Raw genomic sequence first — 114,147 nt, forward strand, 5'->3', positions numbered from 1 at the left:
GTGTGGAAAGTGCCTGTCCAGTCGGCCACCGTCACCCGGCGCAGGTCACGCGCGGCGGCGAACTCTGCGATCGAGGCAAGATTGGTCGAGATGTACCGCATCGATGCCTGGGAGGCGGTAAGCAGCTTCTGGCGCAGCTCGGGCACGATCTCGACGCCTGGGGCGTAGACCTTCACCAGGTGGCCCACGTCATCCAACGTGGCGTCCTCGGCCTCGACCCAGGCCAACATGCGGCCGTGGACCCGTTCCCATGCTTGCAGGCGCTGCGGCAGAAGCTCCTCTCCCATCAAGATCACTGGAGCGCCGGACTTGTCATGCAGATGCCGGACCGCCTCAATGGTCTTGGTCGACAGGATGTGGTCCGCCTCGTCGATGATCAGCGGCCGACCGGTGACAGCCAACTCCTGCGCGGCCTGATCGAACAGATCCGGTATCAGCCGCTTGGGCCGCAGTCCCAGTTCTGTCACGATCATCTCGAGAAGCTTCTTCAGCCCACCGAAGGGCAGCGCCTCGACGTGGCAGGCGTTCATCGTGTTGGTGCAGTAGATCCCGGCGGTCGTCTTCCCGCGACCCGCCTTTCCGTAAAAGCAGCCCAGGCCGGGGAGACCCGGACCCCGGTTCTGCGCACGGTCCACCAGCGCCACCAGACGCGTGACGTTCGCCAAAGGCGCGACCGTGTTGTAAAGTTCCCCTTTGTCTGTCATTTTTTCCCTCTGCTCACTATCGCCGTCGGGGGTCTTGACCGCCCCCGGCGGCATCCCTCATCCGAAAATCGCGTCCCCGAAGTCGTCCCAGATCAGGCGCTCTGACCGGTATTCCGAGGTGTTCTGGAAGACCGAGAGCCAGCGCTCCTGGTCCCGCGTGACGGGTTCCCCCGACTCCAGTTTCCGTTCGATGTCCAAGGCCCGCTTAAAGCGGTCCCGTGCTGTCTCCTCGGCGGCGGGGGCAGGTTTGCCCGCTCGCGCGGCGTCAAGATTGGCGACCACGCCCGCCTGAATGCGCTCGAATGTGCCTTGGTCGATGGGCGGTGACCCGCTGGGCCGAGCAGGGGTCTCCGGTAACGGCTTGCCGAACTGGGCACGGACAACCTTGGCCTCGGGCTTTGGCGCGGGCGCGGTCGACATGGCGTCGATGGTCATCCCCAGCTGCATGGCGCTCAGGGTGCGATGTGCCTCGACTTCGGCCTTCTGCGCCTTTAGCCAGGCTCCGCGGGCACGGGCATGGATGCGCGCTTCGTCCATATCGAAGAAGCCGACCTTCAAGCGGCAGTCAGCATGACCGAGATAGGCCCCGTCCTGGGCGTAGATGTGGACACCGGACCAAAGGTCAGCCGGGTCGAAGCGGATCACCACGCGGTGCCCGGCAAACTCGGTCAGCCACGGCTCCCAGAACTCGTTGCCCTGGAACCGGACCATGCCGCTCTTGGCATCGGCCCGCAGACCCTCGGCCCCGAGAAGCCACAGACGGCGCTGCGCTTCGGTGGCCTTGCGGATCGGCGCAGTGGCGTAGCTTTCGTCGAAGACTGCATTGAAGGACCGCCCGAAGGCCACTTCCGACCGGCGGTTCTCGCGGGCGTTGTGCTCTTCGATTCCCTCGGACACCACCTTCAGGAACTCTTCCAGATCGACCGCGCGCGACCCGTAATTCTCCGGCTTCGCCATGACAGTGTTGCCGGTGTAAGCGCCAGCCAGGCGCGGGTCCTTGGCGATCGACTGGCACATGTCGCGGAAGGCTCGTTCGATGGGCTTGGACTGGCCGCTATAGGGCGTGGCCCAGTGGATCGTGCAGCCAAGGGCCGTGAAGAGGCCCGGAATGTCGTCCTCCTTGACCTTGAAGCGGAACCGGGTCGCGGCACCGCCTGTGATGGCCTTGGCCGCGAACTCGCGCCCGTTGTCCAGCAGCACATGCTCAGGGATGCCCCAGGCCTCGATCATGTCGCCCGCGCAAAGCATGACGGCGGTCGAGTTCGGCGTCTGGTCGATGCGCCACGCAAGGATGCGGCCGGAATAGATGTCCTGGAAGGCTACCATCTGCGGGCGGGTCACCAGCCCCGGCTCTCCGCCGACCGAGGGCCAGCGGATGAAGACGTCGAACTTGTGGAAGTCGGCGTTCACCGCCTGCAGCGCATGAAGGCAGGTCTTGTCGCGCACTTGGCTCGGGAACAGACGCTTGACCGCATCGACACCCTGACGCGCGAGGACCTGAGTGACCCGGCTCACCTGTGCGTCCAGGTGCCGCCGCATCGTCCGCTCGGGCAGGATGTCGAGGCCCTTCTCCTTGGCCAGCCGCGTGGCGCGGCGGTAGCAGTCGGTGAAGGGTGGCGCTTCCAGCCGCAGATAGTCGGACTTCAGGACCTCGAAGAACTCCGGGCTGCATTCCTTGGCCCGCGGGCGCTTTTCGGCGGCTCGGTTGCGCGGTGCCAGATAGGCCAGCCGGTCGTGGGCGGAGATGCCCTCGATCATCTGGAACCAGGACCAGATGGTCCGGGCCCCGTGGCCGTCCATTTGCGCGATCTGGGCAACGGCCAGGAAGCGTCCGATGGCAGGCTCCAGCGCCTCGACCTTCTGGATCACCAGAAGGCGCGCCTTGGCCTTCACCTTGACGGACTGCGGCAGGGCCTCGTACCAGGACCAGACCTCGTCTCGGGCCTTCGCTACGGCGACCTTGGGCGCAACAGCCTGCTTGATCAGCGCCTGCTGGGCCCGGTTCGGGAACAGCTTCCAACTGTATTCCCAGCCACCGCCCTTGCCGGACCGGCGGCGGGCAAACTTGGGCGCTCCGCGCCAGTTCAGGCGGTCGGCAAGGGCATCGACGCCCTGCCGGGTCTTGGGCAGATCGGGCAGACCACTGTCCGCAATCTGCGCAGGCGTCCACCATTCCTGGGAAGGGGTGAGGGTCACTTCCCGTCCCCTTCTTTATCGAGATACTTGATCAAGGAATCGCCCTTGTTCTCGGCCTCCCAGATTTCGTGCCTGTGGTTGATCAGGAACCGCTTCTTCGCTGCCACTGGCGCGCGAGCCCAGGCCTTTGAGAGCGCGACGTATGCCTCTTCAACGGGGTCTTTAACGGGGGGCGTTCCGTCCATCTCCAGCCGGTGCGAACGCCAGGCATCGGCGGCTGACTTCGCGCCGTTCGACATACGAATGCAGACCTGCGACCGCTCACGCCCATCCCCAATCTTTGCCAGCGCCTGAAGGTCGGTCAGCCGGATCGGTGCCTTCGAGGCGCGAAGCCAGCGCAGTTCGTCCCGCGACAGTGCCGTGCCGATCTCGATCATCCGACGTACATGGCGGTCTGACAGTCCGAACTTTTCGGCAGTTGTGGCAGCGAAGGATCGAACGGACATTATGTCCGTTTGATTTTGGAACTCGACGCTCTTCCTGTCGCCGCCATGCTTGGCTTCCGGGTGCAGCCGCTCGTAGACGGCTTTTCGCTCGGCCAGGAAAACGGCGGTGTCCAGCGGGCCCATTTCGGCCCCGGCCAGGTTGTCGTCGATCTCCATCAGACGCGACCAGTCGTCGGTCACGTCGGCCCAGACCTTCGCCTCGATCTCGGTCCAGCCCAGCCGGCGCGCGGCTTCCAGGCGGTGCGCGCCTGCGATCAGGACCAGGATCCCCCCCTTCTTGCGGCGGACGTGGATAGCGTCCTTCATCACACCGGTCTCGGCGATCGATGCCTTTAGTGCCTCGACACCGGCTTCGCTCACCGGGCGCAAGCGATTGCGGTCTTCGATCTCTGCAACCGGCACAAGGCCGGTCATCTGCAATGTCGGGGACTTCATGTCAGGTCAGGTGCCTTCGTCATGGTGTAGTAGAAGCGCCAGCCCTCGCCGTTCGGGGCTGCGCGCCGCTCGCAGGTGATCTCGGCGCCGTGGGTCCGCAGTTCGGCCACGCAGGCGTTGACTGCCATCACCCGGGCCTTCCGCACGATGTCGCGCGTGGTTCTGGGCCTTCCGTCCTCCAGCAGCTGCAGCACTCTACGAAGCCGAGGGCTGGTCAGTGGCGCCGCATGAATGCTGCCGGTGGCGCGGCTCATCTCGGCCGTCCATTCCGCGGGGCAACCGCATGAGGATTGTATTCTCCGCCGCCCCTGCGGCAGGTGTCGCAAAGACGGTTGTGGATGCCCTCGCTCTGGAACTGACGCTGACAGCAAAGGCAGGAACGAACCGTCTTGCGAGCGCGCTCGTCGTCTTCCTTCTGGCGCCGGCCCACGGTCGATGCGGCCTCGCAAAGCGTGGTGTACTGGCCGTAGATCGAACCGTCCGGGCGCAGGACAAGAAAGCAGTCTTCACTCCGCCGGTAGTGCCTCCACTTGGCCAGACCGGGCTTCGAGAACTTGATGTTGTCGATGCCCATCACTTCCGCTCCCGCTTCGACAGCAGCAGCGTGATCCGGCCCAGCTCCTGGCTTTCGCGCAGGCGAGACAGGCAGGCGAAGATGGCGTCGACCGACCGGGAGTAGCGGACGGTGGCGTCGTCCCGGTTTGCTTGTCCGGCAAAGGGGCTCTTCATGGCTGCCTCGGCAACCTGGGCCTCGTTCAGATGACCGATCATCTCGGTCCAGTCCTGGGGAACAGGGCTGCTCATGCCGCGCCCTCCACGAACCCGGCAAGGCACTTCTGCAGCTCGCGCTGGTACCGGGCAAACCCTGGGTCGAGGATCAGCCCCAGAAGCTTCTCTTCCGCTTCAGTCAGCCGCTTCACTGCGAGGTATTCTCCGGCCTCGGACAGGGTCTCGTCCTGGACGGCGATGCCCGCCTCATGGCGCTCGTCGATGGCAGCAAGCATCGCGATGATCCGGTCGCGCTCGACCGCGGCCTGCTTCTTGATGGCTGCGCTCAAATCGAAGGTCACAAGATCGCCCGGCATCAGCGCCCCCCACCGAAGAAGGTGCCAAGGAAGAAGACGAGCGGGATCAGGCTGAAGAGGAAGACGACGCCAATGACGTCGCCCGCCCAATGGTCGTCCAGCCGCCGACAGGCGGTCAGTAGCTTGCGCATGGGGGTGCTCCAGGTTGGGGGACGGGTAGGAGATGGGCCAGCCATCAAGCGGCCCTCTTGGACTTGGCTGGACGCGAGATGTCCTTCGGCCAGGCAAGGTCGTCGGGCCAGTTGTCTGCGAACCACTGCATCGCTCTATCGGCAGTGCTCGTCCGGCAATCCGCGCCATTCAGGAGCCTTCTGAAAAAGTCGCCCTTTCCGAAGATGCGAACCGAGATCGCCCAATGGCTGCGCCCGATGTGCTCGCAGAGCTGGCTTTGCAAAGTGAGAATTTTGACGCGCTGATCCATACGCGCGATTTAGCCACTACAGGCCATACCTGTCAAGCCACTACTGGCCATACTTTTAACTTTAGCCATTACAGGCTAGATTCCCGCGATGGACGCGATTCTGGACGTCATAGATGCGGCTCTGAAGCGGAAGGGCCTGACCGACGCGGCAGCTTCAAAGCTGGCTGTCGGACACCCTTCACTGCTGAAGAACCTACGTATGCCGCGCGAGGGCGAGAAGCGGTACAACCTGCCGTCCCTGATGCGACTGGCTGAGGTACTTGATCTCGAGTTCTACTTTGGCCCCAAGAGGCCCACCGAGGTTACACCGGGAATAGTGACCAACCACGGGCCCGATGATGACGCCCCTTCAGGCTTTCTCACGATCCCTTGGGCGGAAATCAGGCCTGGCAGCGCCCCTGTGGCCTTCGCTAGAGCTTGGCTTGACAGTCACGACCTTGTTCCTGACCACCTCCTCGCTGCACTGCCCGATGTCGTTGAACTGGAGGGCCCGACGGTCCAGGACACGCTCGCGCTACTGGATACCAGGCACGCGCTCCGGAAGGGCCACGGGATCTGGTGTCTTCGGTCAAGCGGCAAGATCAAGGTCGCAAATGTCACCTTTGCCGGCAGCGTCACCGTGGTGCACACAGCACATTCCGGCGACGAGCCGCAGGTGATCGACGGGCCACCCGGCGGCTCCCTGAGCATCCTCGGCAAGGTCGTCTGGCTCGGTCAAAGCATTCCATTCAAAGGTAATGTTCGGTGAGGGATTGATGGCTGTTTGCAATGTCTGCGGCTCGACGGTGCCGTTTTACAACGTGGTGGGTGGTGTCTGTTCAGATTGCGTGCACAAGCGCGAGCGCGCCACAGCCGAAGCTGTCCGCGAAACGGAAATCAGCGAGGACGATCTCGGTCAGATCCTACTCTCGACCGAGGCGTCGCCAGACCTCCAGGTAGCTGAGCGCATCGACATCATCAGCGCTGAGTTCGCAGTGGGCATGGGCCTGCTGACCGATATCTTTAATGCTTGGCGCGATGTCTTCGGTGGCCGTTCCAAGTCTTACCAGAACGCCCTGAAGGACGCCCGAAGGGCCGTTTTGCGCGAGCTGCGCCGCGAGGCTTATGCCGTCGGAGCCAACGCCGTTCTAGGCGTCAGCCTCGACTACAGCGAGATCTCTGGCGGCGGGAAGTCGATGCTGTTCCTGGTCGCCACAGGCACTGCCGTTCGACTGGCCCCCGGCCGTTAGGTGCGCTTCGCGGCGAGCTTTCTTTCCAGTGCTTTAAGGTCGGCACCGGTCGGCTCCTGCAGCTGAGGAACCACTGCTTCCAACACTGGAGCAGTCGAAACGTCCGCCTGTCCAGCGTGCGATGGAGACGGTCCGAGCTTCTCACCGATCTCCGCAAGGCTCCAGAACAGCGCTGCCACGAAGAGGCATGGCACTGCTGAAGACGCGAGGATAAAGTCGCCATTTCCCATTCCAACCAGTGCGCCCAGGACTGCAAGACCCACTGCCGCCGTAGCCGCCAGCTTCGCTACCTTCATTCTAACCTCCCAAAAACCAGTTGCATGTTCGCTGCCGTCACAAGAGCAGCCATTATTCCGCGTTTCGCCCATTTATCAGTATGTTACCTGCAACATGCAACTAGCATCGGTAACTCGCACTTCGATTTGCATGTTCCGACCGCCTCGGTCTCGGGCTTCTGGCCTGCAATCGGCACAGCAATTGCACTCCAACCCTTGTTTTACAGTGGTTTAAACAACTGCCTTGGGCACTCCGCTTACTAGCGGTAGACAGCGCAAAGAGGGCGTCCCGAAGCCCATAACGGCAATTTGTGCTGACAATGGCATCGCCACCCGGCATCGCCGTCACTACGCGTTAACGCCCTGTTCTTCCGGCGCTTTCTCGGCTGTTCCCACTTGTTACCACCTCCTCCCGCTTCTTGCAGGATCAAGTGTCAACGCTCATTCGGTTTGGCGACCGCGCTTATGCCGGGTGGTCGGGCGGTGGCGGCAAGGCCTGGGCGAAGGCGCGGATCTCTTGCAGAACATGATCCGGACTGTGGCGCGTGAACGTCTTGAAGATCGTTTCGACCTTTATCCCCGGCAGCTCGATCTTGCGCAGAAAGCCATCCGGACGCTGGATTGCCCAGGATTGCAGGCCCCGGCCATGCAGCCAGCGCGCGTATCGCACATCAACGAACTTCTGACTGCCCGCCATGAAATCGGACGGGGCCACATTCCGGCCGAGCGCGAGGACGGTTCCGGTCCCCAGCTGATGCACCCGCGTCGAGGTGGCAAGCGGCTCATCGCATTGATAGGTGGTCCTGCCGCGGATCAGCGGGCCCTGGTCGGGGTGGTAGATCGTGCCGTGCAGGCCGACCACCACCCGGTCCAGGTCCAAACCGTCGCCGATGTGTCTAAGCGTGGTCACATGCATCGGGTGGTACAGCAGGTCGTCATCCGCCATGACAACCAGATCGTCCGAAGCAACCTTTAAGGCAAACTTGCCCACATCCTTCAGGTCCTCTGACGGAATCCACGGGGTGACGTTCCGGAAGGCCGTCAGGAAAGCAGGAACTTCGGTGAATTCGTTGAGGCAAAGGAATACCTGATCGACCTGCGGTGCGATGGTCGCAAGGGCTTGCTCCAGCATCTGCAGCCGGGGCGGATAGGTGGCGATATGAGCGCGGATCATGGAGCGTTGGAAAGCATGACGGGCACAAGCCAAAGCCCCCGCGCGTCGCGGTCGGAGGCGTGGATCGGGAAAGACCTTTGCCCGGTGCGCTATAGATCTGCTCTGGTCAACAGGAAACCCCTTCTTTGCCACCAGATGGTCGGTGCATAGCCGGGCATTCGTCAAGCTACGCGACATCGAAGGCAAAAAAGCCCCTGTGCGGGGGGCACAGGGGCATGTCGGGAACGGTCCTGACCCTCAGGGGACAGCTGGCCGGACCGGGCGATGGGGACAGATCGCATCTCCGAACACCCTCACCCTAGGCAACCGATGAATCCGCAATGTGACAGGCACTGTCAGAGACTGCGGAAACCTGTGGATCATTTCCGCCGCGAACGGATCATGCCGGTGATGTCGTAGACCTGCTCCAGGATCGGCCTTGCAAGGGCGTCGGCGCGGTCAGCCCCGTCGGCCAGGATGCGGTCGATCTCGGCCGGGTCAGCCATCAGGCGGTTCATCTCGGCGGTGATGGGCGAAAGCTTGGCCACCGCAAGATCGGCCAGCGCGGGCTTGAAGATGCCGAACTGGGCGCCCGCGAAATCCTGGACGACCTGGTCGACGGAATGGCCGGACAGGGCGGCGTAGATGTTGACCAGGTTCCGCGCCTCCGGTCGGTCCTTCAGGCCCTCGACGCTGTCCGGCAGTGGTTCGGGGTCGGTCTTGGCCTTGCGGATCTTGGCGGCGATGGCGTCGGCGTCGTCCGTGAGGTTGATGCGCGACTGATCGGACGGATCGGACTTCGACATCTTCTTGGTACCGTCGCGCAGCGACATGACGCGGGTGGCCGCACCTTCGATCAGCGGATCGACCACCGGGAAGAAGTCCACCCCGTAGTCGTTGTTGAACTTGATCGCGATGTCGCGGGTCAGCTCCAGGTGCTGCTTCTGGTCTTCGCCCACCGGGACCATCGTGGCGTGGTACGCAAGGATGTCGGCGGCCATCAGCGCAGGGTAGGCATATAGCCCCAGCGAGACGTTCTCGGAGTTCTTGCCCGCCTTGTCCTTGAACTGGGTCATGCGGCTCATCCAGCCCATGCGCGCGACGCAGTTGAAGATCCAGCCCAGTTCCGCATGGGCGCTGACCTGGGACTGGTTGAACAGGATGGACCGCTGCGGGTCGATGCCCGCCGCGATGAAGGCGGCTGCCCCCTCGCGCGTGGCGTGGCGCAGCTTGGCGGGGTCCTGCCACGTGGTGATCGCATGCATGTCGACCAGGCAGTAGATCGTCTCGATCCCCTCGTCCTGCTTTTCGACGAAGCGTTTCAGCGCGCCAAGGTAGTTGCCCAGCGTGATCCCGCCCGAGGGCTGGATGCCCGAAAAGATGCGGGGTTTGAAGGATGTCGGCGTTTGGACCGCCGAAGCCGGGGAGGACATGGTTTGGCTCCGTCTGGATTAAGCTTGCGAACCCGCGTAATCCAAGGGGCAACAGGCGTCAATCAGGGCGCGTTGCAGGATACAGGCAGGACAGGCATGGATCAGGACCCGAACGCACCCCCCTTGAACCCGCTGCCGCCGGTCGTCTGGATCCTGGCCCTGCCCTTGATCGCGATGGAGCTGGTGCTGACCCTGGCCGAACGCGGTCTGGTCGGTGGCGCGCAAGGAATCAGCTGGCGGCTGCAGGCGGTTGAACGCTTTGGGCTGTTTCCCGAGCTTCTCAAGTATCAAGCGGCGAACGGCGGCCAGCCGCTGGACGAACTGCATCGGCTGGTCAGCTACGTTCTGGTGCACGGCAGCTTCACCCATGCGCTGTTTGCCGTGGTGATGTTGCTGGCGCTTGGCAAGATGGTCGCCGAGGTCTTCCGCTGGTGGGGCGTCGTGGTGGTGTTCCTTGGATCGGCGGCAGTGGCGGCCGCGGCCTATGGGTTGCTGGTCCCCGACCGGGTGCAGCTGATCGGCAGCTTTCCGGCAGTCTACGGGCTGATCGGGGCGTTCACCTTCTTGATCTGGACCAATCTTGCCCGCGTCGGTGCGAACAAGTTCCGTGCTTTCAGCCTGATCGGGGCGCTGCTGTTTGTGCAGCTGGTGTTCGGGCTCTTGTTCGGGGCCGGCTGGGACTGGGTCGCCGACATCGCGGGCTTTGCGGCCGGGTTCCTGCTGTCCTTCGTCGTCGCACCCGGCGGGTTCCGGCGGGTGCTGGACCAGATGCGTCAGCGCTGACGGCGAAGCGCCTTCAGATCGGAGAGGCGTACCGCCTTCAATCCGAAGGCGGCGATGGCGTAAGTCACCATGCCAAGCGCGATCAGCAGGACCAGGGCCAGCACGCGGTAGGCCCGCGCCTCCAGCATCGGTTGCAGCAGGCTCCAACCGCCCCAAAGTGCCGCTCCCATCAGGGCAGAGGCCAGGGCGATCCGCCAGAAGCGCGACAGGAACCGGGCGTCGAAGCGGGTTTCCTCACCCAGCCGCCGCGCGCCCCACCAGAGTTGTGCGACCATGACCCAGGCGGACAGCGTGGTGGCCCAGGCGGCGGCAGAGAAGCCGATCCAGGGCATCAGGCCGAAGGCGAGGGCCGCGTTCAGAACCATCGATGCGACGGCATACTGGAACGGCCGTTTCGTATCCTCGCGGGCATAGAACAGGGGTTGCAGGGCCTTCTGCAGGACAAAGGCCGGCAGGCCGAGGCCATAGATCGCCAGCGCAAGCGCTGTGGCGGCGGTGTCTTCCGGTCCGAAGGCGCCGCGCTGGTACAGGACCTCGGTGATCGGCAGCGCGATGACTACCAGCGCTACGGCGGCGGGGAGGGTCAGGAGCAGCGCGAATTCGGTGCCACGGTTGAACGCCTCACGCCCGCCCGCGCTGTCACCGGCCTGCAGGCGGCGGGAAAGCTCGGGGAGAAGGACGGTGCCGACGGCGATGGCGACGACCCCAAGGGGCAGCTGGTACAGGCGGTCGGCATAGACGAGCCACGAGATGGCACCCTCGGTCCCTGACGCGACCTGCCGCGAGACGAGAAGGTTGATCTGCACGACCCCGCCGACCAGCAGCGCGGGACCCATCGTGACCATCAGGCGACGGAAGTCCGGCGTCAGGCGCGGCAGTCGCAGGCGGGGGATGAACCCGATCCGGCGGGCGGCGTAAAGCGTCCAGCCCAGTTGCGCGATGCCGGTGATGGGCGTCGTCCAAGCCAGCGTTTTCCCCATGTCCCAGCCGTAATAGTGGGCCAGCATCATCGCGACGATGAAGACCACGTTCATCAGGACCGGGACGGCCCCGGCCTCGGCAAAGTGGCCGTGGGCGTTCAGGATGCCGGAGAGAAGCGCAAAGAGCGAGATGAAGCCGATGTAGACAAAGGTGATCCGGCCGAAATCGACGGCCATGTCGAAGCGTCCGTCCCCGACGAAGCCCGAAGCCATCGCCCAGACGAGAAGCGGCATGGCAAGCGTGCCAAGCAGCGTGAAGATCAGCAGGAACGCAGTCAGCCCGGAGAAGGCGTTCTGCGCGAAGTCCTCGGCATCTTCTCCGGCTTCCAGTTTCTTGGAATAGAGCGGCACGAAGGCCTGGTTGAACGCGCCTTCTGCAAAGAAGCGGCGAAACATGTTGGGCAGCGAAAAGGCCACGTTGAAGGCGTCCGCCACCGGCCCCGCGCCCAGGTAGGCGGCCATCATCAACTCGCGCACCAGACCCGCGCCGCGCGACACGAGTGTCCAGCCGCCCAGCGTCACGATGTTGCGGATCATGCCGCGAGAGCTCATGCGATGGCCCTTTCGGCCCCTTCGACGATGGCTTGGCGCAGCTTCTTCTCCAGTGCTTCCTGGCGGTGCTTCTGGTGCAGCTTCAGGCCGAACATGTCCTTGACGTAGAAGGTGTCGACCACCTGCGCGCCATAGGTCGCGATCACGGCGCTGGCGATGTAGATGTTGTTCGTGGCCAGCGTGCGGGTGAGGTCATAAAGCAAGCCGGGCCGGTCGCGCGTGTCCACCTCGATGATGGTGTAGATGTCCGACCCTTCGTTGTCGAACATGATGTGGGTCGGGAAGCGGAACTCACGTTCACGCTTCTTGATCTTGTCGCGGTCCTTCAGCGCCTCGCGGGCAAGGACCTCGCCCTTCAGGGTCTTGTCGATCATCCCCCGCAGGCGCGGCAGGCGCGAAACTTCGTAAGGGTGGCCCTCGATGTCCTGGACCCAGAAGACGGCGGTCGCGTAGCCGTCCTTCGAGGTATAGGTCCGCGCGTCCACGACGTTCGCGCCGACCAGTGCCAGGGCCCCCGCAAGACGGCTGAAGATGCCGGGGTGGTCGGCCAGGGCAAAGCAGGCGCGGGTCGCGTCGCGGTCGGGATCGGGGTGCAGGTCGATGCGGATTTCGTCATCGCCAAGGCCTTGGAGAAGCCGGGCAAAGACCTCGTGGGTGTCGGTGGACAGGCCTTGCCAGTAGGGCGCGTAGTGGCGCGTCGTCTCATGCTCCAGCGCGGCGGCGTCCCAGCCGGACAGGCGCTCGCGCAGGGCAAGCGTGGCGTCGGCCTGCCGGTTCTCGCGGTTCAGGGTTTCAAGCCCGCCTTCCAGTGCGTCGGCGGTCTGCTTGTAAAGCTGCCGCAGCAGCATGGCCTTCCAGTTGTTCCAGGTGCCCGGCCCCACGCCGCGGATGTCGCAGACGGTCAGCACGGTCAGCAGGTCAAGCCGCTTGCGGGTGCGGACCGCCTTGGCAAAGTCGCGTACCGTCCTGGGGTCGCCGATGTCGCGCTTCTGCGCCATGTCGGACATCAGAAGGTGATAGCGCACCAGCCATTCGACCGTCTCGCATTCCTCGGCATCCAGACCCAGCCGCGGGGCCACCCGGCGGGATATCTGTGCGCCGAGGATGGAGTGATCCTCGGGCCTACCTTTGCCGATGTCATGCAGAAGCAGCGCCACGTACAGCACCCGCCGGTTCACGCCATCCTTCAGGATCGAGGAAGACAAAGGCAAATCCTCGACCAGTTCGCCGCGTTCGATCTGGGCCAGGCAACTGATGGTCTGGATGATGTGCTCGTCGACCGTGTAGTGGTGGTAGACGTTGAACTGCATCATCGCGACGATGGCTTCAAATTCGGGAATGAAGGCCGACAGCACGCCCAGCTCGTTCATCCGGCGGAGCGAACGTTCGGGGTTTCCGTGCTTCAGCAGCAGGTCCAGGAAGATGCGCTGCGCCTCGGGGTCCTCGCGCATTTCGTCGTCGATGAGGTCGAGGTTCGAGGTCACGATCCGCATGACGTTGGGGTGCAGCAGATATTTGGTCCGCAGGCCTTCCTCGAAAACGCGAAGGAGGTTCAGCTTGTCCGCCAGAAACGCCTTCGGATCGACGACATCGATGCGCCCCTGCACCAGCTTGTAACCGGCCTTCACCCGCTTGGTCAGCTTGAAGATGCCGAACAGGCTGGCTTCCCGCTTGGCGTGGCGGGCTTCCAGCTCGGTCAGGAAGATGCGGGTAAGTTCGCCGACGCGGGTGGCAAGGCGGAAGTAGTCCTGCATGAAATGCTCGACCGCGCGCCGTCCCGCCGTGTCGCGGTACCCCATCCGGGCGGCGACCTCGACCTGCTGGTCGAAGGTCAGCGTGTCCGTCGGTCTGCCGGTGATGTAATGGAGGTGACAGCGCACGGCCCAGAGAAAATCCTCGGCGCGGGCGAAACTGTCGAATTCCTCGCGCGACAGGAGGCCCGCCCCGACCAGCCCCTCGGCAGACGGCACGCGGTGCAGATACTTGCCGATCCAGTACAGCGTCTGCAGATCGCGCAGCCCGCCTTTCCCCTCTTTGACGTTCGGTTCCAGCACGTAGCGCTGGCCACCCTGGCGCTTGTGGCGTTCCGCCCGCTCGGCCAGTTTCGCCTCGATGAATTCCGGGCCGGAGTTCCGGAAGAGTTCGCCCCAGAGCCGGGCCTCGAGCTCTTCGGCCAGCGGGCGGTGGCCGCAGATGAACCGGTGCTCCAGAAGGGCGGTGCGGATGGTGATGTCGTCACGTCCAAGCCGCAGGCAGTCCTTCACTGTCCGACTGGAATGGCCGACCTTCAGCTTCAGGTCCCACAGCATGTAAAGCATCGTCTCGATGACGCTTTCAGCCCAGGGCGTGATCTTCCAGGGCGTCAGGAACAGAAGGTCGACGTCGGACTGCGGAGCCATCTCGGCGCGCCCGTATCCGCCGACGCCAAGGACGGCAATGCGCTCGGATTCGGTCGGGTTGGCCAGTGGGTGAAGCCGCATTGCCGCGGCCAGAGTGACCTGCACCAGGACATCGGTCAGTGCCGCCTGGGCATAGATCAGCGCCCTGGCCTCGCCCGGAGCGGCGCGGAAGGCGGCCTCGAACTTGGCCGCAGCCTCCGCTTTTGCAGCCTGCAAATGGCCGACCACCACGGCGCGCGCCGATTTGTGATCGGCGGCCCCCCTCAAGGCGTTCAGCACCAAGGCGGTCAGCCGGTCGACATCCGGCACAGGATAAGAGGTCCCGACCGCCAGCGGCGCAACCGGGACCTCGGTAGCAGTGTCCACGATCCTCAGAACCCGGCGCCGCCGAAGCTGCGCGGCGCAGCATCGATCACCACGACCTGGTTCGTGCGGATCGTCGCAACGGCGAGACCGCGCTCGTTCGTGCCGTTTGGCAGCAGGCGGAAGATGCCGGAGACACCGGCAAAGCCCGCCGACTGGGTCAGGTCGCCCTTCGCCAGCGGGGCCCCATCCTTGGCCCGGCCCGCCAAGGCGCCGATGGCCGCGATCCCGTCATAGGCCAGGGCCGCCACCGGAACCGGCTGGCTGCCATAGGCACCCTCGTAGCGCGAGCGGAACTGGGCGCTCAGGCCGGGGTCCGGCATGGCGAACCAGCCGCCCTGCACGCCCGGCAGCGAGAGTGTGGCCGGCGGAATATCCCAGCGGGTCAGCCCGATGAACTGCGTGGAGTTCTTGTCGATTCCGTTGTCGACCAGAAGCTGGCTCAGCAGCGGCAGCGCCCCCGCGGTATCCGCCGTCAGGAACAGCGCAGTCGCGCCCGAAGATTTCGCGGTGCCCACGATCCCCGTCGCAGCCTGGACTATGCCGTTCTGCGAGAACTCGTACGAAGTGACCCCGACGACCGAGCCGCCGGCTGCCGATACGCCACGTTCGATCGCGGCCTTGCCCACCTCGCCCGCGACGTTGCGGTCATGCACGATCAGCACCTTGGACTTTCCGTTCTGCACGGCATAACGGGCCAGTCGGCGCGCCGTGTTGTCGAAGGTCTGGCCCAGGACGAAGACGTTGCCGCCCGCAATGGCCGCGTTGTTCGAGAAGGCCAGCACGCTCACACCGGAATTCGCCACGGCAACACCCGCCGCGTTCGCCTCTTCCGAATAGAACGGCCCCAGGATCACCTGTGCACCTTCATCCACCGCCTGCCTGGCCAGCGCCGAGGCCTGCGCCGGGCTGCCGCCGGTCTTGTAGACGCGCAGGTCGATGTTCACGCCCGACAGGTCCGCCATCGCCAGCCGCGCGGCGTTTTCCAGGTTCTGGCCGAAGAGCTCGTCCTGCGACTGGCCCGAGCCCGAGGGGACCAGAAGCGCGACCTGCACCGAACCGCCCCTGGACGCTGGTGTCGTGGCGGGACCGGAAGCCACGCAGCCCGAAAGGACCACGGCACCCAGCACAAACAGCATGTGAGCCAGCGACTTGCGGGCCCGGCGAATTACGGACAACATGGTGTTTCCTCACTGTTGCAGCGCGCTGCGTTTGCCGGTCAGGCTAATGGGTTCGATTAGGGAAGTAAACTTGTGAGGCAAGGCTCGGACCCGGCTGAAAGCCCGCATAAACCCGCCCTGCGCGCCATTCCGCCGGGGCTGCACCTGATCTCTACGCCCATCGGCGCGGCGCGCGACATCACGCTTCGGGCGCTGGATGTGCTGGCCGGAGCGGATGTGCTGGTGGCCGAGGACACGCGGACCCTGCGGCACCTGATGGAGATCCACGGCGTTCCGCTGGGGACCCGCCAGGTCATCGCCTACCACGACCATTCGGGCGAAGGGCAGTTGCAGCGGCTGCTGGGCCTCATGGCCGAGGGCAAGAGCCTGGCTTATGCGTCCGAAGCGGGAACTCCGCTCATCTCGGACCCCGGTTTCGAGCTGGTGCGGGCGGTTGCCGCGGCGGGCCTCCCGATGAGCGCGGCGCCGGGGCCCTGTGCGGCGATCTGCGCGCTGACGCTGTCGGGACTGCCTTCGGACCGTTTCTTCTTTGCCGGCTTCCCGCCCTCGGCGCAGGGTGCCCGGCGCACATTCCTGGCGGATCTGGCGGCGGTGCAGGCCACGCTGATCCTGTATGAAAGCCCCAAACGTCTGGCAGCCCTCCTGTCGGAGATGGTGACCGTGCTTGGGCCGGCCCGTCAGGTCGTGGTGTGCCGCGAGCTGACCAAGCGCTTCGAAGAAGTGCTGCGTGGCGGTGCGGCCGACCTGGCGGAACAGGTTGCCCAGCGCGATATCAAGGGCGAAATCGTGGTGCTGGTCGACCGCGCCCCGCCCTCCGAGGTGACCGAGGAAAGCATCGCCGAAGCCTTGGACCAGGCCTTGAAGACGATGTCCGTTAAGGATGCGGCAACTTTTGTGTCGCAAACTCTGGGTGTGCCGCGCAAGATCGCCTACAAGATCGCCCTCGACCGCCAAGGATAGCCCATGCCCTTCGACGTCGCTTCACCGGCACGGCAGTCCCGCCAGACGCGGGGGCTGACGAACTACCTTGCCGGCCACGCGGCCGAGGCATCGGTCGCGCGCCACTACGAAGACCGGGGGATCCCGATCTGCGACCGGAACTGGCGCGGGATCACCGGCGAGATCGACCTGATCGGTCGGGATGGTGACGTGGTCGTCTTCATCGAGGTCAAGCAAAGCCGGACCCATGACCTGGCCGCCTCGCATATCTCCGACGCTCAGATCCGGCGCATCTTTGCCACCGTGGACGAATTCGTCGCCCATGAACCCAAGGGTCTCCTGACCGACGTGCGCGTCGACCTGGCGCTGGTCGACGGCATGGGTCGCATCGAAGTTGTCGAAAACGCCTTCGCGGGTTGAATTGCATCTTCCGGCAGCTTCGGCCATCACTTCCCTGAATGATGGAGTGAGCCATGCCGCTGAAGGTAGCCCTGCAGATGGACCCGATCGGGTCGGTCAACATCAACGCGGATTCGACCTTCCGCATCGCGCTTGAGGCGCAGGCGCGGGGGCATCACCTTTTCTTTTATACGCCGGACCGGCTGGCCTTCGTCGAAGGTCGCGTCATGGCCCGTGGCTGGCCGATCGAAGTCCGGCGGGAAGTCGGGAACCATGTGACCTATGGCGAGGAGACCGAAGTCGATCTGGGCAGCTATGACGTGGTCTGGCTACGCCAGGACCCGCCCTTCGACATGGGCTACATCACCACGACGCATTTGCTGGAGATGATCCACCCCAAGACATTGGTGGTGAACGACCCGTTCTGGGTCCGCAACAGCCCTGAAAAGCTGCTTGTCCTGCGCTTCCCCAGCCTGACGCCCCCCACCGCCGTCGCCCGCGACTTGGCCACCATCCGCGCCTTCAAGGCGCGGCACGGCGACATCATCCTCAAGCCGCTTTACGGCAACGGTGGCGCCGGGGTCTTCCGGCTGGACCCCAACGACCGGAACCTGTCGTCCCTGCACGAGCTTTTCATGGGCATCAACCGCGAACCTCTGATCGTGCAGAAGTTCCTGCCCGCCGTTGCCCAGGGCGACAAGCGGGTGATCCTTGTGGACGGCGAGCCAGTGGGCGCGATCAACCGCGTTCCCCAGGCTGGGGAAACGCGTTCGAACATGCATGTCGGCGGTCGCCCCGAAAAGATTGGCCTGACCGAGCGTGACTTGGAAATCTGCCGGACCATCGGCCCCGTTCTGCGCGAGAAAGGCCAGGTCTTCGTCGGGATCGACGTCATCGGCGACTGGCTGACCGAGATCAACGTCACCTCGCCCACCGGTCTGCAGGAACTCGAGCGGTTCGACGGCACCAATGCCGCCGCCCGGATCTGGGAAGTGATCGAGGCGAAGCGGGCCTAAGCCAGCCCGCTGCCGGGATAGGCGCGCACCACGTCCCACACGAGCGCCTTCATCCAGTCAGCCTGTTCGGCCGTCGGCCATCCCGGTGCGCCCCGCAGGTTCGGGATGTCCCGTGGGTCGCGTCCGTAGATCACCGCGTAATGCGCCAGCGAGATCAGGTAGGCACCCTTGGCGTTCACATGGATGTCGTCCTCGAAGAGATCCTGCATGTTCGTCAGGCCCGGTGCAGTCCCTGCCGCGATGGCATCCCAGACCGCGGCCATGATCAACGGTCCCGGTATCATTCGCATCGCCGGGCTGCCGGCGGGCCGATTGGTGTTTACATGGTCCGCGATGATCTGCCAGGCAGACATCTCGACATCCAGCCGCTCCCGGAACGGGATCATCTGGTCTTCGGATGTGTCCCATTTGGAGGGCTTCCCGCTGTCCAGGCCGATCCAGCTGGCATAAAGGATCATCTCGGCACCCTTGCCGCCACGGCCGTTCTTCAAGGCGTGCTCGTACCAGGTGAGACAGATCTTGTCAGAGCCGTGCCACTGAAGCGTGGCCCGCACTGCGACGCGTTCGGTGAGGACCAGAACGTCGTACTTAGCGATATCACGTCGGGCATCGACGGGCTCGATCGGGTCCGTCTCCCAGCGCATCTCGGCCGGGCTGCCGGGAATGGTGGACTTGTCGATCAGCATTCCCCGCGTCTCCGAGCCTCCCGCAGCTTTCACCAGCGCCTCCAGCGGGGCCGGAATCGCATCCGTCAGGCTATGACCGGACATCACGATCTTCAGGTTGAACGGGCGCTGAACCGGTTCGGCCATGAGGGGAACTGCGGCAAGGACAGGAAGGGCGGCCAGTCCCGCAAGAACAGAGCGGCGGCTTGGGGAATGCGACATGCAAATGACCTTTCACTTTATCGGGCTGAGATTACACATCGCAGATGGGTGTGACCAGTCGCCGCTGCAAGCCGGGGGAACGGGCGATTTTGCGGCGGCCCGGTTTTGCATGACCACGCTGGGCGCGAAATATCTGACAACGATTGCAAGGGCTTGTCCGCGGGCATTTACGGCCCGTTAGGCATCCTTGGTCAGCACTTCCCGCACCGTCGCCGGATCGTGGCGCAGCTTTCGCAGCAGGATCAAGCCGAAAAGGAAGTTCGGCAGCACGACAAGGATCGGCACCAGATAGGCCGAAAGCGGCAGGGGTCCCTCGGGAAGAGGGTTCCCTGCGGTCTCATAGACCACCAGGAGGATGCCAAAGTTCCAGACCATGTGATAGACGACCGCCGTCCAGATCGACCCTGTCCGCAGCATGAGAGCGATCAGCAGGAACCCGGTCATTGTCGCGGCCACCGCCTGCGCCGCCGCGATGCGGAGATCGCCCAGCGCGAAGGCGTTCAGCACGTGGATCGACCCGAACAGCACCGAGGTCAACGCCACCGCAGGCCAGATGCGGAGCCTGGATTGCAGGGCCTGAAACAGGACACCGCGGAACATCCACTCTTCCGAAAGGGCGACCAGCGCCGTGTTCACCGCCAGAAACAGCATCACCCGCGGGGGTGGCAGTCCGATGGCCAGCGCGATGGCATAGAAGGGCACCAGCGTGAGGATCGGAAACCAGACCAGCTTTGCCATTGCCCAGCCGTCCGGGGGACCGAAGCCCAGCCCGCGAAAACCGAAGGCTCGGGTGGCAAACGCCAGGACCGAGAGCCCCGCGAGAACGTTCCAGGCCGGGTTCGAACCCAGAAAGCCTACAAGTTCGACGATGGAGCCGGATCCGTCCTGCCGCAAAAGAGCCCCCACCAGGCTTGTCGCGACAAGCCAGGCCAAAAGCGTGAAAAGTGCGCGGAACAAGTGGTTCGGGGTCTTTGGCATCGCGGTCCTGTGCAGTCGGGCGGAATTCGCCCTTTGCAGACGCTTCGGAGCGTGAAGCGTTCCATTATCGCGGGCCTGTGCTGCAGGACTAAGCGCCTGACCGTCTTCCGACAAGGGTACAACATCCCAAGGTAAAGCTGCCCCCACGGCAGTCAGGCCGCAAATAGGACTATTGGCCTGTATCCCCGGCCGGGCCCGCAAGATAGAGTTGCAGGGAACCTGGCACCCGAAGGCGGTCAAGATGACGATGGTTCCCACAGGCGAGGCCCGGCCGATGCATTCGGCGCTGATCGTCGACGACCATCCCTTGTTCTGCGATGCCCTGTCGATGACGCTGAAATCCGTCGCCGGGATCGAAGAGATCGAGACGGCCGATCGGCTGGAGACGGCGATCCATCGCATCGACCTGACCCCTGCGCCGGATGCCATCGTGCTGGACCTGAACCTGCCGGACGTGAACGGGATCGACGGGCTGATCCGGTTGCGGCAGGCGGCGGCGGGCGTGCCGGTGCTGGTGGTGTCATCCCTTGCCGACAACCGGGTGATCGGGGCTTGTCTGGCGGCCGGCGCGGCTGGCTTCGTGCCGAAGCATTCCCGGCGCGAGGTGTTTCGCGCGGCCTTCGACGCGCTGCGCGAGGGGCGGCGGTTCCTGCCCGAAGGCTACGAGCCGGTCCCGGAGGGGAAATCGAAGGCCACGGCGAAGGAAGAGGTCATCGGGCGGCTCGCGCTGCTGACCCGGCAGCAGGCGAAGATCCTGCAACTGATCTGCGAGGGGCTTTTGAACAAGCAGATCGCCTATGAGCTGTCCATCGCCGAGACGACCGTGAAAGCTCATGTCACCGCGATCATGCGCAAGCTGGGGGTGCAAAGCCGGACGCAGGCGGTGCTGATCGCGCGGGAGACGAACTTCTCCAGCCTCATGCCCGAGGATGGATGAGATGAGGACGGCGGGGGCCTTGCCCCGGTCAGGCGGCGCGCCGTAGCATCGGCCCTTGGAGGGGAGAAGCCGGATGTCTGCGCCCTTGGCCCTTGCTGCTGCGGTGATGCCGCGCGCCCATGTCGGTGCGCGCGACCCTGACGCCTTGGCGCAGTTGGCGCGGGGCTTGGGACCGGGGCCGTTCGCGGCGGTCATCCTGTTCGTCTCGCCCGAGGCAGACCGCGCCATGGTGGCAAGCGGGCTGGAGACGGCTTTTCCCGGCGTCACGGTGATCGGCTGCACCACGGCTGGGGAAATCTCGCCCGAGGGCTATGCGGAAGGCGAGATCGTCGCCGTGGCCTTGCCCGCAGCGGTCTTTGCGGTGGAATGCCTGGGGATCGACCTTGCCGCGCTGGACGGGCAGGAGCTGATCGGACGCCTGATCCGGGCGCGGGCGGGGCTGGCGCGCAAGCATGGCGGGTGGGAGGACGAGTTCGCCTTCCTGATGGTCGACGGCATGTCGATCCGCGAGGACGAACTGACTGCAGCCTTGGGTCCCGGGTTGGGCCCGGTCCCGCTCTTCGGGGGGTCGGCGGGGGACGGAACCCGGTTCGGCGCGACCTTCGTGTTGCAGGATGGGCTTTTCCGGGAGGGGTGGGCGGTCCTGATGATGGTCAGGACGGCCTGCAAGGTGCGCGTGTTCAGCCTGAACCACCTGACCCCCACCAATCGCCGGATGGTCGTCACCGGGGCAGACCCCGCGCGGCGCGTGGTCCACCAGATCAACGCGGAACCGGCGGCGCAGGAATATGCGCGACTGCTGGGCAAGGACCCGGGGCAGCTGACGACCTTCACCTTTGCAGCCCACCCCGTGGTCGTGCGGATCGGTGGCAGTCACCATGTCCGCGCGATCCAGCGAATGGCGCCCAATGGGGACCTCGTGTTCTTTTCCGCCATCGACGAGGGGCTGGTGCTGACCCTGGCCGAGCCCTTGGACATGGCCGCGCATCTGGACGAGGCTCTGCGCGGGTTGTCGGACGGGGTGCGGCCAGCGATCCTGGCCTGCGACTGCATCCTGCGACGGATCGCGGCAGAGGAGAACCAGCGGTTTGGCGCGGTTTCCGCCTTGCTGAAGGCGCATGGGGTGGTGGGGTTTTCCACCTATGGCGAGCAGCTCAATTCCATGCACGTGAACCAGACGATGACCGGGGTGGCGATCTATCCGCCGAAGGTCGGTTCATGATCGAAACCCTGATCAACCCGGCTGACAGCGCCGAACGGCGGGCCGAGAAGCTGCTGACCATCGCCGAGGCGCTGATGCGGCGGGTGGAGCAGGCGACCGACGACAGTGGCGCGGCCTATGCCCAGTTCCAGCGGGCGGCGCTGCTGGAGGACCAGGTGCGCGAGCGGACGCAGGACCTGGGCCGGGCGCTGGACCTTCTGAACGACTCCAATGCGCGGCTGGCCGAGGCGACGCGAGAGGCCGAGACGGCGCGGCAGAACCTGTCCAACGCGATCGAGACGGTGCAGGAGGGGTTCGCGCTGTTCGACCGCGAGGACCGGCTGGTCATGTGCAACAGCCGCTTTGCGATGCACATGCCGGATGTGCACGCCGAGTTGCAGCCGGGGCTGGGGTTCGCGGGTTATGTGGCGATGGTCAGCCGGTCTCCGTTTCTGGCGCTGGAGGGGGAAAGCCCGAACGGTTGGGCGGAAGCGCGGATGCGGCGGCACAAGGACCGGCATGTCATCTTCAACGTGCGGCTGGGCGGTGACCACTGGGTGCAGGTCAGCGAACACCGGACGGCCGACGGGGGCACGGTGATCCTGCAGACCGATGTGACGGACATCATTCTGGCGGAACGGCACGAGCGCGGGAAGCTTCTGGACGACCAGGCCCGGGTGATCCGCGCCACGCTGGACCACATCAACCAGGGTGTCGGCATCTTCGACGCCGAGGCGCGGCTGGTGGGGTGGAATGGGCGGCTGGGATCGCTCCTGTCGCTGCCGATGGGGCGGCTGCGGATCGGTGCCTCGTTCGAAGCGGTGTTCGGGCGGCTGCCGGTACAGTTCGAGGGGATGACTCCGGGCGCGCTTATGGCGTGGGTGGCTGGGGCGGCGCGGGCCCCGCTGGAGTTCGCGGTCAGGCGGGGGGAGGAGCTGATCCTGGACGTCTTTGCCCAAGGGATGCCGGACGGTGGGTTCGTCCTCAGCTTCACCGATGTCACGGCGGAACGGGCGGCGCTGGTGGCGCTGAGCCGGGCGAACGAGACGCTGGAAGCCCGCGTGATGGAGCGGACGCTGGAGCTGGAGGATGCGCTGGCCCATGCCGAACGCGCGAATGCCAGCCGGTCCCGGTTCGTTGCAGCGGCTTCGCACGATCTGTTGCAGCCGCTGTCGGCGGCGAAGCTGTTCATCAGCTCGATTGCCGGCGAGGGGCTGGACCGGGGGGCGCAGGTTGCGCTTGAGAAGGCGCAGAACGCGCTGATGTCGGTCGAGGGGCTGCTGGACGCTTTGCTGGACATCTCGAAGCTGGAATCGGGGAAGGCGGCGGTCAGCGTGGGGGCGGTAAGCCTGGACCGGCTCTTGCGCACGATGGCCGAGGAATTCGCACCGATGGCGGCGGCGAAGGGCCTGCGGCTGACCGTGGTGCCTTGCAGCGCCACGGTGGAAAGCGATCCGGCCTATCTGCGGCGCATCCTGCAGAACCTGATCGGCAACGCGATCCGTTACACGACCAGGGGCCGGGTGCTGGTCGGTGTGCGCAGGCGGGGCGGCGTGGTGCGGCTGGAGGTTTGGGACACCGGGCCCGGCATCCCGGAGGACGCGCAGAACGACATCTTCAAGGAGTTCCACCGCCTGAACGCCCGCGCCTCGGCCAGCGAGGGGATGGGGTTGGGCCTCGCCATCGTGGAACGCGCCTGCGCACTTCTGGGCCATCCCTTGGGGCTGAACTCCGAGGTCGGGCGCGGGACCTGCTTCATGGTGCAGGTGCCCTTGTCCGAAGGGCCGGACCTGCCGGTGCAGGTGGAGGTGCCGGAACGGCGGCGGGGGCCGGTGGCGGCGGACAAGATCGCCTTTCTGGTGGAGAACGACGCCGAACTGCGTCGCGCGCTGGGGCTTTTGCTGGAAAAGTGGGGGATGACGGTGCTGGAAGCGGCCTCGGGCGAGGAGGCCGTGGCGCTGATTGAGGAGATCGGAATTCTGCCCGACATCTTCATCGTCGATCACCAGCTGGGCGAAGGCATGACCGGGATCGAGGCTTTGCTTACGCTGCGGGTGGAACATGGGCCGGTGCCGTCCCGCCTTATCACGGCGGATCGCGGGGCCGCTTTGCAGGACCTGGCGGCGAAGGCAGGCATCGAAATCCTGTACAAGCCCATCGACCCCCGGGCGCTGGAAGCGGTGGTCGCCCATCTGTGACCAGCCTACGACTTAGGCAGCATAGCCGGAGGCCCCCTTGCGCCCTAGTCTGCGGCCCAAGAGGGGGAGTTTTCCATGCTGTTGAGTGATACCCGCGAAATCAAGGCCGACGCGAAAACGGTCTGGGATGCCATCCTGAACCCCGAAGTTCTGAAGGAATGCATTCCCGGCTGCCAAAGCCTGACCGGATCGGTGGCCGAGGGCTATGAGGCCGTCGTGAAGCAGAAGGTCGGCCCGGTCAGCGCCACCTTCACCGGGCTGGTGCAGCTGTCGGACATCATCGAGGGCAAGTCCCTGAAGATCAGCGGCGAGGGCAAGGGCGGCGTGGCGGGCTTTGCCAAGGGCGGGGCCAACGTCAGCTTCGAGCCGATCGATGGCGGCACCCGCCTGACCTACGAGGCCGAGGCCAATGTCGGCGGCAAGATCGCCCAGCTGGGCAGCCGGATCATCGACAGCTTCGCCAAGAAGCTGGCCGACGAGTTCTTCACCCGCTTCCAGGCGGCCGTGGAAGAGCCCGAGGAAGAGCCGGAAAATGTGACCGAAGAAGCTGTTGCCGATTCGGGGGAAAAGAAGAAGGGTTGGTTCAAACGCCTGATCGGCTGAACCGACGGCACGCGACCAACAAGACGCGAATACCTAGGACGACCCAGGGAGGAATACGAATGACAAAGGTCTCGATGACCGTGAACGGCAAGGCCGTTTCCGGGGAAGTGGAAGGGCGGACGCTGCTGTCCTCTTTCCTGCGCGAAGGTCTGGGAATGACCGGCACCCATGTCGGCTGCGACACCAGCCAGTGCGGCGCCTGCGTGGTGCACGTGGACGGCAAGCCGGTGAAAAGCTGCACCGTCTTTGCTTCGGACGTGGCCGGGGCGACGGTCAAGACGATCGAAGGCATGGCGAATGCCGACGGCTCGCTCAGCGTATTGCAACAGTCGTTCCAGGATCATCACGGGCTGCAGTGCGGCTTCTGCACGCCGGGCATGGTGATGTCGGCGGCAGCCCTGCTGGCCGAGAACCCCAGGCCCACCGAACATGAGGTGCGTCACTACCTGGAGGGCAACATCTGCCGCTGCACCGGGTACCACAACATCGTCAAATCCGTGATGGCTGCCAGCGGGCAGGACGTCTCGGCTTTGGCAGCGGAATAGGGGGGATCGGATGCCGAAGGATCATGGAATTGGCGCGTCGTCGAAGCGCCGCGAGGATATCCGCTTTCTGACCGGTCGCGGGGTTTATACCGACGACATGGCGTTGCATGCGCAGGCCGCGGCGGTGTTCGTGCGGTCGAACGTGGCGCATGGGCGGATCGGGAAGATCGATACCACCAAGGCGTCGGCGATGCCGGGCGTGCTGGCGATCTTCACCGGAGAGGATTTCAAGGATGTTGGCGGCAACCCGGCGGGCTGGCTGATCAACAGCCGCGATGGCACCCCGATGCGGGAACCCAAGCGCCCGGTGCTGGCCCACGGCAAGGTGCGCCATGTGGGCGACGCCTACGCGGCCGTGATTGCCGAGACTGTCGCGCAGGCAAAGGATGCAGCGGAGCAGCTGGCCGAGGATTCGGTGATCGAGGAGCTGCCTGCCATCGTCGACATGAAGGCGGCGGTGGCCGATGCCTCGAACCGCGTCCATGACGAGATCCCGGACAACGTCTGCTTCGACTGGGGCTGGATCGAAGATAACCGCGCGGCGGTCGATGCGGCGATGAAGGCGGCACCGCATGTCGTGACGCTGAACCTGGTGAACAACCGGCTGATCCCGAATGCGATGGAGCCCAGGGCCTCCATCGGCGAGTACAACCCGGGGACGGGGGACTACAAACTGACGACGACCAGCCAGAACCCGCACCTGACGCGGCTTCTGGTAGCGGCCTTCGTGCTGGGCATTCCGGAGAACAAGCTGACCGTGGTGGCCCCCGACGTGGGCGGCGGCTTCGGCTCGAAGATCTATCACTACGGCGAAGAGGCGCTGGTTCTGGCTGCGGCCAAGAAGCTGGGCCGCCCGGTGCGCTGGACAGCGGAGCGGTCCGAAAGCTTCCTGACCGACGCGCATGGCCGCGACCATGTGACCAAGATCGAGCTTGGCTGCACCAAGGACGGCGAGATCCTGGCGATCCGGACCGAGACGCTGGCGAACGTGGGCGCGTACTTGTCGAACTTCTCGACCGCCACGCCCACCTTCCTGCATGGCACGCTGATGTCGGGGCCCTACAAGGTGCCGCATGTCTATGTGAACGTGAAAACCGTTTTCACCAACACGGCCCCGGTGGATGCCTACCGTGGCGCGGGCCGCCCCGAGGCGACCTATTCGCTGGAACGGGTCATCGACCAGATGTGCCGCGAGCTGGGGCTTGACCCGTTCGAGGTTCGGCGGAAGAACCTGCTGACGCCAGATCAGTTCCCCTATCAGTCGCCCGTGGGGCTGCTCTACGACACCGGCAACTACCAGGCGACACTGGACAAGGCTGTCCAGATGGCCGACGTGGCTGGCTTCGAAAAGCGCGCGGCAGAGTCGAAGGCGCGCGGCAAGCTGCGCGGCATGGGGCTGTCGACCTGGATCGAGGCTTGCGGCATCGCGCCGTCCAATCTTGTGGGCATCCTTGGCTCTCGCGTCGGGCTTTTTGACGCGGCGACGGTGCGGGTGAACGCCACCGGGAATATCTCGGTCATGGTCGGGGCGCACAGCCACGGGCAGGGTCACGAGACGGTCTTTGCGCAGATCGTGGCGGAGAAGCTGGGGATCCCGGAGTCTTCGGTCGACATCGTGCATGGCGACACCTCGAAGATCCCGTTCGGGATGGGGTCCTATGGCTCGCGGTCGCTGGCGGTCTGCGGCACGGCGATGACCAAGGCGGTGGACAAGATCATCGCCAAGGGCAAGAAGATCGCGGCCCACATGCTGGAGGCGGCGGAGGGCGACATCACCTTCGAGGATGGCAAGTTCAGCGTTTCGGGGACCGACAAGGCCAAGACCTTCGGCGAGATCGCGTTCTCTGCTTACGTGCCCCACAACTACCCGCTGGAGACGCTGGAACCGGGGCTGGAGGAGACGGCCTTCTACGACCCGGCCAACTTCACCTACCCCGCCGGCGCCTATATCTGCGAGGTCGAGGTGGACGAGGGGACCGGCAAGGTCGAGGTGGTCGCCTTCCACTGCGCCGACGACTTCGGCAACGTGATGAACCCGATGATCGTCGAGGGTCAGGTGCATGGCGGCGTGGGTCAGGGGATCGGCCAGGCTTTGCTGGAGTTCACCACCTATGACGAAAACGGCCAGCTTCTGACGGGGTCCTACATGGACTACCCGATGCCGCGGGCCGAGGATGTGCCGTTCTACAACGTGGACTACAGCTGCCAGACGCCTTGCACCCACAACCCATTGGGCGTGAAGGGCTGCGGCGAGGCGGGGGCCATCGGCTCACCGCCGGCTGTGGTCAACGCAGTGATCGACGCCTTGCATCGCGGGGGGCACACTCACGTGAAGCACATCGACATGCCAGTCTCGCCGTCGCGGGTCTGGTCGGCGATCAACGGTTAAGGGGGACACCATGCACAACTTCGACTTCGCAAAACCCTCGACCATCGCGGACGCGGCAAATGCTTTGGCCGGTGAGGGGGCGCAGGCCCTGTCGGGCGGGCAGACGCTGATCCCGACGATGAAGCAGCGGCTTGCCGCGCCCGGCGTGCTGGTCAGCCTGACCGGCATTGCCGAGATGCAGGGCGTCTGCACCGGCGACGGTGGGCTGCACATCGGGGCGGCGACGTCTCATGCCGTTGTCGCCAAGGACGCCCATCCGCATTACCGGGCGCTGGCCGAGCTTGCCGGTGGCATCGGCGACCCGGCAGTGCGGTCACGCGGCACGATTGGTGGGTCGATCGCCAACAACGACCCGGCGGCCTGCTATCCCTCTGCCGTGCTGGCTTCCGGCGCGACTGTGGTGACCAACAAGCGCAGGATCGGGTCGGATGACTACTTCCAGGGCCTGTTCACCACGGCGCTGGAGGAGGGGGAGTTCATCACGTCAGTGGTTTTCCCGATTCCGCAGAAGGCGGCCTATGTGAAGTTCAACCAGCCCGCCAGCCGCTTTGCCCTGACCGGGGTCTTCGTCGCGAAGTTCGCGAACGGGGTCCGCGTTGCGGTGACCGGCGCAGGCAACGACGGCGTCTTCCGCTGGAAAGAGGCGGAGGCCGCGCTGTCAGCCAACTTCTCGGCCTCGGCCATTTCCGGGCTGACGGTCGATCCGGCGGGGATGAACACTGACCTCCACGGCTCGGCTGCCTACCGCGCGAACCTGGTCAAGGTCCTGACCGGCCGTGCGGTGACCGCTGCGGGCTGACCCTTCGCCAAGACGCAAAGGCCCGGTGGAGCGATCCGCCGGGCCTTTTGCATTTCTGACTTGAAAGGTCACACCGGGAAGAAACCGCCCCGCGTTGGGTCGTAGCTTTCCAGCCCGCCCTCGCCCGTGTCGGTCCACAGGCCGTGCAGGGTCAGCCGGTCATCCTCGACCGCAGTCTTCACGAAGGGGAAGGTCAGCAGGTTCTCCAGACTGGTCAGCACCGCCTGCTTTTCCAGTGCGGGCAGGATCTGGTCGTCAGGCAGGTTCGACACCTTCTGAAAACCGGGACGCAGGATGTCCATCCAGCGACCGACGAAACTGGTCTTCTCCTCCAGGTGCGGCGCATGGCCCCGGCACATGTCATGGCAGCCCTTCACGCCGCCGCAGTTCGAATGGCCGAGCACGACGATATGCGCGACGCCAAGGCCCGTGACCGCATATTCCACCGCCGCCGAGGTGCCGTGATATTCGCCGTCCGGGTTGTAGGGCGGCACCAGATTGGCGACGTTGCGGTGGATGAAGAACTCGCCCTCGTCCGCACCGAAGATCGAGGTGACATGCACCCGGCTGTCGCAGCAGGAAATCACCATCGCCCGTGGATGCTGGCCGCTTTCTGCAAGCCGGCGATACCAGGCGCGGTTGTCCTGGTAGGTCGTGGCACGCCAGCCGTGAAAGCGCTGGACCAGATAGGTTGGAAGCGGCCGGATATGGGTGGTCATTGTGGGTGAGTCCTTCGTAACCCCCCTTGCCTATGCCGCATTTGCAGAAAATTCGAGGGGCAAATTCCCCGGTGGCTTGGGCTGGGGCAACCAATTGTTCAGCAAGACAGGCCAATCTGCGCCTGGGTGTGAATGAAATTGGGTGTTCGTGATGGGCGAGATAGCCGCTCTCAGGCCACGAGAGGTCGTGCGTCAGGATGTCGAGGCAATCGCGGTGATCTACCGCAATCTGGGGGCGCCGGTGGCCGAGCAGATGGTGACGCGGGCCTTGGGGGAATTGGCGCTGACGATGGCGGGCATTGCGGAAAAGGTCCGTGGTCAGGATCTGAAGGACCTGTCGCGGCAGTTGTCGCGTCTGGGGCGCATGGCGGCGGACCTGGGTTTGCTCAGCCTGGCCACTGTGGCAGGCGACGCGAAGATCTGCCTGGAACGTGCGGACGGAACCGCGTTCTCGGCGGTCTGGGCGCGGCTGATGCGGGTCGCCGAACGTTCGCTGACGACCGAAGTCGGGGTGGCCGACCAGACCTTCTAGGGCGACGCCCGCGCACTTCGCAGTTGCAGGGACGTGGACTGGTGCAATCCCTGCGCTTCATCCTGCCGGCCGGGTGGAAGGGGGAATTTTCGCACAAGCTCGTCAGATCTCTGGAAAGGCTTGATCTTGCGCGGAATACTCCGGCAACTGATGCGACCTTACCCCAGACGTGAACCCCGATGACCAGCACTTTCGCCTTCGCCGACCCCTCAGCCGCCGCAAGGCCGTTCCATGTCCTTCGGCCCGAGGAGGTGGAAGCATATCTGGCGGGCCCCGGCCAGGCCTGGGCGGCCTGGTTGACCGCGACCGGTTTCGAGGCCGGATTGGGTGAGGTGCGGCTCTTGCCGGGACCGGACGGCAGCGTGGCGGGCGCGGTGGCAGGCTATGGCACCGCTCAGGCGCGGCGGCGGTTGCGCTTCGGGCTGGCGAAAGCGATTGCAGGCCTGCCGCAGGGCGACTGGCGGCTGGAGGGACAGCTTGACCCGGCAGAACGGGTCGAGGCCGCGCTGGCCTGGCTTCTGTCTGGCTACCGTTTCGACCGCTACCGTCCGAAGAAGAAGTCCCCCACCCTGCCCCGTCTGGTCTGCCCCGAAGGGCTGGACGCCGCCCGCCTTGTCGCGATGGCTGCGGGTGAGGCGCTGACCCGCGACCTGATCAACACCCCGGCCGAGGATATGGGTCCAGCGGAGCTGGAGGCGGCCTTCCTGGCGCTGGCGGCGGAATTCGGCGCGGAAACTGACGTGATCCGGGGCGAGGAGTTGCTGACGCAGAACTTTCCGATGATCCATGCCGTCGGCCGCGCCAGCCCGCGCGCGCCCCGCCTGCTGGACCTGCGCTGGGGGACCACGGGGCCAAAGCTGACGCTGGTCGGCAAGGGGGTCTGCTTCGACACGGGCGGGCTGAACCTGAAGCCGTCGAACGGCATGAACCTGATGAAGAAGGACATGGGCGGGGCGGCCACGGTGATGGGCCTCGCGCGGATGATCATGGCGCTGGGGCTGCCGGTGCAACTGCGCGTTCTGGTGCCCGCCGTGGAAAACCTGGTTTCGGGCAACGCCCTGAAGCCCAAGGACATCCTGACCAGCCGCAAGGGCCTGACGGTCGAGGTCAACGACACCGATGCCGAAGGGCGGCTGGTCCTGGCCGATGCCCTGGCCTATGCCTGCGAAGGTGCTCCCGATGTGCTGGTCAGCATGGCAACGCTGACCGGCGCGGCGCGGGTGGCGGTGGGGCCGGACCTCGCGCCGTATTACACCGATGACGAGGGGTTGGCGCAGGCGCTGGAGGCGGGCTCGAAGGCCGGGTTCGATCCGGTCTGGCGGCTGCCGCTCCATGACGCCTATGAAAGCGTGATCGAGCCGGGGATCGCGGACCTGGACAACGCTCCGGGTTTCGGCTTTGCGGGGTCGATCACGGCGGCGCTGTTCTTGCGGCGCTTTGTGGAAGGTCCGCGCTATATGCATTTCGACATCTACGGCCACACGCCCAGCGACCAGCCGGCGCGGCCGAAGGGTGGGGCCGGACAGGGCGCGCGGGCCCTGCTGGAGGGGCTGGACGCCATGTTGGCGCGTTAGCAGCGACGGTCGGCGCAGGGAGTGGGTGAACGAGTGGAGGAGCACAGGATGGACAGACGGCTGACCCCCTATTCGGGACGTGTGGCGCATGTCTCCCTGTCGGGAGTCGTGGACGCTCCGCTGACCGAGGGGCTGCAGGCTCAGGTCACTGTGCCGGTGGCCAATCTTCGCGCCACTCCCGGCGGTGCAAGGGATCGCCAGCTGCTTCTGGGCGAGACGGTCACGGTGATCGACCGCGACAAGGGGCATGTGTTCGTGATGTGCACCAAGGACGGCTACTGCGGCTGGATGGCCGAGGGCGATCTTGGCCAGGGTCCCGCCCCGACTCACTGGGTCGCGGCCCCGGGAACGCATCTTTATTCGGAGCCGCAAGTGCAGGCGCCCGAGAAGGCCGCACTGAGCCTCGGCTCGCGTCTGGCGGTGATCGGGTCCTGGGGGGCCTGGGTGAACACGCCGCATGGCTATGTCCCGATGCGCCACCTGCGCGCGCTTGGGGACTGGGCCGATGATCTGGTGGCAGTGGCGGAAAGCCTGATCGGGACACCCTATCTCTGGGGCGGGAATTCGCGGTTCGGGCTGGACTGTTCCGGCCTGGTGCAGCTGTCGCTGCACGCCTGCGGCAAGCCTTGTCCGGGCGACAGCGACATGCAGATGGCGCTTGGCCGCAATCTTGCCGCCAACGAGACGATGAAGCGGGGCGATCTGATCTTCTGGAAAGGCCATGTCGCCCTTGTGGTGGACAAGGACCGGCTGATCCACGCGAACGGACATACGATGTCGGTAGCCTATGAGGGGATCCGGGACAGTGTCGGGCGCATCTCGGCTGGGGGTGGCGGCCTTGTGCTGGCGCGGCAGCGGCTCTGACGCGACGCTAAGATGAGTGTTTGGGCTCAGGGGGTTGGGCCGTAGCGACGAGAAGACGAAGTCGAACGAGGAGTGTTCCGTCAGACCGGGCCGATCAGCCGCTTTTCCAGCACCTTCAGGACCTGGTCCAGATCATGCCCGCGACGCAACACGTGGCCGTCGATGCCGACCACGGCGTAAAGCCCCTGCCGCGCCCGCAGCTTGGGGCGTTTCTCGATCCGGTAAAGCGGCGTCTCGGCGGTGCGGCGGAAGATCGCGAAGACCGCAAGGTCGCGCATCGCGGCAATGGCATAGTCGCGCCATTCCCCGGCGGCGACCATCCGGCCATAAACCCGCAGGATCTGGCCCAGCTCCTTACGGTCAAAACTGACCACGTCCGAGATTGGGCCGGGCTGCGGAAACGGGATCGGCGCTTCAGCGTTCATCGCCAAAGCTTACCTGCTTCGCCTCTCAAATCAACCGGGAAAGCCCGAGGCCAGCCGGTAGAAGCCCGTCTCCAGCCCACGCCAGTTGCGCTGCACGCCGGCCATGCGCTTCACCGCGGCTGGATGCGCCGGATCAAGAACACCGATTTTCGCCAGCAAAGCGGCCACCGCCGCCTCGGACGCGCGATAGCCGCCGTCGAGGACTTTCAGCGCGATGCCAAGGCCCTTTTCCGGCACGATGGCGATATAGACCGCCTCGGCACCGCCCTTGATCGCCACACGGCCGTCCATCGCCCGCATCAGTTCGGTGCAGGCCTGCCCCTCGCCCGAGACCAGGTGCGGATGCGCCGCCATCGCCCGGCTGAGGCGGTACATGGCATCCTCGCGCGCGCCGTGACCTTCCCGAGCGGTCGCGAATTTCGCCATGCCGCGAGCCAGTGCGCCCACCGACATCGCGAAGTTCGGCGCCGAGCAGCCATCGACGCCCCAGCCCGCCGACGTCTCCTCGGTGACCTCTTCGGTTGCGGCGCGGATGGCCTTTTGCAGGGGATGGTCGATCTCGATGTATTCCGGTCCGGCCGTGAGGTGCTGGGTCACGGTCAGAAAGCCCGAATGCTTGCCCGAGCAGTTGTTGTGCAATTGGCAGGGCTTCTCGGCAGCGCGGATCAGCCGGTCACGCTCGGTCAGGTCGCCGGGTTCATGCGCGCCGCAGCGGAGGTCGGATTCGGACAGGCCCAGGTCGGTGATCCAGCGCCCGGCGAGGTCAACGTGGACCTGCGCGCCCCGGTGGCTGGCGCAGGACAGCGCCAGATGCGCCTGGGAAAGGCCGCGCGCGTCGGCCGCGCCGGTTTCGATCAGCGGCAGCGCCTGCAGCATCTTGGCCGAGGAGCGCGGGAAGATCACCGCCTCCGGGTTGCCCCAGGCGGCGACGATACCCTTGGCGTCGCAGATAACTGCGTGGCCAAGATGGGTGCTTTCCAAAAGGCCACCGCGCCAGACTTCCAGCACGGGAACCGCGCCCTCATTCACTTTCACCATTCGCTGGGTCTCCGTCACATGTGCGCGAATTGTCGCCCACGGGGCTTTCGCGGGTAAGGGCTTTTGATTATGGCTGGAATATCGGGTAGAACGGCGCCGCGCCAGCCAAAAGGGTCCAGCCGGACCGGGCGCGTGGCGAGGAACGAAGACAGCTTGGAGGCTGCGTCAGACATGACTTCCCTTTTCGGTCGCACGCTTGCGGTTGCCGCTATCACTTTCGCCGTTGCTGTGGCTCAGGCCCCGGTGATGGCACAGGAATCCACCAATCGCGTCGCCACCATGACGGACTGGAACGTCTTCACCGAGGAAAGCCCCAAGGAATGCTGGGGTGTCTCGAAGCCGAAGGAGACGGTGAACACCCGCGATGGCCAGCCGGTCAGCGTGCGTCGTGGCGACATTCTCTTGTTCGTCACCTTCCGTCCCGGCAAACCCGGCGAGATCAGCTTTACTGGCGGCTACCCCTTCGCGGGCGGCTCGACGGTGGACGTTGTCGTCGATGGCAACACCTATCAGCTGTTCACCGACGGCGAATGGGCCTGGCCAGGCAGCGCCGAGGATGACGCAAAGCTTCTGGCTGCGCTGAAGGCCGGGACGACTGCCACCCTGACTGCACGGTCGGGCAAAGGCACGCAGACGGCGGACACCTTCTCGCTTCGCGGTTTCACCGCCGCGATGGAAGACGCCGGGAAACGCTGCTCGTAATCTTCGGCGACATCACGGTAAGCGCCCCCGTCGCGGGGCGCTTTTCTTTTGGCAGCACCTCGCCTATATCCCGCCCATATCCAGATCGCCTGTGACAAGGCCCCGTGAAAGGATCTGCCACGATGACCGCCCCGATCACTCAGGACGTGATGACCCTGCCGCGCAAGCTGCCGGTGTCGGACAAGACCAATATCGTCGGCCTGACCCGCGCCGCCCTGCGCGACGCGCTGATCGCTGCGGGCACGCCGGAAAAGCAGGCCAAGATGCGCGTGGGCCAGGTCTGGCAGTGGGTCTACCACTGGGGCGTCCGCGATTTCGCGCTGATGACCAACCTTGCCAAGGACTACCGCGCGCTCTTGGCCGACAACTTCACCATCGAGATCCCCGAGGTGGTGACGCGCCAGATCAGCGAAGACGGGACGCGCAAGTACCTGGTCCGCATCGCCGGCGGGCATGAGGTCGAGGTGGTCTACATCCCCGAAACCGACCGGGGCACCCTGTGCATCTCGTCCCAGGTCGGTTGCACGCTGACCTGTTCCTTCTGCCACACCGGCACGCAGAAGCTGGTCCGCAACCTGACCGCGGCCGAGATCGTCGGTCAGGTGATGCTGGCCCGCGACGATCTGGACGAATGGCCCGTCCCCGGCGCGCCGAAGGAAGAAGTGCGGCTTGTCTCGAACATCGTCCTGATGGGCATGGGCGAGCCCCTGTACAACTTCGAGAACGTCCGCGACGCGATGAACATCGTCATGGATGGCGAAGGGATCGCGCTTGGCCGCCGCCGGATCACCCTGTCCACCAGTGGGGTCGTTCCCGAAATCGCCCGCACGGCGACGGAAATCGGCTGCCTCCTGGCCGTCAGCTTCCACGCCACCACGGATGAGGTGCGCGACCAGCTGGTCCCGATCAACAAGCGTTGGAATATCGCCACGCTGCTGGAGGCGCTGAAAGCCTATCCGGGCCTGTCGAACTCCGAACGGATCACGTTCGAGTACGTGATGCTGGAAGGTGTGAACGACACCAAGGAAGACGCCTACCGGCTGGTGAAACTGCTGGAAGGCATCCCGGCCAAGGTCAACCTGATCCCGTTCAACGAATGGCCCGGCGCGCCGTACAAGCGGTCTTCCGGGAACCGGATCCATGCCTTCGCCGATATCATCTACAAGGCCGGCTACGCCTCACCCATTCGCACGCCGCGGGGCGAGGATATCATGGCCGCCTGCGGGCAGTTGAAATCCGCCACCGAACGGGCGCGGAAGTCGAAGGCCCAGATCGAAGCCGAAGCCGGGCTGGCCTGAGCGCCGCACAGAAGGAAGACCGCGATGGCGAAGGCTGCCGAGAAGATTCCTGCCGCAAAGAAGCCTGCGGCCAAGAAGGCCGTCGCGAAAAAGCCCGCCGTCACGCAGCCGAAAAGTGCTGCGGAATGGGCGCATGACCGGCTGGTGATGTATATCCGGAACTTCGAAAGCCAGCTCGACGCCGAACAGGAAATCGCGATGGGCTTTGCCTCGGACGAGACCGGGGTCCTGCGGATCGAGGGGCTGGGGTTCTTCGAACCGGACATCATCACCTTCTACGGCCGCGACGACTTTGGCGGGAAGACCCAACTGATCCAGCATGTCAGCCAGCTTTCCGTGACCCTGCGCGCCGTACCGAAACAGGAGGACGCGGAACCGCCGCGCCGGATCGGCTTTCACCTCACGCCCGGCTGGATCGGTGGCGATTCCGGCGACGGCTCGGCGGGCTGAGCACCGCGACCCCGTGACAGCCCCGGGTGAATCGGCTATGGGCTTTTTCCAAAGATCCAAATTCGGGGAACCAAGATGGCCGACCACAACCAATCCGAGCACGCCCACGGCTCGATGAACATCCGCGCGCAGGAAAAGACTTTCGCGGGCTTCGTCCGGATGACCGTCTGGGCCACCGTGGCCATCATTGCGGTCCTGATCTTCATGGGCCTGGTCAACGCCTGATCCCGGGGTCCGGCGGGATGCGCCTTCTCCTTTGCCTGGTTGCCCTTCTGGGCCTGGTCGCCTGTGGAGCCCAACCGAAATGGGCCCCGCAGGAACAGGTGGAGGCCGTCCGCTTTGTCGAAGGCCCGCCCAACTACATCACGCTTTACACCGTGGTGAACAAGCGCACCGGATCGGGCGCGCATTCGGCGATCCTGGTGAACGGGTCGGAACGGCTGATCTTTGACCCGGCCGGTACCTGGTATCACCCAAGACTGCCGGAGCGGAACGACGTCCATTTCGGCATGAACGACAAGGCGATGGCCTTCTACATCGACTACCACACCCGCATCACCTACGACACGATCGAGCAGAAGATCTATGTCTCGCCCGAGGTGGCCGAACTGGTGCTGGCGCGGGTCAAGGCCTATGGCGCCGTTCCGAAGGCCATGTGCACCCAGGCCACCTCGTCGATCCTGCGCGGCGTGCCGGGGTTTGAAAGCCTGCCGCAGACCTTCTACCCCAAGAAGCTGTCTGCCGCTTTCGGCAAGCTGCCGGGCGTGACAACGCGCGTCATCACCGACAATGACGACGACAACAACCACGGCGTTCTTCTGGTCCAGCACGACGGCACTCCGCTGCCGTGAGCTTGCCTTGAACCGGGCGCGTGATCCGTTAGGCTTGGCCCTGAACGGGAAAGGCATCTGATTTGCGCATCTTCGGGGTGATCCTGGCTGGCGGCGAAGGCCGGCGAATGGGCGCGGACAAGGCCTTTGTCCAGCTGGCCGGTCGCCCGCTGATTGCCCATGTCCTTGACCGGCTGGAGCCGCAGGTGGAATCCGTGCTGATCTCGGCCAATGGGGATGCCTCCCGTTTCGCCGCTTTGGGGTGCCGGGTGGTCGCGGACGCCGCTCGGCAGGGGCCGCTCTCCGGTGTTCTTTCTGCTTTGCAGGCTGCTGCCAGCATGGGCGCGACCCATCTGGTCTCTACCCCCGTGGACACGCCCTTTCTGCCTGGGGATTTGGTGCCGCAGCTTCTGCTCGCTGCCGAAAACTCACCCGAAGGGCTGGCGCTGGCATCTGACGCCACCGGCGACCACCCGGCCACCGCGATCTGGCCCGTGGGGCTGGCCCCTGCCCTCGCGGACTTTCTGGCCGAGGGTCAGGCCAAGGTCACCCGCTTCACCGAAGCCCACCACGCGGCCCGCGCCAACTTCCCCGACGCCCGCGCCTTCCTGAACCTGAACACGCCGGAGGACCTTGCCGCCGCCGAAGCGCTGCTGAAGGGGGCCGCATGAGGGTGTACGGCGTGATCGGCTGGAAGAACTCCGGCAAGACCAGCCTGATGGAGCGGCTGGTGGCCGAGATCACTGGGCGGGGCCTCTCCGTCTCGACCGTCAAGCACGTGCACCACACGGTGGACCTCGACCAGCCGGGCAAGGACACCTTCCGTCACCGTCAGGCGGGGGCGCGTGAGGTCGTGCTGGCCTCGGCCGACCGGCTGGCGATCCTGGTAGAACACCGGGGACCGGAACCCGAACTGCCTGCGGTCCTCGCGCGCATGGCCCCCGTCGACCTGATCCTGGTCGAGGGGTACAAGCGCGACGCCCATCCCAAGGTCGAGGTCTGGCGCGCCGAGACCGGCCATCCCCTGATCCAGCCCGGCGATTCCCTGGTGCGGGCCGTGGCGACCGATGCGGCCCTGACCCTGCCGGTTCCGGTCCTGGACCTGAACGACACGGCGGCGGTCGCCGATTTCATCCTGCGAGAGGTCGGCCTTGTTTGACCGGGTGATCGTGGTCGACTGGTCGGCGGCCAACCTGCCCACCAGCCTGACCAACCGGGCCAATGCCGTCTGGATCGGCTGCCACGATGCCGAGGGCGGGGCCGAGTGGCACCACCGCACCCGTGCCGGGGCCGAAGCCCAGCTGCTGACCCTGATCGACACCTCGCAGTCCGAGGGGCTGCGACTGCTGATCGGCTTCGATTTCGCGATGGGCTACCCGGCGGGTTTTGCCCTGCGCCTGACCGGAGAGGCCCGCGCTCAGGCGGTCTGGAACTGGCTGGCGGGCGCCATCACCGACATCGACAACCGCAACAACCGGTTCGAGGTGGCGACCCGGATCAACGCGCTGTTCCCCGAGGGACCCGGTCCGTTCTGGAGCCACCCTTCCGGACAGACTTGGCCCGGTCTGCCCTTCCGCCGCGCCGGGATCGACTATGAGGCGTTGGGTCTGTCGGAAACCCGCGCCGCCGAGGCCGCCGTCCCGCGTGCGAAAAGCCCCTGGATGCTGTTCAATCCGGGGTCCGTCGGCTCGCAAAGCCTGCTTGGCCTGCCGATGATCCACCGGCTGTCGCAGCGTCCCGGAATTGCCGTCTGGCCATTCGCCGCCCCCGACGCGCCGGTGGTGCTGGCCGAGGTCTACCCCTCGCTTTTGGCCGGGCCGGTCGCGATCCTTGCGAACGGCGAGGGGCTGACCGCCGACCAGGCGCAGGTTCGGCTTCTGTCGCGGGCCTTCTACCGGCTGGCGCGGGCCGACCGGCTGGAACCGCTGTTCGACGCGCCCCCCGAGGCGGCCGAGGAAGGCTGGATCCTGGGCGCCCATCACGCCCCGCTCTTGGCCGAGGCGCTGACATGGGCGTGACCATCTTCCGTGGTCTCCACCCGCAGCTGCGTCCGCAGGCGGCACGGCTCTATTGGGAGGCGTTCGGAGGCAAGCTTGGCCGCGTGCTGGGGCCGGACGACCGGGCCTTGCAGTTCTTCCAGCGGGTGATCCGGGGCGACCTTTGCTTTTCGGCCGTGGGCGACGGCGGGGAGCTGATCGGGCTGGCCGGCTACAAGACCCCGGCGGGCAGCTTTGCGGGCGGGACGTGGGGCGATCTGACCGACGTCTATGGACGGCTCGGCGGACGGTGGCGCGGCGGCATCCTCTGGGCCTTGGGGCACGAGGTCGACAACGACCGTTTCCTGATCGACGGGATCTGCGTCGGGAAGGCGCACCGCGGCAAGGGGATCGGGTCGACGCTGCTGGCGGCCCTGTATCAAGAAGCGGCAGAGCTGGGGTATGGGGCGGTGCGGCTGGATGTGGTCCAGGACAACTGGCGGGCCCGGGCGCTTTACGAGCGGCAGGGGTTCCAGCCGGTCCGGACCGTCGAGCTGGGCGCCCTGAGGTTCCTGTTCGGATTCGCCGCCTCTACCACGATGGTGCGACCGCTCAAGTGATGTTTCCACCGTGGACTGGTGCCGGGCCTCATGCAAGATCAACGCCTTGGCAGCAGACCTCAGGGATTTGGCAAGGTCTGCCACCCGCCCTTGTCGTCCGGTGCGGCACCTGTCAGGATATGATCAAATTTCCTTTCTCGGAGGCCGACCATGATCACCAAGCGTGAATTCTACATCGACGGAAGATGGGTTGCTCCGCTGGAAGCGCGGGACTGCCCGGTCATCGATCCCTCGACGGAGGACGCCTGCGCGGTGATCTCGCTCGGGTCCGAGGCCGACACCGACCGTGCCGTCGCGGCGGCGAAGGCCGCCTTCCCCGCCTGGGCGGCGACGCCTCCGGCCGAACGGCGGCGCCTGGTCGAGGGTATCCTGGAGCAATACACCCTGCGCAAGGAAGAGATGGCCCAAGCCATCAGCAGCGAGATGGGGGCGCCAATCGACATGGCGCGGGATGATCAGGCCGAGTGCTTGCCCTGGCACCTGAAGAACTTCCTGAAGGCCTTCGACCACATGGAGTGGATCAAGCCGCTTGGCGCCCATGCTCCCGGGACGATGATCGCGCTGGAGCCCATCGGCGTTGTCGGCCTGATCACCCCGTGGAACTGGCCGATGAACCAAGTGACGCTGAAGGTGATCCCGGCGCTGCTGGCAGGTTGCACCTGCGTGCTGAAACCGTCCGAGGAATCGCCCCTGTCGTCGATGCTGTTCGCCGAGTTCTGCCATGACGCAGGCATCCCGGCGGGGGTGTTCAACCTGGTGAACGGCGATGGGGCCGGGGTCGGATCGCGACTGTCCAGCCATCCCGATGTCGAGATGATCAGCTTTACCGGCAGCACCCGGGCCGGACGCGCGATCACCCAGGCGGCGGCGGAAACGCTGAAGCGCGTCACGCTGGAACTGGGCGGCAAGGGCGCAAACCTGGTCTTCGCCGATGCCGATGCCCGCGCGGTGGAACGTGGCGTACGGCACATGATGAACAACTCGGGCCAGTCCTGCAACGCACCCAGCCGGATGCTGGTGGAGCGTGGCTTCTACGACCGGGCGGTGGAGATCGCGGCCGAAGTGGCGCACGGCATCAAGGTCGGGCCGGCCAGCGAGCCGGGCAAGCATATCGGGCCGGTGGTGAACAAGCGCCAGTGGGAACAGATCCAGGGCTATATCCAGAAGGGCATCGACGAGGGTGCGCGGCTGGTGGCCGGGGGCTTGGGCCTGCCGGAGGGGATGAACAAGGGCTACTACGTGCGGCCAACCGTGTTCGCGGATGTGAAGCCGGGGATGACCATCGAAAAGGAAGAGATCTTCGGGCCGGTCCTCTGCATGATTCCATTCGACAGCGAAGAGGAGGCGGTGAAGATCGCCAACGACACGCCCTACGGGCTGACCAACTACGTCCAGTCGCAGGACGGCGCCAGGCGGAACCGGCTGGCGCGGCAGTTGCGGGCCGGAATGGTGGAGATGAACGGGAAGTCTCGTGGCGCGGGCGCGCCTTTTGGCGGGGTAAAGGCCTCTGGCCGGGCGCGCGAGGGTGGCGTCTGGGGGATCGAGGAGTTCCTGGAGGTCAAGGCCATCTCGGGCTGGGACGTGGCGGCGGAGTAGGCGATTTCTTCGAAGAAATCGCATCGGAGCCTTTGAAGGCTCCGGTCCGGAGTTTTCGAAAACTCCGGCGCGCGCAAAACTTGACACATGTGTCGAGAATTGTTGACATGCGGGTCTATGGAGGCCCGAATGACCCAGCATCCCCGCCTGATGTCCCCTTTGAAACTGCGCGACCACACCCTGCGCAACCGGATCGTGTTCGGGGCGCACACCGCCAACATGTCGGACCAGGGGATGCCGGGGCCACGCTTCGGGAAGTACCTGCTGGAGCGGGCGCTCGGTGGTGCGGCGATGGTGGTGGCGGAACCCGTGCCGGTGCACCGGACCGGGGTCCTGACCCGGGGCAACTTCCTGCATTCGGATGATCGGGTGATCCCGGCCTTCCGCACCATCACCGACGAGGTGAAGGACGCGGGCGCGGTCATCATCCAGCAGCTGTACCACGTGGGGGCGCATGGCGATTCCGACCTGAGCTTCGCGCCGCATTGGTCGCCCTCGGGTGGACCGTCCTACCACGACTCGGACGGGTCCCACGCCATGACGGGGGCGGAGGTGGAGGAGCTGCTCGAAGCCCATGTCGCGGCGGCAGTTCGGGCCAAGGCGGCAGGGTTCCAGGGGGTGGAGGTCTGGGCGGCCTATCACTCGCTTCTGGACCAGTTCTGGACGCCCTGGTCGAACCAGCGGACGGACCAATGGGGCGGCGCGCTGGAGGGCCGCACGCGGTTCTCGCGCGAGTTGATCGAGCGGGTGCGGCGGGCTTGCGGCGAGGAGTTCATCGTCGGGTTGGCGGTCAGCTATTCCGAGGCCTACGAGGTGACGCTGGGGGCCGAGGCGTTGTGCGAAATCCTGGATCTGCACGACCGGACCGGCCACGTGGATTACGTGACCGTGGGGGCCGGGTCATACCTCGAGTTCGAGTCGATCATCCCGGCCTTCACGCATGGCGAGAAGCTGACGACGCCTTTGACCGCCCAGTTGAAGGGGGCGCTGAGGCATGCCGTGGTGACCTCCGAGGCCGGTGTCAGGACGCCGGAGAATGGCGAGGCGATCATCGCCTCGGGTCTGGCCGATCTTGTATCGATCGTGCGCGGCCAGATCGCCGACCCGCATCTGGCGCGGAAGGTGGCAGAGGGGCGTTCTTCCGACATTCGCGGGTGCATTTCCTGCAACCAGATGTGCTGGGGGCGGCGGTCGCGGGATTACTGGATTTCCTGCCTGATCAATCCTTCCGCAGGGAGGGAGTTCGAGTGGGGTGGGGATCGGTTTTCGCCTGCGGCTGCGCCGAAGGATGTGCTCGTTATCGGTGCTGGGCCTGCAGGCCTGGAGGCGGCACGGGTTGCGGCAGAGCGGGGGCACCGGGTGGAGATCGTCGAGGCCTCGGGCGTCGTCGGCGGGCAGCTCCGGCTGGCGGGGATGCAGCCGCGGCGCGGGCAGATTCTGGAGTTGATGGACTGGTACGAGCGGCAGCTTGACCAGTTGGGGGTGACGCTGCGGCTGAACACGTTCCTGGAGGCGGAGGAGGTAGCGGGGCATCCGGCGGAGGTGGTCTTGGTGGCGACGGGGTCCCTGCCGGACGAGACCGGGTTCCAGCGCTGGGTGCCAGCGGAGGCATCCCTGCCGGGGATCGAGGCGGGGGGCGTCTGGTCGCCCGAAGCTGTGCTGCGCCGCGAGGCTCGGCTGGGCGACGCGGTGGTGGTCTACGACGAGGGCGGCAATTGGCGCGGGGTCGGGACGGCCTGGGCGCTGGCGGAGCAGGGGAAGAAGGTGACCATCGTCACGCCGGAGCCGTTCGTGGGTAAGGAGATCGCGCGGACCTCGGCGGACGGGTCGGTGCGGCGGCGGCTGGGGGCGCTGGGGGTGCGGATGCTGGCGGAGCATCAGTTGGTGAGGTGGCACGGGAACGGGGTGACCGTGCGGTCCTTCCTGACCGGGGAGGAGGAGGTGATCCCGGCGTCGGCCCTGGTGATGGCGACGACGAACCGGGCGTTTGATCCGCTCCCGGAGGTGATCCCGGGGAAGGTGATGCACCGGGTGGGGGACTGCGCGGCCCCCCGGCTGGCAGCCTATGCGTTCCATGAGGGGCGGAAGGTGGCGCTGGGGATCTGAGAGGTGCCCACGCGCGGGCAGGGGGGGGCCGCAAGGAAATCAAGGAGTTGGGTGTGGGCGTTAGGGTTGTGTTAGGGATGGGGGGCGGGGTGTAGGCGGACCTTGCATCTATTCGGTCTCAGTGGTGGTGCGTGAAATTCCGCAGCCTAGGGCAAGTTTCAATCTTTGACTAACGTAGATGCCGCTCCAGTCGATTTCTGCGGATTCAAGTGTTCTTGGCGAGCGATACGCTCACGCACAAACTCCAGCGACGCGGATCAGGACAGATGTCTGGCAGGTTGTAGAGCGCTGCATTCTCGAAAAGCAGGTAGGCAGCTGCGTCGTAGGCGAGAGCCGCGAGTCGTTCAGTATGATGGTAACCAAGGTTGTAGCGAATTTCCTGGGTCGCGATGCTCGCCGCCCAGCGAACCGCACCAGAGGTCGACGTGCGCTTGATTACGCCCTTGAAGATCGAGCTTGTACCCGCCTTGGATCGCCGATTTCGCATCACTGCAGTCCGACCGATGTGGCCCGATATGTTTTCCAGTCTGCAGTCAAATGGCAGTTTATTGGCGAAGGATACCTGCTTCACCTCGTCGAGGGTCATTGTCGGATGCGCGAGAGTGAGCACGAACCTCTGCAGGGAGATTCGTCGTCCTCCAACATCTGCAGCCGCCGCCAAGTAGTTCCCTCGAGAAAGTATCGCATACCATCGATAGCTCTTCACCTGGGTTTCAAAGCGCCTGTCGATGACTGCGTCAAGCCCGCGGCTTGTCGGGATCATGGCGTAGGTATCGGGTTGAAGGGACTCGGCCAACAACGCAATCGAAACGCGCATAAGTTCAACGGGACTTTCCATGGTGCTGCACCTTATGGGCGACTTCTCTTCTTTAACGCAGAGCGTTTAGACTTCACCGCTTTTACGGGTTCGCCTCGATGGTTTCGTTCAACCACGGCACGAACTTCGAGATATTGGTGTAGGCCGAGAAAAGCGCCGTTTCCTCGCAGCCTTGGCCGGAGGTCGCGGACAGTCCCCAGCTGACGATGCCGGCCTGGATGTAGCCGCCGCCGTCGACCGGGACGACCAAGGGGCCGCCGGAATCGCCGTTGCACGAGGTCTTGCCACCCTCGAAGGTGCCGGAGCAGATCATGTTCTCGGACACGGCGTCGGGGGCCTTGGCCATCAGTTGGTCCCAGATGGCGAAGGCGTCTGCGTCGGGGACGCCGAGGGTCTGGACGGCGTAGCCGAAGCCGCCCGCCGCGTCCTCGGCGCGTGCTTCCAGCATGGACTGGTTGCAGAGCGCGCGGTCGAGGACCTGGATCTGGGCCTGGCGCAGTTCGGGCGAAGGTTGCGCGCCTTCCTGCAGGCCCCAGCCGGTGACGATGGTGGTCACCCCCTGCTGGTTGAGGATGTCGCCGTATTCGGCGTCGGGGACCTCCACCGTCTGGTAGGGCACCTGCGGCGCGCGGGAGAGCTTGATGAGGGCGATGTCGAAGTCGAACTCGGTGCCGATGTAGGACGGGTGGCGGAAGACGGCTTCGACCGGGATCAGGTCGCCCGCGCCGGGGCTGAGGGTGTTGGTGCCGACGAGGATCGATACGTCCTGCGGGGCGAGGTCGGCGAAGCTGCCGTCGTCCTGTTCCATGTGAATGCAGTGGGCGGCGGTGAGGACCCAGCGGTCCATCACCATCGAGCCGCCGCAGAACTGGGCGTCGGTGGAGACGGGCGCGCCGCCGATCAGGAGGGCCACCTGCCAGGGCCAGGCGCCGTCGGGGGCCACCTCGCCGCCGATGACTTTCGCCCCGGACTGTTCTGCCGTCTTGCCGCGTTCAGCCTTGGCGCCGGATTTTGCGAAGGCGAAGGGCGAGGCCACCGCCGGGTCGGGGGCGGCGAGTTGCGGGGCCTCGGCCATCAGGGGCGTGGCGAGGAGCGTGGCGATCAGGGCGGGTAGGAGCCGGGGCATTCAGTTCTCCATCGGTGTGGGGGCGGTGTCCCCGGGGGTCAGGCGGATGATCTGGCGCAGCAGTGTCAGCGGCGCGGGTTTCAGGCTGAAGCCGCGGCTTTGCGTGTCGGGGTCGAGGCGCGGTTCCAGCCAGGCGGTCATCGGGTCTGGGGGCGTGGCGCGGGTGGTGTCGGTCGAGGCGAGGCGGGTCAGGTCGACACGGGGCGCGTCGGGGCTGGCGGGGACGGCGAGGGTCCAGATTTCCTCCAGTCCCGCCGTGCTGTCGGGTTCGATCATCAGGCCGATGCGGGTGGAGTCTCCGGGGGCGAGGCGGTTCGACAGGTTCTGCGGCGGGTAGATCGGCTGCACCTGGAAAGCGGCGGTGAAGTAGAGGACCGAGACGTCCTGCGCGGTGCCGGAGGTGTTGATGACGGTCAGCCAGAGCTGGTCGCAGGGGGCGACGCCTTGGGTCGGGTCAAAGGGTTCCGGGTCCGCCGCCTGGCCGCAGGTGCCCGTTGCGGCGCGGCGTTCGGTGGTGACGGTGAGGGGCGCCTTGCCGGTCAGGCTGCGCCCGGTGGCGCCGGCAAGCACCTTGCGGAGGGCGAGGCCGTGGGCGGCCTGGGCGAGGGTGCGGTCCAGCGCCTGCGCCTTGGTCTCACCCGGTTCGGGGCGGATGCGGGGGGTGGAGCCGGGGCCTTGCGGGTCCAGCGTGCCATCCGCATTGGCAAGCGCGACAGTGCCCTCGGTCAGGATCGGGACAAGGTCGGGATTGGCGCCGGGGGGCGGGAGGGCGGCGGTCCAGGCGGTGTAATCCTGCCCGTCGTCGGGTTGGGCGCGGACCGGGGCGGCAAGGGTCAATGGCGCAGGGGGTGGAATGGAGAGAAGCTCGGCCCATAGTGCGGTTGCGGGCGGCGGGGCGGAAAGCACGGCCTCGCGGGCGGAGACCTTGGTGAGGGTAGCGGTGGCGAGGGGAGTGCCGCCGCTGGGGTCGGCGTAAAGCGCCAGTTCGGTGCCTTCGGCGAGACCATCGAGAAGGCCGGCGGCAAGCTTGCCGTTGGCGACGGGGAAACGCTGGGTTGCGCTGCCCTGGCCGAAGACCGGGGCGTCGAGGAGCGGGCCTTCGCCATCGGGCATCTGCCGGGCAGGCCCCTGGGCCATCGCCTCGGTGGTGGCGGTGAGGACCTGCTGCCAGGACGCATCCGGGGCGGTGCGCAGGGTTTGAGCGAGCCGCAGGGTGAACTCGCCGTGCCAGGTGCCATCCGCCATCGGATATTCGAAGGACCGCTGGTCGGACTGCGAGGAGTAGAGGAAGACGAAGTCTCCGCTGAGGGGCGGGGCGGGGGTGCCGGCGACGGGGGTGACGTCGTCGGGGATGCCGAGTTGGGCCTCGTCCAGGACCTTGGCGACCCCCTGCCCGCCCACGGCACGAAAGCCGGTGGCGGAGTGGCAGGCGTCGATCAGGGCGACGACCTTGATGCCCTTCGAGAGGGTGGATTGTGCCCAGGCCTGCAGGTCGTCGTCTACCAGCGCGTTTTCCACCGCGCCGATGCTGCCCTTCCAGCCAGCGGCGTCGGCGGGGAGGAGCAGCTCGTCATAGCCGCCGCCCTCGTCCCCCGAAAGGTCGGGCGCCTGGGCGCCGTGGCCGGAAAAGGTGAAGACGATGGTATCGCCCTTGGTCGAGGCGGCAGTGGCGGCGTCGAGGGCGTGGAGGATCTCGGCGCGGGTGGGTGGACCGGTGGTGGTGCCGGCGGGAAGGCCCGCGGGGTCGGAGGTGAGGACGGTGAGGTGACCCGGGTCCAAGCCGCGGAAGAGGAGCGTTTCGGCCATCAGCCGGGCATCGTTCGCGGGGCCTTTCAGGTCGGCGTCAAGAGTGAGGTAGTCGGAGACTCCGACGATCACCGCCCGGATTTCGGCATGGGTGGGCGGGGCCAGGAGGACCAGGGTCAGGGCAAAGGGGGCAAGCCAGGCGCGCATGATCGGGGCAGGATATCCGTGGCGGGGCGTGGGGCAAGTGGGCCTGGGGGCGTGACGGGATTTGTCATGCGCGGTGGTGCTTTGGGGCCGGACCGGGGCCGATCCGTTGGGGTGCCTGTGCTGCCGGGGCTGGGTGCTCCTTCCCTCACGTCGGGTTGGGACGGGTTTTGTATTGAGCGCTGACGCGCAAGTCTTTGGTCTCGCCGCTTTGCGTGAAGAACGCAAAGCGGCTCGGGTGTGCCTCCGGCGGGGATATTTGGGCAAATGTGAAAGGCGGGCGGAGTCCGCGAAGGGCGTCTGTCGCGTCTGAAGGGACGACGCCGGGTCGCGTCAAGTGAGTTCAGCGGCGTGCCGCGATGCCGATCTGGATGCAGGTGTGGATGTCTCTGCCGGTTAGGAAAGCGCGGGTGGCGGGAATTGTCATCGGGGCAGTCGGTCGGACTCCACATCGCCTCAGGACGGGAGGAGTGGAGGCGCCTGGGACTGGCGTGGGTCTGGAAGGGCCTTGAGTTGATCAGTTCAGCGGCGTCACGCGGCGGCCGCCGGCGGCGATGCCGGTCTGGATGCGGGTGTCGACGTCGTTGCCCGCGAGCGAGGCGAGAAAACCGTTGAACTCGGGCGTCGCGCGGGTGGCTTGGCGGCCGGCTTCGATGACCATGTCGACCTGGTCGGTCGGCAGGTTCAGGCGGGTCGGGACGGCGTCGAGTCGGTCGCGCAGGGCGGTGGGGAGGGAGGCGAAGCTGGCTTCGCCGACGAAAAGCTTGACGTCCTTGCAGTCCCAGCCCTGGATCGTGCCACGCAGTTTTCGGACCTCGGGCAAAGGCAGGGCGCAGCGCCATTCGATCAGCTCGGCTTCCCACAGGCGCAATTCGCCACGCATGGAATCGTAGCCGGAGCGGGAAGCGGCGGACATGGCGGAGGTGGCGATGGACATCGCAAGGTTGACGCCACCCGGTCCGGCGACCTTCTGGGTCCAGTCGTAGTCCTTGTCGACGCCCGCATTGGCGACGAGGAACAGCATCCGCTTCAGCTTGACGGCTTCCTCGGCGGTCAGGGGGGCGTAGGGGACCTGGGCGCGGGCGCGTTCGACCGCCAGACCCGTCGTGCCAAAGTTGTCGGTGATGCCGCCATCGAGGAGTTTTACGAACTTCACCTCGTCCGGGTTGGTGTAGCTTTCCAGCGCCCGGGCATGGGCGCGCATGGCGGCGGTGGCTTCGGGGTTGTAGCGGGCGGCGGTCAGCCAGTCGGGTTCCCGGTAGGTGCATTTGCCCTGATGGGCTTCGAGGACGATGGGCGTGAAGACCAGGGGATAGGCGGCGGAGGCGGCGACGGCTTCGGACAGCTTGACCTTCGAGAGGTCGGAGCAGAGGGCGTCGAATGTCTCCGGGCTGAAGAGGAAGGGCGTGTTGTTCGCCATGTCGGTGGCGTTGATCCAGGTCTTGATCCGGGACCGGCGGAGGTCGGCGAAGGTGGCGCCGTGGAACAGGGTCTCGTCCAGCGTGCGGCCAAAGGTGTCGCGGCCGTTGACGCCCCCGGCGATGCCCTTGGCGATGGTCAGGGGATTCAGGCCCGAGGTGGTCATGTAGGCTTCGGCATTGGTGGTCAGGAACGCGTCACGGAAGCCGGTCATGCCTTGCGGACCGTTGAGGCCAATCTGGGCGGCCATGACGGAGCCACCCGAGACGCCGGAGACGAGGCGGACGTTATCCAGAAGGCCGTGCGGGGTCCCGGTTTCCGCGGCCCGCAGTTCTTGCAGCATCCCGTAGGCGAAAGCCGTGGCACGCATCCCGCCACCCGAGAAGGCGAGGCCGATGTAGAGGTCGTCGGCGGCTGCGCTGTCGGTGAGGGGGGCGTTCTCGCCTTGCAGGGGTTGGTTCTGCGGCGGATTCCACGGAGCGCAGCCGAAGAGGATGAGGAGAGGGAGGAGGGCGCGGCGCATCGAAGCTCCCGGAGGTTCAGTCCGATTGCTGCAGCCTTGGCCAGCGGATTTCAAGCGCGAAACCCTTTTCGCAGGGCGGAACGGTCAGCCTTGCGCCGTGGCGGGCGGCGATGGCGCGGACAAAGGCGAGGCCAAGGCCGTGGCCGGGGGTGGCGCGGTCACGCTCGGCACGGGTGAAGCGGTCGAAGGCCTCGGGCTTCAGGTCATCGGGCAGGCCGGGACCGGTGTCGGCGACGCGCATCAGGATGCGGTCGGTGTCAGGGGAAAGCGTCAGGGTCAGGTGGTCGCCGGGGGAGCAGTACTTGATGGCGTTGTCGAGAAGGTTCGACAGGACCTGCGCGATCAGGTTTCGGTCGCCGAGAATGTGGAGGCCGGGGGTGATGCGGGCTTCGGTCACGAGGCCCTTGTCCTCGGCCAATGCGTCGTAAAGGTCCCACACCTCGGCGGCGGTGGCGGAGAGGTCGACGGGGACAAGGCCGCCGCCGGTGCCTTGATCAGCCTCGGCCCGGCTGATGTCGAGCAGGCTGTCGAACATGCGGATCGCCTGGCGCATCTCGGCCTTGAGGTCGGCGGTGAGGTCGTCCTGGCCTTCTATGCGGGACAGCTTCTGGAGCATCCGGTTGAGCGGGGTGCGCAGCTCGTGGGCGATGGTGTCCGAAAGGCGGTGCGTGGCGCGGTTCAGGTTTTCGATGCGGTCCAGCATCGCGTGGACATGGGTTTCGAGGAGGCCGAACTCGTCGTCGGAGCGGGGGCCGGGGAGGCGGGCATCGAGTTGGCCCTCGGCAACGCGGTCGGCGAGGGTGTTGATGCGGTTGATCCGTTGCATGACGCTGCGGGCGGCGAGCCAGCCGACGAGGCTGCCCGCGAGCAGGAGGGCGCCGAGGAGGGCGAAGATGCCGCGTCTGAGGGCGGAAAGGGTGTCATCGACAGGCTGCAGGCTGCGGGCGACGAGAAGGGGGAAGCCACCCGGAAGCTCGCGCGCGACGGCGAGCCAGCGGGTTCGGTCTTCGGTGAATTCCACTACGCCCTGGCTGGTGAAGGTATCTCCGGCGGGGGCAAGCGGGGCGGGCCAATCCTTGCGGGTTCCGGCGAGGGCTGCGCCGTTGCGGTCCATCAGGAGGAGCATTTCGCCCTCCGTGGCGGCTGTGGCGCGGGTGTCGATGGCCTGGCGCAGCGCGATGATGCGGCGTTGGTCGTAAAGGGCGGCGAGGCCGTTCAGGTCGGCGGTCAGCAAGCTTTGCTGGGCGGCCATCAGGCGGGCTTCGACCAGCCGGTACTGGAGAACCATCGCACCGAGGGAAAGGAGCGTCACGGCCAACGCCATCAGGGCGGCAAGGCGCAGGGTGGCCCTTGCGGCGATTGGTCGGGTTGGCGTCACACCGTGGTTCCGATGGGGGGTGCCGGGACGGGGGCGAAGATGTAGCCCTCGCCTCTTGCGGTCTGGATCGCGGTGGTTCCGGCTTCCTCCAGCTTGCGGCGCAGGCGACCGACGTGGACATCGACGACGTTGGTGCCGGGGTCGAAGTGCAGGTTCCAGACGTTCTCCAGAAGCTGCATCCGGGTGACGACCTGGCCTGCGTTGCGGGCGAAGTAGGTGAGGAGGTCGAATTCCTTGGGGCTGGTCGGGACGTGGTTCCGCTTCACATGGACCGTCCGGGCCTTGAGGCGGATTTCAAGGTCGCCGAAGGCGAGGAGATCGTTGTCCAGGACCTGGATCGTGCCCCGGCGCAGCAGGGCACGGAGGCGGGCGCGAAGCTCTTCGGGCTCGAAGGGTTTGGGGAGGTAGTCGTCGGCGCCCTTTTCCAGCCCTTCGACGCGGTTGGCGGCGCGGCCGAGGGCGGAGAGGATCAGGATCATCGCGGTCGAGCCACCGGCGCGGATGCGGGCCATCGCGTCCACCCCGTCGCCGCCGGGGAGCATGCGGTCAAGGACGATGACCTTGTAGGGCTGGGTGGTGGCGGCCTCGATCCCGCTGGCCAGCGTGTCGCGGTGGTCGGTGGCACAGCCAAGCGCCTCGGCCTCATGCCGGACGGCGGCGGCGGTCTCGGGGTCGTCTTCGATGATCAGGATGCGGTCCATCTGGCGTCCATTCAAAACACGACCACGTCGGGGTCAAGAACATTCGCCCCGCCCACCGGCCGCACGCCTTCGGGGGCGTGCCAGGGGTCAAGGCGGATGTGGCGGGTCTGCCCGCCGGGGGCTTGCAGGAGGAGAAGCGCGGGGGCGGCGAGGATGAAGATGGCCAGGTCCTGCGGGGTGCCGTTGACGGCAAGGATGCGGTCGCCTTTCGCCAGCCCGGCAAGAAGCGCGGGGGAGTTGTCGGTGAGTTTGGTGACGGTGCCTTGCGGGTCCAGCGTTACTCCGAGAGCGGCGAAGGTGTAGGCGGTGACGGTGGCCGGGGCGCGGGCGATGTCGCGGGTGCGGAGCCCGCCGGGAACATCGGCGGTGAGGACGAGGGTGAGGGTTTGCGGCTGCCCGGCGCGGTGGATGGTGAGGTCCGCACGGCCCTTGGCGCTGGCGCGTTCGATGGCGAAGGCGAAGTCTCCGGGCTGGCGGAGGGGATTGCCTGCGGTGGCGGTGATGATGTCGCCGGGTTGCAGGCCTGCGGTTTCGGCAAGGCTGCCGGGGGCGACGGAGTCGATCAGCAGGCCCTGGGCTTTGGCGCCAAGCGTCTCGGCGATCTGGCGGTCGACGGGGCGGACGGTCAGGCCAAGCGTCGGGAAGGGTGGCAAGGTCTCATCGATGAGGCCCTGGACGATGCGCTGCAGCTCGGCGGTGGGGATGGCGTAGGCGATGCCGACGAACATGCGGCTGCCGTCGGCGATCCGGGAGTTCATGCCCAGAAGGCGGCCTTGGGCATCGACCAGCGGGCCGCCGGAGGAGCCGGGGTTCACGGCGGCATCATGTTGCAGCATGAGGATCGGGACGGCGATGTCGGTCTGCCGCGCTAGGGTGGAGATGCGCCCCTCGGTCAGGGTGAACTCCATGCCGAGGGGTGCGCCGAGGGCGAAGACTTCGTCGCCGAGTTCGGGGGCGATGGAGGCGAGTTGGAGGCCTTGGGCGGGGGTCGGCAGCGAGATCACGGCCACATCGCGGATCGGGTCGCGGGCTATGACGAGGGCGGTAAGGTCAAGACCGTGGCGGTCGATCAGTCGGATTTCCTCGGCGGTGCCGACCACGTGGGCGTTGGTGACGGCGACGGTCCCGTCGTGCCAGAGGAAGGCGGAGCCGAGGAACCTGTCTTCCGGATCGGCGGAGCGCACGGTGAAGACCTTGTCCATCGCGGCGTCGAGGGGCGAGGCGCTGGCCGGGCTGACCACCGCGACCAGCGCGAGCACCAGAAGCGCCGCCAATGCCTCGATGAACCTGAGCGGTCTTTGCCGCTTTTCCGACTGTGCCTGCATGGAGAAAACCCTTGTTCTGCCTTGATGCGGTCTTGCTAGCGGGGCGGGCGCTGTGCGGCACGTGACAAAGGCTGTCATCTGGAATTCCTGCATTTACAGGGCCGAAGCGGGGCCGCATGTTCGGTGCAACAAAAGCCCGACGAGTATTCCCATGCGCCATTTCCTTGCCGTCTGCCTGATCGGCCTTGCCCTTCCCGCCTCGGCCCCCGCACTGGCCGATGTGCCGTCACCCGTGAAGGTGGCCGAGCTTTCCGCCCGGCTTTATGCAGCGGGGATGCAGGCGGGCGATCCGCTGCTGGTGCTGGCGGCGGCGAAGCTGCGCAAGGGGCTGGCCCCGGTCGCGGGGGATCGGGAGGCGGTGGGGGGCACAGCCGGTCAGGGGGCCCCGCTGTCGTGGGAGGAGATGCTCGCCTCGGCAGCTGCGCTGGCGGGGGACGATCAGGTGGTGCTGGGGTTGATCGAGGACGCGCGGGTCGAGACGACAAAGGGCGTTGCCGCGGGGCCGGTCTACAACATCGGCAGTCTGGGCAACGGCAAGGGCGACACCTATCCGCCGATCGAGTTCCGGGGTGGGGAATATGCCGAGGTCTATGTTGAGGCGAAGGCGGCCACCAACCTGAACCTCGGCGTCTATGACGACCAAGGGCGGCTGGTCTGTTCGGACACGGACATCAGCCACATCGCCTATTGTGGCTGGACCCCGGCCAACGCGGGGAGTTTCACGCTGAAGGTGGACAACAAGGGCCCGGTGGGGGCCGAGTACGCCTTGATGACAAACTGATGAAAGCTTTTTTCACATCGGCCCTGCTTTTGACCGCCCTTCCCGCCGTGGCGCGCGAGAACTATGCGCTGCTGATCGGCGCCAACCAGTATCCGAACCTGGAGGAGCGGTGGTGGCTGAAGGGCCCGGCCAATGATGTGCAACTGGTGGCGCAGTATCTGACCACCGAGGCCCCGGTCCCCTTTGCATCCGAGAACGTGACGGTGCTGTCGGATGGAGTGGCCGGCTCGACGCCACCGACGCTGGGGGCGATCCGAGGGGCCTTTGCCGACCTGACGGCGGAGGTGCAGCCGGGGGACTTCGTCTACCTGCATTTCTCGGGGCACGGGACGCAGGCACCGGCGCTGGACCCCGCAACGGAACTGGACGGACTGGACGAGTTGTTCCTGCCGGTGGACATCGGGCCGTGGTCGGACCAGGTGGGCGCGGTGGAAAACGCGCTGGTCGACGACGAGATCGGCGCGCTGATCGACGGGCTGCGCGCCAAGGGTGCGAATGTCTGGGCGGTGTTCGACAGCTGCCATTCGGGGACAGCGACCCGGGCCGTGACAAGTGCCGAGGACGATGTCCGGGTTCGGCAACTGCCGCCCGAGGCGCTGGGAATCGATGTGGATGCGGTAGAGGTCAGCCGGTCGGTGGACCCCAGGGCCACCGAGGCCCCGTTCGATGGCGGCGCGGGCGAAGGGTCCTTCGTCGCCTTCTTCGCAGCCCAGACCAACGAGGTGACGCCGGAGAAGAACCTGCCCAGGGGCAAGCCGGGGCGGAAGCCGCAAGGCGTGTTCACCTGGACGCTGATGGAGACGCTGGCAGAGTACCCGAACGCGACGTACGGGCAGTTGGGACAGGAGGTGCTGCGGCGCTATGCGGTGAAGAACCTCGCGAAATCGACACCCCTGTTCGAAGGCGATCTGGATCAGGTGGTCTTTGGTGGCGAGGGCGGTGCGCGGGTGTCGCAGTGGCAGGCCGAGGTGACGGACGCCGGTTTCACGATCCCGGCGGGGACGCTGCACGGACTGTCGGAAGGTGCGGTGCTGGCGGTGATGGGGTCGGCAGCCGCATCGGATGCCGAGGCGCTGGGGTTCGTCGAACTGACGTCGGTGGAGACCTTTTCCTCGACGGCACGGGGGGTCGAGAAGGACGGGAAGGTCCTGCCCGCCGAACTGCCGAAGGGCATCACGCTGCGCAAGCTGGACGCGGCGCTGGACTTCACGCTGACGGTGGCGCTGCCCAGGGCGGGAAGCGGGCCGGCGGATGCCTTGCTGTCGGTTCTGGCAGAGTTGCAGGCGGCGGCGGGCGCCCGGCTAAGCTTCGTCGCGCCGGACAAGGAGGCGGACCTGCGGCTGGCAGTGCTGCCGGACAGTCCGCGACCGGATGCGATCTGGGTGCTGCCCGCGACCGGATTGGCGGAGGACTTGGGGACCACGCCTTCGGTTTCCACGGGCGACAAGGACGGGGCGGACCTGGCGGCGGTGCTGGCCGATACGCTGGTGACGATGGCGCGGGCGCAGAACCTGCTGAAGCTGGCGGGCGCGGTGGGCGCGTCAAACCCGGACGTCGCCGTGGAACTTCTGACCCGCACGCCGGAAGACCGGACGCTTCGCCCCCTGCCCTTCGCCCCGGTACCGACCCTGGTGCCGGAGGACGAGGTGCATGTGCTGGCGAAGAACAACGGCGACGGGCCGGTCGATGTGAACGTGCTTTATATCGGGGCGGACTGGTCGGTCAGCCATTGGTTCTCGGGCCGCTTGCAGCCGGGGGACGAGTTGCGGAAGGGCCTGTTCAAGATCAGTGCCGATGTGCTGGGACACGAGCGGATGCTGGTCGTCGTGACACCCGCCAAGCCGCAAAGCCCGGTCGAGGATCTGAGCTACCTAGCGCAGGACGCGCTGGAGACGACGCGGGCGGTGGGCGGGACGGCTTTCGGTGCGGCACTGGCTGAGGCGGGGTTCGGGCAGACGACGCGGGGAGCGATAGCCCTGACGGATGATTCCGGTGGGGGGGCGGGGGCCGCGATCCTGACGCTGGAGCTGCGGACGGTGGCGGCGGAGTGAGGCTGTCAAGCCGCTGATTTCACGGCATTGCTGCGCAGCATTCCTTGCAGCATTGCCGCGCCTTTCTGCGCAGAAAACGTCAGCGACGGTCAGCGGCCCAAAGCGCGGCGGCTCCGACCAGCGAGACCGCGACCCCCAGCACCGCAACGGTGCCGTAGCCCGCAAAGGTGGTTCCAAGCACAAAGCAGATGGCGGCGATCACATCCCCCGCAAGGCGCTGCACGGCCATGAGCGAGGCCCCTGCCCCGGGACGGTCGGCCAGAAGGTCCTGCAGGTAGGCGATGGGAACGGTCAGGGTCACGGCCCCCCCGATAGCGGCGGGTATGACCAGAAGCCAGACCAGGGGTGAGCCCGCCAGCACTGGCAGCAGGGCGACGTGGATACCGTAAAGCGCCGCCCCGATGAAGATCAGGGGCGTGCGGGGGACCCCACGGGTGAGGTTGGGAAGGAGCAGCATGAACGGCACCTCCAGCCCCGCGACAAGGCCGACGTAAAGCGCCACATCCGCCGTGCCCCGCCCGACGTCTGCGATCATGACCAGCGACACGATTGCCATGTAGACGGTCGAGGCCCCGGTCACCGCACCCAAAGCGACGACGCGGGCGGCGATCGGCAGGCGGCCCATTTCGGCGAGGGCGGCGCGGAAGCTAAGGCCGCTGGGACGGTCGACCCAGAGGGTGCTGCCATCGGCAGGCCAGAGCCGCAGGACGGCGACAAGCATCCCCGCTGCCAGGATGAGTGCGACCGGGAAGATCAGCGTGACCTCGCCTCCGGCTGCGAAGACCAGTGACCAGAGCGGCAGGACGATGACGAAGGGCGCGGCAAACAGCGCGCGGATCACCGCCATGATCCCATCGCGCTGGTCCGGCGGGTAGCGCGTCGCGGCAAGCCGCGCCAGGGCGAAGACCTGGCCGAAGGTGATGCTGCTGATCGGGATCAACAGGGCTGCCGCAAGGGCGAAGATCCAGCGGCCCGGCGTGACCGCCATCAGAAGGGTGCCAAGAACCAGCGACAGCACGGCCATCAGCGTCACCTTCCGGCGGTTCGCGGTCTGGTCGGCGCGGATGCCCCCGATCACCGAGGCCGCGACCGAGACCAGCGAGGACAGCGCAAGGAGGATGGCATACCCTTGGTCACCGAAGCCGAAGGTGTTAACCGCCAGGGTCGAGAAATATGGCCCGAACGAGCAGACGACCGCACCCTGCAGGGCGATGACCAGGCCCGCGGCGCGCAGGGCCGGGTCGGTGAGGCAGAGACGGATGGCGGACATGGCGCATGGCTATCCCTTGGGGCCGGGGGCCGCAAGGTCAGCCTGGGATCACCTTGCCCGGGTTCATGAGGTTCTGCGGGTCCAGCGCCTGTTTGACCGCGCGCATCACGTCCAGCGCCACCGGGTCCTTGCGCCGGGACATCGACGGCAGCTTCGACAGCCCCACGCCATGTTCCGCCGAGAAGCTGCCACCAACGTCGGCGACGACATCCTCGATCGCCTCCAGCACCTTGTCTTTCAGGCCTTTGTCGTCGCGCGTCGGGTAGGCCGTGAAGTGCAGGTTGCCGTCGCCAAGGTGGGCCACGGTGATGGTGCGCGCCCCGGGATCAAGCGCCTCCAGCTGGTCGATGGCCCGCTTCAGGAAGGTCTCGACCTTGTCGAGCGGCAGGCAGACGTCGGTGTCGACCTCGGGGTGAAGCCCGACGCCGATCTCGGCCGCCGCCTCGCGCCGCGCCCACATCGCGCGGCGCTGCTGTTCGCTGCGTGCAAGGATCGCGTCGGTGACAAGGCCCGTGTCCATCATCTCGGCCAGGATGGTTTCCAGGGTGGTGACAAGGGGAATGTCGCCGTTGGCGTCCGGGCTGGCCTCGGTCGGGACGGTCGTGGCGGCCTCGATCAGGATGGTGACGTCCGGGATGTGGTCGAAGGGCAGGCCAAGGTCGGGGCGGGCTTCCTTCAGGCGTTCGGAGTAGGTACGGGGCATGAACTCGAAGGCTTCGACCCGGTTGCCGGTGGCCTCCTGCATGCGGTTGAGGAGCGTCAGCGCATCGGTCAGCGAACGGACGGCGACGGTGGCAGTGGCGTGGGCCTTGGGCGCCGGCACCAGTTTCATCACGGCGGCAGTGATGATGCCCAAGGTGCCCTCGGCACCTATGAAAAGATTTTTCAGGTCGTAGCCAGAGTTGTCCTTGTGAAGCTCGGACATCAGGTTCAGCACCCGCCCATCGGCCAGCACGACCTCCAGCCCCAGGCAAAGCCCGCGGGTCGAGCCATAGCGCAGGACGTTGGACCCGCCCGCGTTGGTGGACAGGACCCCGCCCAGCATGGCGGAGCCACGGGCACCGAACCAGAGCGGGAAGTAAAGTCCATCCTTTTCAGCGGCTTCGTGCAGGCGGCTGAGGATGACGCCGGCCTCGGCGATGACCAGTTTTGCGTCGGGCTTGAGCTGACGGATGCGGCTCATCCGTTCCAGGGTCAGCAGCAGCCCGCCCCGTGTCATGGTGCCCCCGACCAGACCGGTATTGCCCGAGACCGGAACGACGGGCACGCCATGCTGCGCAGCAATTTTGGCGACAGCGGAGACTTCTGCGGTCGAACCGGGCCGTACGACGGCGACTGGCTGGCCTTCATAACGGCCCATCCAGTCGCGCGCATAACGCGTCATGTCCGACCCGGTCAGGACATGCGCGGTGCCGACGACAGCAGCAAGGTCATCGGTCAGCATTTCAGCCCTGCGGGTAGGCGATCACGGACAGGTAGCGGGCGGGCAGTTTGACCAGCGTCTCGGGACCATGCGGGGAGTCGGCGTCAAAGAACAGGCTGTCGCCGGGTTTCAGCGGATAGACCTGGTCTCCGTGGCGGTAGTCGACCTCGCCCTCCAGCATGTAGAGAAGCTCCAGCCCTTCGTGCTGGAAGGCGGGGAAGGTGTCGCTCTCGGTCGTGAGGGTGATGATGTAGGGCTCGACCACCACGCCGGAATTGTTCGATCCGATATGGCCCAGCAGGTTGTACTGATGCCCGGCGCGGGTGCCGCGGCGCTCGATTTCGACGTGCTGGCCCGCCTTCACGTGCTGGGCTTCGCGGCGTTCCTCGTAGCTGCGGAAGAAGGCGGTGACCGGGACAGAGAAGGCGTGGCTCAGGACCTGAAGCGTGGTCAGCGAAGGCGAGGTGTTGCCGTTCTCGATTTTCGACAGCATCCCGATCGACAGGCCGGTGACGTTGGCCAGATCGGCAACGGTCATCCCCTGCTGACGACGAAAGTTCCGCACCTCGCGCCCGATGGCGGCTTCAAGGTTGCGCTCGGTGATTTCGCGCAGGCGGTGCGGATCCTGATCGAAGGCAGGTTTGCCGCGCGGAAGAACAGAATTGGCTGAGCCATCGGACATGCACAACTATCCCGGGGTGAACCACTATCAGTGATTTCACTACCGGGAAACACGCTGTCAGGCAAGCCTGACGCTATAAGGCCGAGTGGGCCGCCGTCTCCAGCGCGTGAAGCAGGCTTTCGGCGCTGGAGCGCGGGCCGTAAAGGCGCGCCTCTTTGGGACCATGTTTGATGAGGTAGACACCAAGGTGTTCCATCATCGTGCGGGTGGCATGGCCGTCCGGGACATGACGGAAATCGACGTTGCAGAGCCGTTCCAGGACCGGAGACAGATCGGGCGCGGCAAGGTCGAAGGCGACCCAGGCGTCGGTCTGTTCGGTGATGCTGGCCGCGTCGCCGAGCGCGGCTTTCAGCATCTCGGCGATCAGTTCGTGCGTGGCGAAGGGCGCCTCGACGAACCACATCTCGGGCGCGGTCCAGAAGGCGCTGTAGGGCGTGCCGCGCTGATGCGTCGCGGGGCCGGGCAGCGGGGTGCCCGCTGCCTGTGCGGCTTGCGCCAGGTCTGCCATCCGGCCCTTGCGGGCGGCGACCGACGCGAGGGCGACGTCGGTGCGTTCGGTAATCGTCAGCGGGCCGTGGGTGACGGTCGTCGGTTCCCGCCGTCCAAGCGCAGTCATTGCCATGAGACTAGCCACGGAGACGCTCTCCTTCCGGGTCGAACATGTGGGGCGAGATGATCTCGACCTCGGTATCCAGGCCCGCGAGCAGGTTCACGATCCGCATCCGCTGGCCGATCTTGGTGTCGCCGGCTTTCAGGTAGCCAAGCGCGATGTCGCAGCCGAGGTGCGGCGAGTAGACCTTGGAGGTCAGCCAGCCGCCATCGTTCGCCGCGACCGCAGCAGCACCCTTTTCCAGGAAGTGGCTGCCCGCGGTGAGTTTGGCCTGCGGGTCGACGGGTTTCACGCCGACAAGGCGGTAGCCGTTTTCGGCGGTCATGCCTTCGCGCTGGCTGAGGACCATGCCGATGGAGTCCTTCTTCTTCGACACCATCTTGCCAAGGCCCATGTTCAGCGCGGTGGACTGGCCGTTGAGTTCACCCCCCGCAACGTGGCCCTTTTCGATCCGCATCACGCCCAGGGCTTCGGTGCCATAGACGATCGGATCGAACTCCGCCCCCTTGGCCAGCATCTCGCGCAGGAGGGCGTCGCCATAGCGGGTGGGGACGGCGATTTCATAGGCGAGTTCGCCGGAGAAGCTGATCCGGAAGAGCCGCGCGCGAAGGCCGCCGACGGTGATGTTGCCCGCGCCCATGTAGGGGAAGGCGGCGTCGCTGATGTCCTGGTCGACGATTTTCGCCAGCAGGTTCCGCGCGTTGGGACCGGCGGCCGAGAACTGCGCCCAGGCTTCGGTGGTGGAGATAAGCTGGACGTCCATATCCGGCCAAAGGACCTGGCGGCAGTATTCGAGGTGCCGGAACACCGTCACGGCGTTGGCCGTGGTGGTGGTCATGACGTACTCGCTGGGACTCATGCGGGCGGTGGTGCCGTCGTCGAAGACGATTCCGTCTTCACGCAGCATCAACCCGTAGCGGCACTTGCCGACGGCCAGGGTGGAGAAGGTGTTGGCGTAGACGCGGTCGAGGAAGGCGCCCGCGTCGGTGCCCTGGATGTCGATTTTGCCGAGGGTTGTCACGTCGCAGATGCCGACGGACTTGCGTGTCGCCAGAACCTCGCGGTCGACGGACTGGCGCCATTCGGTTTCGCCCGCCTTCGGGACCCACTGGGTGCGCAGCCAGTTGCCGACTTCGACAAAGATCGCGCCCTGTTCCTTGGCCCAATGGTGGCTGGGGGTGAGGCGGAAAGGTTTGAATTCGCGGCCACGCGACCGGCCCGCCAGCGTGCCCATCGCAACGGGAGTGTAAGGCGGGCGGTAGATCGTGGTGCCGGTTTCCGGGATCGAACGGCCGGTGAGTTCGGCCATGACAGCAAGGCCGATGACGTTCGAGGTCTTGCCCTGATCGGTCGCCATGCCCAGCGTGGTGTAGCGCTTCAGATGCTCGACGGAGGTGAAGTTCTCCTGCTTGGCGAGCTTGATGTCCTTGACGGTGACGTCGTTCTGCTGGTCGATCCAGGCGCGACCCTTGCCGTGGGCGACATGCCAGAGCGGAGTGATCCGGACCGGCGCATCCTCGGCTTGCGGCAGGTCCGGGCCGTTCGTCAGGTCACAGGCGGCAATCGCGGCGTCCCGGCCGGTCTTGAGGGCGGCGTGGGTGGACATCTGGCCTGCGGCGGCTCCGGCGACCAGAAGGCCGGGCGGGCCGTCCTTGCCGGGAATGAAGGCGGCAATGGCGGGATCGTAGACCGGGCGCGAGCGGTGATGTGAGTGGATGTTCACATTCGGGTTCCAGCCGCCCGACACACCAAGTGCATCGACGGCGAAGGTTTCCGAACGGCCGTTCGCTTGGCGCACGGAAATGGACTTCAGGCCCAGGTTTCCGGCGGTGTCGATCACCTCGGCCCCTTGCAGGTGGCGGATGCCGGGAAGCAGATCGCCCCCCTCGCGGCTGTCGATCACTGCGACGACGTCGACGCCTATGGCCTGCAGATCCAGGGCGGTGCGCAAGCCGTCGTCATTGTTGGTGAAGACCGCGACACGCTCGCCCACCTTGACGCCCCAGCGGTTGGCATAGGCCCGCAGCGCCCCAGCCATCATGATGCCTGGGCGGTCGTTGTTTTCAAAGGCGACGGGTCGTTCGGTGGCGCCTCCTGCCAGGATCGCCTTTCCGCTGTAGATGCGCCAGAGGATCTGCCGGGGCTTGCCATCGGTAGGGGTGGCAAGGTGGTCGGAGACCCGTTCCACCGCACTGTAGATGCCGTGATCGAAGGCGCCGACGACCGTGGTGCGGGTCATCAGGCGGAGGTTGGGCATGGAGGACAATTCGGCGACGACGCCCGCCGCCCAGTCCGCGCCCTGTAGGTCGCCGACCGCATAAGTCTCGGCATTGAGCCGCCCGCCCATGCGAAAATCCTCGTCGGCGAGGATCACCCGCTTGCCCGCCCGACCGGCGGTCAGGGCGGCCATCAGGCCGGTGGGACCGGCCCCGATGACGAGGAGGTCACAGTGCAGGAAGCCTTTGTCGTAGTTGTCGGGGTCCTCTTCGCGCGTGACCGAGCCAAGGCCCGCCGCACGACGGATGATCGGCTCATAAAGCTTTTCCCAGAAGGACTTGGGCCACATGAAGGTCTTGTAGTAGAACCCCGCCGCGAAGAAGGTGGAAAGCTTGTCGTTGATCCCCATCGCGTCGAAACGCAAGGAGGGCCAGCGGTTCTGGCTGTTCGCCGTCAGGCCATCGAACAGCTCGGCCACCGTGGCGCGGGTGTTGGGTTCCTGCCGCCCGCCGCTGCGCAGTTCGACCAGCGCGTTCGGCTCCTCGGACCCGGCAGAGATCGGCCCGCGGGGGCGGTGATACTTGAAGCTGCGGCCCATCAGCTTGACGCCGTTCGCCAGAAGCGCCGAGGCCAGCGTGTCGCCGGGATGGCCCTGGTACGGGATGCCGTCGAAGGTAAAGCGGAGCGTCTTGGTGCGGTCGATCTGGCCGCCGGTGATCCGATTTGATTGGGTCATTTGCTGCGTCCCCGGCTGCGGGCCACATCGCGGGCGAGTTCGACCTTGGTGATCTCGTGCGTCACGGTATTGCGGGTGATCACCAGCCAGGAGCGGTCTCCCTGTTCGTGGTACCACAGCTCCTGGTGCTCACCCGCCGGGTTGGTCCGCTGATAAAGATATTCGTGGAAGACCTCGACCCCAGCGGTCATGCCGTCGGGGCGGTCGATCAGATTGGCATCGCCGAGATAGACGAATTCCTGCGCGTCACGGGGGCCGAGGATCGGATGGTGAATGATCATTCGCGAATTTCCGTCAATGCAGGTTCGGCTGGGCGCCCTGGCCCTTTTCGTCGATCATCAGTCCCTTGTGGAACCGGTCGAAACGGTAGGCCGTGGCGGTCTTATGGGGTTCATCCTTGGCCAAGAGGTGCGCGAAGGCCCAGCCCGAGGCCGGGGTGGCCTTGAAGCCGCCGTAGCACCAGCCGCCGTTGAAATACAGGCCCTCGACATGGGTCTTGTCGATGATGGGCGAGCCGTCCATCGACATGTCCATGATCCCGCCCCAGCTGCGCAGCAGGCGGACACGGCCGATGGCGGGCATCAGCGCCATACCGCCCTCGGCAACGTCCTCGATCACCGGCAGGTTGCCGCGTTGGGCGTAGGAGTTGTAGCCGTCGATGTCGCCGCCGAAGACTAGGCCGCCCTTGTCGGACTGGCTGACGTAGAAGTGGCCAGCGCCGAAGGTCATCACGCCGTCGATCAGGGGTTTCAGGCCCTCGGAGACGAAGGCTTGCAGCACGTGGGATTCAATGGGCAGGCGCATTCCGGCATGGGCCATGACCTTCGAGGACGATCCCGCCACCGCCACGCCGACCTTCTTCGCGCCGATGAAGCCCCGCGTCGTTTCGACCCCCCGGATGCGGCCGTTCTCGATCCGCATGCCGGTGACTTCGCAGTTCTGGATCAGATCGACCCCGCGCCGGTCGGCGCCCCGCGCATAGCCCCAGGCCACCGCGTCATGCCGCACCGTGCCGCCGCGCGGCTGCATCAGGGCGCCCTTGATCGGGAAGCGGGCGTTGTCGAAGTTCAGCCAGGGGTACATCTGGCGGACGTCTTCACGCGACAAAAGCCGCGCATCCGCGCCGTGCATCATCATCGCATTGCCGCGCCGGGTGGCCGCGTCGCGCTGCGCGTCGGTGTGGATCAGGTTGATGATCCCGCGCTGGCTTACCATGGCGTTGTAGTTGAAGTCCTGCTCCAGCCCCTCCCAGAGCTTCAGCGAGAATTCGTAGAACGGTTCGTTTCCGTCCAGAAGGTAGTTCGACCTGATGATCGTGGTGTTGCGGCCCACGTTACCGCCGCCGAGGTAGCCTTTTTCCAGCACCGCGATGCGGGCCTGGCCGAATTCCTTGGCAAGGTAATAGGCCGTGGCAAGCCCGTGGCCGCCACCGCCGATGATGATGTAGTCGTATTCGGCTTGGGGTGTGGGGTCGCGCCAGACGGGTTTCCAGCCTTTATGGCCGGTCAGTGCCTCGGCGATCACGCGAAATCCGGAATAGCGCACGTCGGTTCTCCTGCTTCCCACGGTTCTAGGCCCGTCGGGTCACAGGAAGCCATCGCTTTTCGCCACCTCCACCGCCGTTTTCGCCACGGCGCGTGATCGTGAGGGGTCAGGGGGCGACGGCAGCCTCAACCGCGGCGAAGGGCGACCAGCCGACGGGGATAGCGGAGACTTGCTCCTGCGCCCAAGCAAACAGGACAAGGATCGTGGTGGTGGAGAGAAGCAACTGCATGGCGGACCTCGGGACGGTGTGTTCACGTCCTGTTCTGCCTGATTCTGCCTACCAACCAGTTAACCATGCGCCCGCGTCGGACTTTACAATTTGGTAGGGAATGCCCATCATCCTTCGCATTCGGTAGTGACTATCTTTCAGGGTCCTCACCTTGAAAACGACCCGGCGAAGGTGCAACTCCGCCGGGTCTCCTTCATTTCAGGGTCAGGCCCAGATCAGAAGGCGGATGATGCCGATCAACAGCGTTGCCGCCGCGATCCACACCATCCACTTTCGATAGTGCTATTCCTCCAGTTTCCTCACCTCCGTTCACCGCAAGGGTTTGCGGCGGGACCAGGGGTAAGGCTGGATGGTTAACCAACCTATACCGTGTCGGCTCCTTAAGCGACCAGCGCCTCGGCCTTCTTCAGGTCGACGGAGACCAGCTGCGAAACCCCCTGTTCCTGCATCGTCACGCCGAACAACCGGTCCATCCGGGCCATCGTCACGGCGTGGTGGGTGATGATCAGGAAGCGCGTTTCGGTGCGGCGGGTCATCTCGTCCAGAAGGTCGCAGAAGCGGGTCACGTTGGCGTCGTCCAGGGGCGCGTCGACCTCGTCCAGCACGCAGATGGGGGCGGGGTTGGCCAGGAAGACGCCGAAGATCAGCGCCAGCGCGGTCAGGGTCTGCTCGCCGCCCGACAGAAGACTGAGCGTTGCCAGTTTTTTCCCCGGCGGCTGGCAAAGGATCTCCAGACCGGCTTCCAGTGGATCGTCGGATTCGACCAGCACCAGACGCGCTTCTCCGCCACCGAAAAGGTGGGTGAAGAGGGTCGAGAAGTTCGCATTCACCTGCTCGAAGGCGGTCAGCAGGCGCTCGCGGCCCTCCTTGTTCAGGCCCGCGATCCCGGCGCGGAGCTTCTTGACCGCTTCTTCCAGGTCCGCCTTCTCCCCCGCCAGCGCGTCATATTCCGCCTCGACGGTCTTGGCGTCCTCTTCAGCCCGCAGGTTCACCGCGCCCAAAGCCTCCCGCTGGCGCTTCAGGCGGCCGACGTCCTGGTCCAGCGTCTCGGCATCGGGCATCTTGTCGGGGTCGGTGCGCAGGCTGGCCAGAAGCTCGTCGGGAGTGCGGTCGTCCTCCTCGGCGATGCGTTCCGCGGCCAGGGCGACACCCTCACGCGCGGCATCCAGCCGGGCCTCGGCCCGTGCGCGGGTTTCGCGAGCCTCACCGGCCTGCCGTTCGGCCTCGCGCTCGGCCATCGATGCGTCACGCAGGGCCCCTTCGGCGTCGGCCAGCGCATCGGCGGCCTTGCGGCGGCGGTCCTCGGCATCGGCGATGGCATCGACCAGCTCGTCGCGCTTGGCGGCGATCTCTTCGGGGGCCAGCATCGCTTCGGCCAGTTCCTCTTGGGTTTCGGCACGGCGTTCGGTCAGCTCTTCCGTCCGCTTCGAAGCCGTCTCCAGCCGGTGCTTCCAGCCTGACAGTTCCTTAACCGCTTCCTGCCGCCGCCGGACGCGGGCCTCGCCCTCGCGCCGCACTTCGTCCTGGGACGAACGCCGGGTCATCATGGTGATCCGCGCCGCCTCGACGGTTATCTTCGCAGCCTCGACCGCCCCCCGCGCGGAATCCAGATCGCCAAGCTCGGCCACCGCCGCCTCGGCCTCTTTCAGCCGGGCGCGGGCCCCCATTGCCTCGTCCTCGAACCGGCTGACCGCCAGCCTTGCGGCTTCCAGCTTGCCCCCGGTGATGGAGCGGTCGGCTTCGGCGCGGGCAAGCGCACGGTTCGCTTCGGCCAGCCGCGCATCCGCCGCGCGCCGCGCATCCCGGGCCCGCTGGTCTGCCGTTGCCAGTTCCGCCAGCCGCGCCTGCAGCGCCTCATGCGCCTGACGGGCACCCTCGGCCCGGGCCGCCACGTCCTCCAGGTCCCGCTTCAGCTGCACCAGGCGGTTCAACTGCTGAAGCCGCAACGCCGCCGCAGAGGGGGCGTCCTCGGCCCCCGCGCGGAACCCGTCCCAGCGCCAGAGATCGCCCTCGATACTGACCAGCCGCTGACCGGGCCGCAGGCCGGATTGCAAGGCGAAGCCCTGTTCGCGGGTGACAAACCCGATCTGCGACAAGCGCCGCGCAAGGACTGCCGGAGCGGTCACATGCGCCGCCAAGGGCTTGGCCCCGGCTGGCAAAGGCTGCGTATCGCCATAGGGCGCCAGCACCGCCCAGCCGGACCGGGCCCCGGCATCGACCTCGGGCGCGCGGAGGTCGTCGGCCAGTGCCGCGCCAATTGCCTTCTCGAAGCCGGACTCCACCTCCAGCCGGTCCAGAAGCTGATGCCCGGCCTGCGATTCCCGTTCCACCAGACGCGCCAGGGCGGCCACTTCGGCCCGCAGGGCATTGGCCTCGCCCTCGGCCGAGGACCGCGCCGCCCGTGCCTCGGCCTCGCGGCCCTGCGTTTCGCCCCGCGCAACTTCGGCCGCTTCCAGCGCTGCTTCGGTCGCCTCGCCCTCGGCCAGCGCGGCTTCCTGCGCTTCTTCGGCGGCCTCGAAGGCCTCTCCGGCGGCTTCCAGCGCACCGGCCGCAGAGGCCACGGCCTCGCGCGCCGTGGCGGCCTGATCCTCGGCCCGATCCAGCACCGACCGGGTATCCGCCAGCATCCGCTGCGTCGACTGGTGCCGGGCGGCAAGGCGTGCGGCATCTTCGGTCACTTCGGACAGCGAGGCCTCGCGTTCCGCCAGCACCGCGCCCGCTTCCCGCGCGGCTTCCACCGCCTCGGCCAGCTTTTCCTCGTGCCCGTCGTGGGCGCGGGCCAGCTGCTCGATCTCCCACTCCAGCCGCTCGATCACCTCACCGGCGTCGCGGTTCAGGCCCGCCTCGCGCTCCATGTCGCGGGTCAGCTGGTCGATCCGGCCGCGCAAGGCGTCGATCTGCGCCAGCGCGCGGGCCTCCTGGTCGCCCAGCGCGTCGCGTTGCAGGACAAGACGCTGCAGGATGGCCGCCGCGATGGCCTCCTCCTCGCGCTTCGGCGGCAGCGCGTCCTCGGCAGTCTCGCGCGCCTTTCCGGCCCCGCGGGACGCCGCCTCGGCCTGACTTTGGGCGATCAGACGTTCGCGCAGCGCAGCTTCCGCCTGCGACCGCGCCTCATCCGCCTCGCGCCAGCGCCGCCACAGAAGCATCCCCTCGGACTTCCGCAGTTCCTCGGAAATCTCGCGATACCGCGCCGCCTGCTTGGCTTGCCGGGTCAGGACCGACAACTGCTGCGCCAGGTTCTCCAGCACGTCATCGACGCGCAGAAGGTTCTGCTCTGTGCCGGCCAGCTTCAGTTCCGCCTCATGCCGCCGCGCGTAAAGCCCGCTGATCCCGGCGGCTTCTTCCAGCACCCGGCGGCGGGCCTTGGGCTTGGCGTTGATCAGTTCCGAAATCTGCCCCTGCCGCACCAAAGCCGGGCTGTGCGAGCCGGTGGAGGCGTCGGCGAACAGCATCTGCACGTCGCGGGCGCGGATGTCCTTGGCGTTGCAACGATAGGCCGAGCCCGCGTCCCGGGTGATGCGGCGGACAATCTCGATCTGGTCGGCGTCGTTGAAGCCCGAGGGGGCCAGCCGGTCCTGGTTGTCCATCACCAGCGCGACCTCGGCAAAGTGCCGGGCCCCCCGCGTCGCGGCCCCGTTGAAGATCACGTCCTCCATCCCGCCACCGCGCATCGCGCTGGGACGGTTCTCGCCCATGACCCAGCGCAGGGCTTCCAGAAGGTTGGACTTGCCGCAGCCATTCGGGCCAACCACGCCGGTCAGCCCCTCGTGGATCACCAGATCCGTGGGGTCGACAAAGCTTTTGAAGCCGTTGAGACGCAGTTTGGTCAGGCGCACGGGGACACTTCCGAGTCGGGTGCGGGATGTTCCCGCCGGGACCGGCAGGAGTCAACCCGGACCCCCCGCATATGGGCGGTCCTTGCCCCGTTATCCCCAAGATGTTGCGGTTCCTTCTGTCCCGCGGATGCGCCGTTGGCGGGGCCTCGATGGCCCCGACGACGGCTCCCCCGTTCAGGCAGCGTCCAGCCAGGGTCGCAGCAGCGCCATCGGATGGGCGCGCAGGGTCAGGCGCATGGCAACGTAATCCTCCACCACCGCCTCGCCCGTGGTCATCTCGCGGAAGCGGACGGCGGGTTCAACGATCCCCTCGCCCTCGATGTCGTTGGCAAACAGAGGGAGCGGGGAGTCCTTGGCCAGCGCCGCCGAAGCCCAAAGCGCATCGCGGCGGCCAAGGCCCAGCGCGGCGAAGACATCGGCCTCGGCCAGTCGGCTTAGCGTCGCGGGGCCGACCCCGGCCCGGCGCCAGACATCCTCGACCGTCAGGTAGCCGTTCCCGCGCGCCCCGGTGATCCAGCGGGCCTCCTCCTCGGCGATGCCCTTGATCTGCCGGAAGCCAAGGCGCAGCGCCAGTTCCGGGGCCTTGCCGGCGCGGTTCAGCCATTCCATCCGGTTGTCCCAATGGCTGGACTGGATGCAGGGCGGCAGGACGGTGACGCCATGTTCCCGTGCGTCGCGGACGATCTGGGCCGGGGCGTAGAAGCCCATCGGCTGGGAATTCAGCAGCGCACAGGCAAAGATGCCGGGATGATGCCGCTTGATCCAGGCCGAGGCATAGACCAGCAGCGCAAAGCTGGCGGCGTGGCTTTCGGGGAAGCCGTAGCTGCCGAACCCTTCGATCTGCGCGAAACAGCGCCGGGCAAAGTCCTCGTCATAGCCCTTGGCCAGCATCCCCCCGATGAACCGGTCGCTGAATTCGCTGACGTTGCCATGCTTCTTGAACGTAGCCAAAGACCGCCGCAGCCGGTCCGCCTCGTCGGGGCTGAACCCCGCGCCGACGATGGCGATCTGCATCGCCTGTTCCTGGAACAGGGGCACCCCCAACGTCTTGCCCAGCACCTTTCCCAGCTCGTCCGAGGGGAAGCTGACCTGCTCCTGCCCATTCCGCCGCCGCAGGAACGGGTGCACCATATCCCCTTGGATCGGCCCCGGCCGGATGATCGCCACCTGGATCACCAGGTCATAAAAGCACTTCGGCTTCATCCGCGGCAGAAAGTTCATCTGCGCCCGGCTTTCCACCTGGAACACGCCAAGGCTATCGGCCCGGCAAAGCATCCGGTAGGTCTCGGCATCCTCGGGCGGAAGGGTGGCAAGCGAGAACCGCTGGTGGTGGTGCTTGTCCAGAAGGTCGAAGGCCTTGCGGATGCAGGACAGCATTCCCAGCGCCAGGATATCCACCTTCAGGATCTTCAGCGTGTCGATGTCGTCCTTGTCCCAGGGGATGACCGTCCGGTCCTCCATCGTGGCGTTTTCCACCGGGCACAACTCATCCAGCCGGCCCTCGGTGATGATGAACCCGCCGACGTGCTGCGACAGATGCCGGGGAAAGCCCTGGATCTCGTCGATCAGCTGCATGGTCTGGGTCAGCCGGTGGTCGGTCGGGTCCAGCCCGATCTCCTTCAGCCGCGTCTCGGTCACCGCCCCAGGCCCGCCCCAGCCCCAGATCTGGCTGGACATGGCGGCCAGCGTATCCTCCGACAGGCCCATCGCCCGCCCCACCTCGCGCACCGCGCGCTTGCCGCGATAGTGGATCACCGTGGCGCACAGCCCCGCCCGGTGGCGGCCGTAGCGTTCGTAGATGTGCTGGATCACCTCTTCCCGCCGCTCATGCTCGAAATCGACGTCGATGTCCGGCGGCTCATTCCGCGCTTCCGAAATGAACCGCTCGAACACCATCGTCCCGATTTCCGGCGACACCGAGGTCACGCCCAGCGCGTAGCACACGACCGAATTCGCCGCCGAGCCCCGCCCCTGACACAGGATGCCGCGCTGGCGGGCGAAGGCCACGATGTCGTGGACGGTCAGGAAATAAGGCTCGTACCGCAGCTTGCCGATCAGCGCCAATTCATGCGCCATCTGCGCCCGCGCCCGGTCCGGGGGGCCTTCGGGATAGCGCCACTCCAGCCCCGCCTCGGCCAGCCGCGCCAATCGCTCAGCCGCGGTTTCGCCCCCCGAAACCTCGGACGGATATTCATACTGCAACTCGTCCAGCGAGAACGCCGCCCGCGCCGCCACCTCCCCCGCGCGCAAAACCGCCGCCTCGTGCCCGGCAAACAACCGCAGCATCTCGGCCTCCGACCGCAAGCGCCCCTCGTTGTTCGGCAAGGCCTTGCGGCCCAGCTTGTCCACCGGCACCCCCAGCCGGATCGCCGTCAGCACATCCGCCAACCGCCGCCGCCGCCCGTGGTGCAAGGACGGAAGCGCCGTCGCCACCACCGGCACGCCCAGCGCCCCCGCCGCCTTCGTCAACCGCTGGAACCGTCCCTGATCCTGCCCGTCATAGCGCGGCGCCATCCCCAGGCTCACCTGCCCCGGAAACCGCGCCGCCAGCCGGACGACATGGGCGCGCCAAAGCCGCGCCTCCATCGCCTCGCCCACCGCCGCCAGAGTCAACCGCTGGTCGGGGGGCAGGACCAGAAGCTCCATCCCGTCGCCCCACTCCAGGAGGTCCGCCAGTTCCAGCCGACACTCCCCCTTCACCACCCGCAACCGGCCCCGGCTCAGAAGCCGCGACAGCCGCCCCCACCCGGCCCGGTCGCGCGGGAGACACGTCACCTGGAACCCGTCCTCCAGCACCACCCGCGCCGCCGGGATCAGCCGCACCTTCGGCCCGCCATCCCGCGCCAGTTCCCGCGATTTGGTATGCGCCCGCACGATCCCGGCGACCGAGTTCACATCGGCCACCGCAATCGCCTCCATCCCCATCTCGGCAGCACGCAGGATCATCTCCTCGGGGTGCGAGGCCCCGGTGAGGAAGGTGAAATTCGTCAGGGCAGACAACTCGACGAAGGGCATTGGCGGCGACTCAGGGCATGAACAAAGGCAGAACATACTGCCACGTTCCGCCCGGTCAAACCAGCCGCTTCACCGCTTCGGCCACTTGGGCGGCGATCTCCGGCAAAGCCTCGGGCCGCAGGTCAGGGGCTGCAACTTCGGTCAGCGGCACTGCCATCCGGTCACGGTGCTTGCCGTAACGCGGGTCGTAATGGCGTTCCATCAGCCCGTCGGCCAGGGTGGCAAACTGCCCCGAGGCTGCCAGAGCCAACCACGCGTCGATCACCTCCGCCGGATGCGAGGGGCGCAACAAACCCACCGTTGCCGCCAACCGCCCCGCGTCACAGGTGAGGTCGGCATAGGCCCGCGCCAGATACTCCGCCCGCACCAGACGGGGTGCGGCAATCGCCACGCGCGGGGCGGCGACCATTGCCTTCCAGATTTCCGGAGGCAGGCGGCAGTTGCCGATCTTGGAGCTTTCCGCTTCGACCACCACGGGCCGCGAGGGGTCCAGTCCGGCCAAGGCCAGAGCCAAAGCCCCTTCGAAGGCCTTCTGCGACGGCTGCGGACCGATTGATCCGAACAGCGAACCCCGATGCCGCGCAAGGCCCTCAAGGTCGATCACCTGCAGCCCGAAACCGGGCAGCAGGTTCAGGACGTCGGTCTTGGCCGACCCGGTATTGCCGTCCAGCACCACGACCGGCGCCCTCACGGGAGTGTCATAAACCTCGTGCACCACGAGGCCGCGCCAGGTCTTGTAGCCGCCGACCAAAGTCTCCACCCGCCAGCCGATCTGGCCAAGGATCGTCGCGAACGACCCCGAACGTTGCCCGCCCCGCCAGCAATACACCAGCGGCCGCCAGCCCCCCGGCTTGTCGGCCAAGGGTCCCAGCAGATGAATGGAGGCGTTCTTCGCGACCAGGGCTGCACCGATCTTGCGGGCGGAAAAGGGGGAAACCTGTTTGTAGATCGTGCCGACTTGCGCCCGCTCCTCGTCGTCCAGAACGGGCAGCGACATCGCGCCCGGCAGGTGATCCTCGGCAAATTCGGCCGGTGCGCGCACGTCGATGATGTCATCGAAACCATGCGTCGCCAAATCGGCCAGGGAGGTGAGGGTGATTGCCATCACGGAACTCTTACCGGCCCCGGCGGAAAGGTGCCAGCCCATCCCGATCACGGGAAATCCGGACTACCCACGGACGCGTGAACAGGGCATGATTCGTCCCATGCGTTCCTTGGCCCTTATCCTGTCCATTGCGCTTGCCGCCCCGGCCTTTGCGGGGTCGGAACCTTCGCGCCTGACCGCCGCCGCGCGGGACCAAGTGGGCGTGACCGTGACCTATGACCCGGCCTATGTCGCGCTGGAGTTTCCGGGCGGCGACCTGCCCCGCGACCGGGGCGTTTGCACCGACGTGGTGATCCGCGCCCTGCGGGACGGTTGGGGGGTTGACCTGCAGCTTGCGGTGAACCGGGACATGAAGACGGACTTCGCGGCCTATCCCGCACTCTGGGGCCTGACCCATCCCGACCGCAACATCGACCACCGCCGGGTACCAAACCTGCAAACGCTCTTCGCCCGCATCGGGGCCGAGGTGCCGCTGGAGGAGGGGCCTGCCCCCTACCTGCCCGGCGACATCATCAGCTGGAAACTGCCCGGCAACCTGGACCACATCGGCATCGTCTCGGACCGTCGGACGGATGCGGGCGTGCCGCTGATCCTGCACAACATCGGCGCGGGGGCGAAGGAAGAGGATATCCTCTTCGCCTACCCGATGACCGGCCACTACCGCATCGGCAAGGCCGAGGCTGATCGGCTGAAGGCGCTGCAGTAGGTCGGGCTTCAGACCGACTCTCCCTCATGGCATGAAAAAGGGGGCCACCGGCCCCCAGCACTCGCAACTCCGCCGACCCTTGGGTCAGGCGGGCATCATCACGGTGTCGATCACGTGGATCACCCCGTTCGATGCATCCACGTCAGCCGAGCTGACCTTGGCTGCGCCAACATGTACGGCACCGTCCTTGCCGGTGATGGTGACTTTCTCGCCGCCAAGGGTGGCCACGTCAGCGGTCTTGTCGGTGAAGTCCGCCGCCATGTGCTTGCCCGAGACGACATGCAGTTTCAGGATCGCAACCAGCTTGTCCTTGTTGGCCGGCAGGACAAGGTCCTCGACGGTGCCAGCAGGCAGCTTGGCGAAGGCGTCATTCGACGGGGCGAAGACGGTGAAGGGGCCGGTGCCGCCCAAAGCAGAGGTCAGGTCGGCCGCAGTCAGGGCGGTAACAAGCGTCGAGAAAGCCGGGTTACCGGCAGCCGTTTCAACAATGTTCATGAAAGTCCTTTGTGCGGACGGATAGCCCGCTTCCATACATATGGGGCGGTGCCGACGGATTGACAGGTGCGGGGCGGCCTTATCTGCTGCATCGCAGAAAACGCGGCGCTTTCACGCCCGAACGAAAGCGCGTGCGGGGCCAATTACCGGAAAGATCACGGTTGATAAAGGCCTAACGTCCGCATCCAACCCATTGATTTCAATCGTCGTTCAACTCACGCCACGCGTGGGCACCCCAGTCAGATGCCCGCCTCCAGCCGGCCCACCAGCGCCGCCAGCATCGCCCGGCACCGCTCGACCTGCTCGACCGAGACGAATTCGTCCGGTTTGTGACCCTGGGCCATCGACCCCGGCCCGCAGATCACCGTCGGAATGCCCAGACGGGCATCGAAGAGCCCCCCTTCCGTCCCAAAGGCCACCTTGATCGTCCCATTCGCCCCCGTCAGCCCCTTGACGAACCGCACCACCTCGGCGTCCGCAGGGGTACCGAGGCCGGGATAGTCCCACAGCCTCTCCACCCGGATCGCCGCCTCGGGAAACTCCCCCCGAAACGGCGCGATGATCGCCTCCGCCTCGACCTCCAGCCGCCGGATCAGGCCTGCCACATCCTCGCCCGCCAGTGACCGGATCTCGAAATCCAGGGTGGCATGGTTCGGCACGATGTTGACCTGCACGCCCCCCTGCATCTTTCCCACGTGCAGCGTCGTGTAGGGCACGTCGTAGTCCGCATCCTGCAACCCCGTCGCCGCAACCTCGGCCTGCAATCGCCGCGCCGCCGTCAGGAAATCCCCCGCCAGATGCAGGGCGTTCAGCGCCAGCGGGGCCAGGGCGGAGTGCCCTTCCCGTCCGATGCAGGTTGCCCGCAGCGCCACCTTGCCCTTGTGACCCGTGGCGACCTGCATCCCCGTCGGCTCGCCCACGATGCAGAAGCGGGCCTTCACCGGGGCCTTTTCCAGCATGTCGATCAGCGACCGCACGCCCATGCAGCCGATCTCCTCGTCATAGGACAGCGCCAGGTGCAGCGGCACCTTCAACGGACGGCCTGCCGCCAGCAGCATCGCCTCGATAGCGCAGGCGACGAAGCCCTTCATGTCCGCGGCCCCGCGCCCATAGTAGCGGCCGTCCGCTTCGGTCAGCGCGAAGGGAGGCTTGGTCCAGACCTGCCCCTCGACCGGCACCACGTCGGTATGGCCGGACAGCATGACGCCCCCGCCAGCCTCTGGCCCGGTCGAGGCAAAGAGGTTCGCCTTGCCTCCCGCGGGGTCCGGCACCAGCGTGACGCGCAACCCCGCGCCCTGAAGCAGGCTGCGGACATAGTCCATCAACGCCATGTTGGGCTTGGAGCTGACGGTGTCGAAGGCCAGAAGCCGGTCCAGGATATCGCGCATGGGTCACCTCTCTGGCTTCTGCTAACGCGAAACCGGTGGGGCGGAAAGCTTTCCGGTCTTGTCCCTGGCCCGCAGCTTTGCCAGACTCGCGGTCAATCACAAGAAAGCCCGATGCGCCTCCCCTTCCTTTTCACAGTCATTATCCTTGTCCTCAGCCTCTTCGCGCGGGCTGAGGCCCCGAACCTTGCGCCGGACCCAAAGGGTGTGCCGGGTGCGGCGGCACGGCTGGTCCTGGCCCAGCAGACTTATGAAAGCGCGCTGCGGACCGGCGATCCGGTGGTGCTTATCACTGCCATCCGCCTGGCCCGCGACGTGACCCTGCGCCCGCCGGCAGCCTGGACCCGAACGACGGAAGGTCCGCCCGTCCCGGACCAACCCGACGGGCGATCCGGCGCGCCGAATCCGGCGGGACCGGAGGCCATCGCCATCGCGCAGGGTCTGGCGGGGGACGATCCCGATCTGCAGGACCTGGTCTATGATCTGGACGCCCAGTTGCCGCACGGTCGCCGCGCGACCGCGATCGATGCCGCAGCGACGCTGGACGGCGGGCAGGCCGACGACTGGCGGCTGGTGCTGGCGGGGCAGACGGAAGCCGAACTGGGCCTGATCGGCGACGGTGACAGCGCGCTGAGCCTGACCGTTGCCGATGACAGCGGAAACGTGGTTTGCGCGGTCCCGGCAGGCGTCGCATCGGCATTGTGCCGCTTCACCCCGGCCCGCAACGGCTTTTTCACCGTGAGGGTGAAGAACAGCGGCACCATCCGGAACAGCTATCGGCTGGTCGGGAACTGATGCAGATGACGGAATTTGTCATGGATACCTGCCTTCTCAAGCAGGGGGACGCCTGCCAGTATCTCTGCATTCCGTCCCCTGGCAGGACGGCCAACGTATAAAGGCCGACATGATGCTTAAAGGAATTTCACTTGCCCTTGCCACCACGGCGCTGGTCGCCGTAGCCCTGCCCTCTGTTGCCCAAGACAAGTCCGGCCCCAATGTCGGTGCCGCAGCCGCGGGTGCGACCCCGGGAGGCGCTTCGACGTTGGGGCTGGCACAAGAGCTTTATGCCGTGGGTATGGCCCAGGGCGATGCGGTCACGGTGCTCGCCGCAGCAAAGCTTGCCGCGTCGGTCGAGGTGACGTCGGCCGAGGCGGCAGCATTGGACCCCGTAATCATCGAGGTCGGTCCCGACCAGACCACCTTCGCCAAGCGGAAGGCGGCGCCCGCACCGGTCCCAGCCGCTCCGGCACCGATGATGAACGAAGGCGAACCCCGCCCGGCCGCAAAGGCCACCTTCTTCACCGCCGCGAACGAAGACGAAGGCGCAGCCGACAGTCCGGTGACCGCCGAGGCGATGTTCGCCAGGGCCCGCGAATTGGCGGCCGATGACGAGGCGCTGCTGGGCCTGGTCGACGACGCGCTGGCCGAAGGCTCGCGCGGGCGGATCGGTGGCGCAGTCGAGTGGGTGTCGCGGTTGCCATCGGGCCAGACCGACGTCTGGGAGATCCCCTATTACGGCAACTCCTACGCCGAGATTGCGGTGGTCGGCGACGGGGACGCAAACTTGGATGTGGCCGTGACGGACGAAAACGGCAACGTCATCTGCTACGATGTCAGTTGGTCCGACAAGCTGTACTGCGACTGGACCCCGGCCTGGGACGGCTACTTCTACGTCACCGTGCAGAATCTGGGCGGGTCGCGGAACAGCTACTATCTGCTGACCAACTGACAGCCCGAAAAAGATGGGCCGGAGGCTAAGGCTACCGGCCCCCGAGCATGTGCGTCAGTGTCCTGGAACGAACAGATCCGTCACCGCGAATTGGGTGACGTCGATGAGCCCCTTGTCCGAGATACGCAGTTCGGGGATCACCACCAGCGCCAGCAAGGAATGCTGCATGTAGGCGTTGTTCAAGGTGCAGCCGCAGTCGGCCATCGCGGCGACCAGGGCCTGCGCCTTGTCGGCCACCTCCCGCGCGGGGCGGTCGGACATCAGGCCGGCAATGGGCATCGGGACCAATGCCAGTTCTTCCCCGTCGCGCCAAAGGGTCGCGCCGCCGCCGATCTGTGCCAGACGGTTCGCGGCCAGCGCCATCTGGTCGCGGTCGGTGCCGACGATGATCATGTGGTGGCTGTCATGGGCCACCGTCGAGGCAAGCGCCATCCGCCCCGTGTAGCCGAAGCCCGAGACGAAGGCATTGACCACCTGTCCGGTCGCCTGATGCCGCTCGACCAGGGCGATCTGGGCCACGTCATCCTGCGCTTCGACCCTGCCGCCTGTCACCGCGAGATCGGCGGTCAGGGCGCGGGTCGGGGCCTGGTTCTCGACCACGCCGATCACCCGCGCCGTAACGCGGGCCGCCCCGGACGGAGCCGCAATCGCGAAGTCGTCCGCCGTCTTCGCCCGGCCCAGGCGCACTGTTGCCCGCACCTCCTTTGGCCAGTCGTAGTGCGGACAAGTCGCGGTCAGGCGCCCGCCTTCTGCCACCTGGATGCCGCGCGCAAAGACCGCCTCGATCGGCAGGTCGCGCAGATCCGAGGTCAGGATCACATCCGCGCGGCGCCCGGGGGCGATGGAGCCCAACTCGCGCTCCAGCCCGAAATGGGTGGCGGTGTTGATCGTCGCCATCTGCAGCGCGATCAGCGGATCGCAGCCGCAGGCGATCGCATGGCGGACGGCGCGGTTCATGTGGCCGTCATGCACCAGGGTGCCGGAATGGCAATCATCGGTGCACAGAATGAAGTTGCGCGGATCAAGGCCCTTTTCCGTGATCGCGGTGATCTGGCTTTCGATGTCGTACCAGGCCGAACCCAGCCGCAGCATCGACCGCATCCCCTGCCGGACGCGGTCGATTGCATCGGACTCTCGCGTGCCCTCGTGGTCATCCGACGGACCGCCCGCCACATAGGCATGGAAGGCAATGCCCCGGTCTGGGCTGGCGTAATGGCCGCCGACTGTCTTGCCCGCGCGCATCGTGGCCGCGATTTCCTCCAGCATCTGCTGGCTGCCGTTGATCACGCCGGGGTAGTTCATCATTTCGCCCAGACCGATGATGCCGGGCCAGCGCATCGCCTCGGCCACATCGTCGGGACCGATCTCGTAGCCCGTCGTCTCCAGCCCCGGGGCCGAGGGCGCGCAGGAGGGCATCTGAGTGAAGATGTTGATCGGCTGCAAAAGCGCCTCGTCATGCATCATCCGCACACCGAGGAGACCCAGCACATTCGCGATTTCATGCGGATCATGGAAGATCGTCGTGGTGCCGTGCGGGATCACCGCCGCCGCGAACTCGGCCGGGGTCAGCATGCCGGATTCGATATGCATGTGCCCGTCGCAAAGGCCGGGGATCAGGAACTGACCGGTGGCATCGACGATCCTGGTCCGTGGTCCGATGCAGTGCGACGCATCCGGCCCGACATAGGCGAACCGCCCCTCGGCCACCGCGACCTGCCAGCCGGGCAAGAGTTCGCGGCTTTGGACGTTCACAAGCGTGCCGCCCCGGATGACCAGATCGGCCGCGGCCCGACCGGCTGCGACGGCGACAAGGCGGGCGGCACAATCGGCCCAGGAAAGGATGGGAGCACTGTTCATTGCCGCAGTTGACCCTGCCAATAGGCCGTATTCAAGCAACAACTGTATCCGGGCAGTCTGGTCCGGGAAGTCGGACATGGCGCAAAGCGGCTAGCGGCCGGGAGAATTTTCGCGCGCCAAAGGATCGCGAGACTCAAAGAGCCAAAGCTGGCGCGCAACTGCCCAGTAAGTGAGCGCAAAGCGGTCGACAAACAGCGCGCAATGCGAAATCCCGGCCCAGGGAACACGCAGCAGGTCGGAAAGCACCCGTTAACCCTTTGTTTACCACTTTATGCAGGGTTGCCTGAATTTACCGGCGCGGTATGGTCGTCCGCGGGCTTGGCCTGCAGAAGGCATTCTCGTTCAGGGCGATTGATCAATGGTACAAAGCGGTTCCGAAGGCGACATCCTGCACCCGCTTGAGGTGGCAGAATGGCACCTTTGGGTTCTGCGCATCTCGAAGATCATTGCCCGGGCCTGGACCGACGAAACCTTCAAGCAGGAACTTCTCGCTGATCCCGCGGCCGCATTGCGGGCCGTGGGGCTTGCCGTGCCGACCGGTGCGGAAGTCGTCGTCGAGGAGGGTGGGACAAGCTGGTCGATGAGCGGCTCGTCCTTGACGCGGATGGACCGCCTGACCCTGCCGCTGCCGCCAAAGCCCACGGCCGATGCCTTGCTGACTGCCTGGGCGGCGGGGGAGACCGGCCATCCGCCCATCCTGTCCGATCAGGGCACGGTAGCCTTCTCCGGGCTGCCCGCACATGCGGACGGCGCCGCGCCGTGGCGGGCTGCCGATGGTCGACGCGTCTTCGGAGACGCCGGTCTTCCAGCGGACGCAGCCGCGCGACGGGTCGGGGCCGCGCGTCGCATTGTCGACGACAGCGACTTTTCAAGTGCGGAGTCCGTGGCACGTCGCACGGCCGAAGCGCGGCGGATCATCGATGACGAAGATCCGATGGCCCTGGACGCCGAGGCCCGTCGCACGACCGAAGCGCGCCGGATTGTGGATGAGAACGGCCCGGAAGCCGCTGATGCCGCTGGACGCCGGACGTCCGACGCCCGGCGGGTCGGAGATGACGAGGGTCCGACGGCTGCCGATGCAGCGGGCCGTCGCGTGGCGGGTGGGCGCAGGGCCACCGAAGACGGCGATGGACCACGTCCGCCGAAGCGGCCGGTAAAGCCCGGCCAGAAGCCCGCAAAGCGCAAGAAGTGACGGGCCGACGCGCAGACACCGAATGAGGAACTGAGCGTCTGGCCCCGGACCGTTCGGAACTATGGAGGGTGTTTGACCGTCAAGCCTGACCTGCAATCGCTGAACCGCCACCGTGAGCAGGCCGTTGCACGCCCGCTCTGCCCAGAATTCATTTTGAATCACCATCGGGCGGGGCGGACTGACGGCGTGATTGACGCCTGCGCGATCGACATCGACATTTCCGGCTTTTCGCGTGTGACCGACGCCTTAAGCCTGCGCGGTCCCGAGGGCGCGGAGCTTCTGGCAGATATCATCCGCGCCATATTCGAGCCGCTTACCTCCTGCGTGCATGAATATGGGGGCTTTGTTGCAAGCTATGTGGGCGACGGATTTCTGGCCCTGTTCCCGCAGGGGCCGGGCCTGGATGATGCAGTGCGGCGCGGTCTGGCGGCCGGATGGGAAATGCGCCAGACGATCCGGTCGCGCCACAAGTTCCGCACTCCGTTCGGCACGTTCGACATCAAGGCCCGTATCGGCATCGCAGAGGGGCAGGTGCGCTGGCGCATCTTCGGTGATCCTCGTCGCCGCCGTCACGTCTACTACTTCGACGGGACCCCGATCGTGGAGGTTGCGAAAGTTCGCCAGCTTGCCGGTCTGGGAGATCTGTTTGCGACCCTGAGCGCCGCTGCCAAATTCGCCGACGCCGCCACGACGACGGCCACCGGGGACGCAGCCGCGCGCAACGTCGAGAATGTGGATAACCTGCCGCTTCCCTCGATGCTTGAACCCGCGCGCGTCACGGTCGATCCCCTGGTCCTGGATTTCGTCCCGGAGAGTATCGCCACGGCCAGCGGCACCGGGGAATTCCGCCAGACAACGAACCTGTTTCTGAAACTGGAGTTTCCCCAGCGCGATCTTGACCGGTTCGTCCAGGCGATATTCGAGGCGCAGGACCGTTTCGGTGGCTGCGTGAACGGGCTGACGGACGGCGACAAGGGTTGTACGGCGATGATCTTCTGGGGCGCACCGATTGCCACCGAAGACGACATCGGGCGCGCGCTGGAGTTTTGCAGTCATGTCATGGCCCGGCTCGATCTGACGATCAGCGCCGGATTGACCTGCGGGCTCGCGCATGCGGGCTTTTCGGGATCGACGCGCCAGGCGGTCTATACCTGCTCAAGCCGCCATGTGAACCTTGCGGCCCGGTTCATGTCGGCGGCACGGCCCGGCACGCTTTATCTGGACAAGGCTGCACGCGATCACGCGCTGGAGCGTTTCGAGACTGAGTTCGTAGGCAATCTGGAACTGAAGGGATTTTCCGAGCCCCAGCCGGTCTATGCCCTGGGCAAACGCAAAGACAGCCAGTCCAGGCTTGCCACGTCGGGCGGGATCGTCGAACGCGAGCAGGAGATTTCCGAACTGCTTGGTGCGGTGGATCATGTCTTTCAGACGGGCAGAGCCGGGGCCGCGGCCGTCGTCGGAAGTGCCGGTTCGGGCAAGACCGCAGTGCTGACTGCGCTGGAAGAGCATATCCTTGCGGCGGGGACAAAAGGCCATGCGCCAGCGGCCGAGATCATCCAGTTGACCGCCGAGACAGGTCTGGGACGACCGTTCGGCCCGTTCCGCAAAGTGCTGGAGGATTTGCTGGGCCTGGTTGGCGTAGCGGCAGGCAATGAACGGCGCACCGTGTTCGATGCTGCGTTCGACCGCCTGCAGACAGGCACGGACAGCGCCGTTCTGAAGGAAGAGCTTGGTTTTGTGCGTTCGTTCCTTGCCGCTCTTCTGGATGTGAACCTGGCCGGTTCGACCTTTTCACAGGTCCCGGAACTGCGGACCAGCAACACCGCGCAGGCGATGATCGTGGCGCTGCAGGCCCTTGCAGGTTCGCGGAGGCTGATCGTCATCGCCGACGATCTACATGCGTTCGATGCGGAATCGCGGGAAAGCCTCCATCTGATGACGGATCAGAGCGCAGTGCCGGTCGCGGTGATTGCCAGCAGCAGGCTTGACGACAGCGGCGAAATCCCCGGGCTTCCCTTTGCGCCGGAACGATTGCTGACCCTGGTTTCCCTGCGCGCGCTGGGACCGGATGCCGTTCGCGCGGTTGCGGAAACGGCCCTTGGCGCGCCGGTCTCCACCCGCCTGGTGGATTACCTTTTGGAGAAGACTGCGGGAAACCCGCTTTACCTGGAACAGCTTATACTGACGCTGAACACTTCAGGCGGTTTTGTACGTCTTGGGACAGGTCAGACCGCGCGCGTCGAGCTGGCCCCCGATGCCTCGGCCCATATTCCGCAGGGTCTGAGCGGGGTCCTCGTGGCCCGCATTGACCGCCTGCCGGCGCGGCTGAAGTCGGTCATCCAGGTTGCCGCCGTGCTGGGCTACGAGTTCGAGGTTCCGTTGCTGGCGGCGATGCTCGGCGACGACGGCATGGTGGCGGCCGCGCTTGAGGCCGGTCAGGCCCAGCAGATCTGGGAGGAGCAGTCCCCGGGACGCTTCCGCTTTCGACATGCGATGCTGCGCGATTCCGTCTATGACATGCAGCTTGTCGTCGTGCGGCGAAATCTGCACCGGCAGGCGGCGCAGGCCCTGGAACAGCTGGCGGGCAAGCCCGACCTTTTGCGGCTGGGTGCGCTGGCCTACCACTTCGAGCACGCCGAAATGCCCGAGATGGCGCGGCGCTACCTGCTCATGGCGGGCGACATGGCGCATGACAGCTATGATGTGCCTAACGCAGTGCGCTACTACCGGATGTTGCTGAAATCCGAGATCGAAACGAGCTTGCAGGTCCGCCTGTCCGCACGGCTTGGGGCCTTGCTGGTTCTGACCGGCGACTGGGAAGAGGCGCTTGCGACGCTGGACAGCGGGCTTTCGGCGATCCTCGGTGCCGACGATCCCGCGCAGGAGATCGAGATCCTGATTGCCATGGGCGATGTGCTGCGCCAGTCGGGTGATTTCGCCCGGGCCCGCGAGCGACTGGAACTTGCCCGCGCCATCGCCCGCCGATCAGGCAATGAACTGATGCTGTGCAAGGCGCTTGGCATCCTGGCCGGGACGTACAAGTACAGCGGCGACTATGCCCGCGCGCTGGTGATCTATCAGGAGGCGCTGGTCGTGGCCGAGCGCGAGCAGGAAGACAACATCGTCGGGGTGTCGCTGGCTGGCATCGCCTCGATTCACGGGTTGCTTGGCGCCTACGAGAAGGCCATCGAATACAACAGACGGGCCATCCCCATCCTGGAGCGGATCGGCAACCGGAATGAGCTGGTCTATCCGATCGCAAATCTTGGCATCGACCTCTTCACCATCGGCAAGCACGAAGAGGCGCTGGAGATCTTCGAACGGGCCTTGCTTGAATCCAGCGCAATCGGAGATCGGGCAGGGATCTGGTTCACCTATCATTTCATTGGGCGCCTGCACCATGAAACCGGCGCGTTTCACCGCGCAATTCAGGCTTATGAACGGGCAATGATGGAACGTCGCGCCTTGGGGGGCGACAGCATACCGTTCAACACCCTGCCGCATCTGGCATCGGCGAAAGCGGCATTGGGTCAGGACGCCGCCGCCATTGCCGCACTTTCAGCCCATCTTGATGTGCTCGAAGGAGGCGAACCGGATCACGAGCACGGATTGACCTATCTGGAGGTTGCGGGGCTTCTGGGCCGTCGCAGCAGCCTGTCTGCGGACCTGCAAACCGCGCTTGACGCTCTGGCCGCCCGGGGTTTTGGCGACGACCCGCTGGCATGGCTGCAGGCGGCGGAAAAAAGCGCCCGCACCGGTGAATCAATGGGGATGAACAGCCGCGTCAGAATTCTGGTCGCCTGCGCAGCGCACTGGTTTGCACAAGGCGGGATATCGGCCCAGGTAGTTGGCTGCCTTGCCGCCGCAGAACGTCTTGCGACCGCCTTCGCCATGGCCCGAGAGGCCGGGTTCGTGCGCGACCGCGCCCGGGAAATGGGGATCAGCGCAGAGGCGCTTGGCCGCGCCGAGCCGCTCTATCAGCCCTTTGCGCCCCACGGCGTCAGGCAGGCGGTTTTACAAACACCATAAGCTGCATCGCCAGGGGAATGACGACCTGGTCTTCACCGTGGCTTTCGAAAAGGCGCTGGACTGCGTGCCGCACCTTCTGCCTGCCGACCTCCCGCAACCTGCGCATCAGGTATTCGCCTTCGAGGAACGTGAGGTATTCGCTGACCGACATCCGCATCAAAAGCTCAAAGGACTGGGGCGCGCGATGCGGGATCATGCCGGTCTGCACATGAACCAGATGGGCCAATACGGCGGGGTCCGAGATATCATGATCGCTGGCGAGACCCTTCAGAAGCTGCGGTTGTTCTGCGGCCACGGCTTCCCGCAGGATCTGAATGTAAATCTTGTCGATCGAGCCTTCCTTGGGCGGCCCGTCCACGACAACCGCCATCCGACCGCCGGTCCGCAAGACGCGCCCGACCTCCTTCAGGGTCGCGTCGACCGGAATCATGACCGCAAGTCCCATGTGGTTCAGCACGCAGTCGATGCTGCCGTCCTCCAACGGCAAGTCCTGCGATTGCGCCAGAAACAGCCGCACCGGTGCCGGATTCAGGCGCTGTCTGGTCCTTTCGATCTGCTCGGCAACAAAATCGACGCCAATCAGGTTTTGAGGTGGCAGGCCGCGTTGCAACAGGACCTCGGACAGGCGACCCGAGCCGCAACCCAGATCAAGCACCACCGGCGCCGCCCCGTTCTGCGCCAGCGCTTCCGCCTCGGCTGCCAGCAAGGCATAGCTGCTAGGACCCAGTGTGGTTTCGACGTCCGGGAAAGAGCCGTCGAAGGTTGTGTGAAAGCGCTGCACGAAATCCGCGTCAAACCTGTGGTCTTCTGGCCCGTGCGGATGTTCGGCCATCAGGCGCTCACCTTTACCGGTGAAAACCGGTGCAACCGTTCGAGAAAGCGGTCCGGGTCCGCGAAACCAACGGCTGCGGCCAGTTCCGCCAGTCTGCGCGCAGGGTCCAGTCCTGCCCGCTGACAATAGCGCGTCACGACCGCACTGTCGGGACCTTCGCAGGGGCGCAGGCCGTCGCTTTGGTCGCAGGCAACCGCTTCCTGCAGCACGGTCTCGTAGATCCCTTCGTCCCGCAAGGCCGCGATGACCCGGGGTAACGGAGCGCGGGCGCGGGCACGGGCAAGCGACACCGAGCCCTCGGCCAGACGGTAGCCTTCCAGCAGATAGAAATCGATCAGCGCACCGGTGGTGATCCGACCGTCACCAACTCGGGCAAGGCAGGTGTCGCGGTCGGCAAGGCGTTCGAACTTCGTGGTCCTGTTGAAGCGGAAATCCGGTCGCCCGACGCGCTGCCAGGCATTGCCGGCCAGCAGGTCCAGCATCTCCAAAGCGTCAAGGCGCTTCTGATCGACCCGCTGGGCGACGGACAAAGCGTCGACCTCCGCCCGCGGCAGGCCCAGTCGGGCGGCATCCGCCACCAGACGCTGATGGCTGCGCTGCCAATAGGGCGTGGCGGCGCAGACACTCAGCAGCGCTTGGGCGCTTTCCAGCGACAGGGTTCCCGCCCGCACCGCAAGATCCAGCGTCGCGCGGATATTGACCATCGCCTCGCTCAGGGGACGGTGGCCGATGGCATGCGGGGCGTGGATCACCGCGACTTCATCGTCGGCTTCAAGGAAGCCGCTGCGGTACCACTGGTAAATGCGCCCGACGCCGACCATGCCGAACGCATCCAGTTCCGCCGCCCGCAAGGCGCCCATGCTGGCCGCACCGAAAACGGGGATGCCACAATCCAGCGCGTGCAGGATCTCCTTGTGCCAGACGGCCGGCACAAGCTGGAAATAGCCGTCGATGATCCCGATGGCGTCCGGCTTTTCGGCGACGAGCGACAGGATATCACCCTGGGAAACCGGCGGCAGGTAGCGCGCCGCCAGCCGGTCCTGCGCCTCGGCCCGGTCCAGCGTCGGACCCAGGAAGACGACGACGCCGCTCATGCCACCGCACCTCTGCGCCGGGCACCGACACGGACCGGTGTCGTCCAGCTTGCGAGAAATCCGTCGATCCGAGCACCCGGCGCTGCCTTGTTGTCGATGCCGGGTTCGACGAGGCCGGGCACGACAACCTTCACGACAGGGATGCCGATGTCCGCGATGCTGAGATCGACCACCACCACCTGACCGAAACCGTGCCGGACCAGCAGGTCCAGGATCCCACCAAGATCGACCGCGACATCATCGCTGGCCCAGCCACCGACGTCGCGAAAGTCGGTTGCCACGGTGCCACGTTCCAGCCAGGCCAACCAGCCGCGCCGGTTTCGGACAGTCTGGATGCTGGCGTAGTCATCGCGAAACAGATCGTCGCGCGCGCCAGAGATGTAGGTCAATCGCGATTGCACCGCCTCGGTTATCGCGCGCGAGAGGGCCACGCCTGGGTCGGGATGACAGCCATAGCCCTGAAAGGTGCCGATGGGCGCCCCGAGGATCCGGCTTCCGGGTCGATCGGAAATCGAGCACCCAAAGGACGGCACGCCCAGATCGCTGTATTGCGCCCAGACGTGCAGGTCGATCTCTGCCGCCTCGATCCGGTCCATCAGCCAAAGGCACAACGGGTCATCGATCGTCGTCAGGTCGATCAGCGCCGGCTCGTACCCGACCCTTGCCGAAAGAGCCTGATGCAGGCAAGTCGCATCGCGCTCGATCACTTCGCAGACAGCGTGGAGGATGGCCTCCTCGCGGGTGTTGCCGGCGCCAAGCCCGTTGGAACTGGTCAGAAACACTCCGTCACTGGGGGCGTCCAGACGCAGGTCGCAAGCGACAACGTCGCGCGGCACCCTGACGGGGCCACCAGCAATCAGGTCAAGGCCGCGCACCCAGTGAAGCGGTCGATGCACAAGGTTGCTCTGCTGTCCCGACAACAGCGAAAGACGGCCGGGATCCACCCCATGTGCAGCCCCCAGCCTTGCGTAGCTTGCTTTCTCGACATCCCGGAAACTGCGTTCGGCGTGGAAAAGCTCAATCGCTTCCATCGCAGCGGAAACGCGCGCGTGGGCCAGCGTCACTCCTTTGCCTTGGGATACCGAAAGCGAGCGTGCATTCGGACGGATTGCATTGCAGACCGGAATACCGATGCCATCCAGTCCGGTCACATCAGCGATCCGCGTTATTCCCACATCAGGAAGGATCGGGGCGATCCGCGCCCAGGTCTCGGTGGGATCGGCTGTCCGGTGCGTTCCGGAAAAGAAACGCTTTTTCGTGGCACTGGCTGCACGGGTTACATCCATGAAGGAACACTGGCGCATTATCCCCGCATTGGGAAGTCGCAGAGTGTTTCGGGTGGCCTTAGCCGCAAATGGACCTCCAATGAAGACGCAGTTGAAGGCGGACGGGACTTAAGGAAGTAGGGCGCGGAATTTAGCGCAAAGCGGCACGGTTGCCAAATTGAACTCCAGGCACAATCCGGTCAACGGTCGCGAGCACGGTGCGCCAACTAGGTGTCGACATCGGTGCTGCCTTGACGCTGTCGGAGGGGATCGACCGTCCCGAGGGGCGCGCCCTGCGCCGGTAGGGCCTTAGCGGACGGTCGGCACGATGACTGCATTGTCAAAGCCTGACGTTCGGGATCCGGCAGCCCCGAATGTCGGTGGGGATGGGCCTCCCATCGACCCGATCTACCTGTAAGCTGCCGAAATGATTGAAGCGGTCCTTGATCTGACTGCCATGCTTATTCAAGAGGTTTTGGCCATGCCTGACAGCTGGAACCGAATGTTAATCATTGATGGCTGATCATGTCTTGCAAGATCATGATGCGGCGGGAAGGAACCGTCGGGCCTTCTGAAAGGTCGGCGAAGCGCCCAACCCAAGGAAAGTTCAGGTCCTTCCATCGTCCTCTAGTTCGCTGCCAATCGTTCAAGAAGCTTGCAATAAGCGATCTGGCCGGTGCGGAAGTTCGACAAACGGAAGAACTCGTTTGGCGCATGCAGGTTCTCGTCATTCATGCCGAAGGCGAAGACGGTGGCGTGAACGCCAAGTTCGTTCAAAAGCATGGTCATCACCGGGATCGATCCTCCGGTCCGGGTGATATAGGGTGCCTTTCCGTAGACCTCAGTCAGAACCTGGGCGGCGGACGCGCTGGCGTTGTGGCCCGGGGGGACAAGGAAGGGGTCGGCGCTTCCTGCCAGGCGCTTTACGGTCACGCGGAGACCCTTGGGGCAGTTGCCCTCGGTGTGCGCGCGGAGGAGGTCGAAGATCGCGTCGGGCTTCTGGTTCGCCACGAGGCGGCAGGTAATCTTGGCATGCGCCTCGGCGGGCAGGACGGTCTTGATCCCGCTTCCCTGCCAGCCGCCCCAGATGCCATTCAACTCGAACGTTGGGCGGCCCCATAGCCGTTCGCGGGTGGTGTAGCCTTCCTCGCCGAAGACATCGGGGACGCCGAGGCCGTCGATATACGCGGCTTCATCGAAGGGGATGCGGGCGAAGGCTTCGCGGTCTTCGACGGTCAGGTCTACGACATCGTCATAAAAGCCGGGGACGGTGATCTTGCCGTTGGTGCCTTTCATCGAGGCGATGATCTGTGCGAGGCCCTGGATCGGGTTGGCGATGCCGCCGCCCTGCTGGCCGGAGTGCTGGTCGCCCTTCGCGCCCGAGACGGTGATCTCGGCGGCGACGAGGCCTTTCAGCCCGGTGATCAGGTTCGGCTGATCCTCGCCCCACTGACTGCCGTCAGCGGAAAAGATCATGTCGGCCTTCAGCATCGCGCCATTCGCCTTGATGAAATCGGGGAGATGGGGGGAGCCGATCTCCTCTTGCCCTTCGAAGAACAGCTTCACGTTGACGGGGAGGCGACCCGTGGTCTTCAGCATCGCCTCGACCGACAGGATCGGGATCAGCATCCCGCCCTTGTCGTCCGAGGCCCCCCGGCCCCAGACCTTGTTGTCACGCACTTCCGGCTCGAAGGGGGGGGTCTGCCAGAGGTCGAAGGGCTCGGCCGGCTGGACGTCGAAATGGCCATAGATGAGGATCGTGGGCTTGCCGGGGGCGTGGAGCCAGTCGGCATAGACGACCGGGTGGCCTTCGGTCGGCAGCATGCGGACGTTTTCCATCCCCGCCGCCTTGAGACGGTCTACGACCCAGTTGCCCGCCGTCACCACGTCGGCGACATGGGCCGGGGCGGCCGAGACTGAGGGGATGCGGACGAAGTCGACGAGTTCATCCACGAAGCGCGGCTGGTGCGCGTCGAGGTATTCGGACCAGTTCATGGGGCTTCCTTTCAGGCCGTATTTGTCAGGCGGCGGGCATGCGGGTTTCGACAAGCTCGGCCCAGTAGGAGGCGCCGAAGGGGATCGCTTCGTCGTTGAAGTTGTAGGCCGGATGGTGCACCTCGGCGGTGTCGCCGTTGCCAACCTGGATATAGGCGCCGGGAACGACCTCAAGCATGTAGGCGAAATCCTCGCCGCCCATGATGGCGGGGCAGTTGGTGTCGACGGCCCCCGCGCCACCGATCTTTTCGGCGACCTTGGCTGCGAAGTCGGTTTCCCGTTCGGCGTTGACCATCGCGGGGTAGCCCGGACGCCAGTCGATCTCGACCGATCCGCCGAAGCCTGCGACGGTGCCTTCGACCAGCGCGCGGAAACGATCTTCGGCCAGTTTGCGGATGCCGGCGTCGAAGGTGCGGACGGTGCCGCGGAGTTCGACGCGTTCGGGGATGACGTTCCAGGCCTCGGATTCCGTCTTCATCGAGGTGACGGAGACGACGATGGACTCCAGCGGGTCCGAATTGCGCGAGACGATGGTCTGCAGCGCCATGACGGTCTGGCAGGCCATCACGGTGGTATCGACGGTGCGGTGCGGGTAGGCCGCGTGGCCGCCCTTGCCGCGCAGATGGACGGTGAAGTTGTCTGTGGCGGCGTAGAAGGGGCCGGGCTTGATGGAAAACTGGCCGACGGGAAGGCCGGGGGAGTTGTGCATCCCGTAGACCTCCTTGATGCCGAAGCGGGTGATCAGGCCGTCCTTGACCATCGCCTCGCCCCCCGCGCCGCCTTCCTCGGCGGGCTGGAAGATCACGGCGACCTTGCCGTCGAAGTTGCGGGTCTCACAGAGGTATTTCGCGGCACCCAGCAACATGGCGGTGTGCCCGTCATGGCCGCAGGCGTGCATCTTGCCGGGGACCTTCGAGGCATAGGGAAGGTTGGTGGCCTCCAGGATCGGCAGGGCGTCCATGTCGGCGCGCAGGCCCACGACATGGCCGCGGCCGTCGGTCTTGCCCTTGATGACGCCCACGACCCCGGTGCGGCCGATGCCGGTCACGACCTCGTCACAGCCAAACTCGCGCAGGCGGTCGGCGACCGTCGCGGCGGTGCGGTGGACGTCGTACATGAGTTCCGGGTTTTCGTGCAGGTCACGGCGCCAGGCGGTGATCTCGGCCTGCATCTCGGCCAGACGGTTCTTGATCGGCATGGTTTCCTCCCTAGTCTTTCAGGACGAAATGGCCGGGGGCCACTTCGGTATAGGTCGATGGGGCGGCTTGGTGCCCCAACGGAAAGATCGGCGATTTGATCGGCTTGAACGACAGGTCATCGATAAAGCGGCGCTTCGACGGGTCGGCGATAGGCACGGCGGACAGAAGCTGGCGGGTGTAGCTGTGCGCGGGGCTTTCGAAGACGGCGGCGCGGGGGCCGATTTCGACGATACGGCCCAGATACATCACACCCACCTGATGCGCGACGCGCTCCACGACGGCCATGTCGTGGCTGATGAAAAGGTAGGACAGGCCCAGGTCTTCCTGCAGTTCCATCATCAGGTTCAGGACCTGTGCCTGGACCGAGACGTCAAGGGCCGAGACCGCCTCGTCCGCGACGATGAGCTTGGGGTTCACCGCCAAGGCGCGGGCGATGGCGACGCGCTGGCGCTGGCCGCCGGACAGTTCGTGCGGGAAGCGATTCATGAACGCGCGCGGCAAGTGGACGCGATCGAAAAGCTGTTCGACCCGCGCTTTCAATTCGTCGCCCTTTGCAAGGCCGAAGTTGACGATAGGTTCGGCCACCTGGTCCTTCAAACGGCGGTAGGGGTTCAGGCTGGCGAAGGGGTCCTGGAAGACCATCTGCATGTCGGCCCGCGCGCGCCTCAGGTCATGGTGATGGAGCGCACCGATATCGCGGCCGCCGATCCAGACCTCGCCGCTGGTGGGCTGCACCAAGCGCAGGATCGACCGGCCGCAGCTGGACTTGCCGCAGCCAGATTCGCCGACGAGGGCCAGGGTTTCGCCGACGTTGAGGGTGAAGCTGACATCTTCGACCGCATGGACCTGCGCCACGGTGCGGCGCAGGATACCTCCCTTGACCGGGAAGCGGGTGGTGAGGTGCCGGACGTCGAGGAGGACTTCCTTCTTCCGCGCCACGGGCGCAATTCGGGCGGCCCGAGCGGCTTCATCCCCGATCAGGCGCATCCGTTCGGGGGCGGGCTTGCCCTTCATCTCGCCCAGTTTCGGGACGGCGGCGAGAAGGGCCTTGGTGTAGTCTTCCTTCGGCGCGGTGAAAATCTGGTCGACCGTGCCCGTCTCGACAATCTTGCCGCGATACATGACGACCACCCTGTCGGCCATTTGCGCCACGACCGCCATGTCGTGGGTGATGAACAGGACCGCCATCCCGTTCTCGCGCTTCAGCCGGTTGATAAGCGCGAGGATTTCCGCCTGGATCGTCACGTCGAGGGCCGTCGTGGGTTCGTCCGCGATCAGAAGCTTCGGCTCGCAGGCCATCGCCATCGCGATCACGACGCGCTGGCGCATGCCGCCGGACAGTTCGTGCGGGTATTGCTCCAACCGGCGCTCGGGTTCGGGGATGCGGACGCCTTTCAGAAGCTCCAAAGCGCGGGCGGAGGCTTGCGCTTGCGACAGGTCCTTGTGCAGCATCAGGCCGTCGGTCAGTTGGCGCTCGATGGTGAAGACCGGGTTCAGGGCGGTCATCGGCTCCTGAAAGATCATCCCGATCTCGTTGCCGCGGACCTCGCCCATCACGGACGGAGAGGCGGCGGCGACGTCAAGCTCGGTGCCGTCGGCGCGGCGGAAGCGAAGCGCTCCTGAGGCGATCGTGCCGCCGCCGAATTCCACCAGTCGCATGAGGGAGAGGGAGGTCACGGACTTCCCCGACCCGCTTTCACCGACGACGCAGACGGTTTCGCCTGGCGCGATGGTGAAGGACACGTCCTCGACCCCGACCACGGGGCCGCTGTCGGTGGCGAACTCGACGCGGAGGTGATCGACTGAAACGATATCTTTCATCGCCGCCTCCTATTTCGATTTCGGGTCGAGGATGTCGCGCAGGACGTCCCCGAACATGTTCAGGCCAAGCACGGTCAGCGCCACCGCCGCGCCCGGCACAAGCGCGGTCCAGGGGGCCACGTCCAGCTGGTCGCGCGATGCCTGGATCATCAGCCCCCAACTCGCCGCCGGGGGTTGCGTTCCAAGTCCAAGAAAGGACAGCCCGGCCTCGGCCAGGATGGCGAAGGCGAGGGAGATGGTGGCCTGCACGATCACCGCCGGCATGATGTTCGGCAGGACGTGGCGCAGCATGATCATCCCGTTGGTGGTGCCCGAGGAGCGCGCGGCCTCGACATAGGGCATCTGGGCGACCTTCAGCGCCTCGCCCCGGATGATGCGGGCAAGGTAAGGGGTGAAGGCGATGCCGATGGCGATGATGGTGTTCTGCACGTTCGGGCCAAGGACCGCACTGATGGTGAGCGCCAGCAGAAGGGCGGGAAAGGCGAGAAGCGTGTCGACGAGCCGCATCAGGACGTTGTCGATCCAGCCGCCGAAGTAGCCGGAGATCAGGCCGAGTGGCAGGCCAAGGACGATGCTCATCACCACGGCCGAGACCGCGATTTCCAGCGAGGTGCGGGCACCGAGGATGACGCGGAACAGCATGTCGCGGCCCAGCTGGTCGGTGCCGAGGAGGTGGGTCCAGGTCGGCGGCGAGCGGCGGGCCAGCATGTCCATCTTGGTCGCTGCATCCGGCGGAACGACCATCGGCCCGACGATGGCAACCAGCGCGATCAGCGTCAGAAGCACGATTCCGATCAGGCCCTTGGTGGTCTTGAAGCGCTTCATCCCTCTCATCCCAGTTTCACGCGCGGGTCGATCAGGACGTAGAGGAGGTCGACGAGCAGGTTGGTGATCATCACCACGGCAGCGATCACGAAGACCGTGGCCTGGATCAGCGGCAGGTCGCGGTTCAGAAGCGCCTGATAGGTCAGCCAGCCCATGCCGGTATAGCCGAAGAGGCTTTCCATCACGATGATCGACCCGAAGAGGTAGCCAATCTGCAACCCCGCGATGGTAATCACCGGGCCGATGGCATTGGCCAGCGCATAGCGCCAGATGACGGTGCTTTCGCGCAGCCCTTTGGCGCGGGCGACGCGAATGAACTCTTGCCCCAGGATGCCGGTCATCGTGGACCGCGTCATCCGCGTCAGATGCGCCATCAGGCCAAGGCCAAGCGCCAAAGAGGGCAGGAAGGCATAGTGCAGCGATCCCAGGAAATCCTCGGACGGCTCGACGATGCCCGAGGAGGGGAACCAGCCCAGCCAGCGCGCGAAGACGAGGATCATCACGATCCCCCAGAAGAAATCGGGCAAGGATACGCCCATCAGCGAGGCCGAAGAGCTGACAGTGTCCTGCCACTTGTCGCGGTGGACAGCGGCCCAGACGCCCAAGGGCACGGCCAGCGCCAGTGCGATGGTCATCGACATCACGACGATGATCCCCGAGGCGACGGCTTTCTGTGCCAGAAGCTCGGCAATGGGTTTCTTGAAGATCAGCGAGGTGCCCCAATCCCCGGTCAGAAGCCCGCCGATCCAGTTGCCGTATTGTACAAGCAGGGGTTCGTTCAGCCCAAGCGACTGGCGCAGGCCCTCCAGCGCTTCGGGATTCGACTGGGTGCCCATGATCATCATCGCCACGTCGCCGGGCAGGATGTTGGTGACGGCGAAGGTCACCAGCGTGATCAGAAACAGCGTCAGGATCACCGACAGAAGCCGGTTCAGCACATAGGTCATGACAGGAAGCCCCGGGGGAACCGGCGGGCCAGGGGTGGCCCGCCGGAGGATACGTCAGGCTTTCAGCCAGACCTTGTGGAAGTTGAGGTTGGACCCGTTCGGGTGAACGACGGTATCCAGCCCCATGACCGAGGGCTGCGCGCCGATGGTGCCATTGCGGAACCACAACACGACGTCATGCGCCTCGTCCCAGATCTGCTTCTGCACGGCCTTGTAGACATCGGCCCGGGCGGCATCATCGACCGTGACGCGGGCCTTTTCGGTCAGCTCGTCAATGATCGGGTCGCTGATGTTGCGGTAGTTGAACGCGCCCTTCGAGTTCCAGACCGAGTAATACAGGAAGTCGCTTTCCCAGAGCGTGAAGAAGTTCATCATCGTCATCTGGTAGTCCTTGTCGACCCAGCACTGGGACAGCCAGTCGGCCCAGGTCAGCTGTTCGATGGTCAGGTTGACGCCCGCCATCTTGAACCATTCGACAAGGATTTGTGCGGTTTCGATGTGGTAGGGGTAGTTGGTGGTGGCCTTGAAGACGATGTTCAGGCTGCCCTCGGGGTAGCCCGCCTCGGCCAGCATCGCCTTGGCGCCTTCGATATCCTGCGGGCGGGGGGCGATGTCCTTGTTGTAGGCGGCATCGGTCGGGAAGCTGGGCGAGGCGGTGGTGGCGCCCTGACCCCAGAGCGCGCCCTGCATCAGCGCTTCCTTGTCGATGATCATGTCGAAGGCGACGCGGACGCGCTTGTCTTTGAACGGCTCGAAGGTGTGGTTCATGTTGATGAAGTCGAAGTTCAGCGGGAACCACTTCTTCACCTGAAGCCCGGGGTCGCCTTCGATTTCACCCACGCGGTCCAGCGGAATGTCGTTGATCATATGCAACTCGCCGGTCCGCAGGCCGGTGAGGCGCGTGGTGGGTTCGGTGATCTCGCGGGCTTCCACGGCGTCCAGGAAGGCCGGGCCTTCCCAATAGTCGTCAAAGCGCGACATCTTCACGACGGTGCCGACCTCGTAGCTGTCGAACTTGAAGGGACCGGCGCCCATCGGGTTGGTGCCTTGGGTCGGGCCGCTGTCCACCGGCATGATGACGCCCGCGCCGTTTTCCGAAAGGCGCGACAGGAAGGGCGCGTTGACGGCGCTCATCTTGATGATGACGGTCAGGTCATCGGGGGTCTCGATGGCGGCGACGTTGTTGAAGACCTCGAAGTTCACCGCGCCGGTGGCGGGGTCCTTGCAGCGCTCGAAGCTGTATTTCACATCGGCCGAGGTCATCGTCGCGCCGTTGTGGAACTTGACGTTCGGGCGCAGTTTGAAGGTGTAGGTCAGCCCGTCCGGGGCCACCTCGAAGCTTTCGGCAAGGCCTGGGATGACCTTCAGGTTAGCGTCCACCGTGACGATGGACGAATGGATGTTCTGCAGCACCCGACCGGATGAGGCGGTGCCGGTCTGGTGCATGTCCAGGTTCTGCGTGGTCTCGGAGTGGCCCCAGATCAGCGTGCCACCGGACACCGGCGCATCCTGCGCCAGCGCGGGCAGGGCAAAGCTGCCCATCAGCACGCTGCCGCCCATCACTGCGGTCGAGTTCAGAAGAAAGTCTCTGCGCTTCATGTCGTTTTCCCTGTTGATTGGCCGCGATTGCGGACTTTGTTGGAAGGCCGGCAAAGCGGCCCGTTATCGTCTGCCCGCATTGGCTGCGGGTCCGTTCTCGCTTACGTCGGAAATCCGGGCCGTTTGCCCGCCACGTCCAACGCCGTCTCCAGCGCCATGCCCAGCCGCAGGATCGGCCCCTCGTCGAAAAGCCTTCCCCAGAGCGAGATGCCCTGCGGCACGGTGTAGGTCTTGCCCTCTGCCGCCTCACCCGTGGTCAGCTTGCCAGAAGCAAGCGAGGCGGGGCTGCGGGTGCCCAGGTCCTCGAAGCCAGCCCGCAGATGCAGACAGGGGTGTCCGGTGAAGTTCGAGGCGATCAGCATCGGTCCGGTCATGAAGGGGCCGATCACCACGTCGGCCTTCCCGAAAAGGTCGTCCAGCGCCTGCATCACAAGATAACGCAGCCGATCAAGCTGGACGTGGTCCACCGCCGACAGGAAGCGCGCCTTGCGCATCGCGTTGGGCCAGGCGGCGGCGTCCTGCCAGGTGAGGGTGTCGTCCTGGCTCGTAAGTGTCAGGTCCTCGAAACTGGCGGCGGCCTCGGCAAAAAGGATGTTCATCAGCGCGCCATAGGGCAGGTCGGGGAGGCTGGCCTCGACCACCTTCACGCCCAGCTTTCGCATGGCCGCCAGTGCCGCATGGTCCACCGCCGTCGCGCCTTCGCCGAAGGCTTCGGGCAGGTAGCCGACGGTCAGGCGGCTGTAGTCAGCCCCTGCGTCGAAGACGAAGGGGGCGGCGATGGTCGATCGGTCAGCCGGATCCGCTCCGTTCAGAGCGGCAAGGACGATGGCTGTATCCTCGACCGATCGGCAGATCGGGCCGACCTTGTCCAGGCTGTTGCAGAGCGCCATGCCCCCCGCCCGGCTGACCCGCCCGAAGGTCGGGCGCAGGCCCGTCGTCCCGCAGCGCTGGCTGGGCGAGGTGATGGACCCCAAAGTCTCGGTCCCGATGGCGAAAGCGCAAAGCCCCGCCGCCGTGGCACTGGCCGACCCGGCGGACGACCCGCTGGAGCCTTCGTTCAGGTTCCACGGATTGCGGGTGACGCCACCATACCAGATGTCGTTGTAGGCCAGCGCACCTACGGTGGTCTTGCCAAGAAGCACCGCCCCCGCGGCACGGAGTTTCTTCACAATGGTCGCGTCGGCCTCGGCGATGCGGTCTCGGAACGGTTCCGCACCCCAGCCGGTGATCGTGCCATTGGCGTCGAAGAGGTCCTTCAATCCGTAAGGGATGCCGTGCAGCGGTCCAAGGTTCACCCCGCCGCGCGTCAAGGCGTCCGCCGCATCCGCCTCTGCCAGGGCAAGGTCGGGCGTGACCTGCGCCCAGCATTCCAGCCTCGGCCCCAAGGTCGCGATACGGTCAAGGTAGATCTGGGTCAGCCGCCGGCTGGTCAGGGCACCGGCCTTGATCCAGACGGCCAGATGCGTGATCGGGGCAAAGGCGATGTCCTCGTCGTCTTTCGGAAGCATCGCCGTCACGGAAGAAAGCTTCAGCGCGTCCGTTCCGTGCGGCATTGCGAAATCGGCCAAGCGCGGGTCGAAGCGCATCGCCATCGGCACGTGGTTCGGCATCGCCACCGCGCGCCGCTGCAGGGCCGAGGCGATCTGGCCCTCAAGGTTGTCCAGCATCAGTTGGCGTTCTTCCGGGGTGTATTCCACGCCCATGATCTCTTCGGCCGCCGCGATCGTCTTTAGGGTGATGCCGGTCACTTCAGCCTCCGTCCGGGGTAAGAATGCGCTTCAGGTTGTCGGCCAACGTTGTCAGGTGCTTGCGCATCGCCGCTTCGGCCCCCGGCCCGTCACCAGCCTCGATGCGATTGATGATCTCGACATGCTCGGCGTTCCGGTCCTGCAGCGACCGCATCGAGCGCGCCTTTTGCCGGACCCCACGCCAATCCTGGTTGCCGCGGATTTCGTCGATCATCGAGAAGGCGGTCAGCAGCGGCTTGTTCTTCGCCGTCCGCGCGATCAGCCGGTGCAGCGCGCCGTCCCAAAGCTCGATGGAATCGGAATCGCCCGCCTGCACGATCCGCTGTGCCAAGTTGCGCATCCGGTCGATGTCTTCAGGCAGGGCATGGCGCGCCGCCATCGCGGCCAGAACGGGCTCGACGCAAAGCCGCGCCTCCATCACCTCGACGACATTGGTCTCCCCCACGATCTCGGCCGCCAAAAGCTGCGTCTTGTCTGGAGGTTGACCGGCGAAGGTCCCCTTGCCCTGCTTGCGCCAGATTAGTCCCTCAGCCAGCAAGCTTTCCAGCGCACTGCGCACCGCCCGTCGGCCGATGTGCATGCTATCGGAAAGCTCCCTCTCGGTCGGGAGCCTCCCATCCGCAGGAAGGGCATCTCCCTCGATCATGGCCAGAAGGCGCGCCCGCACGACATTTGCGCTGTCTGTCACAGTGGGATTGCGGTGGGATGTTGGCATGAGCGAACCAATCTAAACTTGGTTCATAGATCAGGGTTTTCGGACATGATTCTGTCAACTGGATTCTGCTGAAGCCAGGGACCCACGAATGAAGATTTTGCAGATATAACTGGTCCTGCCGGGAAAGCAGGCATCACTGGGACGTCCTGGGCTTCGCCCAACGCTTTCTAGGCTCGCGGACCAAATACTGATTGATAAGCCCAGGCGTCCTGTCCTGCACGCTTTAACCACTCCAAAGTTCGCCGGCCCAGCCGCACGCAGTGCCGAACCGCCTTTCCACGCGTGTCAAAGGCTCGCCGCCTTGGCTGGGGCTGCCCAGCTTCACACCACGCGCCTGCGAACTCCAATACCGCCTTGGTCTTTCTGGCGCTGGCCTCGCGCTCGGCTTTGTCAGAGAGCACCAGGGCAAACGCGTATCGGCCTTGACCAACGACTGCTCGGCGCTTGCTTGTTTCGCTGCGGCCCGCGATCTTATCATTTAGACAACGACGCGCCGAAGAGGACCAATCCATGACTGAAGACCTTCACGTTGTTCCTGCTCGACGTGGCCGTGCGGTGCGGCTGGCTAAAGGTCAGGCGATCCAGATCATCAATACGCATGGTCAGCAGGTCGTGGACACCTGGTGCTACAATGCCGATGACCTGTCGGAATTCATGTCGATGGAGCACTTGCACGCCACACTGCAGGGGATCTTCCCGGCAAGGGGCGATGGTCTCACGACGAACCGGCGGCGGCCGATCTTGATACTGGAAGAAGACACGTCACCCGGTCGCCATGACACGATCATCGCAGCCTGCGATGTTCATCGCTATGCGGCACTGGGATGCCGCGAATACCACGACAACTGCACCGACAATCTGCATGGGGCGCTGCGTCAGATCGACCTGCGCGCGGGCGACTGTCCTGCTCCGCTGAACTTGTGGATGAACATTCCCGTCGACAGCGATGGAAGGATCAGTTGGGGTGAGCCGCTGAGCCAGCCCGGCGATTACGTGATCTTGCGCGCCATGATCGACTGCATCGTCGTCATGTCTACCTGCCCACAGGACATGATCCCGATCAACGGTGCCAACTGCACGCCCACCGAGGTCCACTACCGCATTCTGGACTGACCAAAGCCAACTGCGCTCGGAGAAATTGCACCTTCACGGGTGACGATCGGGTTGGGGTTCTGCATTCTAGCTAGTCCGATGCACCTGGCCTCGTTCTTCCAAGGACCATGACCGCGCATCTAAGGGTCGCATCCAAGATCAAGGCCCCATTCCGCCTCCTGCGCCGCTGCCGGAGTGGCCAGTGCAAGAGCGATGGCGGTTGTCAGGACAAGCCCCCGTCGTGCGGGTCGGTGCGGCGTGGCAATGGTCATCCCTTCGGATCGTCTGCGGAAGGGCTGGCCTTGCGACGGGGCGCGAGCTGGTAGCAGAAGATATGCGGGCGCGATCTGTTAGAATCGGCTTCTAATGAAGCTTTTACGGAACGCGGGACGACGCCCATCGTGGCTCACCCGGATAGGATGATCCCCTGGACGGGGCGGCTGGGTGACGGGCTCGGCGCGGCGCTTGTGGTCCTGGCGGACCTCATCGCGCGCAGCCCGGCGCGCCGGCGGAACTCGAGATCGGAATCCTCACGGCTGATTGGTGCGTCTGTGTTTCTGTCGATGCTCGTCCAGCGCGGCGCGCGGGGGCGGTGGAATGCTGGAACCGAACGACGTTTCGGGACAGCTTGGCTGGCGACGGGTGCTTGAAAAAGCCTCGCTGAGGGCGCGCGGGTGAACTGCTGCGATCTGCGGAGCGAATGGGGCGGGAAGGAGCACCCTTCTGAAGGCCATCCTAGACGAGTTGCCGGCCACTGGGACCGTCCGCCTCTACGGTCTCAACGTGGCGCAGTCCCGACCCGCTACCCTCGCGCGCCTCCGGGTTGTGTTGCCAGAGGACTGTGAAGTGCCCTTCAACTTCACCCTGGAAGAGGGCATAGGCATGGGTCGCGAACCTGGGGACTTCGTCTTGCGGCCTGAAGTGGACGCCGTGGTTCTCGCACAGTGGGCCTGCCAGGGATGCGAGCGCTATGACACCGCAGCCTGTCGGGCGGCGAACGCCAGCGCGGCCACCTCGCCCGCGCGCAGAGGTCCAGTTCTGGGAGCCGGTCGGTCCGCTGGGCCGGTGCTGGCTGATGCTGGGCGAGCTTGTGGTCGACCTCGACCGTGGCCACCAACTGCAGGTGATGCGTCGTACCCGCGCCTATGCCGACGCGGGTGGCGGCGTTGTCGCAATCATGCACGAACTGAATCTGTCGGCTATGTTCGCCTCTGGGTGCGGTGGAAAGATCGCATGCTCGCTCTTGGCGAGATAGGCGGCCTTGCCGTCGATGAGGCGGGCCAGGGCCGCGGAGGGTAATGGCGCGGGCTTCTAGAGCAGGAGGACCAAATTTCGCACGCGTAATACACTGTACACAAGGACGCGCGTCAAACCTCCCGGGCTGCAGGATAAGCTCCTGGTCCTCGAATTCCGGATTGCTGCGATCAATGCGGAACTTGCCGGCCCTGCCCCAACGCCAATGCGTCTGAACCCGGACCTGTCGGAGTTCCACTGACGCAAGGTCAGGGAGCTTGCCATCACGCCTGCGGATTCTGCGACTGCCTCGCCCGCGCGAGAGAGGTGCGACACCTGATCGAGAAGGTCTCCGTACGATGGAAGGAGGGCAAGCCGGTCGTCGTATTCGACGGCGCGCTGACTGCTTTGATCGGGCTGGCCCAGAATGCAAAAAGCCCCGCGTTGGCGGGGCGTCTAGGTATCGAGTTAAGTTCGGTTAAGGTGGTTGCGGGGACAGGCAACCGCCGTAACTTGCCAGAGCTGCACTGCTTTGTCTGACTTTGCCTGAGAGCAACCGATCCACCGCTGCGCCCTTATCGGAGTGGAACAGCGTGGTCGCAGCTGGCGCCAAGGACGACGAAAGGTTCATCCCTGTTACATCCTCCACACGGGCCACGGGCTGGAAGCATCTACGCCCTCCGCGTAGCAGTCGCAGACTTGTTCGTCGGGCCCGCGTCTTTTGCCCTGCCCAGGGACATGGTGAGTGCAATGCTGGGAGGAGCGGATACGCAATATGCTACGGCGGGACGTGCGCGGGGCTATGTCGACGACCCCAGGGCCGTCGGTCTTAGCCTGCCCGAACGTCCGTCGAAACACGATCTGCGAGACATTGATCGGGCGGCGGCTGACCGTCGCGGCGCTAGGAGAAGCGCTGGGGGCAGTAACGTCCTGCGGGTCGACTCGATCGAACTTGCGGACTGCTCACCCAGCTCAGCTGCCGCGAGGCCGCGGAATAACGGGGATTGTCCGTCCGTCACGGCCAGTGTCGGGACGGACTTGGTATGCTGGATGCGTTTCGCCGGGCACGCGTCGTCCTGTGCGCGGCAGAATCGACGATTCCATCCGTCCTGCACGGAAGTTGGGGAGGTGCACGATCACGCACGAAATGGTGGGCATCTCACAGCATCGCATGTTGTCGCAGGACAACGATGGCGTTCCCGCAAAGGGCTAAAATTCCCTCAACTGACACACGAATGAGGGAAAGCACGATGTTCACGCGACGCACTGCATTGATCGGAGCGGCGATGATTGCCGCTGCTCCTTTTGTCGTCAAGACTGCTGGGGCGGAAGAGGTGATGGACACCTCGGCCGCAGCGCCGGTCGATCTGTCCAGCTTGCCCCGTCGCAAGGTCAAGCTGCTCAAGCCGCCCTTCGTTCACCCGCACAAGCAGGTTGCCACGGGCGGGCCCGCGGTGATCGAGTTCGAGATGAAGATCATGGAGAAAGAGATCCAGGTGGACGAAGACGCCTGGCTGCAGGCCATGACGTTCAACGGCTCGGTCCCCGGCCCGATGATGGTGGTGCATGAGGGCGACTATGTCGAACTGACCCTGTTCAACCCGCCTGAAAACATGATGCAGCACAACATCGACTTCCACGCGGCCACCGGCGCTTTGGGTGGGGGTTCACTGACGCTGGTCAACCCCGGCGAGAAGGCGGTGCTGCGGTTCAAGGCGACGCGGCCGGGGGTGTTCGTCTACCACTGCGCTCCGGGCGGTCCGATGATCCCCTGGCATGTTGTGTCGGGCATGTCGGGCTGCATCATGGTACTGCCGCGCGATGGGTTGAAGGATCATCTGGGCAATCCGGTGTCTTATGACCGGGTCTACTACATCGGCGAGAATGACTTCTACATTCCGCGCGGTCCGGATGGCGCCTACATGCGCTTTGCCGATGCCGGCGAAAGCTATGCGGACACGCTGGCGGTGATGAACGGTCTGATCCCGTCCCACGTCGTGTTCAACGGTCGGGTGGGTGCATTGACGGGCGACCAGGCTCTTGAGGCCGAGCAGGGCGAGAACGTGCTGTTCGTCCACAGTCAGGCTAACCGCGACAGTCGCCCGCACCTGATCGGCGGGCATGGCGATCTGGTTTGGGAAAGCGGCAAGTTCAACAACCTGCCGGAACGCGATCTGGAGACCTGGTTCATCCGGGGCGGATCGGCGGGGGCGGCGCTTTACACCTTCCTGCAGCCGGGCGTCTACGCCTACGTCAACCACAACCTGATCGAGGCAGTGAACCTTGGCGCCACGGCGCACGTGATCGTCGGGGGCACCTGGAACAACGATCTGATGGAACAGGTCGTCGCCCCGGTCGAATACGACGTCCTGCATGAAGGACGGACCGCGCTGCCGTAATGGCTGTCGCGTCCTGGCGGGGTGGCCTGTCGTCCCGGGCCGCCCCGCCGTTTTGTCTGGAGGCTGAAATGAAACGTCGGCTGGCATTGGGGCTACTGGCTGGGGTCGTCATCGGCGCGGCAGGGGTGATCCTTGTCGCGTCGATGCAGCGACCGGCCCCCGCCCCGCCGCAGACCGTGCGCATTCCCGCAGGTCCGCAGGACTATCGCCCGGCCGGTGAGTTCCGCCAGGGCACGCGCATCATCGACGCTCCCTTGCAGCGGGTCAATGTGGCGACCCTGAAGATCATGACCAATCAAGTTTCGGAGGCCGACTACGCCCGCTGTGTCGCGGCAGATGCCTGTGCCGCAGCACCTGTCGGTGGGGTTGCAGGTGCGGCCCAGACCAATGTCAACCATGCCGACGCCACGGCCTATGCTGCCTGGCTTTCCGACCAGACCGGACAGCAATGGCGCCTGCCGACCGATGCCGAATGGCTGAGGGCCGCGGCAGAGCGTGGCTTCGACGACGGTTTCGGGGAAGATGCCAACGGGGCCGACCCCTCACGGCGCTGGATCGCAAGCTACCGGCGCGAGGTCGAATTGCGCGGCGAGGCTGACCTGGAGCTGCACCCGATGGGCCATTTCGGTGTGAACTCGATGGGAGTGGCCGACATATCCGGCAACGTCTGGGAATGGACCGAGACCTGCTTTCAGAACGGTACGCTGACCCCGGATGCCACAGAGATCGCCACCAGCTCGGACTACTGCGGGGTCCGGGCGGTGCAGGGAAAGCATCGCGCCTTCGTCGTCGACTTCATCCGCGACGCCCGTTCGGGCGGGTGCGCGGCGGGGGTGCCGCCGGATTATCTGGGGTTCCGGCTGGTGCTGGACTAGGCGCTGGTCACCGGCAGGCAAAGGAAAAGGCGGCCCGTCACGGCCGCCTTCTTGTCGGTGTGGCGTCAGGTCACTTTGCCACTTGCGTGAACAGCGGCTCGAACCGGGCCTTGGACTTGCCCTTCTGCGTCACGGCGGCGGCGGCATCCAGATTGACCGGGGCGCCTGCCTGGATCAGCGCAACCATACCCATGCCGTAGTGGGGCGTGCACTTCACGCCATAGAGCCCTTCCCCGGTCAGTGTCAGGACATAGTCATCCCCCATCCCGCTTTTGAACGCCTCCACGCCCTCGGGAAGCATCCCTTCGATGCCCTCGACGTTGTGGCCCTTGTCGGTCGAGAGGAAGGTGATGGTGTCGCCCACGGCGGCCGTCACGAAGGCGGGCTCGAAGACCATTGCCCCGTCGGCTCCCCTGTTCAGCATCTTCACGTCGAAGTTTTCGGCCTGGGCGGCCGCGGTCAGCACAAAGGCTGCAACGGTTGCAGTCATCAGTTTCGAGAACATGTCCGGTCCTTTCAGGTTATCTTGCCCCTTCTTATAGGCTAAGGTCGCCCCTGGTTCGTTGTGCTGCCACAACATCGGAGGCATCGTTTGCACAAACTTGACGAAAGTCTTCTGGCCACCGTCCCCCCCTTCCGCAGGCTGTCCCGGCCCCAGATCCGCGAGATCTTGGATGCCGCCACAGCGCTGCGGTTCGACGCGGGCGTTGCCATCTTCAGCGAGGGCCTGCCGGTCGAACGGTTCTTTCTACTCTTGGACGGCCATATCCGGGTTATCCGGACCACTTCCGGCGGCGACCAGATCATTGCGCTGCACATCGCGCCGGGGCAACTGTTCGGGATCGGGGCGGCCATCGGGCGCACGACCTATCCGGCGACGGCGATGACGGCGGATGATTGCGTGACCCTGGCCTGGCCAAACCGGCTGTGGCAGGTCTTCGTGGATAGCTATGACGGCTTTGCCACCGAAACCTACAAGGCCGTGGGCGAGCGGGTGGGCGAGATGAACAACCGCATCGTCGAGATGGCGACGCAGGCCGTCGAGCAGCGCATTGCCTGTGCGATCCTTCGGCTGGTCACCCAGGCCGGGCGCAAGGTCGATGGCGGGATCGAGATCGGGATGCCCATCACCCGGCAGAACCTGTCGGACATGACCGGCACCACCTTGCACACTGTGAGCCGCCTTCTGAGCGGTTGGGAACGCGACGGAATCGTGCTGTCGGAACGGCGCAAGATCACGGTGACCGCGCCGCACCGGCTGGTGATGCTCAGCGGGGCTGCGGGTTAGGCACGCGGCGGGCGGGGTTCGACCGGGTCAGGATCGGGGCAAGCCGGGCGGCGAAGATGGCGAATCCGACGGTCCACAGGGCGGCCGCCGTCCACAGTCCCGGCTCGGAATGCACGGCAACGCGTGTCAGGGCGGCCAGCGCCACGCAGGCAAAGGCCAGACCCAGCGCGGGGCCTGCCCGCAGCTCACGCCCGGTGTGGCCCAGCGAGGCGCGCATCATCACCGACAGCGTCATGCCGCCGATGGCGCCGATGCCCAGCAGGTGCAGGCCCACCAGGGCCGGAAATATGCCCAGCACCGCAAGGCCAAGGGCCACCAGACCCGCCGGGATGAAGGCATAGGCCAGATGCAGGATCAACAGGATGGCTGACCGCCAGACCCTCCAGCCACGCCAGCGCGCGAGGCGGAGCGCCTGGATCGCGCCGACCAGGATCAGCGCGAACCCCGTCAACCGCGTCTCGGGCAGCGCGACCCAGGCCAGAAGCGCGCCCAGCGTCAGCACCAGACTCGCCGCGTCGAACCGCCCGAACGGCTCGGGCATCGGTCCGGGACCCTGCTTCGCCAGCCAGTTCCGGGTGAAGCTGGGAATGATCCGCCCGCCGATCAGGCCGATGAGAAGAACGACCATCGCGAACCCCAGGCGGCGGCCGTAGTCGGCTGTTCCAAGTTGCATGGCCTCGATATGGAAGGTGATGTTGGCGGCAAGATACATGAGCACGGGGACGACCACGCGCAGGTTGCTCCAGTTCCGGCCCGCCACGATCTCGACCGTGATCATCGCGCAGATGGCCAGAAGAAAGGCGCAATCCAGCGCCATCACGGCCACCGGCCCCAGGCCAGGGCCCCCGGCGACCGCCAGCCGCCCGGCAATCCAGAGCACGGCCAAGGCCATCAGTGGCCAGCCCCGGGTCGGCATCCGTCCGGTCCAGTTCGGAATCGCGGTGAACAGGAACCCCGCCAGCACAGCCGAGGTATAACCGAAGAGCAGCTCGTGGATGTGCCAGTCGGTCGGAGCGAACGGCCCGCCCATGGTGACGCGCCCGGTCCAGACCGCCATCCATAATGGAATCACCAGCGCCGCAAAGCTGCCCGCCAGTAGGAACAGAGGGCGGAAGCCGTAGCTGAACAGGGCGGGGCCTGTGTAGGCTTGATGTGGCCGCATGTCGGCTCCTTGGATCAGAGCGCCGCTGCTGCCTGCAGCGCGGCGCGAAAGGCGATCTCGTCCAGCCCGTATTCGGCGCAGGCGTCGATCACCGTGTGAAACGGCGCGATGGGGCAGCCGAAACAGACCATCCCCTGCGCCCGGAAGATGTTTGCCACCTCGGGCCAATGTTCGAAGACCAGCCGAAGCGGCAGATCGGGGTCGTCCAGTCTGGGGCCGCGCATGGTGCCTCCCCCCTGTCAGTCGTGCCATCCACCCACTTTCTGCACGCCAAGGGCCTTCGTCGTTGTTCTGGCACAACGTCCGGCGGTGCGGCGGGCTGTAAATCCGGGCCCATCAGCAACAATCGCCAGGACCGACCCGATGTCAGAGATCCTTACGAAGTCACGGGCCAGAAACATCTTCTACGGGGGCTCGCTGTTCTTCGTCGTGGTGTTCGTGGCCATGACGATCCATTCCCACCGCTATGTCGTGAACGTCTCTACCGCCGGCATGCCGCTTTCGCCCGAAGTGCGTCTGGGCAAGCATGTGTGGGAGCGTCACAGCTGCATCAACTGCCACACCCTGCACGGTGAAGGCGCCTATTTCGCGCCTGAACTGGGCAACGTGATGACCCGCTGGGGCGTGCAGGACGACCCGCAGGCCGCCTATGAAGTGCTGGATGGCTGGATGGCCGCGCAGCCCAGCGGAGTTGAGGGGCGCCGCCAGATGCCCCATTTCGCCATCACCCCCGAAGAAATGCGCGCCCTGTCGGAATTCCTGCGGTGGGCGGATCAGACCGACACGCAAGGCTGGCCGCCCACGGACGCGGGCTAGGAGAAAGACATGAAATATCAATCGCAAAAAGTGGCCTACGCCTACTTCATGGTAGCCATGGGCCTGTTCGGCATCCAGGTCCTTGGCGGTCTTCTGGCGGGCTGGATCTACGTCTCGCCTAACACCCTGTCGACGGTGCTGCCCTTCAACATCATCCGCATGATCCACACCAACGCGCTGATCGTCTGGCTGCTGCTGGGCTTCTTCGGTGCGGCCTACTTCCTGGTGCCCGAGGAATCAGAGCGTGAGATCTGGTCGGTCAAGCTGGCCTACCTGCAGCTGATCATCCTGGTGGTCGGCACGCTTGGCGCGGTCGGCAGTTACCTTGTCGGCATCCACGGCGGGCGCGAGTTTTTGGAACAGCCGCTCTGGGTCAAATTCGGAATCCTGGTCGCCGCGGTGATCTTCCTGGTCAACATCTCGATGACCGTGCTTGCAGGCCGCAAGACCGCGATCACGGGCGTGTTGCTGACCGGCCTGTGGCTCTTGTCGCTTCTCTGGGTCTTTGCCTTCATCAACCCGGACAACCTGAGCCTCGACAAGATGTACTGGTGGTTCGTCGTCCACCTTTGGGTCGAAGGCACGTGGGAGCTGGTGATGGCCGCGATCCTGGCCTTCCTGATGCTGAAGCTGACCGGCGTTGACCGCGAGGTCGTGGAGAAATGGCTCTATGTCATCGTCGCCACCGCGCTCTTCTCGGGCATTCTTGGCACGGGCCACCACTTCTACTGGATCGGTCTGCCGGAGTACTGGCAGTGGACCGGGTCCATCTTCTCGGCCTTCGAGGTGGTGCCGTTCTTCGCGATGATGTCCTTTGCCTTCATCATGGTGTGGAAGGGTCGTCGTAACCATCCGAACAAGGCGGCGCTTCTCTGGGCACTTGGCTCGGCCACGGTAGCGTTCTTCGGCGCAGGTGTCTGGGGGTTCCTGCACACCTTCCACGGCGTGAACTTCTACACCCACGGCACGCAGATCACCGCAGCGCATGGCCACCTGGCCTTCTACGGCGCCTATGTCGCGATGAATCTGGCGATCATTACCTACGCTATGCCGCTCTTGCGGGGCCGTGCGCCCTATAACCAGGTGCTGAACATGGTCTCGTTCTGGCTGATGACCGGGGGCATGGCGTTCATGACCTTCGTCCTGACCTTCGCCGGCACGATCCAGACCCACATGCAGCGCATCGTCGGCGACTATTACATGGACGTGCAGGACCAGCTTGGCCTGTTCTACATGATGCGCTTCGGGGCCGGGATTGCCGTGGTGCTTGGCGCGATCCTGTTCATCTACGCCCAGGTCGTCGTCCGGCGAGAAGTCATCACTCCCGGTCCCGTCGCCCTGCCGGAAGGAGAAGCGCTGTGAACGCAGTTTCCCCAAGTATGGCCCCCAACCACACTGCCCCGTTCTACCGCCCCGTGGCGCAGGAAGTGGCCCTGTTCGAAGCCGCTCACGTCAAAGGTCTACCCCTTCTTCTGAAGGGGCCGACCGGCTGCGGCAAGACGCGGTTCGTGGAACACATGGCTGCCCGCCTGGGACTCCCGCTTTACACCGTCGCCTGCCATGATGACCTCTCCGCCGCCGACCTGATCGGCCGCTATCTTCTGCGCGGCGGCGCGACCGAATGGGTCGACGGCCCCCTGACCCGCGCCGTGCGGGAAGGCGCGATCTGCTACCTCGACGAGGTTATCGAGGCCCGCAAGGATGTGACGGTGGTCCTTCATCCTTTGACCGACAATCGCCGCACCCTGATGATCGACCGCACGGGCGAAGAACTGGTGGCTCCGCCCGGCTTCATGCTGGTGGCCAGCTACAACCCCGGCTACCAGAACATCCTGAAGCGGCTGAAACCCTCGACCCGGCAGCGGTTCCTGGCGATCACTTTCGGCTTTCCCGACCCCACGACCGAAACCGCCGTGGTCGCCAGAGAAAGCGGTCTGGACCCCGCCCGTGTCGCGCCGTTGGTGCGCCTCGCCGGTCACATCCGCGCGCTGTCGGGGATGGACCTGGAGGAAGGCGTCTCGACCCGCCTTCTGATCTACGCTGCCAGCCTGATCGCCGGGGGGATGCCGATCGAGCGCGCCTTGCAGGCCGCAGTCGTAGAACCCCTGACCGATGAGCCGGACGTGGCGCAAGCCCTGCGCGACGTCATCGCAAGCGTCTACGGGTAAGACATGGCCCTGCACCCGATGGACCTGATGGAGCCGGAAGAGACGATGGGCAACCTCTGGCACGGGGTTGCCCAGCGGCTGGCCCCGGTCGCGGGCTACCCCGCGCACGCTGTGGCGCTGGAGGCGGTCCGCCCCAGCCTCACGCTCCTCTTTCGCGCGCTTGGCGGCAAACCGGGGGTAGAGATTGCCGGCAGCCCTGCCACAGCCTCGCGCCATCGGCGGAGTGCGGGGGCGCAACTTGCCGAAGCCAGGGTGCTGGAGCATGTCGCCACCTTCGACGGCGAAGTCCTGCGCCTGCCCCCGGTGATCGATGCCTTCCCGACGGCCGAACTGAACCGTGCGGCCTACCTGTGGCTGGCGGCCCTTGCCGCATCTTGCCGGCCCATCACCTTGCCAAATGACCCCTTCGCCGCCGACCTTTCCCGGCTTGAGACGATGGAACAGGCGACAACGGCGACGTTGGCGCAGTGCCCCGGACTGAAAGTCGCACATACCGCCCTGCGCGAGCATCTTCTGGCGATGTATCCCGACTTCTCCACCTCGGCGGCGGAACAGAAGGTCGCCGCCCGCGCCCGCCTGTTGCTGGCCGGTGGCACCCTACCACCGATCGACCCCACACCTGCCCCCCGCGGTTACGCCCGGCTTCCGCCGCAGCCGATCTGGCTCCGCCTCGACCATGTCACACGCAGCAACGCCGCCTCCCCTGCCGAGGACGTGATCAGCACGCCCCCCGGCCTTGCCAGCCCGACCCGCAAACAGGGCAAGCGCGAGGATAACGAACAAGCCAACCGCACCGACAGTTTCATCATGCACCGGTTCGAATCCATCTTCTCCTGGGTCGAAAGCATGGGCCTGAACCGCGCGACGGATGACGACGATCTGGAAAACGCCCAGAAGGCGGCCGAGGATCAGGACCACATCACGCTGACCAAACACCACAAACGCGCTGCCACCCGCCTGCGCCTGCACCTCGACCTCGCACCCCAGGACGCCGAGCATGAGCGTCTGTCCGACATCTTCACTTACCCCGAATGGAACCACCGCGCCCGCAGCTATATGCCCGACCACACCCGCGTGCTGGAGGCAGAAGCCACGCCAGGCGACCGCTTTGCCCCCGATCCGCGCCTACTGGCCCGCGTGCGAAAGCAGTTCGAGGCGCTGCACCCCCGCCGCATCCTGCTTCCCCGGCAGGTGGACGGTGCTGAACTCGACCTTGACGCGCTGATCACCGCCCAAGTCGCGATCCGGGCCACCGGGCAAGGCAGCGACCGCATCTTTCGCGACCTGCGGCATGTGGAACGCGATCTGTCGGTGGCGATTCTGATGGACTGCTCCCGTTCCACGGAGTCGGTGGTCGGCAGTCGCAGCATCATCGACACCACGCGTGAGGCATTGGCGGCGTTGGCCGGCGGCATCGACGCGGCGGGGGATCGGCTGGCGATCTGGGGGTTCTCCTCGCTGCGCCGCGACCGGGTATTCCTTACCCGCTGCAAGGGCTTTGACGGCCGCGTGACCCCCGAGGTCACCGCCCGCATCGGTGGTCTGCACCCCGGCCATTACACCCGCCTTGGGGCAGCGATCCGCCATGTCACAGCACAGCTTGGCCATGAACCCTCGGCCCGCAAGCTGTTGCTGGTGCTGACCGACGGCAAGCCCAACGACCTTGACCACTACGAAGGCACCCACGGGATCGAGGACAGCCATATGGCCGTCCGCGAGGCCCGTCGTATAGGGCAAGCCGTGCATGGCGTTATCGTCGATGCTGACGGGCAGGACTGGTTCGCCCGCATCTTCGGCCGCGCCGGTTTCACCCTTCTGCCCGACCCAGCCCGCCTTGGCCGCGCGCTTCCCGACATCTACCGATCCCTCACGCAGGAGACCTGACATGCGCCGTATTCTTTGCCTTGCGCCCTTCCTCGTCCCCACCGCCGCCTTGGCCGAGGCGTTCCAGCGCCCCATCCCCCAGCCCCAGACCGCCGAGGCTGAACTGGCGTACCTCACAGCCTCGCTGATCTTCCTTGCCGCGCTGATCGCCGTGCAATGGCTGGTCAGCCGCAGATGAGCCTGTGGCGCCTGACGCTGATCCTCTACCCGTTCGGGGCCGGGGCGATGGCGGTGAACCTGTTCTTCACCTCGCTGATCTGGTCCTGGGTCGGCTGGCCGGTGCTGACGCCAATCCAATCGCTGGCGGGTGGCCTGGTCCTGGGCCTGCCCGCGACAGCGGCGTTTGCCCGTCACATCCGCGCGCTGATGGCGAAGGCGGACGAAAAACCGTGACGTCGCGAACTTTTACAGTTTCGCGCGGTCACCTAACGACGACCATGAGGATGATGCCGGCTCCTTCTTCTGACTCGACGCCTGCCAAAACAATCTCCGCCGGAGCGAGCAGCTTTTGGTTGCATGACCTTGGCTGCATTCGCGCCGATCTATAAAGGGTCTTTGTATCGCCCTTTCCGCCAAGACCTCGTGTCTACTCCCGAGGCCCTAACCCCTAGGGATTTTGATGGTGTGGTACGCTTTCGGTCTTGGCTATTCTCGCCGTCTTGTCCCCGAGGCTGCTTTCGGCCCATAGCCGTCCTTCAGCGAGATTCGCTCCGGTTTCCAAAGCGGTCATTCACCACGTGCGCCGAGACGATATTGATCACGAAGGTTGTTCAGCCGGGCGTCGTAGCGGCGTGGTATGTGTTAAGCACCGCTTCTACTGATTGCCGAAGAAGGCCGTCGATGTCTGCCGGTCCAGCATCGACGGAGGTAGGCAGATATTGTTGGCGGACGGGAGCCGGAATTCGCCGACCTGAAAGACGCGCCTTCAGTTTTTCGACTGCTGAATGAGCGACTACGTCGGGCCAGTAATAGCGGATCCTGTCCGAATAGCTGAAATGACGCTGGACCCAGAGGTCCGTGTCGGACCCATGGTAATATTTTGCCCAGTTCGCTGGAGAGGTCTGCATCACGGATTCCATCGTCCGCATCAATCCGTTCTGTGGAGCCGTGCCATCCAAAACGTCCGCAATCGCGTCAAGTCCGTAAAGCGCTTCGCGCAAGGCAAAGGTCAGCCAAGGACCTACCTTCAGGATCGAGAAGCCATCGCCAACCATCTGCCGCAGGCCAGCGTCGGTCTGATAGTCGGTCGAATGCGCTTCGAAGACGACAGTCGGCAAATCCGAAAGGACGGCGGATAGGGCGCGGGCCTTTTCCGGTGCGTAGTGGATCACGTCGTCATGACCGAACTCCACGCCCGGCTGCACGACGAGTGCAATTACGCGGGAAAATGCGTCGGACTGTCCCGCCGCGTCGAAGGCACTGCGATGGACTTCGTAGGTCGTGGCAACGGAAGCGGGTTCGGTGATCTGGAGGTGATCGAGACCGTCCACCGCGCCGCCCGGGACGGGGACTTCGGTGCCGATGACATAGACCGGTGCGTGGGAGCCCTTGTGGTGCGCTTCCGCCATCGCTGCCAGACGGGCGGCGCGTTCGGCGGTCTTGGCATCTGCAAGTGCCACGGGTTCACCGAAGCAGCCCATCGAGGTGTCGAGGTGCAGTTTGGTGAAGCCTGCGGCGGCGAAGGCTGCGATCATCTCTTCGGCTTTCGCCATCGCCTGATCGGCGGGCAAATGTTTCCACGGGTTGGGGCCAAGGTGATCACCGCCAAGGATGATCCGGTCCTTCGGGTAACCCACACGGTCCGCCATGGTGAAAACGAGATCGCGGAAATCGGCGGGTGTCATTCCGGTGTAGCCGCCGTCCTGATTGACCTGATTGCATGTCGCTTCGATCACCACGGGCAGGCCGGTTTTCGAACCGTGGCGGAGCGTGGCTTCGATGACCGTCGGATGGGCAGAGCAAACCGAGGTGATTCCGGGTTTCATTCCGGCACGATAGTCGGCCGCGAGTGTCAGGAGGGGATGGGACATCAGACAAAACGTCCTTGTGAAGCCGCGAAGGCGCGGATGTTGTCAAGGGTTGCCGCGCCTTCCATCGGACCGCGTTCGGTCACGGCCAAGGCTCCGGCGGCGGCGGCAAGGGTCAGGGCGCGGTCGATGTCTTCCCCGCGGAGCCAGAGCGCGGTGAATGCTCCGCCAAAGCAGTCGCCCGCGCCGGTGGGATCGACTTCCTGAACCTTGAATGCGGGAACGAAGCGGCGGCCGGCGGCGTCGTGATAGGCGACGCCGGTCGAGCCCTGTTTGTGAACGATGGCGCGGATGCCGCGCGCGAGGAGTTCCGCAACGGCCCCGGCTTCGTCCTTGGCCTTGGTCAGGAGCGTGATCTCGTCCCCGCTGGGCAGGAAGATGTCGGTGGCAGACAGGATCGCCTGCATCGCTTCGCCCATGCCCGGCGCATCAAGGATTTCCTTGCGCAGGTTCGGGTCGAAGGAAACGGTGCCGCCCTTTGCGCAGATCGCGCGGGCTGCGTCGATGTTGAAGGCGATGATCTCGGGGCTGGATAAGGATGAGCCCATCACATGCAGATGGTGCGCTGAGGCTAGGAGGGCATCCACGGTATCGCTTTTGGGCAAAGTCCCACAGGCGCTGTGCCGGATGTTGAATACGAAATCGCGCGATCCATCGGCGCGGTAGCGGACAAAGGCGCTGCCTGTCGGGCGCTCGTGGTCAATGCAGATAGCTGAGATGTCAACGCCGTCTGCGGCCAGACGTTCCGTGTTCATGCGACCGAAGTCGTCGTTGCCGACCATCGAGATGATCCCGCAGGGCTGGCCCATCCGCGCCACCTGATCGATGAAAATCGCAGGAGCGCCGGAAGGATATGGGCCGGTCAGCGCGAGGGGCGCGCGGAAGCCGTTGCCTGCGGTATCGGCCATGATTTCCACCAGGATCTCCCCGGCAACGACGATCTTCTTCACGGAAAGCCTCGATCTTTGGCGTGGCCATGTCGCGGACCATGCACACGTAGCATTTGCTTGACCCGTGCCATTTGGGGTGCTTAGTGTCAACCAATAACTTTACGCGCGATAATTTTTCGCCAAATATAGCCTGCCGATGGGTGTTGCGCGCGCTTCCCTGGGCGGCTTAAGGCTGGAATCGGCAGAGTTCGCGAGCCCGAAGGTGCAGGGATGGAAGACCAGAAGATCCGGAATATGGAAGAATTTTCCGCTGTGAGCGGAATTTCCCGCCCCACGGTGTCGAAGTATTTCAACGATCCGACCAGTGTCAGGCGCTCGACCCGTGACCGGATCGAGCATGCGCTAAAGCAATACGATTTCCGGCCGAACCTGTTCGCGATCAATCAGAATCGTAAGTCGACCAAGAACATCGGTATCGTTGTGCCGCATATCGTCGACCCGTTCTTTGCCGAGATCGTCCGCCTGATCGAGCAACGCTGTATTGAAGCGGGATATTGGGCGATCGTGCTCAGCTCGCATGGCGAGGCGGAGCTCGAGGCGAATGCGCTGGACCTGCTTCGGTCGATGAAGTTGGCGGGGGCGGTCATCGCGCCGCTGGGCGAGCGGTCGGATCGAGCGCGGATGATGCAATTCGCTTCGGAAATTCCAACGGTTATCTTCGACAGCCCGCTTGGTTCCGGCGAAGCCTTTGTAGGGACTGACAATTTTCATAGCATCGGGCTGATCGTCGACTATCTTTGCCGCACCGGTGAGCCGCCTTGCTTCCTCGAGATGCCGGCCGTGAACGAGAACGCGTTGGAGCGGAAGAACGCATACATCGGGGCG

At 65.5% G+C, this 114,147-nt stretch carries 103 protein-coding genes and 1 pseudogene (1 of these 104 only partly in view); 47 read left to right on the forward strand and 57 right to left on the reverse strand.

All coding sequences use genetic code 11. From position 1 onward, the window contains the following. The 9 genes from Q0C42_RS19770 to Q0C42_RS19810 all read right to left on the reverse strand — a co-directional run. A partial coding sequence (locus tag Q0C42_RS19770; protein ID WP_295080171.1) for an AAA family ATPase occupies nt 1–704 on the reverse strand: 704 nt, incomplete at its 3' end. A 57-nt stretch (nt 705–761) separates the two neighbouring features. Next, on the reverse strand, nt 762–2,900 hold the full coding sequence (locus Q0C42_RS19775) for a transposase domain-containing protein (protein WP_295080174.1): 2,139 nt from the start codon (nt 2,898–2,900) through the stop codon (nt 762–764). Continuing rightward, nucleotides 2,897–3,760, reverse strand: a complete 864-nt coding sequence (locus tag Q0C42_RS19780; protein WP_295080177.1) for a ParB N-terminal domain-containing protein — start codon at nt 3,758–3,760, stop codon at nt 2,897–2,899. Before Q0C42_RS19780 ends, Q0C42_RS19775 begins: the two co-directional genes overlap by 4 nt. A gap of 17 nt (nt 3,761–3,777) precedes the next feature. Continuing rightward, nucleotides 3,778–4,035, reverse strand: coding sequence for a hypothetical protein (locus Q0C42_RS19785; RefSeq protein WP_295080180.1), 258 nt, complete (start codon nt 4,033–4,035; stop codon nt 3,778–3,780). Continuing rightward, a complete protein-coding gene (locus Q0C42_RS19790; RefSeq protein WP_295080183.1) occupies nt 4,032–4,355 on the reverse strand; it encodes a hypothetical protein in 324 nt (107 codons plus the stop codon). Before Q0C42_RS19790 ends, Q0C42_RS19785 begins: the two co-directional genes overlap by 4 nt. Beyond that, on the reverse strand, nt 4,355–4,585 hold the full coding sequence (locus tag Q0C42_RS19795; RefSeq protein WP_295080186.1) for a hypothetical protein: 231 nt from the start codon (nt 4,583–4,585) through the stop codon (nt 4,355–4,357). Before Q0C42_RS19795 ends, Q0C42_RS19790 begins: the two co-directional genes overlap by 1 nt. Continuing rightward, nucleotides 4,582–4,866, reverse strand: coding sequence for a hypothetical protein (locus Q0C42_RS19800; RefSeq protein ID WP_295080189.1), 285 nt, complete (start codon nt 4,864–4,866; stop codon nt 4,582–4,584). The genes Q0C42_RS19795 and Q0C42_RS19800 overlap by 4 nt, the downstream gene beginning before the upstream one ends. Then, nucleotides 4,866–4,997: a hypothetical protein gene (locus Q0C42_RS19805; RefSeq protein ID WP_295080192.1), complete on the reverse strand. Its 132-nt coding sequence runs from the start codon at nt 4,995–4,997 to the stop codon at nt 4,866–4,868. The genes Q0C42_RS19800 and Q0C42_RS19805 overlap by 1 nt, the downstream gene beginning before the upstream one ends. A 44-nt stretch (nt 4,998–5,041) precedes the next feature. Beyond that, on the reverse strand, nt 5,042–5,287 hold the full coding sequence (locus tag Q0C42_RS19810; protein WP_295080195.1) for a hypothetical protein: 246 nt from the start codon (nt 5,285–5,287) through the stop codon (nt 5,042–5,044). An 88-nt stretch (nt 5,288–5,375) separates the two neighbouring features. Between Q0C42_RS19810 and Q0C42_RS19815 the strand changes: the two genes are divergently transcribed. After that, nucleotides 5,376–6,035 (forward strand): hypothetical protein, encoded by a 660-nt coding sequence (locus Q0C42_RS19815; protein WP_295080198.1) that lies wholly within the window; start codon nt 5,376–5,378, stop codon nt 6,033–6,035. Then, a complete protein-coding gene (locus tag Q0C42_RS19820) occupies nt 6,025–6,516 on the forward strand; it encodes a heavy metal-binding domain-containing protein (RefSeq protein ID WP_295080201.1) in 492 nt (163 codons plus the stop codon). The genes Q0C42_RS19815 and Q0C42_RS19820 overlap by 11 nt, the downstream gene beginning before the upstream one ends. Here Q0C42_RS19820 and Q0C42_RS19825 read toward each other — a convergent pair. The 3 genes from Q0C42_RS19825 to trpS all read right to left on the reverse strand — a co-directional run bounded on the left by Q0C42_RS19825 (nt 6,513) and on the right by trpS (nt 9,377). Continuing rightward, the gene (locus Q0C42_RS19825; protein WP_295080203.1) at nt 6,513–6,812 is read right to left on the reverse strand and encodes a hypothetical protein; all 300 of its coding nucleotides are present in this window, start codon (nt 6,810–6,812) and stop codon (nt 6,513–6,515) included. The two genes, Q0C42_RS19820 and Q0C42_RS19825, sit on opposite strands and share 4 nt — an antisense overlap. Nucleotides 6,813–7,254: 442 nt before the next feature. Then, nucleotides 7,255–7,965, reverse strand: coding sequence for a hypothetical protein (locus Q0C42_RS19830; RefSeq protein ID WP_295080205.1), 711 nt, complete (start codon nt 7,963–7,965; stop codon nt 7,255–7,257). Nucleotides 7,966–8,324: 359 nt separating this feature from the next. Next, entirely contained in the window at nt 8,325–9,377 is a 1,053-nt protein-coding gene (gene trpS, locus Q0C42_RS19835; protein WP_295080208.1) for a tryptophan--tRNA ligase, read from the reverse strand. Between the two features lie 96 nt (nt 9,378–9,473). On the opposite strand from trpS, the gene Q0C42_RS19840 reads away from it, so the two are divergent. Next, a complete protein-coding gene (locus Q0C42_RS19840; protein ID WP_295080211.1) occupies nt 9,474–10,160 on the forward strand; it encodes a rhomboid family intramembrane serine protease in 687 nt (228 codons plus the stop codon). Here the strand turns inward: Q0C42_RS19840 and murJ are convergent. The 3 genes from murJ to Q0C42_RS19855 form a co-directional block, all read right to left on the reverse strand. After that, nucleotides 10,151–11,692 (reverse strand): murein biosynthesis integral membrane protein MurJ, encoded by a 1,542-nt coding sequence (gene murJ / locus Q0C42_RS19845; RefSeq protein WP_295080213.1) that lies wholly within the window; start codon nt 11,690–11,692, stop codon nt 10,151–10,153. The two genes, Q0C42_RS19840 and murJ, sit on opposite strands and share 10 nt — an antisense overlap. Beyond that, the gene (locus Q0C42_RS19850) at nt 11,689–14,400 is read right to left on the reverse strand and encodes a [protein-PII] uridylyltransferase (RefSeq protein WP_295080500.1); all 2,712 of its coding nucleotides are present in this window, start codon (nt 14,398–14,400) and stop codon (nt 11,689–11,691) included. Before Q0C42_RS19850 ends, murJ begins: the two co-directional genes overlap by 4 nt. A gap of 62 nt (nt 14,401–14,462) precedes the next feature. Further along, a complete protein-coding gene (locus tag Q0C42_RS19855) occupies nt 14,463–15,635 on the reverse strand; it encodes a penicillin-binding protein activator (protein WP_295080216.1) in 1,173 nt (390 codons plus the stop codon). 72 nt (nt 15,636–15,707) lie between these two features. Here Q0C42_RS19855 and rsmI point away from each other — a divergent pair, with 72 nt between their 5' ends. The 3 genes from rsmI to gshB are packed head-to-tail and all read left to right on the forward strand — an operon-like array spanning nt 15,708 to nt 17,989. After that, a complete protein-coding gene (rsmI, locus tag Q0C42_RS19860) occupies nt 15,708–16,595 on the forward strand; it encodes a 16S rRNA (cytidine(1402)-2'-O)-methyltransferase (RefSeq protein WP_295080219.1) in 888 nt (295 codons plus the stop codon). 3 nt (nt 16,596–16,598) lie between these two features. Then, entirely contained in the window at nt 16,599–16,994 is a 396-nt protein-coding gene (locus Q0C42_RS19865; RefSeq protein ID WP_295080221.1) for a YraN family protein, read from the forward strand. A 53-nt stretch (nt 16,995–17,047) separates the two neighbouring features. Beyond that, the gene (gshB, locus tag Q0C42_RS19870) at nt 17,048–17,989 is read left to right on the forward strand and encodes a glutathione synthase (RefSeq protein ID WP_295080224.1); all 942 of its coding nucleotides are present in this window, start codon (nt 17,048–17,050) and stop codon (nt 17,987–17,989) included. On the opposite strand, the gene Q0C42_RS19875 is transcribed toward gshB, so the two are convergent. Further along, nucleotides 17,986–18,801, reverse strand: a complete 816-nt coding sequence (locus Q0C42_RS19875) for a hypothetical protein (protein ID WP_295080227.1) — start codon at nt 18,799–18,801, stop codon at nt 17,986–17,988. The two genes, gshB and Q0C42_RS19875, sit on opposite strands and share 4 nt — an antisense overlap. A 252-nt stretch (nt 18,802–19,053) precedes the next feature. Then, nucleotides 19,054–19,833, reverse strand: coding sequence for a CPBP family intramembrane glutamic endopeptidase (locus Q0C42_RS19880; protein WP_295080230.1), 780 nt, complete (start codon nt 19,831–19,833; stop codon nt 19,054–19,056). A gap of 262 nt (nt 19,834–20,095) precedes the next feature. On the opposite strand from Q0C42_RS19880, the gene Q0C42_RS19885 reads away from it, so the two are divergent. From Q0C42_RS19885 to Q0C42_RS19915, 7 genes are all read left to right on the forward strand, one after another. Then, complete coding sequence (locus Q0C42_RS19885; RefSeq protein ID WP_295080233.1) at nt 20,096–20,791, forward strand: response regulator transcription factor; 696 nt, start codon at nt 20,096–20,098, stop codon at nt 20,789–20,791. A gap of 106 nt (nt 20,792–20,897) precedes the next feature. Then, nucleotides 20,898–22,013 carry an FIST N-terminal domain-containing protein gene (locus Q0C42_RS19890; protein WP_295080502.1) on the forward strand — a complete coding sequence of 372 codons (1,116 nt, stop codon included), beginning with the start codon at nt 20,898–20,900 and terminating at the stop codon, nt 22,011–22,013. After that, entirely contained in the window at nt 22,010–24,190 is a 2,181-nt protein-coding gene (locus Q0C42_RS19895) for a PAS-domain containing protein (protein ID WP_295080236.1), read from the forward strand. Before Q0C42_RS19890 ends, Q0C42_RS19895 begins: the two co-directional genes overlap by 4 nt. A 75-nt stretch (nt 24,191–24,265) precedes the next feature. Beyond that, complete coding sequence (locus Q0C42_RS19900) at nt 24,266–24,793, forward strand: CoxG family protein (protein WP_295080239.1); 528 nt, start codon at nt 24,266–24,268, stop codon at nt 24,791–24,793. A 59-nt stretch (nt 24,794–24,852) separates the two neighbouring features. Beyond that, the gene (locus tag Q0C42_RS19905; protein ID WP_295080242.1) at nt 24,853–25,338 is read left to right on the forward strand and encodes a (2Fe-2S)-binding protein; all 486 of its coding nucleotides are present in this window, start codon (nt 24,853–24,855) and stop codon (nt 25,336–25,338) included. A gap of 10 nt (nt 25,339–25,348) precedes the next feature. Next, entirely contained in the window at nt 25,349–27,727 is a 2,379-nt protein-coding gene (locus Q0C42_RS19910) for a xanthine dehydrogenase family protein molybdopterin-binding subunit (RefSeq protein WP_295080245.1), read from the forward strand. Between the two features lie 10 nt (nt 27,728–27,737). Beyond that, nucleotides 27,738–28,526 (forward strand): xanthine dehydrogenase family protein subunit M, encoded by a 789-nt coding sequence (locus Q0C42_RS19915; protein ID WP_295080247.1) that lies wholly within the window; start codon nt 27,738–27,740, stop codon nt 28,524–28,526. Nucleotides 28,527–28,594: 68 nt separating this feature from the next. Here the strand turns inward: Q0C42_RS19915 and Q0C42_RS19920 are convergent, their stop codons facing one another. Next, complete coding sequence (locus Q0C42_RS19920; RefSeq protein ID WP_295080250.1) at nt 28,595–29,245, reverse strand: carbonic anhydrase; 651 nt, start codon at nt 29,243–29,245, stop codon at nt 28,595–28,597. Between the two features lie 151 nt (nt 29,246–29,396). On the opposite strand from Q0C42_RS19920, the gene Q0C42_RS19925 reads away from it, so the two are divergent. From Q0C42_RS19925 to Q0C42_RS19935, 3 genes are all read left to right on the forward strand, one after another. Then, nucleotides 29,397–29,777: a hypothetical protein gene (locus Q0C42_RS19925; RefSeq protein WP_295080253.1), complete on the forward strand. Its 381-nt coding sequence runs from the start codon at nt 29,397–29,399 to the stop codon at nt 29,775–29,777. 179 nt (nt 29,778–29,956) lie between these two features. After that, nucleotides 29,957–31,351 carry a M17 family metallopeptidase gene (locus Q0C42_RS19930; protein WP_295080255.1) on the forward strand — a complete coding sequence of 465 codons (1,395 nt, stop codon included), beginning with the start codon at nt 29,957–29,959 and terminating at the stop codon, nt 31,349–31,351. A gap of 48 nt (nt 31,352–31,399) precedes the next feature. Further along, nucleotides 31,400–32,215, forward strand: coding sequence for an NlpC/P60 family protein (locus tag Q0C42_RS19935; protein WP_295080258.1), 816 nt, complete (start codon nt 31,400–31,402; stop codon nt 32,213–32,215). An 80-nt stretch (nt 32,216–32,295) separates the two neighbouring features. Here the strand turns inward: Q0C42_RS19935 and Q0C42_RS19940 are convergent, their stop codons facing one another. Beyond that, complete coding sequence (locus tag Q0C42_RS19940; RefSeq protein WP_295080260.1) at nt 32,296–32,640, reverse strand: DUF2794 domain-containing protein; 345 nt, start codon at nt 32,638–32,640, stop codon at nt 32,296–32,298. A 30-nt stretch (nt 32,641–32,670) separates the two neighbouring features. Further along, entirely contained in the window at nt 32,671–33,678 is a 1,008-nt protein-coding gene (locus Q0C42_RS19945; protein WP_295080262.1) for an asparaginase, read from the reverse strand. A 171-nt stretch (nt 33,679–33,849) separates the two neighbouring features. Between Q0C42_RS19945 and Q0C42_RS19950 the strand changes: the two genes are divergently transcribed. The 11 genes from Q0C42_RS19950 to Q0C42_RS20000 all read left to right on the forward strand — a co-directional run bounded on the left by Q0C42_RS19950 (nt 33,850) and on the right by Q0C42_RS20000 (nt 43,256). Continuing rightward, complete coding sequence (locus Q0C42_RS19950) at nt 33,850–34,380, forward strand: invasion associated locus B family protein (protein WP_295080265.1); 531 nt, start codon at nt 33,850–33,852, stop codon at nt 34,378–34,380. A 122-nt stretch (nt 34,381–34,502) separates the two neighbouring features. After that, nucleotides 34,503–35,678 (forward strand): 23S rRNA (adenine(2503)-C(2))-methyltransferase RlmN, encoded by a 1,176-nt coding sequence (gene rlmN, locus Q0C42_RS19955; RefSeq protein WP_295080268.1) that lies wholly within the window; start codon nt 34,503–34,505, stop codon nt 35,676–35,678. Between the two features lie 24 nt (nt 35,679–35,702). After that, nucleotides 35,703–36,128 (forward strand): DUF6173 family protein, encoded by a 426-nt coding sequence (locus Q0C42_RS19960; RefSeq protein ID WP_295080270.1) that lies wholly within the window; start codon nt 35,703–35,705, stop codon nt 36,126–36,128. Nucleotides 36,129–36,203: 75 nt separating this feature from the next. Further along, nucleotides 36,204–36,353, forward strand: a complete 150-nt coding sequence (locus tag Q0C42_RS19965; protein ID WP_295080273.1) for an aa3-type cytochrome c oxidase subunit IV — start codon at nt 36,204–36,206, stop codon at nt 36,351–36,353. A 17-nt stretch (nt 36,354–36,370) separates the two neighbouring features. Beyond that, nucleotides 36,371–36,979 (forward strand): hypothetical protein, encoded by a 609-nt coding sequence (locus tag Q0C42_RS19970; protein ID WP_295080275.1) that lies wholly within the window; start codon nt 36,371–36,373, stop codon nt 36,977–36,979. A 62-nt stretch (nt 36,980–37,041) separates the two neighbouring features. Then, nucleotides 37,042–37,629 carry a molybdenum cofactor guanylyltransferase MobA gene (gene mobA / locus Q0C42_RS19975; protein ID WP_295080277.1) on the forward strand — a complete coding sequence of 196 codons (588 nt, stop codon included), beginning with the start codon at nt 37,042–37,044 and terminating at the stop codon, nt 37,627–37,629. Further along, nucleotides 37,626–38,117 carry a molybdopterin-guanine dinucleotide biosynthesis protein B gene (mobB, locus tag Q0C42_RS19980; protein ID WP_295080280.1) on the forward strand — a complete coding sequence of 164 codons (492 nt, stop codon included), beginning with the start codon at nt 37,626–37,628 and terminating at the stop codon, nt 38,115–38,117. Before mobA ends, mobB begins: the two co-directional genes overlap by 4 nt. Next, a complete protein-coding gene (locus tag Q0C42_RS19985) occupies nt 38,110–38,976 on the forward strand; it encodes a molybdopterin guanine dinucleotide synthesis (RefSeq protein WP_295080282.1) in 867 nt (288 codons plus the stop codon). Before mobB ends, Q0C42_RS19985 begins: the two co-directional genes overlap by 8 nt. Further along, the gene (locus Q0C42_RS19990) at nt 38,967–39,554 is read left to right on the forward strand and encodes a GNAT family N-acetyltransferase (protein WP_295080285.1); all 588 of its coding nucleotides are present in this window, start codon (nt 38,967–38,969) and stop codon (nt 39,552–39,554) included. The genes Q0C42_RS19985 and Q0C42_RS19990 overlap by 10 nt, the downstream gene beginning before the upstream one ends. Before the next feature lie 150 nt (nt 39,555–39,704). After that, nucleotides 39,705–41,150, forward strand: a complete 1,446-nt coding sequence (locus Q0C42_RS19995; protein WP_295080288.1) for an aldehyde dehydrogenase family protein — start codon at nt 39,705–39,707, stop codon at nt 41,148–41,150. Nucleotides 41,151–41,279: 129 nt separating this feature from the next. Next, complete coding sequence (locus Q0C42_RS20000) at nt 41,280–43,256, forward strand: FAD-dependent oxidoreductase (RefSeq protein WP_295080290.1); 1,977 nt, start codon at nt 41,280–41,282, stop codon at nt 43,254–43,256. Nucleotides 43,257–43,461: 205 nt separating this feature from the next. Here Q0C42_RS20000 and Q0C42_RS20005 read toward each other — a convergent pair whose 3' ends face one another. From Q0C42_RS20005 to Q0C42_RS20035, 7 genes are all read right to left on the reverse strand, one after another. Then, nucleotides 43,462–44,094 (reverse strand): hypothetical protein, encoded by a 633-nt coding sequence (locus Q0C42_RS20005; RefSeq protein WP_295080293.1) that lies wholly within the window; start codon nt 44,092–44,094, stop codon nt 43,462–43,464. A 61-nt stretch (nt 44,095–44,155) separates the two neighbouring features. After that, nucleotides 44,156–45,199: a serine protease gene (locus Q0C42_RS20010; RefSeq protein ID WP_295080296.1), complete on the reverse strand. Its 1,044-nt coding sequence runs from the start codon at nt 45,197–45,199 to the stop codon at nt 44,156–44,158. Next, nucleotides 45,200–47,152, reverse strand: a complete 1,953-nt coding sequence (locus Q0C42_RS20015) for a caspase family protein (protein ID WP_295080299.1) — start codon at nt 47,150–47,152, stop codon at nt 45,200–45,202. Between the two features lie 514 nt (nt 47,153–47,666). Beyond that, nucleotides 47,667–49,091, reverse strand: coding sequence for a patatin-like phospholipase family protein (locus tag Q0C42_RS20020; RefSeq protein ID WP_295080302.1), 1,425 nt, complete (start codon nt 49,089–49,091; stop codon nt 47,667–47,669). A gap of 16 nt (nt 49,092–49,107) precedes the next feature. Continuing rightward, nucleotides 49,108–50,403, reverse strand: coding sequence for a HAMP domain-containing sensor histidine kinase (locus Q0C42_RS20025; protein WP_295080305.1), 1,296 nt, complete (start codon nt 50,401–50,403; stop codon nt 49,108–49,110). A 62-nt stretch (nt 50,404–50,465) separates the two neighbouring features. After that, nucleotides 50,466–51,170 (reverse strand): response regulator transcription factor, encoded by a 705-nt coding sequence (locus Q0C42_RS20030; RefSeq protein ID WP_295080308.1) that lies wholly within the window; start codon nt 51,168–51,170, stop codon nt 50,466–50,468. 11 nt (nt 51,171–51,181) lie between these two features. After that, nucleotides 51,182–52,495, reverse strand: coding sequence for a trypsin-like peptidase domain-containing protein (locus tag Q0C42_RS20035; RefSeq protein ID WP_295080311.1), 1,314 nt, complete (start codon nt 52,493–52,495; stop codon nt 51,182–51,184). A 151-nt stretch (nt 52,496–52,646) separates the two neighbouring features. On the opposite strand from Q0C42_RS20035, the gene Q0C42_RS20040 reads away from it, so the two are divergent. Next, nucleotides 52,647–53,276 (forward strand): hypothetical protein, encoded by a 630-nt coding sequence (locus Q0C42_RS20040; RefSeq protein WP_295080314.1) that lies wholly within the window; start codon nt 52,647–52,649, stop codon nt 53,274–53,276. Beyond that, nucleotides 53,276–55,327, forward strand: a complete 2,052-nt coding sequence (locus Q0C42_RS20045) for a caspase family protein (RefSeq protein ID WP_295080317.1) — start codon at nt 53,276–53,278, stop codon at nt 55,325–55,327. The genes Q0C42_RS20040 and Q0C42_RS20045 overlap by 1 nt, the downstream gene beginning before the upstream one ends. Before the next feature lie 79 nt (nt 55,328–55,406). On the opposite strand, the gene Q0C42_RS20050 is transcribed toward Q0C42_RS20045, so the two are convergent. From Q0C42_RS20050 to mnmH, 11 genes are all read right to left on the reverse strand, one after another. Next, on the reverse strand, nt 55,407–56,597 hold the full coding sequence (locus Q0C42_RS20050; RefSeq protein ID WP_295080320.1) for an MFS transporter: 1,191 nt from the start codon (nt 56,595–56,597) through the stop codon (nt 55,407–55,409). A gap of 37 nt (nt 56,598–56,634) precedes the next feature. Further along, nucleotides 56,635–58,041 (reverse strand): FAD-binding oxidoreductase, encoded by a 1,407-nt coding sequence (locus tag Q0C42_RS20055; RefSeq protein ID WP_295080323.1) that lies wholly within the window; start codon nt 58,039–58,041, stop codon nt 56,635–56,637. Between the two features lies 1 nt (nt 58,042). Next, nucleotides 58,043–58,702 carry a cupin domain-containing protein gene (locus Q0C42_RS20060; protein ID WP_295080325.1) on the reverse strand — a complete coding sequence of 220 codons (660 nt, stop codon included), beginning with the start codon at nt 58,700–58,702 and terminating at the stop codon, nt 58,043–58,045. A 73-nt stretch (nt 58,703–58,775) separates the two neighbouring features. Continuing rightward, nucleotides 58,776–59,336 (reverse strand): sarcosine oxidase subunit gamma, encoded by a 561-nt coding sequence (locus tag Q0C42_RS20065; protein WP_295080327.1) that lies wholly within the window; start codon nt 59,334–59,336, stop codon nt 58,776–58,778. Continuing rightward, the gene (locus Q0C42_RS20070; RefSeq protein WP_295080328.1) at nt 59,329–62,265 is read right to left on the reverse strand and encodes a sarcosine oxidase subunit alpha family protein; all 2,937 of its coding nucleotides are present in this window, start codon (nt 62,263–62,265) and stop codon (nt 59,329–59,331) included. The genes Q0C42_RS20065 and Q0C42_RS20070 overlap by 8 nt, the downstream gene beginning before the upstream one ends. After that, nucleotides 62,262–62,546 carry a sarcosine oxidase subunit delta gene (locus tag Q0C42_RS20075; RefSeq protein WP_295080331.1) on the reverse strand — a complete coding sequence of 95 codons (285 nt, stop codon included), beginning with the start codon at nt 62,544–62,546 and terminating at the stop codon, nt 62,262–62,264. The genes Q0C42_RS20070 and Q0C42_RS20075 overlap by 4 nt, the downstream gene beginning before the upstream one ends. Before the next feature lie 13 nt (nt 62,547–62,559). Next, entirely contained in the window at nt 62,560–63,810 is a 1,251-nt protein-coding gene (locus Q0C42_RS20080) for a sarcosine oxidase subunit beta family protein (protein ID WP_295080333.1), read from the reverse strand. Nucleotides 63,811–63,916: 106 nt separating this feature from the next. Continuing rightward, the gene (locus tag Q0C42_RS20085; protein WP_295080336.1) at nt 63,917–64,039 is read right to left on the reverse strand and encodes a hypothetical protein; all 123 of its coding nucleotides are present in this window, start codon (nt 64,037–64,039) and stop codon (nt 63,917–63,919) included. Nucleotides 64,040–64,419: 380 nt separating this feature from the next. Then, entirely contained in the window at nt 64,420–67,875 is a 3,456-nt protein-coding gene (gene smc / locus Q0C42_RS20090) for a chromosome segregation protein SMC (protein WP_295080339.1), read from the reverse strand. Between the two features lie 174 nt (nt 67,876–68,049). Further along, entirely contained in the window at nt 68,050–70,890 is a 2,841-nt protein-coding gene (locus Q0C42_RS20095; RefSeq protein ID WP_295080342.1) for an error-prone DNA polymerase, read from the reverse strand. A gap of 55 nt (nt 70,891–70,945) precedes the next feature. Then, the gene (mnmH, locus tag Q0C42_RS20100) at nt 70,946–71,995 is read right to left on the reverse strand and encodes a tRNA 2-selenouridine(34) synthase MnmH (protein WP_295080345.1); all 1,050 of its coding nucleotides are present in this window, start codon (nt 71,993–71,995) and stop codon (nt 70,946–70,948) included. Nucleotides 71,996–72,095: 100 nt separating this feature from the next. On the opposite strand from mnmH, the gene Q0C42_RS20105 reads away from it, so the two are divergent. After that, nucleotides 72,096–72,701 carry a DUF1287 domain-containing protein gene (locus Q0C42_RS20105; RefSeq protein ID WP_295080347.1) on the forward strand — a complete coding sequence of 202 codons (606 nt, stop codon included), beginning with the start codon at nt 72,096–72,098 and terminating at the stop codon, nt 72,699–72,701. Between the two features lie 84 nt (nt 72,702–72,785). Here Q0C42_RS20105 and Q0C42_RS20110 read toward each other — a convergent pair whose 3' ends face one another. Both Q0C42_RS20110 and argE read right to left on the reverse strand, forming a co-directional pair. After that, nucleotides 72,786–73,196 carry a fasciclin domain-containing protein gene (locus tag Q0C42_RS20110; protein WP_295080350.1) on the reverse strand — a complete coding sequence of 137 codons (411 nt, stop codon included), beginning with the start codon at nt 73,194–73,196 and terminating at the stop codon, nt 72,786–72,788. Between the two features lie 239 nt (nt 73,197–73,435). After that, nucleotides 73,436–74,584 (reverse strand): acetylornithine deacetylase, encoded by a 1,149-nt coding sequence (gene argE / locus Q0C42_RS20115; protein ID WP_295080352.1) that lies wholly within the window; start codon nt 74,582–74,584, stop codon nt 73,436–73,438. A 111-nt stretch (nt 74,585–74,695) separates the two neighbouring features. Here argE and Q0C42_RS20120 point away from each other — a divergent pair, with 111 nt between their 5' ends. Both Q0C42_RS20120 and Q0C42_RS20125 read left to right on the forward strand, forming a co-directional pair. Beyond that, on the forward strand, nt 74,696–75,376 hold the full coding sequence (locus tag Q0C42_RS20120) for a hypothetical protein (RefSeq protein ID WP_295080355.1): 681 nt from the start codon (nt 74,696–74,698) through the stop codon (nt 75,374–75,376). 112 nt (nt 75,377–75,488) lie between these two features. Next, nucleotides 75,489–76,310, forward strand: a complete 822-nt coding sequence (locus Q0C42_RS20125; protein WP_295080357.1) for a hypothetical protein — start codon at nt 75,489–75,491, stop codon at nt 76,308–76,310. Between the two features lie 54 nt (nt 76,311–76,364). On the opposite strand, the gene ade is transcribed toward Q0C42_RS20125, so the two are convergent. Beyond that, nucleotides 76,365–78,167 (reverse strand): adenine deaminase, encoded by a 1,803-nt coding sequence (gene ade / locus Q0C42_RS20130; protein ID WP_295080360.1) that lies wholly within the window; start codon nt 78,165–78,167, stop codon nt 76,365–76,367. 358 nt (nt 78,168–78,525) lie between these two features. Between ade and Q0C42_RS20135 the strand changes: the two genes are divergently transcribed. Together Q0C42_RS20135 and Q0C42_RS20140 are read left to right on the forward strand one after the other, a co-directional pair. Next, entirely contained in the window at nt 78,526–79,359 is an 834-nt protein-coding gene (locus Q0C42_RS20135; RefSeq protein ID WP_295080363.1) for a nitrile hydratase subunit alpha, read from the forward strand. Nucleotides 79,360–79,545: 186 nt separating this feature from the next. Then, nucleotides 79,546–83,388, forward strand: coding sequence for a tetratricopeptide repeat protein (locus Q0C42_RS20140; RefSeq protein ID WP_295080364.1), 3,843 nt, complete (start codon nt 79,546–79,548; stop codon nt 83,386–83,388). Here the strand turns inward: Q0C42_RS20140 and Q0C42_RS20145 are convergent. From Q0C42_RS20145 to Q0C42_RS20195, 11 genes are all read right to left on the reverse strand, one after another. Continuing rightward, nucleotides 83,360–84,220, reverse strand: a complete 861-nt coding sequence (locus tag Q0C42_RS20145; protein ID WP_295080367.1) for a class I SAM-dependent methyltransferase — start codon at nt 84,218–84,220, stop codon at nt 83,360–83,362. The two genes, Q0C42_RS20140 and Q0C42_RS20145, sit on opposite strands and share 29 nt — an antisense overlap. Beyond that, nucleotides 84,220–85,314 (reverse strand): TfuA-like protein, encoded by a 1,095-nt coding sequence (locus Q0C42_RS20150; protein WP_295080370.1) that lies wholly within the window; start codon nt 85,312–85,314, stop codon nt 84,220–84,222. Before Q0C42_RS20150 ends, Q0C42_RS20145 begins: the two co-directional genes overlap by 1 nt. Beyond that, entirely contained in the window at nt 85,311–86,600 is a 1,290-nt protein-coding gene (locus Q0C42_RS20155; RefSeq protein ID WP_295080372.1) for a YcaO-like family protein, read from the reverse strand. Before Q0C42_RS20155 ends, Q0C42_RS20150 begins: the two co-directional genes overlap by 4 nt. 606 nt (nt 86,601–87,206) lie before the next feature. Beyond that, nucleotides 87,207–88,574 carry a dipeptidase gene (locus tag Q0C42_RS20160; protein ID WP_295080374.1) on the reverse strand — a complete coding sequence of 456 codons (1,368 nt, stop codon included), beginning with the start codon at nt 88,572–88,574 and terminating at the stop codon, nt 87,207–87,209. A gap of 25 nt (nt 88,575–88,599) precedes the next feature. Then, the gene (locus Q0C42_RS20165; protein ID WP_295080377.1) at nt 88,600–89,772 is read right to left on the reverse strand and encodes a M20 aminoacylase family protein; all 1,173 of its coding nucleotides are present in this window, start codon (nt 89,770–89,772) and stop codon (nt 88,600–88,602) included. A gap of 10 nt (nt 89,773–89,782) precedes the next feature. Beyond that, nucleotides 89,783–91,594: an ABC transporter ATP-binding protein gene (locus Q0C42_RS20170; RefSeq protein WP_295080380.1), complete on the reverse strand. Its 1,812-nt coding sequence runs from the start codon at nt 91,592–91,594 to the stop codon at nt 89,783–89,785. A gap of 9 nt (nt 91,595–91,603) precedes the next feature. Beyond that, nucleotides 91,604–92,419, reverse strand: coding sequence for an ABC transporter permease (locus Q0C42_RS20175; protein ID WP_295080383.1), 816 nt, complete (start codon nt 92,417–92,419; stop codon nt 91,604–91,606). 5 nt (nt 92,420–92,424) lie between these two features. After that, nucleotides 92,425–93,366, reverse strand: coding sequence for an ABC transporter permease (locus Q0C42_RS20180; RefSeq protein WP_295080387.1), 942 nt, complete (start codon nt 93,364–93,366; stop codon nt 92,425–92,427). A gap of 54 nt (nt 93,367–93,420) precedes the next feature. Continuing rightward, the gene (locus Q0C42_RS20185) at nt 93,421–94,965 is read right to left on the reverse strand and encodes an ABC transporter substrate-binding protein (protein WP_295080390.1); all 1,545 of its coding nucleotides are present in this window, start codon (nt 94,963–94,965) and stop codon (nt 93,421–93,423) included. 101 nt (nt 94,966–95,066) lie between these two features. Then, nucleotides 95,067–96,713, reverse strand: a complete 1,647-nt coding sequence (locus Q0C42_RS20190) for an amidase (protein ID WP_295080393.1) — start codon at nt 96,711–96,713, stop codon at nt 95,067–95,069. 1 nt (nt 96,714) lies between these two features. Beyond that, nucleotides 96,715–97,428: a FadR/GntR family transcriptional regulator gene (locus Q0C42_RS20195; protein WP_295080396.1), complete on the reverse strand. Its 714-nt coding sequence runs from the start codon at nt 97,426–97,428 to the stop codon at nt 96,715–96,717. A 510-nt stretch (nt 97,429–97,938) separates the two neighbouring features. Between Q0C42_RS20195 and Q0C42_RS20200 the strand changes: the two genes are divergently transcribed. The 5 genes and pseudogenes from Q0C42_RS20200 (at nt 97,939) to Q0C42_RS20215 (ending at nt 103,027) form a co-directional block, all read left to right on the forward strand. Next, the gene (locus Q0C42_RS20200; RefSeq protein ID WP_295080399.1) at nt 97,939–98,541 is read left to right on the forward strand and encodes an urea carboxylase-associated family protein; all 603 of its coding nucleotides are present in this window, start codon (nt 97,939–97,941) and stop codon (nt 98,539–98,541) included. 666 nt (nt 98,542–99,207) lie between these two features. Then, a pseudogene (locus Q0C42_RS21665) lies at nt 99,208–99,339 on the forward strand (ATP-binding cassette domain-containing protein); the annotation flags it as partial. Nucleotides 99,340–99,490: 151 nt separating this feature from the next. Then, on the forward strand, nt 99,491–99,775 hold the full coding sequence (locus tag Q0C42_RS20205) for a hypothetical protein (RefSeq protein ID WP_295080402.1): 285 nt from the start codon (nt 99,491–99,493) through the stop codon (nt 99,773–99,775). Nucleotides 99,776–101,003: 1,228 nt separating this feature from the next. After that, on the forward strand, nt 101,004–102,152 hold the full coding sequence (gene nirK, locus Q0C42_RS20210; RefSeq protein ID WP_295080405.1) for a copper-containing nitrite reductase: 1,149 nt from the start codon (nt 101,004–101,006) through the stop codon (nt 102,150–102,152). 68 nt (nt 102,153–102,220) lie between these two features. Then, a complete protein-coding gene (locus Q0C42_RS20215; RefSeq protein ID WP_295080408.1) occupies nt 102,221–103,027 on the forward strand; it encodes an SUMF1/EgtB/PvdO family nonheme iron enzyme in 807 nt (268 codons plus the stop codon). 70 nt (nt 103,028–103,097) lie between these two features. Here Q0C42_RS20215 and Q0C42_RS20220 read toward each other — a convergent pair whose 3' ends face one another. Next, nucleotides 103,098–103,532, reverse strand: coding sequence for a pseudoazurin (locus tag Q0C42_RS20220; protein ID WP_295080411.1), 435 nt, complete (start codon nt 103,530–103,532; stop codon nt 103,098–103,100). Between the two features lie 87 nt (nt 103,533–103,619). On the opposite strand from Q0C42_RS20220, the gene Q0C42_RS20225 reads away from it, so the two are divergent. Beyond that, nucleotides 103,620–104,315: a Crp/Fnr family transcriptional regulator gene (locus tag Q0C42_RS20225; protein ID WP_295080413.1), complete on the forward strand. Its 696-nt coding sequence runs from the start codon at nt 103,620–103,622 to the stop codon at nt 104,313–104,315. Here the strand turns inward: Q0C42_RS20225 and Q0C42_RS20230 are convergent. Then, a complete protein-coding gene (locus tag Q0C42_RS20230) occupies nt 104,296–105,477 on the reverse strand; it encodes an NnrS family protein (protein WP_295080416.1) in 1,182 nt (393 codons plus the stop codon). The two genes, Q0C42_RS20225 and Q0C42_RS20230, sit on opposite strands and share 20 nt — an antisense overlap. A gap of 14 nt (nt 105,478–105,491) precedes the next feature. Then, the gene (locus Q0C42_RS20235) at nt 105,492–105,701 is read right to left on the reverse strand and encodes a hypothetical protein (RefSeq protein ID WP_295080418.1); all 210 of its coding nucleotides are present in this window, start codon (nt 105,699–105,701) and stop codon (nt 105,492–105,494) included. A 139-nt stretch (nt 105,702–105,840) separates the two neighbouring features. Between Q0C42_RS20235 and Q0C42_RS20240 the strand changes: the two genes are divergently transcribed. The 6 genes from Q0C42_RS20240 to Q0C42_RS20265 are packed head-to-tail and all read left to right on the forward strand — an operon-like array spanning nt 105,841 to nt 110,738. Beyond that, the gene (locus tag Q0C42_RS20240) at nt 105,841–106,293 is read left to right on the forward strand and encodes a cytochrome c (RefSeq protein WP_295080421.1); all 453 of its coding nucleotides are present in this window, start codon (nt 105,841–105,843) and stop codon (nt 106,291–106,293) included. Nucleotides 106,294–106,302: 9 nt separating this feature from the next. After that, nucleotides 106,303–107,655, forward strand: coding sequence for a cbb3-type cytochrome c oxidase subunit I (locus Q0C42_RS20245; protein WP_295080424.1), 1,353 nt, complete (start codon nt 106,303–106,305; stop codon nt 107,653–107,655). 17 nt (nt 107,656–107,672) lie between these two features. Next, entirely contained in the window at nt 107,673–108,461 is a 789-nt protein-coding gene (locus Q0C42_RS20250; RefSeq protein ID WP_295080504.1) for a CbbQ/NirQ/NorQ/GpvN family protein, read from the forward strand. Nucleotides 108,462–108,464: 3 nt separating this feature from the next. After that, on the forward strand, nt 108,465–110,345 hold the full coding sequence (locus tag Q0C42_RS20255) for a VWA domain-containing protein (protein WP_295080427.1): 1,881 nt from the start codon (nt 108,465–108,467) through the stop codon (nt 110,343–110,345). A gap of 1 nt (nt 110,346) precedes the next feature. Beyond that, a complete protein-coding gene (locus Q0C42_RS20260) occupies nt 110,347–110,523 on the forward strand; it encodes a hypothetical protein (RefSeq protein ID WP_295080430.1) in 177 nt (58 codons plus the stop codon). Further along, nucleotides 110,520–110,738, forward strand: a complete 219-nt coding sequence (locus Q0C42_RS20265; RefSeq protein WP_295080433.1) for an NnrT protein — start codon at nt 110,520–110,522, stop codon at nt 110,736–110,738. Before Q0C42_RS20260 ends, Q0C42_RS20265 begins: the two co-directional genes overlap by 4 nt. Nucleotides 110,739–111,115: 377 nt before the next feature. Here Q0C42_RS20265 and Q0C42_RS20270 read toward each other — a convergent pair whose 3' ends face one another. Continuing rightward, nucleotides 111,116–112,375, reverse strand: a complete 1,260-nt coding sequence (locus tag Q0C42_RS20270) for a D-tagatose-bisphosphate aldolase, class II, non-catalytic subunit (protein ID WP_295080436.1) — start codon at nt 112,373–112,375, stop codon at nt 111,116–111,118. Further along, nucleotides 112,375–113,322, reverse strand: coding sequence for a sugar kinase (locus tag Q0C42_RS20275; RefSeq protein WP_295080439.1), 948 nt, complete (start codon nt 113,320–113,322; stop codon nt 112,375–112,377). The genes Q0C42_RS20270 and Q0C42_RS20275 overlap by 1 nt, the downstream gene beginning before the upstream one ends. Before the next feature lie 210 nt (nt 113,323–113,532). Here Q0C42_RS20275 and Q0C42_RS20280 point away from each other — a divergent pair, with 210 nt between their 5' ends. Then, nucleotides 113,533–114,147, forward strand: partial view of a LacI family DNA-binding transcriptional regulator gene (locus Q0C42_RS20280; protein ID WP_295080442.1) — the 5' portion only. The gene runs 408 nt beyond the window's last position; the window shows 615 of its 1,023 coding nt (coding positions 1–615); the start codon lies at nt 113,533–113,535; its stop codon lies beyond the right edge, outside the window.

Source organism: Tabrizicola sp. (assembly GCF_022842145.1).
Lineage (GTDB): Bacteria > Pseudomonadota > Alphaproteobacteria > Rhodobacterales > Rhodobacteraceae > Tabrizicola.

Bases quoted from the DNA above. Each gene is read 5' to 3' on its own strand.
- Q0C42_RS19780 (WP_295080177.1), bottom strand. From the start codon at position 3,760: ATGACCGGCCTTGTGCCGGTTGCAGAGATCGAAGACCGCAATCGCTTG.
- Q0C42_RS19785 (WP_295080180.1), bottom strand. From the start codon at position 4,035: ATGAGCCGCGCCACCGGCAGCATTCATGCGGCGCCACTGACCAGCCCT.
- Q0C42_RS19790 (WP_295080183.1), bottom strand. From the start codon at position 4,355: ATGGGCATCGACAACATCAAGTTCTCGAAGCCCGGTCTGGCCAAGTGG.
- Q0C42_RS19795 (WP_295080186.1), bottom strand. From the start codon at position 4,585: ATGAGCAGCCCTGTTCCCCAGGACTGGACCGAGATGATCGGTCATCTG.
- Q0C42_RS19800 (WP_295080189.1), bottom strand. From the start codon at position 4,866: ATGCCGGGCGATCTTGTGACCTTCGATTTGAGCGCAGCCATCAAGAAG.
- Q0C42_RS19805 (WP_295080192.1), bottom strand. From the start codon at position 4,997: ATGCGCAAGCTACTGACCGCCTGTCGGCGGCTGGACGACCATTGGGCG.
- Q0C42_RS19810 (WP_295080195.1), bottom strand. From the start codon at position 5,287: ATGGATCAGCGCGTCAAAATTCTCACTTTGCAAAGCCAGCTCTGCGAG.
- Q0C42_RS19815 (WP_295080198.1), top strand. From the start codon at position 5,376: ATGGACGCGATTCTGGACGTCATAGATGCGGCTCTGAAGCGGAAGGGC.
- Q0C42_RS19820 (WP_295080201.1), top strand. From the start codon at position 6,025: ATGTTCGGTGAGGGATTGATGGCTGTTTGCAATGTCTGCGGCTCGACG.
- Q0C42_RS19825 (WP_295080203.1), bottom strand. From the start codon at position 6,812: ATGAAGGTAGCGAAGCTGGCGGCTACGGCGGCAGTGGGTCTTGCAGTC.
- Q0C42_RS19830 (WP_295080205.1), bottom strand. From the start codon at position 7,965: ATGATCCGCGCTCATATCGCCACCTATCCGCCCCGGCTGCAGATGCTG.
- trpS (WP_295080208.1), bottom strand. From the start codon at position 9,377: ATGTCCTCCCCGGCTTCGGCGGTCCAAACGCCGACATCCTTCAAACCC.
- Q0C42_RS19840 (WP_295080211.1), top strand. From the start codon at position 9,474: ATGGATCAGGACCCGAACGCACCCCCCTTGAACCCGCTGCCGCCGGTC.
- murJ (WP_295080213.1), bottom strand. From the start codon at position 11,692: ATGAGCTCTCGCGGCATGATCCGCAACATCGTGACGCTGGGCGGCTGG.
- Q0C42_RS19855 (WP_295080216.1), bottom strand. From the start codon at position 15,635: ATGTTGTCCGTAATTCGCCGGGCCCGCAAGTCGCTGGCTCACATGCTG.
- Q0C42_RS19865 (WP_295080221.1), top strand. From the start codon at position 16,599: ATGCCCTTCGACGTCGCTTCACCGGCACGGCAGTCCCGCCAGACGCGG.
- gshB (WP_295080224.1), top strand. From the start codon at position 17,048: ATGCCGCTGAAGGTAGCCCTGCAGATGGACCCGATCGGGTCGGTCAAC.
- Q0C42_RS19875 (WP_295080227.1), bottom strand. From the start codon at position 18,801: ATGGCCGAACCGGTTCAGCGCCCGTTCAACCTGAAGATCGTGATGTCC.
- Q0C42_RS19885 (WP_295080233.1), top strand. From the start codon at position 20,096: ATGACGATGGTTCCCACAGGCGAGGCCCGGCCGATGCATTCGGCGCTG.
- Q0C42_RS19890 (WP_295080502.1), top strand. From the start codon at position 20,898: ATGCCGCGCGCCCATGTCGGTGCGCGCGACCCTGACGCCTTGGCGCAG.
- Q0C42_RS19895 (WP_295080236.1), top strand. From the start codon at position 22,010: ATGATCGAAACCCTGATCAACCCGGCTGACAGCGCCGAACGGCGGGCC.
- Q0C42_RS19900 (WP_295080239.1), top strand. From the start codon at position 24,266: ATGCTGTTGAGTGATACCCGCGAAATCAAGGCCGACGCGAAAACGGTC.
- Q0C42_RS19905 (WP_295080242.1), top strand. From the start codon at position 24,853: ATGACAAAGGTCTCGATGACCGTGAACGGCAAGGCCGTTTCCGGGGAA.
- Q0C42_RS19910 (WP_295080245.1), top strand. From the start codon at position 25,349: ATGCCGAAGGATCATGGAATTGGCGCGTCGTCGAAGCGCCGCGAGGAT.
- Q0C42_RS19915 (WP_295080247.1), top strand. From the start codon at position 27,738: ATGCACAACTTCGACTTCGCAAAACCCTCGACCATCGCGGACGCGGCA.
- Q0C42_RS19920 (WP_295080250.1), bottom strand. From the start codon at position 29,245: ATGACCACCCATATCCGGCCGCTTCCAACCTATCTGGTCCAGCGCTTT.
- Q0C42_RS19925 (WP_295080253.1), top strand. From the start codon at position 29,397: ATGGGCGAGATAGCCGCTCTCAGGCCACGAGAGGTCGTGCGTCAGGAT.
- Q0C42_RS19930 (WP_295080255.1), top strand. From the start codon at position 29,957: ATGACCAGCACTTTCGCCTTCGCCGACCCCTCAGCCGCCGCAAGGCCG.
- Q0C42_RS19935 (WP_295080258.1), top strand. From the start codon at position 31,400: ATGGACAGACGGCTGACCCCCTATTCGGGACGTGTGGCGCATGTCTCC.
- Q0C42_RS19940 (WP_295080260.1), bottom strand. From the start codon at position 32,640: ATGAACGCTGAAGCGCCGATCCCGTTTCCGCAGCCCGGCCCAATCTCG.
- Q0C42_RS19945 (WP_295080262.1), bottom strand. From the start codon at position 33,678: ATGGTGAAAGTGAATGAGGGCGCGGTTCCCGTGCTGGAAGTCTGGCGC.
- Q0C42_RS19950 (WP_295080265.1), top strand. From the start codon at position 33,850: ATGACTTCCCTTTTCGGTCGCACGCTTGCGGTTGCCGCTATCACTTTC.
- rlmN (WP_295080268.1), top strand. From the start codon at position 34,503: ATGACCGCCCCGATCACTCAGGACGTGATGACCCTGCCGCGCAAGCTG.
- Q0C42_RS19960 (WP_295080270.1), top strand. From the start codon at position 35,703: ATGGCGAAGGCTGCCGAGAAGATTCCTGCCGCAAAGAAGCCTGCGGCC.
- Q0C42_RS19965 (WP_295080273.1), top strand. From the start codon at position 36,204: ATGGCCGACCACAACCAATCCGAGCACGCCCACGGCTCGATGAACATC.
- Q0C42_RS19970 (WP_295080275.1), top strand. From the start codon at position 36,371: ATGCGCCTTCTCCTTTGCCTGGTTGCCCTTCTGGGCCTGGTCGCCTGT.
- mobB (WP_295080280.1), top strand. From the start codon at position 37,626: ATGAGGGTGTACGGCGTGATCGGCTGGAAGAACTCCGGCAAGACCAGC.
- Q0C42_RS19990 (WP_295080285.1), top strand. From the start codon at position 38,967: ATGGGCGTGACCATCTTCCGTGGTCTCCACCCGCAGCTGCGTCCGCAG.
- Q0C42_RS19995 (WP_295080288.1), top strand. From the start codon at position 39,705: ATGATCACCAAGCGTGAATTCTACATCGACGGAAGATGGGTTGCTCCG.
- Q0C42_RS20000 (WP_295080290.1), top strand. From the start codon at position 41,280: ATGACCCAGCATCCCCGCCTGATGTCCCCTTTGAAACTGCGCGACCAC.
- Q0C42_RS20005 (WP_295080293.1), bottom strand. From the start codon at position 44,094: ATGGAAAGTCCCGTTGAACTTATGCGCGTTTCGATTGCGTTGTTGGCC.
- Q0C42_RS20010 (WP_295080296.1), bottom strand. From the start codon at position 45,199: ATGCCCCGGCTCCTACCCGCCCTGATCGCCACGCTCCTCGCCACGCCC.
- Q0C42_RS20015 (WP_295080299.1), bottom strand. From the start codon at position 47,152: ATGCGCGCCTGGCTTGCCCCCTTTGCCCTGACCCTGGTCCTCCTGGCC.
- Q0C42_RS20020 (WP_295080302.1), bottom strand. From the start codon at position 49,091: ATGCGCCGCGCCCTCCTCCCTCTCCTCATCCTCTTCGGCTGCGCTCCG.
- Q0C42_RS20030 (WP_295080308.1), bottom strand. From the start codon at position 51,170: ATGGACCGCATCCTGATCATCGAAGACGACCCCGAGACCGCCGCCGCC.
- Q0C42_RS20035 (WP_295080311.1), bottom strand. From the start codon at position 52,495: ATGCAGGCACAGTCGGAAAAGCGGCAAAGACCGCTCAGGTTCATCGAG.
- Q0C42_RS20040 (WP_295080314.1), top strand. From the start codon at position 52,647: ATGCGCCATTTCCTTGCCGTCTGCCTGATCGGCCTTGCCCTTCCCGCC.
- Q0C42_RS20045 (WP_295080317.1), top strand. From the start codon at position 53,276: ATGAAAGCTTTTTTCACATCGGCCCTGCTTTTGACCGCCCTTCCCGCC.
- Q0C42_RS20050 (WP_295080320.1), bottom strand. From the start codon at position 56,597: ATGTCCGCCATCCGTCTCTGCCTCACCGACCCGGCCCTGCGCGCCGCG.
- Q0C42_RS20055 (WP_295080323.1), bottom strand. From the start codon at position 58,041: ATGCTGACCGATGACCTTGCTGCTGTCGTCGGCACCGCGCATGTCCTG.
- Q0C42_RS20060 (WP_295080325.1), bottom strand. From the start codon at position 58,702: ATGTCCGATGGCTCAGCCAATTCTGTTCTTCCGCGCGGCAAACCTGCC.
- Q0C42_RS20070 (WP_295080328.1), bottom strand. From the start codon at position 62,265: ATGACCCAATCAAATCGGATCACCGGCGGCCAGATCGACCGCACCAAG.
- Q0C42_RS20075 (WP_295080331.1), bottom strand. From the start codon at position 62,546: ATGATCATTCACCATCCGATCCTCGGCCCCCGTGACGCGCAGGAATTC.
- Q0C42_RS20085 (WP_295080336.1), bottom strand. From the start codon at position 64,039: ATGCAGTTGCTTCTCTCCACCACCACGATCCTTGTCCTGTTTGCTTGG.
- Q0C42_RS20095 (WP_295080342.1), bottom strand. From the start codon at position 70,890: ATGCCCTTCGTCGAGTTGTCTGCCCTGACGAATTTCACCTTCCTCACC.
- mnmH (WP_295080345.1), bottom strand. From the start codon at position 71,995: ATGGCAATCACCCTCACCTCCCTGGCCGATTTGGCGACGCATGGTTTC.
- Q0C42_RS20105 (WP_295080347.1), top strand. From the start codon at position 72,096: ATGCGTTCCTTGGCCCTTATCCTGTCCATTGCGCTTGCCGCCCCGGCC.
- Q0C42_RS20110 (WP_295080350.1), bottom strand. From the start codon at position 73,196: ATGAACATTGTTGAAACGGCTGCCGGTAACCCGGCTTTCTCGACGCTT.
- argE (WP_295080352.1), bottom strand. From the start codon at position 74,584: ATGCGCGATATCCTGGACCGGCTTCTGGCCTTCGACACCGTCAGCTCC.
- Q0C42_RS20120 (WP_295080355.1), top strand. From the start codon at position 74,696: ATGCGCCTCCCCTTCCTTTTCACAGTCATTATCCTTGTCCTCAGCCTC.
- Q0C42_RS20125 (WP_295080357.1), top strand. From the start codon at position 75,489: ATGCTTAAAGGAATTTCACTTGCCCTTGCCACCACGGCGCTGGTCGCC.
- ade (WP_295080360.1), bottom strand. From the start codon at position 78,167: ATGAACAGTGCTCCCATCCTTTCCTGGGCCGATTGTGCCGCCCGCCTT.
- Q0C42_RS20135 (WP_295080363.1), top strand. From the start codon at position 78,526: ATGGTACAAAGCGGTTCCGAAGGCGACATCCTGCACCCGCTTGAGGTG.
- Q0C42_RS20145 (WP_295080367.1), bottom strand. From the start codon at position 84,220: ATGGCCGAACATCCGCACGGGCCAGAAGACCACAGGTTTGACGCGGAT.
- Q0C42_RS20150 (WP_295080370.1), bottom strand. From the start codon at position 85,314: ATGAGCGGCGTCGTCGTCTTCCTGGGTCCGACGCTGGACCGGGCCGAG.
- Q0C42_RS20155 (WP_295080372.1), bottom strand. From the start codon at position 86,600: ATGGATGTAACCCGTGCAGCCAGTGCCACGAAAAAGCGTTTCTTTTCC.
- Q0C42_RS20160 (WP_295080374.1), bottom strand. From the start codon at position 88,574: ATGAACTGGTCCGAATACCTCGACGCGCACCAGCCGCGCTTCGTGGAT.
- Q0C42_RS20165 (WP_295080377.1), bottom strand. From the start codon at position 89,772: ATGCCGATCAAGAACCGTCTGGCCGAGATGCAGGCCGAGATCACCGCC.
- Q0C42_RS20170 (WP_295080380.1), bottom strand. From the start codon at position 91,594: ATGAAAGATATCGTTTCAGTCGATCACCTCCGCGTCGAGTTCGCCACC.
- Q0C42_RS20175 (WP_295080383.1), bottom strand. From the start codon at position 92,419: ATGAAGCGCTTCAAGACCACCAAGGGCCTGATCGGAATCGTGCTTCTG.
- Q0C42_RS20180 (WP_295080387.1), bottom strand. From the start codon at position 93,366: ATGACCTATGTGCTGAACCGGCTTCTGTCGGTGATCCTGACGCTGTTT.
- Q0C42_RS20185 (WP_295080390.1), bottom strand. From the start codon at position 94,965: ATGAAGCGCAGAGACTTTCTTCTGAACTCGACCGCAGTGATGGGCGGC.
- Q0C42_RS20195 (WP_295080396.1), bottom strand. From the start codon at position 97,428: ATGCCAACATCCCACCGCAATCCCACTGTGACAGACAGCGCAAATGTC.
- Q0C42_RS20200 (WP_295080399.1), top strand. From the start codon at position 97,939: ATGACTGAAGACCTTCACGTTGTTCCTGCTCGACGTGGCCGTGCGGTG.
- Q0C42_RS20205 (WP_295080402.1), top strand. From the start codon at position 99,491: ATGACACCGCAGCCTGTCGGGCGGCGAACGCCAGCGCGGCCACCTCGC.
- nirK (WP_295080405.1), top strand. From the start codon at position 101,004: ATGTTCACGCGACGCACTGCATTGATCGGAGCGGCGATGATTGCCGCT.
- Q0C42_RS20215 (WP_295080408.1), top strand. From the start codon at position 102,221: ATGAAACGTCGGCTGGCATTGGGGCTACTGGCTGGGGTCGTCATCGGC.
- Q0C42_RS20220 (WP_295080411.1), bottom strand. From the start codon at position 103,532: ATGTTCTCGAAACTGATGACTGCAACCGTTGCAGCCTTTGTGCTGACC.
- Q0C42_RS20230 (WP_295080416.1), bottom strand. From the start codon at position 105,477: ATGCGGCCACATCAAGCCTACACAGGCCCCGCCCTGTTCAGCTACGGC.
- Q0C42_RS20235 (WP_295080418.1), bottom strand. From the start codon at position 105,701: ATGCGCGGCCCCAGACTGGACGACCCCGATCTGCCGCTTCGGCTGGTC.
- Q0C42_RS20240 (WP_295080421.1), top strand. From the start codon at position 105,841: ATGTCAGAGATCCTTACGAAGTCACGGGCCAGAAACATCTTCTACGGG.
- Q0C42_RS20245 (WP_295080424.1), top strand. From the start codon at position 106,303: ATGAAATATCAATCGCAAAAAGTGGCCTACGCCTACTTCATGGTAGCC.
- Q0C42_RS20250 (WP_295080504.1), top strand. From the start codon at position 107,673: ATGGCCCCCAACCACACTGCCCCGTTCTACCGCCCCGTGGCGCAGGAA.
- Q0C42_RS20255 (WP_295080427.1), top strand. From the start codon at position 108,465: ATGGCCCTGCACCCGATGGACCTGATGGAGCCGGAAGAGACGATGGGC.
- Q0C42_RS20260 (WP_295080430.1), top strand. From the start codon at position 110,347: ATGCGCCGTATTCTTTGCCTTGCGCCCTTCCTCGTCCCCACCGCCGCC.
- Q0C42_RS20265 (WP_295080433.1), top strand. From the start codon at position 110,520: ATGAGCCTGTGGCGCCTGACGCTGATCCTCTACCCGTTCGGGGCCGGG.
- Q0C42_RS20270 (WP_295080436.1), bottom strand. From the start codon at position 112,375: ATGTCCCATCCCCTCCTGACACTCGCGGCCGACTATCGTGCCGGAATG.